Here is a 115,343-nt window from a genome sequence, read left to right as displayed (position 1 = left end):
CTTTCAAAATAGTATATTTGCAAATCATTAATCATGACACTATGCTTACAGGAATGAAACATTTACACTCAACACTAGCTGTGGTGCTATTGATAGCACTGATCATTGCGATCGTAATTACACTTGTAAACTACGCTGGAAACAAACCTTACAACCGTAAAATCGCTTTAATCGGTCTTATCTCAGCCCACCTACAACTGGTTATCGGTGCAGTATTGTATTTTACTTCTCCGCTTGGCCTAGAGAGTTTCTCAGGAGAGAACATGAAAAACAGCCTTTCTAGACTTTACTTTCTAGAACACCCTTTGATGATGATTATCGCAATTGTATTGATTACAATGGGATATTCAAAAGCTAAGAAAATCGTTGATCAAAAGAAAGCTAACCAAACGGTTCTGATTTTCTATATCATCGGTTTGGTGTTTATCCTATCTAGAATTCCATGGTCTACATGGACTATTTTGAACTAGATATTAGATATTAGATATCAGATTTTAGATACTGAAAGCCGGCAAAAATGCCGGCTTTTTTAGATTTAAGACTTAAGATATTAGATATTAGACTCTTGTCTATCCCGTTAGTATATTTATTGATTTATTAGCGCATCCAATTAAGGTGAAACTCACTTACAATCCATCTATTGTTTATTTTACTGAGTTGAAATAACCACCCCATTCCACAATCAATGCAATGCTGATCTAAGCGGACTACCGCTCTGTCTTTATTTTTGTTTAAGATGGGTAAACTAAATTCGTATCGTCCTTGATATTGCTTTGGATTCCTGTCCCCAGATAATTTTGGCATAATGGGGTACTTTTGCTTCAACCATGGCGGCATGCGGGTCGTGGAGGCTAAAGCGCTTTGCACAACAATACCGATCGAATCCTGTTCTTCGGCGCCCATCAATCTGATTATTTTTCTAAGTGGCAGGATATTTCCGATTATTAAACCGTTGTTTTCATCTATAGCTTCCGCTAAATGATAAGCCTCGAGCGAGTCGACAATGTATGCATGTGAAACTCCCTCTCTGATGAACTCAAATTCAATGGAATCTGGTTCAATGATGGCATCGATAATTTTAGCGTGCTCAAACTCCAAATCAAATTGCGTTAATTCGCCCATCCAAACAGCGGTTGCTTTGTGCCTAATTCCCGTTTCTTCTTTGCAGCTTATAAACGAAAGAAGAACACTCGCGATTAATAGTAGATTCTTCATAATTCAAAGTGTTATATACTTCTATGATGCAGAAGACCTATTATTCCATAGCGAATGGATGAAAAATAAATTAAGGAAGCGGCATATCCATCGGCTTTACATTTTGAATGAACATAAAAAAAGCGTCTAGATTAATCATCTAGACGCTTTTAATATTTTAAAGTTCTGAAGAACTATTTTTTACTGAATCCTAAGATACCAAATACTACTTTAAAAGCTAAGAAAGAAGCAACAAGTACTAAAATGTTAGCAATCCAAGAGAATACTGATGCTAATTGATCTAAAGAAGTGATCACATCAGGTACAAAACGAATAAATACGCCAATTAAACCAATAACGATGGCAATAGTTAAAGAAACATAATATTCTGTACGGTTTGCATTATTATCCGTATGTTTTGCTGGTCTTTCTACAGTTGTATTTTCCATAATTGTTAAATCCTTATTAAAGCTGCACAAATGTACAAAGTTCTATGTGCTAAATAAAATAATAATTACAATAAATTAACGTGACAGTGCTTGTTCTAGATCAGCGATCAAATCTTCGGCGTCCTCTACCCCAACAGATAAGCGTAATAAGTTGTCAACAACGCCTACTTTCTCGCGCGCTTCTTTCGGAATTGAGCCATGAGTCATCGTTGCTGGATGATTAATCAATGACTCCACTCCACCTAGCGACTCCGCCAAGGTGAACACCTTAAATTGAGAGGCAATACGGAAGGTTTCATTCAAGTCAGCACCTTTCAACACGATAGATACCATCCCTCCAAAATCACGCATCTGCTTTTTCGCAATCTCATGTCCCGGGTGATCGGTGAATCCCGGCCAGTAAATCTTTTCTACTTTCGGATGATCCTTCAGATACTCGGCTACTTTACGCCCATTTTCACAATGCGCTTTCATACGCAAATGAAGCGTTTTAATTCCTCGCAACACTAGGAACGCATCTTGTGGCCCTGGCGTTCCGCCACATGCATTATAATAAAACCATAAACGTTTATATAAATCTTCGTCGTTCATCAACAATGCCCCCATCACGACGTCAGAGTGCCCGCCTAAATATTTCGTTACGGAATGCATAACGATATCTGCACCTAAGTCTAATGGATTTTGCAAGTATGGAGAGGCGAACGTATTATCGACAACGTAAAGCACCTTATTTTCTTTTGCTACCTCTGCAATCGCTGCGATATCCGCTAGCTTTAGCGTTGGATTAGTCGGCGTTTCTACCCAGATCAATTTCGTTTTATCGGTAATTGCTCCGCGCACGGCCTCCACATCCGAAGTATCCACAAACGTAAATTTAATCCCCATCGGTTCATAAACCTTGGTAAAGATTCGGTATGAACCACCATAAAGATCATCACCCGTTACTACCTCATCACCAGGTTTCAACAATCGAAGAACACAGTCTGTCGCTGCCATTCCACTGGAAAAAGCTAAACCGAAATTTCCATTCTCCAAAGCTGCCATGCAGTCCTCTAAAGCTTTACGCGTAGGGTTAGTTCCACGTGAGTATTCAAAGCCTTTATGATCGCCGGGAGCTTTTTGTTGATAGGTTGATGTTTGGTATATAGGGGTCATTACGGCACCCGTCGTCGGATCAGCTTGTTGTCCGGCATGGATTGCCTTTGTTGCGAATTTGTAAGCCATAATAAATTTGTTTTGTACTCGCTAAGTTATCAAAAATCTAGCGGAGAGGGGTATTTAAAAGTGTAATTGAGCATTAGCGGAAGCTTTTCTCCTAGGACAACCTTCTGAAAACTATCCTTGGGTTCAAACCCTGCGGGATACGATAAGATATATTTCTCAGCAGATTTCATGATCACGTCCTTTTTCAAAGGGTGTTCCGGACAGACCAGATTATAGATGCCGTTTTGGATTTTTTGCTCTATTGCCCCATCGATTAGACCTAAAACATCGTCCAAATGAATGAAGTTGGCAGGTTGGTCACCTGTTGTAACGATTTTATCCTGAAAGTACTTAGCAAAAATCCGCTGCTTTCCGAATAGACCTCCAAGTCTAAACACAGTTGTTTCCGGCAGGCTTTGGATGCGTTTTTCGGCGAACCTTAGTTTCGGAGTCAACTTGTCTTCTTCATTATACCTTTCATCAAAAGTTCCGTCGATATCCGGATAGACGCCTACCGAGCTTAAGAAATAGTGTTTGTCGTAGGCTATTGCGCTAAGAGCTCGAAAGACCTGGTAGAAACGAAATCCCAAATCTTCCAGACTATTCTTCGCTGTTGCGGGGACTGAAGTGACCACCGCATCGAATCGTACTTCCAACGGAAGATCCAGTTCCTTCTCTTGGTCGAAGTTGTGGACATAAGCAAAAATACCATCGCTTTTGAGGCGATGGCATTTTTCTTCCTGGGTCGTTGTTGCCCAAACTTGCCACCCCTTGCTTTGGTATAGCTTGGCAAGCTCCTCGCCTACCCAGCCACAACCTAATATCAATAGGTGCTTCATATTTTAGTATGCTTTTGCAAACAACACGCGTTGTTTTGAAGGCTTGCCTGTAAAAATACAAACCCCTTCTTCTTCCTTCGCATCCAAAGGAATACAACGGATTGTTGCTTTCGTTTCTTCTTTTACGCGTTTTTCGGTCTCCACTGTGCCGTCCCAGTGACAGCTCAAGAATCCACCTTTTTCTTCTAATAAAGTCTTGAATTCATCATAGGAATTAACTTCGGTGATGTGTGAATCTCTGAAGTTTAACGCTTTCTGATAAATATTGTCTTGAATCTCGTCTAATAGACTATGAATTCTATTTGCAAGCCCCGCTTGTTCTACTGTTTCTTTTGTCTGCGTATCGCGTCTCGCCAATTCCACCGTACCGTTTTGCATATCACGTGCGCCAATCGCAACACGCAATGGAACACCTTTCAGTTCCCATTCTGCAAATTTAAAGCCCGGACGTTGTGTATCGCGGTCGTCATATTTGATCGATATACCTAAGTTCTTCAACTCTGTGCTCAAGCCATCGACGTAAGCATCCAAATTAGCTTTTTCCTCGTCTGTTTTATAGATAGGAACGATTACCACTTGTATTGGCGCCAATCTTGGAGGCAATACTAAACCTTGGTCATCGGAATGCGCCATAATCAATGCTCCCATCAAACGAGTAGATACACCCCATGATGTTGCCCATACGTGCTCCAACTTTCCTTCTTTCGATGTAAACTTCACATCAAATGCTTTCGCGAAGTTCTGACCTAAGAAGTGCGATGTACCAGCTTGCAATGCTTTACCATCTTGCATCAAAGCCTCGATACAATAAGTATCCAACGCTCCTGCGAAGCGCTCGTTTTCGGTCTTACGACCTCGTACTACCGGTACAGCGAGGATTTTCTCCGCAAATTCTGCATATACTTCTAGCATTTGTTCCGCTTCTGCGATTGCTTCTTCAGAGGTTGCGTGCGCCGTGTGGCCTTCTTGCCAAAGAAACTCCGCAGTTCTCAAGAAAAGACGCGTACGCATTTCCCAGCGAACAACGTTAGCCCATTGGTTAACTAATATAGGAAGGTCACGGTATGATTCGATCCATCCACGATAGGTATTCCAGATGATGGTTTCAGATGTAGGACGAACGATTAGCTCTTCCTCCAACTTCGCCTCTTCATCCACAACGATATTGCCATTGCCATCGTTCTTTAAACGGTAGTGCGTTACTACAGCACATTCAGTGGCAAAACCTTCCACGTGAGAAGCCTCTTTCGAGAAGAATGATTTAGGAATAAAAAGGGGGAAATAAGCATTCGAGTGACCGGTTTCTTTAAATCTTTTGTCAAGAATGGCTTGCATTCTTTCCCAAATTCCATAACCGTATGGTTTTATAACCATACATCCCCTTACAGCAGAGTATTCTGCTAGATCTGCCTTAATGACTAGATCATTGTACCACTGCGAATAGTCTTCGCTACGGCTCGTAATTCCTTTACTCATTCTATAATACTATTTTATCTAAACAAAAGGGCGTTTGCAAGCCCTAGAGAAGGGTTGATATACCTTTACGAAAAATTATTTGTAAATTTGATTGGCAGATTAAACCCCAGGCGTTATGCCGGGTCTAAGATAATAATTAAAGACGTAAAATCGAATTTTAACTGTTTTAGCATCATGAAAAACAAGAAGATATTTTTAGGAGGAGCAGCACTAGGATTACTAGCGTTGATAAGCTCTTGTTCTACAAGTAGCCGCACCGTATACCGGGACGATGTCTACAATAATCGTGATGCGGGACAAGTATACCAAAGCCCAGACTATTATTATACTGATGGGACAGCAGAAGGTACTACAACAGATGCAGAATACTATGCAGATGACTATACTGATGAAGCTTATGCAGAAGGTGGCTACGAGCCATTGAATGATTTGGAATATGCAAACCGCATTAACAGATTCTACTATAACTCGCCAGGAATGATGTACTACGACCCATGGTTTGATCCATGGTACGGGTACAGCGGATTCGGCTTCGGCTGGAACTCCGGATGGGGATGGAATATAGGCTTCGGCTGGGGAAGTCCTTACTGGAGCATGGGCTGGGGTAGTCCATACTACGGCTACGGATATGGCGGATGGCCATACTACGGTGGTTACTGGGGTTATAACAGCTACTACAGCCACTGGGGCAACCCATACTATGGCTATGGCTACGGAGGTGGATATTACAACCACTATTACGATAGCAACCGTCGCGTAGCATCGAACCGTAATGATGTTGCAGCACGTCAGCGCGCCAACTCAGGACGTTCATATGTGACTAGAGATGCAAGCGGTCGTTATGTAACCGGCCGTGCAGCAAGTACGCGCAACACCGTAAATAGAGCGGGCAGCGACCGTAACTCAGGACGCGTGGATCGTGGATCTACTGTCGATAGAACATCATCGGGCAGAACGAATACATCAAGATCGCAAGGAACGATCGACAGAACTTCATCAGATCGTAACAGAGGTACTATCTATAGAAACCCGAGTACAAGATCGCAAGGAACTGTAGAGAGAAACCCGGCGACACGTTCTCAAGGTACGATCAATAGAACACCTAGCAGCAGAACTCCGAGCAGCAGAAACCAAGGTTCTGTTCGCCAGACACCATCTCGTTCAAGCGGAAGCTTCGACAGAGGATCATCATCTAGCCGTCCATCATCTAACAGCGGTGGATTCAGCAGAGGATCATCAGGTGGTAGCAGCATGGGAACTAGCGGTGGTGGCGGAAGTCGCTCAAGCGGTGGATCATCAAGAGCATCCGGTGGATCAAGACGTTAATTAATATAATTATATTTTTTATAGCCAATATAGAACCTTTTATATTGGCTATATCTTTTAGAAAGATTCTGAAATCGTATGAAGAAAACCTTACTAACGCTTAGCCTGCTAGCTCTAAGTGCAGGAATTTCCAATGTATTTGCCCAAACAACCTTAGACTATGTCTATGATGTATCAAAAGACGTAAGTTCAGGATCAGCCCGCTTTAAATCGATGGGTGGAGTAAACACCGCTTTAGGAGGAGATATCAGCTCTATTAGTGGTAATCCTGCCGGACTTGGATTTTACGGTCAATCCGATATCTCGGTTTCGGTCAATTACTTGAACAATAATAATAAAGCTAATTACTTCGGCACAACCACCAATCACAATCAAGGCAAGTTTGGATTAGAAAATGTCGGTATTGTCTTGCACATGCCTACAGCAAATGGCGGCTATGGTTGGCAGAATTTCAATATGGGGATTAGTTATGACCGCTCGAATAACTTCGCAAATCAGATCGTTTATTCCGGGGTTAACGACGCCAATACCATCGTCCAATATTTAACTGATCAGATGTATGAGTTCGATGACTTCTCTTCTGATTTTTCTAGATCGAATCTAGTGGAACGCTTTAGTGATCCTTCAGAGGGTTATTTCCCGATCGCTTTAGAAACCGATCCAAAGTCCCAACAAGTCGACGTACTTACCAAAGGTTACAAGGCTAAAACCACTTTGTCTTTCGGTGGAAATTACAACAATAAATTCTATCTGGGCGGTAGCTTAGGATTAGTGTCGTTCAAATACGATCGTAATTACAGTGTATTCGAGAGTGGATGGACAAAAAATGCAGATCAAATCAGACCGAATGCTAGTGCAAACTCCGGCTTCTTAGATCCTTCAAACCCCAAACATCAGTATACCGAGATCAACTATGAGGTGACAGATTATGAAGATAATAAACTTCGCGGAACCGGTGTCAATGTGGCCTTAGGGATGATCTTCAAACCAACTTGGGACTGGAATATTGGCGTGCATATCGTCTCTCCTACCTGGACCACAGTCAACGAAGAAAGAGTGCTAGAGACGGTTGCAGATTATTATAAGGATGAAAATGCAACCACGACTTTCCTGCCTACTTACAACTCAACTCCATCGACAGCTTCCTACGATTACGGGGTAATCTCTCCATTGAGAGCCTCAGTAGGATTAACTAAGTTCTTCGGACGCGGTTTGGTTTCCGCTGACTTGGAATTCGCAGACTATAGCAGCATTACGTATCGAGAGACTTCTACAGAGGTAATGGATTTCACAGAAGAGAATGAGATCAACGCGAGTATCAAGGACGTGTACAAAAGTGCAGTGAACTTCCGTGTCGGTGGCGAACTACTATTTACCGACCGTTTAAGCGGTCGTGCAGGATTTAGCTACTACAGCAGCCCTATTAAAGGAATAGATAGCGGCGACCACATGACAAGCCTTGGATTGGGCTATATCATCAATCAAAACCTGTATGTTGATTTAGCAGCAATACAATATAAAAAAGAAACATATAATAGTTCCCCTTACTCTTTAGCGGGTTTATGGAACAGCCCTGCCCCTACAGCAGAAGTGAAAAGCTCCAGAACGAATGTCGTTCTAACGTTAGGAGCAAAGTTCTAAGCGCAAGAATTAAAATATTTATTAGAGAGAGTCTGTTCTAAAAGCAAGAACAGGCTTTTTTTATTCGTATCAAACCCCAATCAAAGCCCTTTCCGAGCGGCTTTGATTGGGGTTTGTATTGGGTTTGAATTGGGTTTACAAGGGTTTTATCTAGTAGTTGGTATTTCTATTAGATGTAAGACATTAGATATAAGACATTAGACTCTTTGAACCTTCCTTTCCTGATTCAGACGAGAAAATTAATTTCACACCTTATCCTGCCAATCCTTTCATCCTTCCTTTCCTGGTTCAAGACAAACTCTAACCTCTAATATCTAATGTCTTACATCTAATAAAAATACTAACTACTAAATACTATGAATTATAACTATAATTCATTACATTTAATCATTAGTTATTTACTTATCACTAATTAACCAATGTTATGAAAAAAGTATTTATTAATGCTATCGGGGCAATTGTATTGTTCGGAGCGACTTGGTATCTATATGACAGGAAGTACCCTACTGATGCTTTCTATTTGAAGGCATTGTACTGTCTATTTATCACATTTATTATTGGAATTTTTATTCTGTATTTCGTGACTAAATTGAAGAAACGGCAACGGAAGGAATCTTAGTAGAAAAAAAATGGGTTGAATATTATTTTCAACCCATCCTTGTTTTTATGCTTTGCGCTCAGAGAGCTTACGGACAAATAGATTATAGTTTTCATGCTTTTCGACATAGATCTGTTCGCCGGCGTCGATAAATCCGTCTAATGCGACTGCGTCATACCAGACATTATCAATTTCTATTTTTCCTCCGGGGCGGAGTACCGTCTTTGCAATACCTTCTTTGTTTATCAGATTAATCTTTTGAACTGAGGAAGTGTACCCCACATCAGCGCGCTGTTCATCCTCCAGCACCAGTTTTTTGAAACCGGAAGATTGAAGGATATTTTTTCCAAAAATTACCGCTAGAATGATCGCTCCGACCATCGCGCCAATTACAATTATAAATGAGTTCATTAAGAGCCCTGGTTGAGCAAGTTTAAAATCAAAGTAATCATTAGCAACCATTGAGAATGCTAATCCACATAGTATCAGAATTATTCCTGATATACCGGCCACTCCAAAGCCTGGTATGACAAATATTTCCAAGGCTATCAGTATGACACCGAGGACAAATATCGCAATCTCCCAATGATCTGCAAGGCCTTGCAAATATAAGGGCGCGAAAAATAATGTGGCACAGACTAAAGCAACCACCAATGCAAAGCCAATTCCTGGAGATTGCATTTCAAAATAAATACCGCCAATAATCCCTATGATCAGAATACCACTTACTAAAGGATTGATGAGAAACCCTATAATCATATCGACCAAAGTGGTCTGATGAGCTTTTACATCGGGACTGCTGAATTGAAGGTCGGAGAATATATCCGCTTGACTCTTCACTTCTTTCTTTGCCAGACCTATCTTCACAGCTTCCTGCGTGGTTAAAGTAAGCAACTTACCATCTTCCTTCAACGTAGGAATAGAGATACTTGGGTCGACAAATGCTTCGGCCACCTTAGGATCGCGGCCTTTCGCTTCAGCGGTCGCACGCATTAAGCCACGCATATAAGACTGATATTTCTCCGGAAGGAGCTCACCGCTTTGATTCACTACCGACGCTGCTCCGAAACTAGAACCATCTTGCATATAGATATAATCGGCTGCCAAGGATATCAATGCGCCTGCGGAGGCAGCATTGTTGTTTACATAAGCAATAGTCTTCATTGGTGCTGCATTCAAGAGTGCTGTACGCATGGAATCGGCAAAGTTCAGCGCTCCACCGTAGGTATTTAGCTCCAATAAGAAATAAGTTGATTCATTCGCTTTCGCTTCCTTGAGCGCATTTTTCAACGTTCGCCAAGCATTAGGACCTATATCGTCCTTTATTTGAACAGAATATACCGATTGTGCATTGCTATTCATGGTGGTCAGCAAACAAATGACGATAATACCTAAAATGTATTTTGTAAATTTGTTCATAGAAAATGATTTTATCACCGATCAGCATATTATATCGGATGACTAAATATACAATAAATAAAATTTTTGAGCGAAGCTTTCCAGCCAATATCTGGAAAATCGAGATCGACCCCGTACAGTCCCTGGTCGCTGTGGAAACCCGTGATTTGGATTCTACCGTTGCTTCGTTTTCGGTATTCGATTTTACCGGCAAAGTAGTCAAAGCACCCTGCACTGCGGAAGCCAAGGAGTGGACATTAGACGCGATTCAGGATGGATTTCTGATCCTAAAGCGGATTGGCGAGCACCGCCCTATTCAGGAAGGCATACAAATCATTGAGATTGCCACCGAGCAGGTTGTCTTTTCCAGTTACGAGTTTATTCTGCTGGACGTATTCGAAGATGTGGTGCATGCGCTGCATCGCTCGATATCATCCGGTGAGACCATCCTAATCGATATCCGGACCGGAAAATATGCCCCCGCAACGGATCGTAACTTCCGTTTCGCAAGTAATAAAATTCAATATCCTCTCACCTACCCCAACAAGCCCGAATTTCTCAGCAATGAGGCAATTGAGGGTCCTTTATGGCTTAGTAAATGTTGCCAGCATTACATTTGGTGTTATCATGTGAAGAATGAAGATAATTTAAATCTCATTTTAACGTTAAGTGATTTAAACCACGAACTGGACCGACAAGTCATAATGGAAAATATGGATAAATTGATTCCGCAACCCTATTTTCAGATTGACAAACAATTATTCTTTATGTCATTCAATAAGCGGGATATTATTTCATATTTAGTATAATTGCATAAAATGAAAAAACAAGCATTCAAATTTCAGACTTTGAAGAAGTCTCTTATTATATTTTCTACGTGTTTTGTATTGATGGGAGTAGCAACCGCGCAGGCACAGACCAACAATAGTCAGAAAACAGAAACAATCAACGGAAAGACATTTATTATACATACCATCGCTGCCAAGGACACTTATTATCAGCTGAGCAGACAATATGGGGTACCTGTAAAAACGATTATGTCTGCGAACAATCAGAAGAACCTTCGTTTAGGGGATGTCGTTCGTATTCCAAGTACGGCAGCTCCGGTAGAGACTCCGGCACCAAAGAAAGATACGACTAGAGAGGTCATCAACACCGTCATTGCCGAGCAATCTGGGCAGGTATTAACACAATATAAAGTTGGGCCTAACGAGACCTTATATTCTATTGCGAAGCGATTTGCTACTAATGTGGAAAGCATCAAATCAATGAATAACTTGACCAGTGATGTCGTTCGCGAGGGACAGACCTTAAAAATACCGGATGGTAAAATTGCGGTTCAAGAGCCAACTCCGACAGAGCCGATAGAATTACCTATTCCGGATGTAAACCGTCAGCAAGAGATTGAATTTGAGACGAACCGCTATGGTATTCGCGAGAAAAAAGAAAAAGGTATCGGTATTTGGATGGACAATCTGGAATCTAGAGGAAAGAGCAATTTAGCACTTCACCGCACGGCTCCTGTTGGAACAATACTAAAGATTACGAATCCTTTGACGAAAAATATTACCTTTGCGAAAGTTGTAGGAAAATTCTCTGATACGGCCGATAGCCGCGACGCAATCGTTATTCTTTCGAAATCGGCGGCATCTCATATCGGTGCATTCGATAAGCGATTCTTAATAGAAATCACCTACGGCGCTCCAATCGAAAATTAAGAGTAAGCATGGACAAACCTTACGTAATAGGTATAGCAGGAAGTAGCGGGTCGGGTAAAACCTTTTTCTTAAAAAGCTTCTTAGATCACTTTTCTCCTGATGAGATCACTTTGATTTCTCAGGATGATTATTATATCCCCGCGAACACAAAAACGCAGGAGGAAAATAGATTATATAACTTCGATTTACCGACTTCCATTGATAGAAATGCATTCTACTCGGATATTAAAGATCTATTCGACGGAAAAACGGTATATAAAGAAGAGTACACATTCAACAACCCCGCTTTAACGCCGAAGATGTTGGAGATTAAACCAGCACATATTTTGGTGGTAGAGGGTTTATTTATCTTTCACTATGAGGAGATCAATCAGTTGTTGGATTATCGTATCTTCCTAGATGCGGAAGAATCCATTGCTTTGAGGAGACGCCTTCGGAGAGATTTGGTGGAACGAGGATATGACCACGATGATGTAATGTATAAGTGGATTAACCATGTCGTGCCTTCTTACAATGAATATTTGTTACCATTTCGCGAAACTTGCGATTTAGTTATTCAAAATAATACGGATGAGCCGGCGGTTATTCAAAGTTTTACGAACGATATCGCATCAGAATTACGTAAAAGAATCTACTAGTTATTTTTAATCAATCTAAATTACTTATATTTGTACCATGTTTGAAAACATGATACGTCTACAAGTAATTGATTCATCGCCTTTTGACAACAACAAAGGACATAATCCGTTTCAGGATCATGGAGAGGTTGTTTTTAAGAAGTGTTGTAAGAAATACAAGCGAGGCAAGCGCTGCAAGAAGTGCCCGGATCGCTAGCTAACTATTCTTCGATATAATTTAGATCCTTGTCAAAGCTTTCTTTCAATCGACTCAAGGCAAAGATTGCTATTCCCGAGAGCAGCACAATCATGATGATTGCTGCAGGAAGAATCCCAACCCAGTTGACAAAAACGCCATAAAGAATTGTTGATGGAATCAGTGCCCCGCGCACAAAATTAGGCGCTGTCGTGGTCACCGTTGCTCGTATGTTGGTTCCAAATTGTTCCGCTGCGATGGTAATAAAAGTTGCCCAATAACCTACTCCCAATCCCATGAAGAAGGCCAACCATAGAAATTCTGTTTCCGTAATGCCGTAGCGCGTAAGATAAATGCAGGAGAATAAAAGAATTACGAGCTGATAAACCAATACGACTTTCTTTCTCGACTTAAATATCTGTGCGATTAGCCCCGCGAGAAAATCGCCAAGCGAGATCCCCAAATAGGTAAACATGACGCCCTTTCCGGCACTCAATACGCTCTCCGCTCCCAGCGCCTGTCCTATCTCTGGCGCCTGAGTAACCAGCACACCAACAACAAACCATATAGGCAATCCGATACACAGGCAGTAGATATATCGCTTGAAGCGCTCTTTATCTGTAAATAGCATCGAAATCTTACCCTTCGCTACACTCTTATCGCTAATTTGATTGAACATCCCGGATTCAAATACGCCTACACGCATGAGAAGCAATAGTAGTCCCATTCCTCCACCGACAAAATAGGCGGTTCTCCAACTGTACCATTCTGAAATATAATAGGCTAATATGGCGCCTAAAACACCTACGCCCGCGACAATCATCGTACCATATCCACGCTTCTTCCGATGCATCGTTTCACTGACTAAAGTGATTCCAGCACCGAGTTCTCCAGCCAAACCAATACCGGCAATAAATCGTATGATTCCATAGGTCATAACATCCTGTACAAAACCGTTCGCTATGTTGGCCAATGAGTACATCAATATCGAACCGAAGAGCACTTTGATACGCCCATATTTATCACCAAGAACACCCCAAATTATACCTCCAATAAGCAATCCTCCCATTTGCATATTCAAGACGAACTCACCTTTTGTCCGCATCTCCTCAACATGAACACCGATATCCGTGAATGATTGAATTCTAACAATGGAAAAAATTATGAGGTCGTAGATATCGACGAAGTATCCGAGCGCAGCCACGAATACCAATATCCACACATTCTTTGTGTTAGGTTCTTGATTAGTCATAATACTAAAATAAGCATGATCCGCGTTTTTAAAAGATATTATTACAATTAAAAGGGAAATAATCTTGTAAATAAGCGTTATTTTTGAGCCATGAGATTATCTCCGAAAACCATGAAATGGGCGCTAAGAATTTATCCGCCTTTCTTCTTCCAGCGGATTTGGGTGAAAAACATCTTGGACAACTACTTAGGTGCCGATCTAAAGATTTTCAAGAGTATTTTCAATATCAATTCGAACAACACGATTTTCGGAGGAACGATCTTTTCTGCCATAGACCCCTTCTATCCCATCCTACTCGATCAGTATTTTAAACATCAGGGTATCCTGCGTACAGTTGCCTGGCTTAAGACGGCCCATATCGAGTATAGAAAGCCCGGACGAACGAGTATGCAGTTCAGCATACGTTTGGATGAAGAAGTGCTGAAAGAAGCATTAGAAACCATTCAAACACACGGTAAAGTGGTAAAGACTTTCGCCACGCATGTCTACGACAAAAAAGGGACGCTCTGCGCTGTCGCGCATAATGAAATCTACATTCGAAATCTGGATTTTGATTTCGACTCCTACTACAAACAAAAAGCTTCTCAGGAAGCTAATCCTATACAACAATAAATTATATCACATGAAAAATTTAGCTTTTATTACATTAGGAATCAGCATGGCAATGGTATCTTGCCAGAATAAGACTGATGAAACCAAAAACCAAAAGCTAGGCGCTGAAGCCATCAGAATACATGATGAAATCATGCCTCAAATTTCTACGTTTGATAAAACGACAGTTAAGATTGATTCCATCTTAGCAAATCTAGCCGAAATTAAAGCAACGAAAGCAGATTTAGATACTGCGGCAACACGCGTTGAATTAACAAATTTGCAGGATAGCATTGAAGCAGCGACCGATAATATGATGACTTGGATGAAGGATTATGATGCTGCTAGCACCGATGATGCTTATCAACAAAAAGAGTTAGACAAGATTACAGCTATGCAGAAACAATTTGAAAGTGTAACTAGTCAAATCAACAAAACTTTAACCCCATTTAATCAATAAGACCGAATGAATAGACTATTCAGTTCAGCCATCCTAGCAGTACTTCTTAGCGGTATATTCGCTTGTTCATCATCAGACAGAAAACTGCCAATCTATGGAGAAAGAACGCCTGTGGAGAAAGAAATAGATGGTAAAAAGGTAGTTGATACGGTTTATCAAACTATTCCTGACTTTAGCTTTTTAAATCAAGATAGCGTCCAATTGACTCAAGACTTCTTTAAAGGGAAGATCTATGTTGCCAACTTCTTTTTTACGCATTGTCCAAGCATCTGCCCGACGATGCAGCGTAATCTCTTAAAGGCTTACGAAAAATACAAAGGCAATGAGAAAATCGCGTTTTTATCACATAGTATCGATTTCAAATACGATCAACCTTATATTCTAAAAGACTACGCTAATAAACTTGGGGTGGATAACGACCAATGGCAGTTTGTGAATGGTTCTAAGGCGGATATCTATGGTATGGCCGATCGTTATTTAGTGTATGCTAAAGAAGATGCGAATGCTCCCGGAGGTTATGACCATCAAGGTTACCTGGTGATCATTGACCCTGATAAAAGAATTCGTGGTGCTTATGACGGAACAGACCAAACGCAGGTTAATAAGCTGTTAGAAGACTTAGATGTTATATTAAAAGAGTATAAGTAATGCTCCGAAGATCTACCTATTTTATCTTAAGTATTGTATTCGGACTCTATCTGCTCTTTTCCTGCCAGTCGGGATTAAGCGTGGAAACAATGCAGTATGCTACTAATGGGCAAAAAGTCTATACCACGCATTGTCAAAATTGCCATGGAGCCAACGGAGAGGGATTAGGAAAACTTTATCCCCCCCTGACAGACACTGTATTTCTAAATGTGAATCGCGATAAGCTGGCTTGCATTGTTAAAAACGGCATGAGTGGGGAAATCACCGTTAATGGCGTAAAGTATAATCAAGAGATGCCCGGGGTGCCTCAAATGAACGCAACAGACATCGCTTACGTCTTGACCTACGTAACTACTTATTTTGGAAATAGTAAAACACATTTTACAAGAGAAGAAATAGAAAAGTACTTAGCAAAGTGTGAGTAGATTCTGAAAAATAGATATAAGATTTTAGACCTTTGAAGAAATTCAAGGGTCTTTTTGTTTGCAAAAAGAATGTCAGAAGAATAATTTAATTGATTGCATAAAATATCTAGAACATTTCAGAGACCACTATCCCCTATCCGGAGTTGTAATTGTGATAAACAAGAATTACGGAATAATATTGCTTTAAGGCCTTGAAAACGTGGTTTCTATAAAAAAATAAAGGTTTTCAAACGGGGAGAATGAAAACCTTTAATAACCAATTATAAACCTAAATTATGATACTACAAAGGTAAGTGTAAAACATACACATGTCAAGTCTTTTTGTGAAATTTAACAATTTGTTAACATGGACTCTCATCACTGCTCAATCGCTTTAGCACTTTATAACGATTATTTGACAAATACGCCTTCCAAAAATGCCTACATTTGCAACCGAATGAACATTCAATTGACAGAAAAGAAAGAGCAAATTTTCCTTAGCACGCTTAGCTTAATCCATCTTTATGGATTCCATGGGACCCCTATGAGCAAGATTGCGAAGGAAGCCAACGTGGCTGTAGGCTCTATATATCATTACTTTCCTTCGAAGGAAGATTTAATTATCGAGCTGTACTGGTACTGCAAGGAAAAGCTGAACGGAGATGTCTTCAGAGGTGTCAATCCGGAGCAATCCTATGAGGAAAGATTTAAGACAATCTGGAAACGATGGATCGGCTTTTACCAGCAGAACATTGAAATCTTCGGATTTCTAGATCAGTTTTATGGCTCCCCTTTCTACGAAGAAGTCCGAAACAATGTATTGGGACAGAAAGTAGAACGAAATAAACTAATCCATTTTATCGAAGAAGGAGTTCAAGAAAAACATTTAAAAGATCTGAATGTTCGATTAATACTCTCGATCTACCTTGGAGGAGCTATCTCCCTCTTTCGCAACTGTTTAATCACCAAAGAAGAGATTATGGAGGAGGAGATGAATCAATTAGTAGAAATTATTTGGAACGGCGTTAAAATATAAGTTAGAAACATGAGATTAAATTTTAAGGAAATCGTAGTATACCTATCGGTAGCTTGTACTACCATCGGTATTAGCCAAGCGCAGCAAGCTGGTTCTTTGAACAGCAACGCGACGCTTGACGAGCTAATTAACTATGCATTGAGCAACAAGATCGAGCTAAAGCAAGCACAGATCGACAAGGAAATTGGAGAACGTGAAATTGCATCAGCACTGTCAGGTTGGTTTCCACAGATTAACGCTAATGGAAATTACACCCATAATATACAGCTCCCTACGGCGAACATCAATGGTCAGAATATCAATATGGGACAAAAGAATACGGCTTCAATGGTATTTCAAGCTGACCAAGCCATTATAAACCCGGGGTTATTTCAAGCATCTAAGGCCTCTCGATTTATTCGCGAACAAAATGATTTAAATATTGAAGACACGCGTATCAATACCGTGGTTGATGTCAGTAAGGCCTATTATGATATCCTTACAAGCGAAGAGCAAATAAATATTATCACTGAAAACATTGCTCGCCTTCAAAGACAATACACTGAAGCCAACGCGCGCTACGAAACTGGATTAGTCGATAAAACAGATTATAAACGAGCGCAGATTTCATTGAATAATGCAAATGCTGAGCTAAAATCGGCAAATGAGTTTCGCCGCTATAAATACGATTACCTAAAGACTCTGTTGGGCTTAAATCCATCAGCGCCTGTTAGCTTATCATTCGAAAACCAAAACATGGAGTCGAATATCCTTTTAGACACGACTGAGCTTTTGCAATATGCTAACCGAGTTGAAATTAAACAGTTGCAGACCTTGCAAAATCTGCAAAAGTTGAACACACAATATCAAAAGTGGAACTACCTTCCACGAGTGGGCGCCTTTGCTAACTATGGTCTAAACTACAGAAACAATCAGTTTGGTGATCTTTTTCAAGATAACTTTCCGAATTCTAGTGTGGGTTTAAGCCTATCTATTCCAATCTTCCAAGGAACAAAACGTATTCAGGAAATCCGTAAATCGGAATTACAAGAGTCCAGATTGGATTTAGAGATGGAAAATCTGGAGAATCAAATCGGTGCACAATATTCAGCAGCTATGGCATCCTATCGCGCCAACATGAACGAATGGAGAAATGCGAAAGAAAACATGGATTTGTCTGAAGAAGTGTACAATACCATAAAACTTCAATACGATGCAGGCGTAAAAACTTACTTAGAACTTATGACCGCAGAAACCGATTTGAAGACAAGTCAATTAAACTACTTGAATGCCCTTTACGCGGTGTTGTCAAGCAAGCTAGATATTCAGAAAGCATTAGGAACAGTAAACATTAGCAATTAATCAACCACAAGCAATAAAGATATAATGAAGACAAATCACATATTAACAGCACTTCTATTAGGAACAGGATTATTTCTACAATCATGTGGGAATAAAGAAGCTGGTAAACAAGGAGCAGGACCTGGAATGCAAGCACCTGCAACACCGGTAACCACCGCAACAGTTAGTAAGGAAGTTGTAACGGGGATTCGCTCCTACCCTTCAAATGTTGTTCCTTTGCAAGAAACAGAAATACGTGCTGAGGTATCAGGCTATATTACGAATATTTATGTTGCCGATGGTGCTTATGTAAGCAAGGGACAACGATTATATGAGATTGACCGCGTTCGATATGCTGCTGCTGTCGATCAGGCACGTGCGAATATGGAAATCGCAAAAGCAAACCTTGCTCGTGTTGAAAAGGATTTACAACGTTATGAGAAACTTGCAGATCAAGACGCGATCGCTAAGCAGACTTTAGATTATGCTTACACTGACGTTAACAACCAAAAAGCACAGGTACAGGCAGCACAAGCAGCACTAACAACTGCTAGAACTAACTTACAACGCTCGGTGATCGTTGCACCATTTTCCGGGAATATCGGTATTTCTCAAGTTCGCACTGGTGCTTTAGTAAGTGCTGGAACAACCCTTTTAAATACCGTGAGTTCAACAAATCCTATTGCCGTTGAATTCCAGATCAACGAAAAGGAGATTCCTGAATTTACTGGGCTACAAACCGGCAAATCATCTACCAAAATCAACTTGACTTTACCTGATGGTAGCACATACAGCTCCTTGGGTCGTATCTCTACCATAGACCGCGCTGTAGATCCGCAAACAGGGACGTTAAAAGTACGTGCCTCGTTTGATAATCCTGCAAATACCTTGCGCGCAGGCTTGAACCTAACATTGAATGTAGAAAGTACGACAGCGCACGAGGAGATGGTAATTCCATACCGCGCGATATTTGAACAGCTAGGAACATTCTCAGTATACGCAGTAACTGATAGTAGCACGGTAGACTTGAAGCAAGTTTCATTAGGTCAAAAACTTGGAGATAAGGTGGTAATTACCAACGGTCTTCAAGTCGGCGAGCGCATTGTCGTAGACGGTGTTGCCGCATTGAAACAAGGCGCTAAGGTTGTTGAAAACAACAACGCGAACGCTCAACCAAAGAAATAATTTGCTAAGTCCCAACATATTCATAGATAATGATTTCAGAAGTATTTATAAAAAGACCGGTAACCGCGATGGTTATCTCCATATTGATCACCATCATTGGAGCTATTTCCATCACGACACTACCTATTAGTCAGTATCCCAATATTGCGCCGCCTACGGTATCCGTAATGGCGAACTATACCGGTGCTGATGCCCAAACAGTAGAGAAAACAGTAACAACCCCGATTGAAAGCCAGATCAACGGTACGCCGGGGATGATTTATATGAGTTCGAACAGTACCTCTGACGGTGGTTCTCGTATTACGGTAACCTTCGAAGTAGGTACAGATATCGACATCGCAACGCTAGATGTACAAAACCGTGTAAGTATCGCTGAACCTGTATTGCCTGAAGCAGTGCGCCGTTTAGGGGTAACCACTCGTAAAGTGAACACGGATATCTTAATGATGGTATCCCTGACCTCACCTGACGGATCACGTGATGCGAACTTCTTGGCAAACTATGTCAACCTGTATCTGAAAGACGCCCTATTGCGTGTTAAAGGTGTGGGTGATGTGCAGGCCTTCGGACAGCCTTTCGCGATGCGTGTATGGCTAGATGCCAACAAACTGACCAACTTAGGTTTAACACCATCTGACGTAAGTACAGCCATTGCTGAGCAAAACTCACGTATGGCTGGGGGTAGCGTTGGTGCGCGTCCGCAAGAGAATGCACAAGTATTCGAATATCCGATTATCCTTGACTCCGATTTGGAAGAAGTCGAAGATTTCGAGAATATCGTCGTAAAAACAAACACCGACGGTTCCATCGTTTTATTACAAGATGTAGCCCGCGTTGAGCTTGGACAATTCAACTACGGTATCACGACGAAAGTAAACGGTGAGACAACCTCTGGTATGATGATCTCGCAAACACCGGGAGGAAATGCCGTTGAGACTGCAGATGGTATTTACAAGGCATTAGAGGAGTTAAAAAAATCCTTCCCTAAGGGCGTAGACTATGTAGTCGCATATGAAACGGTTTCTGTTGTTAATGCATCCATCAGCTCGGTAATTCATACCTTGATCGAAGCATTGATCTTAGTAACTCTTGTTGTATTCTTCTTCCTACAAAGTTGGAGAGCAACCTTGATTCCATTGCTAGCGATTCCTGTTTCTATTGTCGGTACGTTCATCTTCTTTACGATATTCGGATTCTCGGTAAACAACTTAACGATGCTTGCCTTCGTCCTCGCGATCGGTATTGTGGTGGATGATGCCATCGTTGTGGTGGAAGCCGTGCAGCACTATATCGACCATTATAAGATGGACGCCAAAGAAGCGACGCGACGCGCGATGCAAGATATTACCGCACCGGTTATTGCCATTGCCCTGATCTTAGCGGCAGTATTCGTTCCTGTAGGATTTATCCCGGGGATGGTGGGTCAGCTTTATCAACAGTTCGCTATTACCATTGCCGTATCCGTAATGTTATCGGCATTTATCGCCCTTTCGCTGACGCCAGCATTATGTTCGATCATGTTGAAGCCAACAGCAATTCACAAGGATTCTAAAGGCCTAAACAAGTTCTTCTACAAATTCAACGTCTGGTTCGATAAAGTAACTTATCGTTATTCAAAAGGCGTTAAGAAGGTGATAAAAGCGGCTCCATTAGCCTTGATTATCTTGCTTTGTATATTTGTTGGAACAGGACTGATGTTCACGAATAAGAAAACAGGCTTTATTCCTGCCGAGGACGCTGGTATATTCTTTATGGGAGTCAACCTTCCAGAAGGTGCATCTAGTGCCCGTACAGAGGCTGTATTACAGGAATTATCGGAAGATTTGCGAAAGACTTTCCCAGAAATTCAATATGTAACGGCAATTAACGGGATGAACTTATTGAATAGATCGGCGAAACCTAACGGCGCCAGTCTATTCGTTTCGCTTTATCCTTGGGGAGAACGCGAGAAAACAGTAACGGATATTACCGGAGCGATCATGGGTAAATACCGTGGTTATACTAAAGCTTCTGTTATTGCTGCCACGCCTCCGCCAATCCCGGGTCTTGGATCATCTGGCGGTTTCACCATGGAAATTCAGGATAGACAGACGGTAGATATCAAACAGTTTGAGGCGATGATCGGTAAATTCTTAGCCGCAGCAAATCAACGTCCTGAGATTGGGATGGCCTATACCCTATTCAATAGTAATTCGCCAAACTACAAACTCAATGTAGATCGTGAAATGGCCAAGAGAATGGGTGTACCATTGACCAATATCTACAGCACTATTTCAGCTTATATGGGTAGTAGCTATGTGAATGACTTTACCAAATATGGTCGTAACTTCCGCGTCGTAACACAGGCAGATACCAGCTATAGAATGCATATTGAGGATCTCAATAAATTATACGTCAAGAATGTACAAGGACAACCTGTTCCATTGACCAACTTAGTACGTTATGATTTGATTACGAATCCTTCGATCGTCAACCACTTTAACATTTTCCGTTCGATCCAGTTATCGGGTGAAGCGGCTCCTGGATATTCTTCTGGGGATGCGATTGCAGCACTAGAAGAAGTAGCAGCACAAACATTAACAGACGGTTATTCATACGAGTTCTCCGGAATATCGTTGCAAGAGAAACAATCCGGCAGCAAGACCATCCAAATCTTCGCGCTCTGTATTCTATTCGTATTCCTGCTGTTAGCTTCGCTATACGAAAGTTGGTCCGTGCCATTCTCAATCCTGTTATCCGTTCCATTGGGTGTGTTCGGAGCAATTCTTGCCCTGACCTTATTGCCGCAACTGGATAACAACATCTTTGCGCAGATCGGTCTAGTAACTATCATCGGTCTTGCCGCGAAAAATGCGATCTTGATCGTGGAGTTTGCAAAAGAACGTGTGGATATCGGAATGAACCTATTAGACGCAACATTAGACGCCGTAAAACTTCGTCTTCGTCCAATTATCATGACATCCTTGGCGTTTATCTTAGGTATTATTCCTTTGATGCTTTCAACGGGCGCAGGTGCTGTTTCACGCCAAACAATCGGCTGGACAGTATTCGGAGGGATGACCGCAGCGACATTCTTAGCCATCTTCTTCGTACCGGTACTATTCGTTGTAATTACACGTCTAGCATACGGTAAAAAGAAACTTGCTGAATTGGAAGCGAATTTCGATGAAGAGAAGAAAAAGAATTTGAGTGCTCATTAGGAGTAGTTATTAGTTAGTACATAGTAGTTAGACCGATGGCGGCTACTGAAGAAATATTTCTTAAAATGAAGAAGCTGTTCGAAAGGACAGCTTCTTTTTTTGGAAACAGAAAAGGAAGGGTAAATGAGTCCTTTAACTATCGCATAAAAAAAGGCCCTCCAAACGGAGAGCCCTAAAAACTTGCAATCAACATTAGGAAAAACATATATTACGATCACAGTTTTTTACCCATATGTATATCCTTCAGGATTTTCGTATAATTATATTGCATGCTTTTTGGAAGCTTTTCAATTGCTTTCTCTACTTCAGCATGCGTTCTACTTGAGCGATCAATCAATCTGATGCTCAACCTGTTTAACTATCTACACAGCAATTATACTTCATAAATTAACTAAACGGGACAAGGTTTAATATATAGTACCGTATCGTATGACTGTACCCTATATGGGATTTAATTTCTTTTTAAATAAATGAACAAGAATGATCCGTTAAGCCGAAAGACAAAAATTATTAGTTGGAAAAGAAAGTTTTTTGACGATTTGGGTCTACTAGAAAAGAATGTTGATTTTGGAGTTTGGGTTTTGTCTTTGAACCAGGAAAGGAAGGATACAAGGATTAGCAGGATTGGGTGTAATTATTTCAGACTAGATATTAGACATTAGATATTAGACATTAGACATGATCCTGCCAATCCTTACATCCTTCCTTTCCTGGTTCAGAAAATAATCACACCCGATCCTGCCAATCCTTAAATCCTTCCTTTCTTGGTTCAAAACAAAACACAAAAAATGGCGCCTAATCGGCGCCCTACTCTAATATCTAATATCTAAAATCTAACATCTAATATCTAATCCCCTACTTCAACCAAATACCCACCGACAAATTAATGCTCTGGTGGTTCATTTTTTCGCGAAAGCTCACATAAGTAAGTTGTTGATACGCATAGGTTGCTGAGATCGTAAAGTTCGTACGTCTGATATCATCATAAAGGTAGAAAAGACCGATCTTTCCCATCGCGCCTTTATCATACACTCCGCCTAGGCGAAGCGAATAACCGGCATTTGCAACGGCACCAACACGTGAAAAATCGCCTATATAAGCAAAAGGCAATCTAGCGTCGATGAAAAGCGGAAATAGATTACGATCGTATTTGAAATTACCTTGTTGAGTTTCCGTTGGATTTTTGAACGTATAATCGCCACGCAATACTTCGTTTCCTAACCCAATACCTACAAAAGCACGTTCGTCGAAGTTGCGACCAAAAATAAAATGCAAACTATATCCATTAAAAGTCCCCTCGAAACCCGGATTGTTGACTCCGATACTCCCCCCACCTTGCAATAAGGTATAATAGTCTCGTTGCGCAAAACTGTGAGTAGAAAATAAAAGTAAAAAGGCACCGATCGTAAAAAGTCGCTTTAGCATAGTAAGGTTAGTTAAGTATCTTATAGATTAGTTCGCTCATTAAATCGCCATGGCTGGTCAAGTGACCGACATTCATACCCTTCGATTTTAAGTCGTACTCTTTGATCAAATGAATAATATCGAAAGTTTTCCGGCGATTGAAATTTCTCGCGGCATACTCATACTCTTTCACGAAGAAAGGGTGCACGCCAAGTGCCTTTGCTGCCGCTGCTGAATTCTTATCCGGTAGATAATGATATTTGAGGATCTTCGTAAAGTAGGTACCTAGTGAACCAATGACCACCGGTATAGGGTTGGATTTAGGATTCGCAGCAAAATAATTAACGATTTGAAATGCCTTCAGTGAATTTCGCTTGGAAAGTGCCGTATTCAGTTCAAACACATTGAAATCCTTGCTGATACCAATATTGCGCTCAATATCCGCCGGCCCAATCTCCTGCTCTGCCGACACATTGAGCATCAACTTTTCGAGCTCGTTAGCCACCTTCGATAAATCAGTACCCAGATAGTCGGCCATCATTGCTGCAGCCTGCGGATGAATCTTTCGTCCACTAGCGCCTAATTGCTCTGTAATCCATCCGGCAACTTTATCATCGTAAAGCTTATTCGACTCCAATACCACTCCCGCTTTATCCATCGCTTTATACGACTTTTTCCGCTTGTCGAACTTACCATATTTATGCGCGAAAACCAATACCGTTGTCGGTGTAGGATGTTCCAAATACTTCTGCAGCAGATCATCATCCTTCCATTTCAGGTTCTGCGCTTCTTTCACAATGATAACTTGAAAGTCGCTCATCATAGGGTAGCGCTTTGCCATACTGATCAGTGTAGAGAAGTCAGTTTCCTTACCATAGACCACCGACTGATCAAAGCCTTTCTGCGCCTCATCGAGTACCTGATGCTCAATAGCATCCGATATGAGGTCGATAAAGTAAGGCTCCTCGCCATGTAGTAAATAAATCGGGCTAAGCTTTTTCTTCTTGATATCAGCTAAAATGGATTGGGTATTCATGTCCCACGAAATTACAAAAAATCTTTTAGCATTCCGCTTCGAGAATGCGACAGATATCATCCAATGTACACCCCTATCAACCCCCTTTCCGAGCGGCTTTGATTGGGTTATACATTGGGTTTGAAAGGGCTTTGAAAGGGAACTATATCATAGAAGGTATATGCTAAATATTTCGTAATTTTGTAAATGTTTAGGCCAGTCCCACTGAATTTACCCCCCTTTCCAGCGAAAATTATAAAGAAAGCCGATCAATATTTTATTTTTGATGAGCTTCGGAAAAAGCATTTATTGTTAACTCCGGAGGAATGGGTAAGGCAACATTGGGTTCATCACCTGCACAACGAGAAAGGTTACCCACTCTCGCTAATGAAAATTGAAGGCGGGCTACTGCTCAACACGCTACAGAAACGCAGCGATTTGGTAATTTACAATACTTCCGGCGAGCGCATTCTTTTGGCAGAGTTTAAGGCGCCGACTGTCAAAATTACCGAAAACACCTTTCGACAAATCGCGAATTACAATACTATTTATAAAATTCCGCTGCTTTTAGTCAGTAATGGACTTGAGCACCATTATTGTAGTATAGATTTCGATCATGGGAATTTCACATTTCTGTCGGATTTACCAACATTCGCCCATGAGCAATAGGAGAATTTAAAATAAGTATTATATTAGTAAGTCAAAATTAGAAGGAACAAAACATGGATATCAATAAAGACGAATTCAGAAAATACGCGATTAAGCACCATAGAATTGGAAGTCAACACGTTGATGGCTATATTTCTCGCTTACAGCAACAAATTCCATCCAATCTTACGCCATACATTATCGAAGAGCGTCAATTGAACGTTGCGCAGATGGATGTGTTCTCGCGTTTGATGATGGACCGCATCATCTTTTTGGGTGATGGTATCAATGATCAAGTAGCAAACATCGTACAGGCACAGTTATTGTTCTTACAATCTACTGATGCTCAGCGTGATATTCAAATTTACATCAACTCTCCAGGTGGTAGTGTTTATGCAGGTTTAGGTATTTACGATACGATGCAGTATATTTCACCCGATGTTGCGACTATCTGTACAGGTATGGCCGCTTCGATGGGCGCTGTATTATTAGTTGCTGGAGCAAAAGGAAAGCGTGCAGCATTAAGACACTCGCGCGTGATGATTCACCAACCTTCGGGCGGTGCACAAGGTGTTGCTTCGGATATGGAGATCAACCTTCGTGAAATGTTGAAATTGAAAGAGGAATTGTACACGATTATCGCTGAGCACTCTGGCCAGACTTATGACTGGGTAGAGAAATCATCAGATCGTGATTATTGGATGCGTGCTGCCGAGGCCAAAGAATTTGGTATGATCGACGAAGTATTGCTTCCTAAAAAGGAAACAAAATAAAGAAAATGAGTAAATCGAACAGTAGAGACATCCATTGCTCTTTTTGTGGCATCAGTAAAAATGAAGCCCAAATGCTTATCGCAGGCGATGGTGCCCACATCTGTGACAGATGTGTTCAACAAGCTGGAGAGATTTTGGCGGAGGAATTAAAGCAGAGAAAGAACAAGTCTTTACAGACGACTTTAAAGCTTATTCGTCCTAAAGAAATCAAAGAACATCTGGATCAATATGTTATTGGTCAGGATGACGCTAAGAAAGTAATTTCTGTAGCGGTTTACAATCACTACAAACGTTTGAATCAACGTGTTGACAACGATGAGACAGAGATTGAGAAATCAAACTTAATTATTGTTGGCGAGACGGGTACCGGAAAAACCTTATTGGCAAAAACGGTCGCTAAGATTCTAAATGTTCCGTTTTGTATTGTAGACGCAACTGTACTAACTGAAGCAGGCTATGTGGGTGAGGATGTGGAGAGTATTTTAACGCGTTTGTTGCAGGCGGCGGATTACGATGTAGCGGCAGCAGAGCGCGGTATCATCTACATTGATGAGATTGATAAGATTGCAAGAAAGAGCGATAATCCTTCAATTACCAGAGATGTGTCGGGAGAAGGTGTTCAACAGGCTTTATTGAAAATCTTAGAAGGTACAAATGTGAATGTTCCACCGCAGGGCGGTAGAAAGCATCCTGATCAGAAAATGATTACGGTGAACACGAATAACATCCTGTTTATTTGTGGTGGTGCATTTGATGGTATTCAAAAGAAAATTGCTAACCGCTTGCGCACGCAGACTGTTGGTTACAAAATGAACGACGAGGAACAAGAAATTGATTTAAATAATCTGTACAAGTACATCACTCCTCAGGATTTGAAAAACTTCGGTTTGATCCCTGAGTTGATTGGTCGTCTACCTGTATTGACACACTTAAATCCATTGGATAAAGAGACCTTGTTGAACATTTTGACAGAGCCTAAGAATGCTTTGGTTAAACAATACAAGAAGCTATTTGAATATGAGGGTGTTAACCTGAAGTTCGATGAGGCGGTATATGATTTTATCGTTGATAAAGCTTGGGAATTTAAATTAGGTGCTCGTGGTCTTCGAAGCATTTGTGAGGCGATTATGCTTGACGCGATGTTTGAGATACCGACCAGCAAGGAGCATAGCAACGAGAAGGACTTGCAAATTACGTTGGATTACGCGAAGAATAAGTTCGCCAAGACGGATTTCAAGAAGCTCCAAGTTGCATAACGATTTGACCCTCGCCCATCGGCGGGGGTTTTTTATAAAATGTGAATTTTAAAGAAAGGAATATAGATGACAAAAAAGAATGTAAAGGAAGTAGATTCACCTGTAAAAGCAGGATTAAAAACAAAAGAGGATATCGTTAACAATTGGTTACCCCGATATACTGGCCGGCCGCTGGATGAGTTTGGCGAATATATCTTGTTGACAAATTTCTCGAATTATGTGAAGTTGTTCTCGCAAATGCACGACGACGCCCCTATTATGGGTGAAGACAAGCCGATGCAAAGTTGTACAGCAGAAGGCATCACGATCATCAATTTTGGTATGGGTAGCCCAATGGCGGCAACGATCATGGACCTCTTATCGGCCATTGCTCCAAAAGCAGTTTTATTCTTAGGAAAAACCGGCGGATTGAAAAAGAAAATTGGTGTTGGCGAGTTGATCTTACCGATTGCTGCCATCCGCGGAGAAGGAACCTCAAACGATTATTTCCCTTCGGAGGTGCCCTCCTTACCGGCCTTTGCGCTGCAGAAAGCAATTTCAACGACCATTCGTGATCATTCTAGGGACTATTGGACAGGTACTGTCTATACAACCAACAGACGCGTTTGGGAGCACGATAAGAACTTCAAGAAATACTTAAAAACGATCCGTGCAATGGCTGTGGATATGGAAACCGCTACCATCTTTAGCGTTGGTTTTGCAAACAAGATTCCAACTGGCGCCCTATTGCTCGTTTCGGACCAGCCGATGATTCCTGAAGGTGTAAAGACAGAGATTTCAGATGTGTCGGTTACTAAGTCTTATGTAGAGCAGCACCTGAAGATTGGAATCGATGCATTGAGCCAACTGATTAATAACGGCTTAACGGTGAAACATTTGAAGTTCTAAAATTTGGCTACCTTTGTGGAAGAAAACAAACAGCACAAACTTTCACCTATGTGGTACAACAACATCTTAGAAACCATTGGGAACACCCCTTTGGTTAAACTAAACAAAGTTACCAAACCCCTAAAAGGAACCATACTGGCAAAGATAGAGACGACCAACCCAGGGAACTCGATCAAAGACAGAATGGCTTTAAAAATGATTGAGGATGCCGAACAGGCAGGCCTATTAAAACCCGGAGGTACCATAATCGAGGGTACTTCGGGTAATACCGGGATGGGATTGGCCATGGCAGCCGTAGTAAAAGGCTATCGTTGCATATTTACCACGACCGACAAACAATCCAAAGAGAAGATCGATGCCCTGCGCGCTTTTGGTGCGGAGGTGATCGTATGTCCGACGAACGTCGATCCGGAGGATCCACGCTCCTACTATTCCGTTTCTAGTCGTTTAGAAAAAGAAGTGCCAAATGCGTGGAAGGCAAATCAGTATGATAACCTATCGAATACGCAGGCGCACTACGAACAAACCGGACCGGAGATTTGGGAGCAGACCGAAGGAAAGATTACGCACCTCGTCGTAGGTGTGGGAACCGGCGGTACAATCTCGGGTACTGCGAAATACCTTCGCGAGAAAAATCCCAACATTAAAGTATGGGGAATCGACACCTACGGTTCCATCTTTAAGAAATATAAGGAAACGGGTGTTTTCGATAAGAATGAGATCTATCCTTATATCACGGAGGGCATCGGTGAGGATTTCCTTCCTCAAAATGTCAACTTCGATGTGATCGACCTGTTCGAGAAAGTCACAGATAAGGACGCGGCCTTGATGACGAGAGAATTAGCACGTAAAGAAGGTATCTTTGCGGGCAACTCGGCGGGTGCAGCGGTGGCTGGCCTGTTACAATTGGGTGCTGAACTGAAAGACGAGGATCTGGTAGTCGTGATTTTCCATGACCATGGTTCGCGCTATATGGGCAAGATGTATAATGAGGATTGGCTTCGTGAGCGTGGCTTCCTGAAAGATGAGAAACTCACGGCTAAGTCAATTCTGAAGAAACGCGCCAATCAGGAAATCATTACTGTTGATGTTAAACAGTCGGTTCTGGAGACATTCAACGTCATGAAGTCTTTAAATATTTCTCAAATACCACTGACCCAACAGGGTATGGTCGTCGGCAAAGTGACGGAAGCCGATATCTTGAATGCGCTGTTGGATAATCCTTCGCTGAAGTCTGCTGAAGTAGAAACTATCGCGTCAAAGCCATTCCCATTTGTAGACTTAAATATGTCTATCGATAAGATTTCCACTTTGATTGACAAGGATACGCAAGCGGTATTGGTGGAAGATGAACTAGGCAGGATAAATATTATTACGCAATACGATATTATCAACGCTATCTCCGACATATAGTTTTCCTATATTTTTCGTTATCTTTAGTAAGATGGCTAAAAAAGGATGGAAAGAAATAATGCTTTAAAAAGAATTGAATATTGGATAAAAGCTAGATTAGGAAAAATATCCTTTATTGATATAGAAGAAAAAAGAGATAAACAATGGTACGGCAATGGCTATGGCGGATTTTATGTAGATCCGAGCTTGGTTCCGGAAAATGCCATTGTTTATTCTTTCGGTATTGGCGAAGACATTTCTTTCGACCGCGATATCATCAGTAAGCACGGAGCTCAAGTATTTGGCTTCGACCCTACCCCCAAATCCATCAACTGGATTGCCAAGCAACAGTTGCCGGCAAATTTTCATTTCCACCCCTTCGGCATTGGCGAAAAGACGGGAGTCTTCACTTTCCACCTTCCTAAAAATCAAGATCATGTTTCGGGCTCCGTATATGGCCACAAGCTCGTGGACGAAACGAACGCTGTAGATGTTCTTTTAAAAGAGTTTACGGAGATTGTTCAAGAGAATGGGCATACGGCTATCGATGTACTTAAAATGGATATAGAAGGCTCGGAATATGCGGTAATGGAAGGAATACTGAACAGTGGCATTGCGATCAAACAGATTCTGGTTGAAACGCATGAACGCTTTTTTACAGATGGCAAAGCAAAGGGCGATCTATTCTTTAAACAACTCTATCAAAAGGGATATCGCATCTTTGCGATATCCGATACTTATCAGGAAATTTCTTTAGTGAAATCTAAATAAGAAAGCCGTCTTTGTTGACGGCTTTTTTTATTTTTCTGTCGGCTCTACTTCTGTAACGATGTAGACATCTTCGTGATCTTTCTTCATCTTATATTTCTCGCGCGCAATTCTTTGTATTTCGCTCGGGTTGTATTGAACATCTTTAATGGAGTTTTCGATGTTCTCAATCTCTGCCGTATAATAGGCTTTCTCTACCTCCAGGTTTGTTTTCTCCTTTTGGAAACTATATTGCGTTGCAAAATCGTACCGATCAAAGAATACCATCCATACGACAAAGGCAACCCCTGCGATAAGGTATTTATTTCGAATAGTATTGATAAAGCGTTCCATAGAATTGAGTTGTTAAGCTAAAACCTCGATAAAGATAGTTATTTTCTCGGGAAGATTACAAATGGGAATTTTGAAGAAAATATAGGGAAAATAAAAAAGGGAACCTGCGGTTCCCTTTTCGAATTTGATTACTTCTTAGGAGCGTATTTAAACTCCTTGCCAATGAATTTGGCATTGCTACCCAATTCTTCTTCGATACGAAGCAATTGGTTGTATTTTGCGATCCTGTCTGAACGAGAGATTGATCCTGTTTTGATTTGTCCACAGTTCAATGCTACCGCTAAGTCAGCGATTGTATTATCTTCAGTTTCTCCAGAACGGTGAGACATTACCGAAGTATAACCATTCGTTTGTGCTAAATGCACCGCGTTGATAGTTTCCGTTAATGAACCGATTTGGTTTACTTTTACTAGGATAGAGTTTCCTGTTTGGGTGTCGATACCTTGTTGAAGACGTTTAGTGTTCGTAACGAATAAATCATCACCTACTAATTGAACGCGGTCTCCAATTTTCTCTGTTAATAATTTCCAACCTTTCCAGTCGTCTTCTGCCATACCATCTTCGATAGAGATGATCGGGTATTTCTCAGTTAATTCAGCCAAGTAAGCTACTTGCTCTTCTACTGTACGAACAGCACCGCCTTTACCTTCAAACTTCGCGTAATCGTATTTTCCTTTTACGAAGAACTCCGTTGAAGCACAGTCTAATGCTAGACAGATGTCTTTTCCTGGTTTGTAACCTGCTTTTTTGATTGCCTCAAGGATCGTTTCGATAGCATCCTCTGTACCTTCGAAAGTTGGAGCGAATCCACCTTCGTCACCTACTGCTGTAGATAAGTTACGGTCGTGAAGGATTTTCTTCAAGTTATGGAATACTTCAGCACCCCAACGTAAAGCTTCTGAGAATGATTCAGCACCTACTGGCATAATCATGAACTCTTGGAAAGCAATTGGAGCATCTGAGTGCGCACCACCATTCACGATGTTCATCATCGGCAATGGTAATGTGTTTGCATTTACTCCACCGATATAACGGTATAATGGCTGGCGGCTCTCTTGTGCTGCTGCTTTAGCTGCTGCTAAAGAAACACCTAAGATTGCGTTTGCTCCTAATTTTCCTTTGTTCTCTGAACCGTCAAGATCGATCATGATCTTATCGATTGCATTTTGCTCGAATACATCAACACCTTCTAATGCTTTTGCAATTTTAGTATTCACGTTTTCAACAGCTTTCAAAACACCTTTTCCTAGGTATTTCTTTTTGTCGCCGTCACGTAATTCTACTGCCTCGTGTGCTCCTGTAGAAGCTCCAGAAGGAACTGCTGCACGGCCTACAAAACCATTCTGTGTCGTTACATCAACCTCAATGGTTGGGTTTCCTCGCGAATCTAAAATCTGACGCGCATGTACATCGATTATCAAGCTCATTTTTTTCTTTGGTTTATTTTTCTCTTGTCTATACTTAGTGTATTCAGAACACTAATATAGTAAAATATATGTCTTAATCAAAAATAGGAAAAAACTACAATGTTAATGCTAAGCAAAAGGAATTTTAATTGAGCTTGGATAAATAAATATTCAAGAATATCTGTTGGGTATTTAGATAAATATGGGGTTTCTGTTGGTTTTTTGTAAGTGGCGGAATACAGATTTTTTATGTTCAAAAGCAAATGAAAAGCGAGAGGAAAGTACTTGGCGGCCTTTGAAAACAGACGCTATTAAAATGACAAAGCCTCAGAAGAAATTCTGAGGCTCTGCTATTATCGTTTTTGTTTATGCTTTGATCATCGCAACGAAGTCATCGAATAAGTAACGTGAATCGTGTGGACCTGGAGATGATTCTGGGTGATATTGAACCGAGAATGCTTTCTTGCCCTTCACACGGATACCTTCGATCGAATTGTCGTTTAAGTTGATGTGTGTAATTTCTACTTTGTCTGAGTTTTTGATATCTTCTGCTACTACACCGAAACCATGATTCTGTGAAGTGATTTCGCATTTGTTAGCTATGATATTTTTTACCGGATGGTTGATACCGCGGTGACCATTGTGCATCTTGCTCGTACGGATGTCATTTGCTAATGCAAGGATTTGATGCCCTAAACAAATACCGAACATCGGCTTATCTGCTGCTAAGATATCTTTAACCGTTTGGATTGCGTAGTCCATCGCTGCCGGATCGCCAGGACCATTCGAGATGAAGTAACCATCAGGATTCCATTCTTCCATCTCCGCAAATGTCGTTTTCGCAGGGAATACCTTTGCATAAACCTGACGAGAATCAAAGTTGCGTAAGATATTCTTCTTGATACCTAGGTCTAACACAGCAATACGCGTTGGAGCAGACTCTTCGCCGTAGAAATAAGGTTCTGTTGTCGATACTTTCGAAGATAGCTCTAAGCCGTCCATCGAAGGAACCTTTGCTAATTCTGCTTTTAAAGACTCCTCATCAAGATTCTCAGAAGAGATAATAGCGTTCATCGCACCTTTGCTACGGATATGGCGTACCAATGAGCGAGTGTCAATATCCGAGATACCTACTAAGTTGCCGTCTTGGAAATAATTTTGGATGGACTCATCCGCCATCTTGCGGCTATAGTTGATATTGTAATTCTTACAAACTAAACCTGCAATCTGAATCTTATTCGATTCCGCATCCTCTTCGTCGATACCGTAGTTTCCAATATGTGCATTGGTGGTAACCATAATTTGCGCATAGTACGAAGGATCGGTAAAGATTTCTTGGTAACCCGTCGTTCCGGTATTGAAACAGATCTCTCCCGTCGTGGTACCAATTTTACCTGCTGCTTTTCCATGAAAAACAGTTCCATCCTCAAGGACTAAAATTGCTGGCAATTTGCTGTAGTTGGTCATTCTTATTTCGAGTTAAATTAATTCATTCCTTTGTGAAACCATTTTCCCGACCGAGCACAAAAAAAGCCCAAACGGGCTATTATATCAATTTATGAATTGATCTGATTTACAGATGCGATTTGTGACGATATTGGGTAGAAGGTCTCTTTCATTTTATTGGGAGACAAAGGTACAAATAAAAACAAAACACTTCTAAATTTTTGAATAAAAATTTAGAAGTGTTTTGTTTTAGTATTGAGTATTTAGTAGTTAGTAATAAGACCTATGGTTTGTCAGGGAGATCCGTGAGAAAGTTGAATCGTCTATTTATTCTTAAAACAAGATTTGAAAAACTAGCAATCATTAGGTCTAAATACTAACTACTAAATACTTAATACTAAAAAAGGCAGCCAGTCGGCTGCCTTTTTATAACTATTTAGTTAATTTAAATATATCGTTTCCGAAGACAAATATCATGAGGGCTACGAGGATAAAAAAGCCGACCATCTGTGCTCTTTCAAGGAATTTCTCGCTGAGTGGCTTTCCTTGAATCATTTCGATTAATAGGAAGATGACGTGTCCACCGTCTAATGCTGGGATTGGGAGGATGTTCATGAAAGCTAAAGCCATTGATAGCATACCTACAAGTCCCCAGAAGCGAACCCAGTCTACCTCTGTACCGAACATGGTTGCTATACCTACTGGACCCGATAATGCTTTATCAGCACGCACTTCGCCTTTGAAGATCTTCCCGAAACCTTTAATATTATCGGTAATCACAGAGAATGCTTTCGCAGCACCGATTGGTAATGATTCGATAAAACCATACTGATGTTGTACTAATGGTAAGTTCGCGAATCCTAATATCGCTGATGTGTCAGCTGCTGCTTTCAATTCTATTGGAGCGCCATTACGGAGGACACCCAATACAATGTCTTTGCCCTTATTAGCTTCGATTTGGTTTTTAAACTCATCCAGTTGAACAACCGGTATTTTATTAATCGATACGATACTATCCCCTACTGCTAATCCCATCTTATCGGCGCGAGAATCTTTCTCAATTTTCGTTACAGGAAGCATCTTAAACATCGGTTCTACGAACTCGTTTTTCTTGTGTTCTGAAACGTCATTTAAGATATCTGCAGGCATTTTGATCTTGATCTCCTGCCCTGCACGCTCAACGGTCAGCTCTGCATCGCCCATTAAGACTTCGGATGCCATGATATCGCCATAGAACAAATTGGTTTCTTTGCCATTTACAGCAAGGATTTTATCACCTTCCTGAAGACCTACTTTCTGCCCGATAATACCGGGTTTAACACCGTACAGCTGCTTCGTATTCAGATCTGTAGTTCCGTAGCTAAAGGTTAGCATCCAGAACACCACAATACCGACAATTACATTGACGATAATACCACCTAGCATTACGATAAGGCGTTGCCAAGCTGGTTTGGAACGGAATTCCCACGGTTGTGGTTCCCCTTTCATTTGCTCAGTATCCATCGATTCATCGATCATACCTGCAATCTTCACATAACCACCGAGTGGCAACCAACCCACACCATACTCACATCCTTTATAATTGAACTTGAATAACTTTACGCCCCAGGCGTCAAAAAACAAGTAAAACTTTTCTACTTTAATACCAAAAGCACGAGCAGCAAGGAAGTGTCCTAACTCGTGTAATATGATTAATAATGACAGGCCCAGTAGAACCTGTAATACCATGATGATAATTCCCATCTAATTTGATTTATTGTAATTAATATCTTCGTTCTATTAAACTTCGTGCCACTCTTCTACTTTCCTCATCATAGTGCAAATAGTCTTCTAAAAGAAGGTTTTCCTTTTGCACTACCTGACACAATGTCTCTTCAATAATGTCGCTCATCCCAAGGAAGGATACTTCATCATTTAGGAAAGCCGCGACCACAACTTCATTCGCTGCATTCAAAACGCAAGGGCGATTGCCTCCTTCGCGAAGTGTCTGATAAGCTAACTCCAAATTGCGAAAGGTCTTCATATCGGGAGTTTCAAATGTTAGACTTGGATAGTTTACAAAGTTGAAACGTTCGAAATTGTTCTGAATTCTATCAGGATAAGTCAATGCATACTGTATCGGCAGTTTCATATCAGGGAGCCCCATTTGTGCTTTCATCGATCCGTCCTGAAACTGTACAAGCGAGTGCACAATAGATTGCGGATGGATAATCACTTCGACCTGATCCGCTTCTAAATCGAATAGCCATTTAGCTTCGATTACTTCCAGTCCCTTATTCATCAAGGAAGCAGAGTCTATCGTAATCTTAGCGCCCATCGACCAGTTCGGATGCTTTAAAGCCTGCGCTTTGGTCACATGCTCTAACTCTTCTCTGCTCTTTCCACGGAAAGGACCTCCAGAAGCTGTCAATACAATCTTCTCTATAGGATTTGAATCTTCACCCGGCAAACATTGAAAGATGGCAGAATGTTCCGAATCAACAGGCAATAAACGAACTTTATATTCTTCAACAAGATTCTTAATCAATTCGCCAGCAACAACAAGAGTTTCCTTATTCGCTAAAGCTATATCCTTTCCTTTCTTAATAGCAGCAATAGTTGGTCTCAACCCCACCGATCCTACGATCGCAGTCAATACGATATCGATCTCATCGAGCTGTACCGCATCGACCAAAGCATCCTCTCCGTATGATACTTCAATTCCTGTACCTGTCAAAGCCTCTTTCACCTGATTATAGGCTTGCTCATCGGAAAGAACAACTAACTTCGGTTGAAACATGATAGCCTGTTGAATCAGTAGATCTGCATTACGTCCAGCAGTTAATACAGAAACTTCAAAGCGATCCGGAAAACAAGCGACAACCTCTAGCGTTTGAGTTCCTACGCTTCCTGTTGAGCCCAATACGGCTAAATTCTTTTTTTCCAAGGTAATGTATTTATATGATATTATCCATCAAGGAAGGCTCGGAGCCTCCTTTGTAAGCCTTCATCATGTCGATATATACGACAGACATGACAACACTTACCACCGGTATAATAATAAATGAATTTACTAAACTTAATATTTTCGATACCAAAGTGTATCCTAGGTACTCTGTTCCTATCTGCAACAGATGAGTAGAAGCAACAGCCAGAATAATGACCAGCAAGCGCATAACATTGCCTTTAGTCATCGCTAAGCTAAACTTATAGGATCGTATGGTATTAAACCCATGTTCGATAATAAAAAATGGGTAGAAAGTCGTTCTAATTAAAACAAAAAGCATGACCACGCCAGTTAAGAATGGGTGCACCTCATAGCGTACCGTGTCCATGCTGAACCCGACAAACAAGAGCGGAAAGCATAACACATACATAATCATGTAGATCACAATGGCAATCAAGCTATAGATAATCAGTCCGAAGATGTAGTTGACAAACTGCGATAAAGATGGTACAAATCCCCAGAAGCCTGGTTTCTTTTCTCCTTTGGCCAATACGATAGCATTCTTCAGCAAGACTAATTGCAGACTAAAATAAAGGCCCACAAAGGCGAGCAGTAAGATAACTTTGATGAAATAATTAGAAGAATCGAAATATAGCGCTAGGAAGGTCGATAAATTCGACGTAATGAATAACAGGAAACATAAACCAGCAATCGAAATATAATTACGCAATAAAATATCGATCGCTCTAACTACAACATCATTCGCTTTAAAAGTAATGTCTTTCAGAAATTCCAACATGGCCATATTATTAATGCAAATATGGTGATTTTTTTGGTCTAAGCAATTTTTTTAGCCTGATTAATCAAAATTATCAAACACTACAAACAGCCTTACCACACAGCGAATTGCATAAAAAAGGCTAAGATTTCTCTTAGCCCTCTGCTGTTATTTTAAATTTTCTGGAATTGGTTTCTCTAGTAAATATTGATAGTAAAAACGAACGCGTTCTTTAAAATCATATGCCTGTTTCGAACGTCCGAAGCCGTGTCTACTTCCAGGATAGATCATCAACTCAAACGGCACTTGTCTGTCAGTTAATGCATCAACCAATTGTATGGTGTTCTGCATATGCACATTATCATCTAAATCACCGTGCATAATACGCAATCTCCCTTTGTACTGATCGACATAAGGCAGGATAGATCCATTCTTGTAACCTTCAGGATTCGCTTGCGGAGTGTCCATCCAACGCTCAGTATAGTGAGTATCATATAATTCCCATCCGGTGACAGGGGCACCGGCAATACCAAAGTCGAAGTAATCCGCCCCTTTTGTCAATGCCAAACAGGTCATATAACCACCGTAGCTATGTCCAGTAATCAGCAATTTATCTTTTGCAACCCAAGGTTTAGCTTTCAGCCATTTAGCAATCGTAATGTAATCTACCAATTCCCAGTTACCTAAGTTTCTATGCATCCATGCTACCCCTTGCTTACCGAAGTGTCCCGAAGCACGGTGATCACATTCAATCTGTATCACACCTTCATTTGCCCAATACTGTCCATTCACACCCTTCCAAGTGTTCTTAACTGTACCAGCATCTGGACCACCATAGATTGACATGATGACAGGATATTGCTTTGACTCATCAAAATCCGTAGGATAGGTAATAATTACAGGCAAATTGAACTTACCATCTTCGGAAGGAATAGTGAAATACTCACGCTTTCCTACGTTATAGTTAGCGAATTCTGGAGATTTACTATCTGCCAATTCTTTAATAACTCTACCGTTATTATCTACTAATGCAACTTTCGTTGGAGTATGAATATTCGAATACGAAGTAATGAAATGCTTTCCATCAGGCGATACTTTTACATCATGCGTATAGTCGCCGAATGTCAATCTTCTAAAGTTCTTGCCATTAAAGTTAACACGGTATAAATCAACAGTAGCAGAGTTCTCTTTTCTTGCAGTAAAGTATAGTACCTTCGCTTTTTCATCGATGTGAGCAATCTCTTTTACCTGCCACTCTCCAGAAGTTAACGGATTAACCAGCTTGCCTGATAACGTATAAAGGTAATAATGCGCCCATCCTGTCTTATCCGATTTTAAGATATAATGCTTATTATCTGCTAAGTAGGTGATTCTTTCATCATGATCTAAATTGATCCAAGTAGGCTGTTCTTCGTTGTAGATTTCAGACTTGGAACCGTCGTTCGGGTTTACCGCATAGAACTTCAGGTTCGTTTGATCGCGGTTCATCCACTGCACCATGATAGATTGGCTATCAAAGCTCCAATATGGCTGACCGAAATATTGATCATCTTTTTCATTAAAAGAAGCCCATACCACCGGAGAGCCTTCAACCTTAACAAAACCAACCTTTACCTCTGGATTCGGATCCCCTGCTTTTGGATAGCGTGTCTCTTCCAAATACCCATGTTGTCCCTTTGAAACATAGATAGGGAACATCGGAACGTTGGTATCATCGAAGCGCATGAAAGCGAGTTGCTTGCTATCTGGCGACCACCAGAATGCCTTATAATTAGTCGGACGACCAAGAATTTCTTCATAATATACCCAAGATGACCAACCGTTGTAGATTACGTCGGTCCCATCAGTTGTATACCTTATTTCTTTACCTGTGTTTACATCTAAACTATATAGATCGCTCTTGCGTGTAAAAGCAACATATTTCCCGTCAGGAGATAAAGTAGGATTCTGCTCATCAATCTCAGGAGATTGTGTCAATTGTTTAGCTTGACTGCCCGGATATTGGATATAGATATCTTTATCTTTTACAAAAACCTCAGTTGAGGATTTCGTAGGATAAGTATAGCCCTTCTTTTCTCCCGTTTTAACATTAACCTGGAAAAGTTGGCTTCCGCTGCTTTCAATATAGTTTGACTCATCAGCCCATCCTCTGAAACTACTGATCGGCTTAGTTAATGAAGGAGCTTGCCCCCAAGATTGTTCGAATGTTAACTTCTTAGTTTGCGCATTTGCTCCATCCACTGCTACAAACAGCAAGGCTGTAAAAGCAACAGGTAAAATTCTGTTCATAAATAAAATTACTTAGTGAAGTTCCGAAAATAAGAAAAACAAATCGTTCTTGCTCGCAATCCGTGTAACTTATTTAGTTAAGAAGAAATATTACCTTTTAGAAGGGTATAAAAAAAGCCACTAGTCAGTGGCTTTTATCTTTTTTATGGACAACTTAGAAGGAGAAATTGTCTTTTTGTATTAATTCTCCGTTGCTTTCGTAATTTGAATCGTCTTGGTTCGGTTCATATCTTTTTTCAACTACTTCTTGGTTCGATTTGATATATTCTACCACATCTTGCAATCCTTCAGCAAACTTTTCAAAGTCCTCTTTATATAAGAAAATCTTATGTTTAATGAATTGTCCGTCTTCAAAGCGTTTTTTGCTTTCCGTAATTGTCACATAATAGTCGTTAGAGCGAGTTGCTTTTACATCAAAAAAATAAGTACGCTTACCTGCTCTCACCTTTTTTGAAAATACCTCTTCACGCTCTTTGTTATCAAAATCTCCCATTAGATTAGTATAAAATTTAAGTTTAACCCTCTATTTTCAGTCATAAATATATAATAATTAATTTCAATCGACCAAATTTTATTAAAAAAAATATATTTATATTAAGGCGTTAATCTGCATGAGGTTCAAACGTTTGGAGAGACCTAAAACTATTTCACCGATTTTTTTCAGCATTTCACCGAAAAAAAGGCTCCGAAGACCTATTAGCTATGGGCAGATCCTTATATTCGCTCTACTTTTGGGTATACTTAATTAAATGACGCAAGGCTATGAACACACAACAAACAAACAAGAACAACGGCGAGAAACCACCAAAGAACAATAACTCGACTACGATGGCCGGGATGTTCATTGTATTCTTCGGTGTAGCTATCTTGTTGAAGAACATGAACATGGGAAGCATTGTTCCTTCATGGATCTTTGGATGGGAGACCATCTTGATCATCATCGGTTTAGTGATCGGAGTAAACTCAAAATTCGAAAAGAAATCATCTCTTATCCTGATCGCAATCGGTACTATCTTTTTACTGAAGAATGAACTGGATTTATCATTCGGCCGCTTTATCATCCCCGTAGGCGCTATTATTCTAGGCGTTTACTTGATCAAGCGTAATCGCGAGGCCCCAAAACTACCGCCGACAACACCTACAGACGACGAATACGACTGGGATAAGCGCGTCGGCTATGGCGACCCTGCAGCTTATGAGGGAAACCAATCAGAATCCAATACAGCAAACACTACAAATTCCTATGCTCAAGCGGACAGCACTGAGCATGGGAATCGTTCCTATAGAAGCTACCGCCCTGATTTCGAAAACTACCTTAAAGTAGACAACTTCTTCTCAGATACCAAAAAGATTATTTTATCAAAGAATTTCTTAGGAGGAAATATAACCTCGGTTTTCGGCAGCACCAACTTGAACTTCCTGCAAGCAGATTTGAAACAACCGGTTGTCATTGATACCTTCCAATTATTTGGCAGCACGAAAATCATCGTTCCAACAAACTGGCGTGTATCTTCCAATGTCGCATCAGTATTTGGCGAATTGGACGACCGTCGACCGATGATTGAAGTAACGACTGACGAGAATAAGAAAATCTATATTACAGGGACCTCTATATTCGGCGGCTTGACCATCAAAAACAGCTAACATACCCTATGAGAAAACCGCTCAACGAACAAAGCAAACGCTCTGTAATCCACGCCTCGTCATGGATTATTTGCGTTTTATACTTCCTGATTGTCTACAGTCTATTGTGGTGGTCGAAAGTTGCTAAAGAAGCAGCAATTTACGATGCCACAATCTCTGCGTTATCCATTACCGGCATCACCTACTTAGTATATAGCTCATTACAATATTACCTTCCGAACAACAAAAACTTCTGGAAGCTTTTTTCTATAGCGGCCATATTTACCTTGATCAGTATTCTGATTACGCGTTTCTTGATCATTCAATTCGTACCGGATGAAGATCTCCTTTATTTAACCTTTAGCCTCCCATTCCGCTTTGTTATCAACTTCTTGATCATCAGTTGCGTCATGATTATCAATATCTTTTGGAATATGCAAGAGGAGCTGCTAGAAAATAAGCGTAGAAAGGACGAAAGCGAACGCATGGTACGCGATGCCGAATTATACAACCTGCGACAACAGCTACAACCTCACTTCCTATTCAATAGTTTAAACTCCATAATCGCGCTTATCGGCAGCAAACCAACAGAAGCCCGCAACATGGTGTTCCAATTATCCGACTTCCTGCGCGGAACGATGCGTAAAGACGATCGGCAATTCAGCACTGTCGAAGACGAGCTCAATCACTTGAAGCTTTATCTCGATATTGAAAAGGTTCGGTTTGGACACCGCCTCTCGACCGAATTCGAATACGACGATGAGGTATTGTCCGGCAAAATTCCCGTAATGATCCTTCAGCCCTTAGTGGAAAATGCTATCAAATTCGGATTATACAATGTCACCGACCAGGTTTTAATAAAAATACACTTAACTTTAACAGATAATATACTGACTATACAAATCAGCAATCCATTTGAATCCGATCAGACTGAACAAAAGAAAGGCACCGGATTCGGATTATCCAGTATACAAAGACGCCTATATTTGCTATTTGGGCGCACGGATTTATTGCTGACAGAGACACAAGACCAAACGTTTATATCTACATTAAGAATACCACAATGATAAAGACTATCCTAATTGATGATGAACCCTTAGCACGCAGCATGGTGCTCGAATATCTTCAACAGCATCCTGAATTCCAAGTTTTAGCGGAGTGCAACGATGGTTTTGAAGGCGTAAAAGCGATACAGCAACATCAACCTGATTTGATCTTCCTCGATATACAGATGCCGAAATTAACCGGTTTCGAAATGCTGGAACTTCTCGATAGCCATCCGCATATCATCTTCACAACAGCATTTGATGAATATGCATTAAAAGCATTTGAGAAGAATGCAATCGACTATTTATTGAAACCCATCCGTCCGGACCGTTTTGAGAAAGCCATCGATAAGTTTAAAGCATCTTTTCAGAGCAACGCCAATCCGAAAATAGAAACAGAGAAACTTCAGGAAACTTTAGAGGAAGAATCTCTAGAACGCATCGTCGTAAAAACGGGGGCTCAAATTAAGATTATCCCAGTACAACAGATAAACTATTTGGAAGCCTATGATGACTATGTTAAAATACATACCAACGACGGCATGTATCTGAAGAATAAAACAATGAGCTCCTTCGAGAAGCAGCTTGATGGCAAGCATTTTGTCCGCGTTCACCGCTCCTTTATCGTTCGTGTCGACTTGTTACAGAAGATCGAACCCATGGAAAAAGACAGCTATATCGCTACCTTGAGTAGCGGAGGCAAAGTTAATATCAGTAAATCCGGATACGCGCGATTGAAACAGGTAATCGGTTTATAATTTGTTTTGTAGATTTGGGGATGACAATCAAACATCTAAGCATATGTTTCGGTATGCTGTTCTTTTTGCTGCAGAGCACATTCGCACAGTCGGAAGACGAACGCAAGAACCGCGCAGTATATAACAGAATCGAATTCTTAATCAATACGCAGCAAGCAGACTCTATTTACTCGCTCGCGGCGCCATCTTTCCAACAAGCCATCAGTAGGGAAGATTTTATCAGTACTTCCGAGAAGCTATTTTCTTTAGGGAAAATTCAAAACTCGGAGCTGGACAAATTTAGCAAAGGCACCGCGCTATATCGTGTTTCATTTGCGAGCACTGAACTTGGGCTAGCATTGGCAATCGACTCCACGATGATGTTTACCGGCTTGATGTTTCAACCAATAGAACCGAAACAGGGACCGAAGAAAGAAGCTGTTATCTCTCAGGTAGAAACCAAAAACCCCTTAGATTTCTTTGTAGACTCGCTAGCGCGCAGCTATGCAGAGCAACAAAATGCGCAGTCGCTCGCTATTGCTGTCATCCACAAGAACAAGCTAAATAGTTTCTTCTACGGGGAAACGGCAAAGGGAAACAATACCCTCCCCGACGGCAACACCCTATATGAGATTGGATCTGTAACAAAAACATTTACCGCGTCCCTTCTCGCAGACTTGGTCAACAAAGGAACAATCTCTCTAGACGACACCATCACAAAGTTCCTTCCCGATTCGGTCGCTATGAATCCGGCGTTGCAAAAAATTACGTTTAAGACCTTAGCGAACCACACTTCCGGATTGCCAAGATTAGCCGATTATATTGATAAAAACCCAAAATTCAATCAGGCAGATCCTTACGCGGTATACGATCGTAAAGCATTATTCTCCTTCTTAAAACATGTAAAACCAGCACGCGAACCAGAGGAAGAATTTGAATACAGCAACATTGGTTATGGCCTTTTAGGTGAGTTGATTAGCATCATCAGTAAAAAGCCATACATGCAATTGATGAAAGAACAATTGCTAACGCCTTTAGAAATGACCAACACCAGCGATAAGATTGACCCTAAGAACAAAAACATCGCAAAACCATACAACAAAAACGGTGAGGAAGTTGCCTACTGGGATTTCCAAGCCCTGACAAGCACGGGTGGGCTCAAATCATCATTGAATGATTTACTTCGCTACACCATTGCCCAATTGACTTTCCCCGAGACTGACATCCAACGTGCAATGCACCTGACCAAGCAATTCACATACTTCATCCCACCAAACAACGACATCGGTCTGGCCTGGCGTATGAATATGCTCGATGATCAAATCTATTTCCATCATACCGGAGCAACCGGCGGTTTCAACGCCTTTGTAGGCTTTGTACCCGATGAAAAAGCAGTAGTCATTATGCTCGCAAACTCCGAATTAAGTGTCGGAGAACTAGGAAAGAAACTATTAGAGAAGGTATTGACGACGAAATAAAATAGTATTTAGTAGTTAGTATTTAGTATAAAGACCTATGGCGACCAATATGGTCTCATTTATACGGAATACAAAATATCCTGTCTAACCTATCATCCCCTTTGATGGGGCAAGAGGGTACTTATTACAAAATACTGAAAAAGGGATAGTCAGTATTAGGTCTAAATACTAACTACTAAATACTTCCTTAATTATACTTTTTAAGCAAATTCTCAATCACTTTCGGGTAGTGCAAGTGCTCCAATTGTTGACCATTGAATTTAATAACTTCAAGCGTATCGCCGGGTTCCACACGGAACTTCGCTTGATAGATGACTTCTCCTTCATCGAAGTTTTCATTCACAAAGTGGATCGTAATGCCGTGTTCTTCCTCTCCTGCTTCTAATACCGCTTTGTGAACACGATCGCCATACATTCCTTTTCCGCCGAATTTAGGAAGAAGTGCTGGGTGTATATTGATGATTTTATTTGGGAATGCTTTCAACAAGTTGTCTGGAACTAGCCATAGGAAGCCAGCAAGAACAACAAGATCAATGTCTAATCTTTTTAATAGATCGACAACTTCATTACTTTCATAAAAATCATGTCTATCGAAAACATGTGTTGGAATTTCAAAGTTATCAGCGCGCTGTAACACGAAGGCTTCCGGGTTGTTGCTCAGCACTAAGGCTACTTCGGCACCGTCAGAATATTTGAAATGCTCCATAATCTTTTGAGCATTTGAACCAGAACCTGAAGCAAAAATAGCGATGCGTTTTCTCACAATGTTTCTTTGATTGATAAATAAATAAATGAAATCAATCCAAATATAGCGGTTTTTTTGAAAAGTAGGGGTAAGTGGGCTCGCAATTGAGCTGAAATCAGTAGATTTAGCTAAGTTAAAAGCGGATTTTACAAGATTATGAAGAATTTTATATTTAGCCTCGTCCTATTTCTTATCATGCTGACTACTGCCAATGCACAGGTTCCCGATACATTACCGACTTTTAAAGGCATGTTCAAAATGGAGAACAATCAAGCTTTCACTTCCGATTCGCTCTCGCAAAAAGGAATTAATGTATTAGTATTCTACGATCCAGGATGCGGGCATTGTCAGGAACTGGCATCCGAGATCGGAAAGTCCTTAGATAAATTTAAAGAGCATACTGATTTTTATTTTGTTGCAATGCAGGAAAAAGGCCAGGTCGAAGGCATGTTAAACATGTTCGCCAAAGAACTTATCAGCAAACCAAATGTACATTTCCTCCACGACCCTACAGGTCAGTTTATATTAGCCTTTAACCCAAAGAACTTCCCCTTTGCGTATATCTATAACGCAGAAACCGGAAAGGAAATTAAGCATTTCAACGGCGAAGGTAAGTTAAGGAAGCTTTTGCCCTATCTGGATATTAGACATTAGATTTTAGATGTGAGAATTTAGACCGTGGGATTGATAGTTATTTGTTTTGAACCAGGAAAGGAAGGATGCAAGGATAATCAGGATGTTTTGTCTTTGAACCAGGAAAGGAAGGATAAAAGGATGACCATGATCCTGCTAATCCTTACATCCTTCCTTTCCTGGTTCAAGACAAAATATCCAATCAACCATCCAATCAATCAATCAATCAATCAATCAATCAATCAATCAATCAATCAATCAATCAACCATCCAACCAACCAATCAATCGACCCAACGGTCTAAAATCTCATATCTAACATCTAATTTCTAAATAACAAACCACTAAACTTCACCAAATAATCTCGCCAGTTCGACCAGGTATGTCCACCTTCGGATTCATAATACGTATATTTCATTCCGATTTCGTCAAGTTTCTTGCGGTATGTTTCGCCGGTTTTGTAGAGAAAATCTGTCTTTCCCATACCGATCCAATAGAGGGCAGTTCCATTCTTCTTTTGTTGCAGAAGGTTTTGGTCGAAATTGTCGTAAACAGCGATGTTGGCGGCATCCGTTAAGCGGTAGGCTGCAGAGAATAAACCGACATAGTCGAATGTATTGGCATAAGTTGCGGAGATGACCATGGTATGCGATCCTCCCATCGAAAGACCTGCAATGGCTCTATTCTTTTTCCCTTTTTTTATGCGGTAGTGCTTCTCGGCGAAGTTTATGATTTCCATAAAGTTTGATTCCATCTCCCCTGTTCCAACATCGGGTGTACGGAATTCAACAGGGTACTCCCCTTTTTCCGAATTGCCGGGCGCTGCAGAATTAGAGGTATGTCCATTCGGCATGACTACAATCATGGGCACGATCTGACCCGCAGCAATCAGATTATCCATAATCTGCGTCACTCGCCCTAAACTTGGCCACGCTTCCTCATCGCCTCCCATGCCGTGCAACAGATACAATACCGGATACGACTTTTTAGAACCTTCGTAGCCCGGCGGCGTATATATGCTCATTCTTCGCTCGCCATGATTGATTGCCGATGGATACCATACTTTGGTCAATGTTCCATGCGGAACAGCATGAGTTTTATAAAGTTCTGCCTGCGCGCCATTCGTTATGAAATAGTTGAACACATTACTGACGTCGCGAATCTGGTATACATTTAATGGATCATTGATCCGAACCCCATCAACCAGAAAATTATACAAGTATAGATCGCGCCCCATAGTGGCTTGTTTCGCCGTCCATAGACCGTCCGCATTTTTTGTCATTCTAAGCTTATCGCCCCCCGGAGAGTCCGCAGACAACCAATTCCCCAATACATAAACCTCCTTGGCCTGCGGAGCAACAAGATTGAAAGTGACCGTATTATTGGCCGCAACTTCCGGCGAACGCACATCCGCCAGCTTTTTACCAATATTCTCCTGCCCTTGCACAGGATTGCTAAGGCAAAGAATAAATAAAACGAGGGAAATCAAAGGAACTATTCTCATGCTGTGGAATTTTAGGTTTATATAGTATATATCTAATATAAAAAACTTTTGCCATTCCATTGAAACCATAAGAGCTATGAAAGTTCTTGACGGCCATTCAAAGCTGAACTTTCGGAAAATCCTAAAGGCGACGATTTTCGATAACAACGATAATAAATCGACATTATTAGACAAATAATCTATTTAAATATTTATCTTTGCGGCTCCAAACAAAATACAATGAATCATCCTGTTAAGATAAAAAATGCATTGGTTTCAGTTTACTACAAAGATAACCTTGCGCCTTTAATTCAATTATTACATACTTACGGTGTTACATTTTACTCAACTGGCGGTACAGAAGCGTTTATCCGCGACTTAGACATCCCTGTGGAGCGTGTTGAGGACCTTACAGGTTACCCTTCTATCTTAGGTGGCCGCGTAAAAACGTTACACCCGAATGTATTCGGTGGTATTTTATCGCGTCGCCCATTAGCGGAGGATAAGCAACAATTAGATCAATATGAGATTCCAGAAATCGACTTAGTGATCGTTGATTTATACCCATTTGAAGAAACTGTAGCATCTGGTGCTGCTGAGCAAGATATCATCGAGAAGATCGACATCGGTGGTATTTCATTGATCCGCGCCGCTGCGAAAAACTTCAACGATGTCGTGATCATCTCTTCGAAAAATGATTACACGGAATTAGAGGAAATCTTAAAAAATCAGGAAGGTGCAACAAGTTTAGAGCAACGTAAATCGTTTGCGAAACGCGCATTCAATACTTCTTCGCATTATGACACTGCGATCTTCAACTACTTCAACCAAGAGGAGCCAATCGAAGTGTTCAAACAATCGGAGCAAAAAGCACAAACATTGCGTTACGGAGAAAACCCACACCAAAAGGGTGTATTCTTTGGAAACTTAGACGCCATGTTCGATAAATTAAACGGTAAAGAACTTTCATACAACAACTTAGTAGACGTTGATGCAGCAGTTGCTATTATCGACGAGTTCCAGGAGCCTACCTTCGCGATATTAAAACATACCAATGCTTGTGGTGTTGCTTCTCGCAATACAATCAAAGAGGCTTGGTTAGCCGCGTTAGCATGTGATCCTGTATCCGCATTTGGTGGTGTTTTAATCTGCAATGCAGAGGTTGACAAGGAAACAGCAGAAGAAATCAACAACTTATTCTTTGAAGTGTTGATAGCACCTTCATACAGCGAAGATGCTCTACAAGTATTGACAGCTAAGAAGAATCGCATTATCCTACGTCGTAAAGAAGTAGCATTACCTTCACAACAGTTCAAAACTTTGTTGAACGGTGTTATTCTTCAAGATAAAGACAATACGGTCGAAGGTCCTAAGGAAATGACTTCCATTACGGAAGTAAAACCTACGGAAGAGCAATTAAAGGATCTTTACTTCGCTAATAAAATCGTTAAGCATACAAAATCTAACACGATCGTATTTGCTAAAGACGGTACTTTAATCGCTTCAGGCGTTGGTCAAACATCACGTGTTGATGCATTAAAACAAGCAATCGAGAAAGCACAATCTTTCGGTTTCGAAATCAAGGGCAGTGTGATGGCATCGGATGCCTTCTTCCCATTCCCTGACTGTGTTGAAATCGCTGGTGACGCTGGTGTTGTAGCCGTATTGCAACCAGGTGGTTCCATCAAAGATCAATTGTCAATAGATATGGCTAACGAAAAAAGAGTTGCTATGGTAACTACAGGCGTTAGACATTTCAAACATTAATTGTTAGATATTAGATTTTAGACATTAGATATTAGACGTATGTCGTCTAGAAAAAAGGGTTGCTTTCGCAACCCTTTTTTTGTGGATTATTGGGATGGGGCTGGGTTAAAAAAAGATGTAAGGATGGATGTATTGTTTTGAACCAGGAAAGGAAGGATGCAAGGATTGGCAGGATCTGGCTTAAATGTTGTTTTGAACCAAGAAAAAAAAAGATGCAAGGATGGGCAGGATCGTGTCGTTACATCCTTTTTTCGTAGTCAATACTTCATAATAAACGGCTTTACTTTCCTTCTGCTTAAAACCCTTGTAAAGCCCTTTCACATCCCTTTTAAACCCCTATCAAAGCCGCTCCCAAAGGGCTATGATAGGAGTTTAAAAGGGATGTGAAAAACGAAATAAAAAGGTAATAGCTAAACCAGATCCTGCGAATCCTTAAATCCTTCCTTTCCTGGTTCAAAACAACCCATCCTGCAAATCCTTTCAGACAACATTTTCAAAACCAAATATCAAGCCGCCATACTCTAATGTCTAATATCTAATGTCTAATGTCTCATAAAAAACAATACCCCCTCCTATTCGTTTCTATATTCAAACACTAATAATATGAGAGCACTAGCATATATTCCTCTAGCCATTGCGGTCCTAGCGGCCGCTTGTCAGGGAAATAATAACAATCAGCAGACTACGCAGACGGATAGTACCGCACTAGATACGGGTCTGGTTACTCAGGTGAAAGTAGATACTATACAGAGCATTCGTGATAACTACGAGCGAATTCATGCGATCACAGACTGGGATAAAATCGACTCGGCAGAGGTGTTGGGCGAATCGACCGAGGGAGGAATTGCTTATTTCTACTACAAGAATAACATCATGGAGAAGATGGATATCAAATATTATGGTGAGGGTGGTTACACGAATGACTATTATTACTTCAAGGACAATCAGGTTTCTTTTGTTCTGGAGGAACTCTATCGCTATAATGCGCATATGTATGCACCCGAATTTGATTATTCTAAGACCGAAAAGGCGGAGGAATTTAGGTTCTATTACTTTGATGGGAAATTCGTGAAGGGACTTCCTGAGCAGGCAGATCCGAAATGGCAGGCTGAGTTAGCAGACCGGGCTGAAGTATTAGTGCAACAAAAGGAAAAGATTAGTAAATTGAAAAGATATTAAGTTTTTTTAATGGATTTTAAATCTTCTTTTCCACCTATTATCTCCGCTGATGCGAAGGTTCTTATTTTAGGGAGTTTACCGGGCGACCTATCACTCCTCCAACAACAATATTATGGGCATCCACAGAATAGATTTTGGAAGTTGATGCACCTACTGTTCGAAGAGGAACTCAGCGGTCAGTATGAAGACCGTAAGCGGCTTCTGTTAAAGAACGGAGTGGCGCTTTGGGATGTTTGTGCTACAGCGATCCGTCCGGGCAGTATGGACTCGGATATTTCGGAAGTGCAGGCGAATGCAATTCCAGAGTTGCTCGCTACCTATCCCGGTATCAAACGCGTATTTTTCAATGGACAGAAGGCGATGGCCTTGCACGATAAGCTATTAAAGCGTGTTGAAGGCGTTGAATATATTGGACTTCCCAGCACCAGTCCGGCGAATGCACGCTTCCATTTAGCGCTTCTTAAAGAGCATTGGGCACAGATTCTTTAACCTATCTGCCTAATAAATCTATTGAATTGGATTTAAAGGCATTTGCTCGCGAAAAACTTTCGCTATAATCAAGAGGTTTGTTTATTTTTGCAAGCAAGATGTCAGATTTAAAATACAACCAAAGAGGTGTATCCGCTGGTAAAGAGGATGTGCACAATGCGATTAAAAACATTGATAAAGGATTGTTCCCAAAAGCTTTCTGTAAGATTATCCCTGATATATTAGGTTCCGATGAGGAATGGTGTAATATCATGCATGCAGATGGTGCGGGTACAAAATCATCTTTAGCCTATGTTTACTGGAAAGAGACTGGCGATGCGTCGGTTTGGCGTGGAATAGCGCAGGATGCTATCATCATGAATGTGGATGATCTACTTTGTGTTGGTGCAATCGACAACATCTTATTATCTTCTACGATTGGCCGTAACAAGAACCTGATTCCGGGTGAAGTTATCGCAGAAATTATCAACGGAACTGAAGAAATCCTTGCGGAGCTTCGCGAGTTAGGTATGGGTATCTACTCTACTGGCGGCGAAACTGCTGATGTAGGCGATCTAGTAAGAACTATTATCGTAGACAGTACAGTTACTTGTCGTATGAAACGCGAAGACGTTATCTCCAACCACCGTATTCAGGCTGGAAATGTGATCGTTGGTTTAGCTTCTTACGGACAGGCAACTTATGAAAAAGAATACAATGGCGGAATGGGATCCAACGGATTGACATCTGCACGCCATGATGTATTTAGCAAATATATCGCTGAGAAATATCCGGAGAGCTTCGACCCTGCGGTGCCATACGATTTGGTATTCGCTGGCGGAAAGGCATTAACGGATAAGATTAAAGTAGAAACTGGCGAGGAGATTACAGCAGGTAAGCTTGTTTTATCGGCAACTCGTACCTATGCACCAGTGATTAAACAGATCTTGGATAAATACCGTTCGCAAATTGATGGTATGGTTCACTGTTCTGGCGGTGCACAGACGAAGGTATTACATTTCGTGGATGCTGTTCACGTAATCAAAGATAACTTGTTCCCGATTCCAGCATTATTCGAGTTAATTCAAAAAGAATCGAATACAGATTGGCAAGAAATGTACAAGGTATTCAATATGGGACACCGTATGGAACTTTATGTTCCTGAGGAGATCGCTGCCGATATTATCGCTATATCGGAATCTTTCGGCATCCCGGCACAAATCATCGGTCGTGTAGAGGCGGCAGATACTAAGAAAGTAACTATTCGCTCTCCGTACGGAGAATTTATTTACGAATAAATTTGACGTGGACGGCAAGAAAATTATAGGTAGAACAGAAATCATCGATTTGCCCGAATTGGGACTCTATGATATTGACGCTAAAATAGATACTGGCGCCGAGACTTCTGTTCTACACTGTGAACAAATGGAAGTGGTCAACAAAAAAGGGCATCTCTACGTGATCGGTCATATTCGTCCGAACCTCGATAGTGATAAGGTTTTGAAGTTGACTTTCCCTGTCCATCGTGAAAGAACAATTAAGAGTTCTTTTGGGCAGTCGGAAATCCGTTATATATTCCTAACAAAAATCCGGATGTTCAATGAGCTGTACGATATTAAACTCTCCTTTCGCGACAGATCAGCAATGTCCTTCCCCATGCTTTTAGGGCGTAATTTTATCACTCGAAAATTTTTAGTGGATGTGGCTAAAAAAAATCTAGCCTCCAATTTGATATAAAATATAAAAGCCCATTTATCTGTTAAAGAACTAAGAAAGTGAAGATAGCTGTATTATCGACAAACAAGTCAATTTATTCGACCAAGCGTTTGGTTGAAGCTGCCGTTGCTCGCGGACATGAATGTGTGGTCATGGACCACAGTAAATGTTATGTCGGCATCCAACAAGGCAAACCATCCATACATTATAAGGGCCAAGATATTGGTGAAATCGATGCCATTGTTCCTCGTATCGGTTCGTCCGTTACGTTTTACGGATCGGCAATCGTTCGCCAATTTGAAGTAATGGGTGTAATTTCTGCCAACCCGAGTCAGGCTATCACGCGTTCGCGCGATAAACTGCGTTGTATGCAGATCCTTTCGGGCGCAGGCTTAGGTCTACCGATTACAGGTTTTGCTAGAACGGCATCTGATGTTGACGACTTAATCAATATGGTAGGTGGTGCACCGCTAGTTATTAAATTATTGGAAGGAACGCAAGGAATCGGTGTGGTACTGGCCGAGACTAAGAAAGCGGCTTCTTCGGTAATCGAGGCTTTCTATGGCTTAGGAAACAACATCCTGATTCAAGAATATATTAAAGAAGCAAAAGGAACGGATATCCGTGCTTTTGTTGTGGATGGCAAAGTAGTCGGCGCCATGAAGCGCACAGCGAAGGAAGGCGAATTCCGCTCGAACCTGCACCGTGGCGGTACTGCCGAAGTCATCAAATTAACGCGTAAAGAAAAGGAAACTGCCATCGCTGCAGCACGTGCAATGGGACTCACTGTTGCAGGTGTGGATATGCTGCCTTCCTCCCGTGGTCCATTGATTTTGGAGGTCAACTCTTCACCTGGTTTAGAAGGTATAGAGCAAGCTACAGGCAAGGATATCGCCAGCGAAATTATCAAATATATCGAAAGGCAATATGAAGCTAAACAACTCGCTAAGCCCGCAACGATAAGAACAAAGATTAAGAAACAGAGTAATCTTTAGATTAGATGTCAGATTTTAGACATTAGATATAAGAGCGTAGCGCCTAGTTTTTCTAGGCGCTATTTTTATGGATTGTCTTGAACCAGGAAAGGAAGGATGTAAGGATTAGCAGGATCATGGTCATCCTTTTATCCTTCCTTTCCTGATTCAAAGACAATACATTCTTCCTTTCATGCTCCAAAGACAACCTTTCTTTTCTATTTCAACGCTTGGCTTACTTCAATCGGTAAATCTGATTCCAAAATTGAAGCTCCGTCGGCAAACACCGCTCTAAACTTCGCTGCGCGTTCTTCTTTGGTCGGAAGTTTATCGTAAGTCGGTGCCGATGAAATCATGCACATCACGCCTTTTTCGTGAAAGAATTTGTACATGCCTTGGTTCGCTGCTTTTATCTCCGGACCAATATAAACGATCATCCGATTAAATGGCAGCCCGGATTGAACGAATTTCTCTAAATCCTGTTGTGTTTTGATATGCATTGAGAGATACTGCTTTGGGTTCTTCTCCAAGTAGAATTTTGCTTGCTCAACGTTGTGCACAGTTACCCATACCCAAGCATAGGCGTCATGCTTTTTGATGATTTCAGCTGTCATCTCCATCGGAAGATCTTTCTTATCCAGATTTAGGATGGTCTTTCCTTTCGCCCAGGCAATCATCTCGTCTAATGTATTGATCTTGTATTTTGTTGCTTGCCCTTGCTTATCTTTCAGCTTCAATTTTTTCAAGTCTGCCCATGTGTAGTCGATTACCTTTCCAGACCCCGTCGTTGTGCGGTCTAGTGTGGCGTCATGTACCATCACTGGAATACTATCTTTAGTCAAGCGAGGGTCAACCTCAAAGATGGCCAGCGTATGCTTCAGAACTTCTTCCATGGAAGGGATTGCGTTCTCTGGCATATGATTCTCAATCGTTCCTCTATGTCCGGAGATCACTTTCTTGCCCGGAGCATATTCGAAGTAAGCGTACATCTCATCTACGGTCTTGAAGTTTAGCTTATGTAGCTTTTGGGCTGAGGCTTGAAGCGATAGCATCAATATAGCGCCTGCAAAAAATAGTTTTTTCATTAGGATTTTTTGTATGCGAAATTAAGCATTCAGCTTTAACAAATTAAAACCTTTATGTTTATCCAATGTTATCAGCGTAAGTGCAGAATTCTCTTGAACAATCTTTCTATAGTTCTTTAAAGGCATACCAAGTTGGCTCGACATAAATAAACGGTTGACGCCATTGTGTCCAACAACCAAGATAGTTTTGCCATCATACTTTTCCATCAGCTCATTATAGAAACTATTTAAGCGTTCAATAACTTGCTTAGCTGTTTCTCCTGTACGACCTGCTGCATGTTCTTCGGGATTGGAAAGCCAATTGTCCCAAGACTCTGGGTCTTCAGCAATAAATTCGTCCGAACGCTTCCCTTCCCAATTACCGAAGTCTACTTCGATAAGGCGTTCGTCGGCAACCACGCGTGCTTCTTCGCCGGAAGCGATCGCTGCTGTATTCTTAGCGCGCTTTAACGGAGATGAAAAGATATGGTCGAAGCTAAATTCTTTCAACAGCTCGTTCATACGATTGGCCTGCTGAAGTCCTTTTTCCGTAAGTTCTATATCCGTTCTTCCGCAGTATTTATTTCCGTCGGCATTGTATGCTGTCTCACCGTGACGTAATAGGCAAATAGTAATCATCTATAAATAATTTAAATCGCTAAGTTTCTGTTTAAATGCTTGATACTGCTCTTCATAAGCTGCTTGCAAAGTTGTATCGGGCTGTACTACTTTCTCAATTTGAGTCATGGCAGAAGCCGCTTCGATTAAGGAAGTGTAATAGGTATTCGATGCTGCCATGATAGCTGCCCCGAATGCACCGCTTGCTTCTTTGCACTTGAATATCGGCACATTCATCACCGAGGCTCTAATCTTTAACCATACATCGGAGTTACTGCCTCCACCGGCCGAATAAACCGCCTCTACCTTTTCTCCAGAGAGATCTTCGATAATCTCATAAGCTAGGCGCTCGATAAAAGCGACCCCCTCTAATCCAGAGGTAAAGAGTGCTGCTCTGCTCGCGTTTTCAGGGAAGAAAGCTCTTGCTTGAGGCGCCATAATAGGATATCTTTCCCCCTCTTGTTTTAAAGGCCAGGCAAGAAGTCCGGTAGGGATTAGTTTTTCAGCTTCGTCGTTTAATTCTTGCAGATTTTCTGCGAAATCCAAGGATATCCAATCAGCGCCGGTATTGCTGGCCCCTCCTGGCATCCAATATCCTTCCGGGTGACGATGACTATATAGTCTTCCTAACGGATCGACCACGTTAGTCTTCGTTACGCCCTTGATTACCAATGTGGTTCCTATGGTCGTATTCCATGTCCCTGGCCTTACAGCGCCGGATGCCATTTGTGTAGCACATCCATCCGTCATCCCAACCACAACATCAATCCGCGGAATTCCCCAAGTAGCTGCTAAGTCAGCATCCAGTTTACCAACGACGGTTCCTGAAGGGACTACTTCCTGAAGCCAGCTCGGCTTTAAGCCGATCTCTTGGGTAACAAATGCGGGCCATTCCAACTTTTCAAGGTCATAGGCTGATTTTAATACATTGGTATAATCGGTCGTATGGTAATTGCCGCTAAACTTGCCAACTATATAATCAGAGGCATGGACCCAAAGGCTTATTTGCTCAGCCTTCTCAGGATATGTTTCAATAAACCAAAGCATCTTAGAGATACCCGATGAAGCATTAAAACCGGTATAGCCATCCTTCACATATTTGCTGGCGATTTCCTTGCATCGCTTACCCTGCTCTACTGAACGCGGATCGCTGTACATGATTGCATCATGCAATGGCTTTAAGTCCTTATCTAGTGGTATTACTGTCCCTGAAGTCGAAGTAACAGACAGCGCAAGGATATCGGATTTATTAATATGCCCAGGTAATGCACTGATCAGATCAGCCATCATTTCCTGGCAATCTTGCCACCATAGATCTGGAGATTGCTCCTCTCTGAATCTGTCGTCTAAATTGAACTTGCGCGCATCAGAAGCAATCAGCTTTCCCTGTTGATCTACCAATATAATTCTTGCTCCCTGCGTTCCGACGTCTACTCCGAAGAAATATTTGTCCATCTATGCTCCTACTTGTTTAAAGGTTTTACGCGCATTTTTCCACTCCAAATACAATTGCTCGAATTCTTCATGGTCTTGCGGATGGATTTCTTCTAACAGCTCAGGGCTGATGTTCGGAACATGCAACGCGTCATTACATACGAATACTCCTCCGAGCACAGAAGCCTGGCGGAATGTGTCGCGTATTTTGATGCTCTTGCCAAAGAGATTGGCGATAAACTGACGTAGCTTACGGCTTTCTACTCCGCCGCCACATGCCCAGATATAGGATTCGTTATGCGGCGAAACAGCGCATAAGAACTTGTAGTTTTCGTAGATACTGCATGCAATATCCCAAAGAATAGCGAATACAAAACTGCCACGCGTTAATTGATGTGATACCGGTGCATTGAAGATAAAGCCTCCTTTGGTCAAAGGCTCTTCCTCATCGGCAATCAGTGATCCTAACGAGGCAACACATTGCGAGTAGGTTGCATCCTCTAATTCACGTTCAATAACATCATAACCTTCATTTGGATAGAAGATTTCTTTCAAGCGCTGATAGTTCAACCCAGTTACACCGGCGTTCGCTTCGAGGATGAAGTTATGCTCGTCGATGTGACGGCTTGTCCAAGTCCGTTGATCCGCATCTTTCTCATAGGTATCTACAATCTTGATGATTGGTGTCGTCGTCCCTGATACAATGACTACGTCGTTTGCAGACGGATCCATACTGCGAATTGCCAATTGCGTATCTCCTCCCCCGACAACTACTGCTGCCTCCGCGCTAATGCTTAAGGTATTTGCCACCTCTGGAAGGATAGTTCCAAGAACAGAGGTAGCATTTTTCAATTGTGGCAATATGTTCGCTGGAAGATGAAACAAATCCAGCAAGATGTTACTCCATTGTTTTTTCTCTACATCGTAAAGCAAAGTTTCTGATGCTTGAGAATGCTCGTAGCACGTAACGCCAGAAAACTTATATTGAATCCAGTCGCTAATGCTCATCACACAAGCTATTTTGTCGAATAGATCCGGATAGACTTCCCTTACACCAACTAATTTAAAAGCGGAGAAGAGCGACGTCGGATAACGTCCTGATAGGTTGTAAACCGTGTCTTTATCGGTGAGGTCTTTTTCCCATTTACGTCCTCTATGATCGATATTTGGCATTCCCAGAAGAGAATTTCCCTCAGCGTCAATAACAACAATTCCTTCACGTTGGCTAGTTGCTGTAATGGCATTAATCTTAACCTCGCCTACCTCAGTCAGTGCATCTTGAGCAAGATGCAAGATCTGGTCCCAAAGCTCATTTGGATTAAAGAAAATGGATTCCTCGTAGTTCGTATCGGACTCGTAATGAACATTCTCGCGCTTGATACTCAAGATCTCCCCGGTAGGAGTTGCTACTCCAACACGAGCATTACCCGTACCAATATCTACTATTAAATAGGCTTCTTTTTGTGCCATGATTATTGAATCGTTGTTTTATCTAAAACTGCTTTGTTAACCAGTTGTTTTATCGACTTGTTGCCGTTGATGAAGAACTCACGCAGGTTATTGTTCATAATAAATGCGTGGTGATCTTCCACCTCGTGTGTAGCTCCCGCGATATGTGGCGTTGCCAACACGTTTTTGTTCAAGATCATCTTATAGTCGATCTCATCAGGTGGTTCATTGTAGAATACATCCAACACAGCTCCTCTGATTTTACCATTCTCGATGATGTCCAGTAAATCTTCGCGATTAACAACTGTAGCACGTGCGGTATTAACGAAGATAGCATCCGATTTCATCAATGAAAGGTATTTCTTGTCGATCATACCTTTGGTCTCATTAGTCACCGGCAAGTGGATACCAATAACATCACACGCTGCAAATAACTCATCCAATTCAACCTTTTTGAATTCGGTATTTTCATCGGTATAATATGGATCAAAGTAATAGATTTCACATGGGAAATTGACAAGCATACGAGCAATGTGCTGTCCTACTGCTCCGAAGCCTACCATACCAACGCGCTTACCAGCCAATTCATTGCCCTTAAACTGCAAGTATGATGTATGGGCTCCTTCGCCCCAGTTCTTTCCTTCTAACCAGTTGATTCCTGGGATGGTATTGCGCATCAAGGTGATTACATTAGCAATAAACATCTCGGCAACCGCTTGCGCATTTCTCGCCGGCGTGTTAAATACGGGGATGCCCAATTCTGTAGCAACTGCTAAATCAATATTGGACGGTGTACCACGGCAAATTCCAACGAATTTCAATTCCGGATTCGCACGCAGAACGTCAGCAGTAATCTCATCGTGCTCCGAGATCAAGGCATCAACTCCCGTTTCCTGAATCAATGCATTTAACTCTTCAGGATTATATGCGCGTCCATGAGGTTTCCATGAACGGTAAACAATTTCATCAAAAAGGCCTTCCAACTCTTTCAAAGCTTTCTCATTCTCGTAAGGCGCTGTAAGTAATACTTTCATAATTATTCTATACTATGCTAAACTATTTGTTGTTAATTGTGTGATTCTACTCCTTTTGGAATGGTGATAAACTTGGTTAACACGGCGCTGACTAAATAAAGTCCTGCCAATACCCAGATTACCCCCGCACTTCCAATGGTGCTGATTAATAAACCTACGATTGCTGGTCCGACAAATACCGGTAGTCCTGCTCCTAGGTTGAGGATAGCCATTGCAGCTCCTTTATCTTCTTTGACAAGCGAAGGAACAAGTGCTGATAATGGAACATATCCCGCAAGCAATGCCCCCCAGGCTATACCAGCGGCCATTACTGCCCAATAACTGCCGCCAAACCAAACTGGCGAATAATAAAACAATACGGTCGTGATTGCGCATCCAACGCCACCAAACCACATGATCGTATTCTGCCATCCTAAACGGTCTCCCACAAATCCGAAGATTAGATTGAAGATGATGTTACTGGTAAAGATGGTTCCCCAGATCTGCAACCATTCTTTCGTGTCGAAGCCGTGTTCGGCCATATACATCGGAAGGAAAACTGGAAATGCGAACTGTGCCGTCGTGTTGATGACACGCACTATTCCGCCGATCAATACCTTTGGTTCTTTCTTAACGATCGTTAATCCGTTGCTCAGTTCTTGCATCTTGGAACCTTTGGAGGCTTTCGTTTCGAACTTATCACGGTTTAAAACCAATGCAAAGAACGCCCCTACCAATACCCATAAAATTGAGCTCCACAAGGTATTTTCATACCCCCAGCGTTCCAGTGCCCAGCTAGAATAATAGGCTCCCAGTACGTTTAATCCTCCTGTAAATACAAACCAAAACCATCCCACTGCTCTACCTAGGATATCTTGCGGGGCTTTATACGTTATCCAAACCATGAAGGAATACGCGAATAAAGGATATCCAAAACCTCTTATGGCATAGAAAAACAACATGGATGTGTAATCCAATTTCGCCATTCCCATACCCACAAAACCGATGGTTCCGATGATGTAGAGAAGAAGTCCCATCGCCATAGCTTTTCTAGGTCCGTAGCTTTCTGCTAATACCCCCGAAAACCAGGAAGATATTGCGATTGTAATTCCATATACGGTAAACAGTAAAGAGGATTGTTCGATGGACATGCCATGTTCAATCAGATAAGGGCTCAGCCATCCCTGCTCTACGCCGTCCCCCATCATAAAAATCAGAATACCTAAGTACCCCCATTTTAAATTGCTAGGAATCCCTAGCCTGTTCATTAAATTGTCTTGTGCCATTGGGTTTAGTGTTGTAATTGGTTGATGTAAATATGCTATCTAAAATAAATAAAAATTAACAAAATAAAATATTTTAAAAGTCATTAGACCCAAAAAAAAGGAAAAGAGAGCTATTAAGGACGCTTTTCCGTTTATTCAATTCAAGTAGTTTACAAAATAAAAGCTACTCATTCAGGTTCTACATCAACCTCGACTCAGGATTAGATATAATTAATGTCTGCTGACAAAAACCAATGGTCACTAGGCACGATATTCTTCCAGCGATCTTTTATGATAACCGACTTTGAAGCATTCAACGGACCTTTAATGAAGATGAAATCAATCTTCTTTGCTTTCGCATTTCGTTCTGCATCATCCGGACGGAACGCATTCGTAGTGCCTTCCGGCTTTGCATCGCCGTTGCTCAATACATAGCTATCTTTCCAACCAGCATTAATGATCTCCGGATACAAGCCCGCGCCATATCCATTGTTGAAATCTCCGGTAATAATCTGCGGAAAATCGTCTTGATATTGCGCTGCCTCCTCAAGTACCAGTTTAATCTGAGCAAGCTTTGCTTCATTACTTACGTGATCCAGATGCAAGTTGATCAGTCGGATTTCTTTGTTCGTCTTTTTATCGAGCAGTCGAACCCAACTGCAGTTTCTCGCTCTGGCGCTTCCCCAGGAGATACTTCCTGCGATTAGTGGAGTTTCGGACAACCAATAGCCCCCCGCCGTGATCAATTCAAAGCGCTTCTTTGAAAAAAGAATAGGATTCTTCGCAATTCCATGATAGCCTTCTTTGAACTTATCCATCTCCGGGCCATCAAATCCAAAAGCAAAGTAGTCTTTCAGTTCATTCTTTAAGTCCAAGAACTGATTTCTAAGAACTTCCTGAAAGCCAATCAAGTCGGCTTGCTGCTTTTTGATTACCTGGATACAGGCTTCACGTCGATGTTGCCAGCCCTGCCCTTTCGCATTATCTTCCGGAAGATCCACACGGATATTACATGAAAGAACCCGGAAGCCAGTATCTGCTTTTCGCGAATCCAAAGCAAGAGCTTGTTTCGTGTCAAGAAAAGGCAGACCCGCTAAAAGGCCCGCCTGTTTTATAAAGTTTCTCCTTGAAGAGTTATTAAAATCATTCATAGGATTTTGTGTTTGTTATGCGTTAGCTGCAGTTTCTTCGCCCAAGTAAGCACCTGAGTTGATAAGTTCTGCGCGTAATTCTGCCACATCTACTGCCGACGGTGATACACCCTTACGAACAGCTAATTTCGCTGCGCGACCTGCCGCCTCACCCATGGCCATACATGGTGCCATTACGCGAATTGCAGACATTGCCTCATGTGTTGTCGAAATCGAACGACCAGCAACTAATAAGTTCTTCACTTTTTGCGGAACCAATGATCTGTATGGAATATCGTAGCTATCCCCACACCATGTCAATGTACATCCGCCACCTTCTGGATGGTGAATATCTAATGGGTAACTCGCTACAGCTACCGCATCATCAAATCTACGGCAACCTAAGATATCATCTGCTGTCATCACGTAGTTTCCTACGATACGGCGGGTTTCACGAATACCTAAGAAAGGCGCCATTTTAGTGAAATGCGAGTTCTCAAATCCAGGAACATATTCTTGCAAATAGCGTTGGATCTCTTCCACCTGCTTACGTCCCTCAATTTCACCGAAGGTTAAGCTTTCCGGATTTGTACCATCTACACCGTTGATACGCGACATATTGACCCATACTTCGCCTTCGCGCAAACCTGTAATTAGGATCGTACGCTCAACTGGTAAGTGGTATCCTGCCTGACGGGCTTTCTCCATCACACTGCGAAGACCTACGACGATGAATTGGTGATTCTGTCCGAAGTATTCTGCAGGAATGAAATCCGTTAAGTAGGTTCTAGGTTCTTCGGCAATAGACATACGCAACTTGTCGGTATCCACATTAGCCATACAGAACATCAAGGTTGGTGGCTGTGCGCCTCCAACTTCATTTCCTTGCTCGCACTCTACCCCTGCTTTATAAGCAACATCCGCATCACCGGTACAGTCAATAACGGTTTTAGCCAATATTACTTCTCTTCCTGATTTGCTCTCGATGATTACACCTTTAAGCTCATCACCTTCCATCACTACTCCAGCAGAGAATACATATAGCAATACTTTAACACCAGCTTCCTCTAATACCTTCAAACCAACATTCTTTACAGCTTCTGGTTCAACTAAGGTTAAACTCATATGTAAAGGACATGGGCGGTGCTCCGAAGCAGCATCAACCTCTTTCAATCTGTCGATAAACTTCTGTGGCAGACCCTTAATAATCTGATTTCCTTTTTGACCAAGGAAGCCAAGAATAGGCAAGCCAATCGTCATATTACCCCCCACAAAACTACGGTTATCGATCAATGCAACCTTCAAACCATCAGATGCTGCCGCTTGCGCTGCAATAATACCTGCAGGTCCGCCGCCAACAACCAATACATCCACATCCATACGAACCGGCGTCTCTCTCGCGGGCTCAAGAATAGTCTTTACTTCTCCCATGTCGAATTATTATAATATTTTAAATCTTTTAATTACGCTTCTATAACTGCTTGATTCTCGTCCGGCTTCTCTTTCTTAACCATAGTCCACAAAATCAAAACAGCAATCGGATGCATAAAGGCCATTGCAATAAAGATGGTTCCTGCACCCAATGAACCCATCATCTGACCCACAAAATAGTTGAACAACACTGCGCCTAATGCGCCAAATCCACCTGCAATACCCAATACCGAAGCCACGTTCTTCACCGGGAAAGCCTCCGCGATCACAACACTGATAGTAAACAACCAGCTTAAACATGCTACTGCTACCAATGCAAAGATAAAGATCGTCAGGTAGGGACTCGTTACATAGGTCGTTAGACAACACAAGGGCGCCAATATGGCAATACTGCTCAACATGATCTTACGGGCAAGCAAAGGCTCTTTACCATTTCTAACCATCTTATCAGACCATGCTGAAGTACCAATCGCGCCGATATCTGCTACTAAGAACGGTATCCAGCCGAACATTCCAATCTGTGCCAATGTCAATCCGCTCTCCTCCTGCAAATAGCCCGGCAACCAGAATAAACAGAAATACCATACCGGATCGCTGACAAAGCGAATAAGCAAAATACCCCATAAGGTCTTTCTGCTCCACAGCTGTCCCCAAGTGAAAGCTGTTTCTTCTTTCTGATCAGCTTGCTCACCTGTAGCCTCCGCTCTGATCTCTGCAGGTGGCTCCGTATAGATTAAAAACCAAAGCAGCGCAATGATCAATCCCACTACCCCTGCAACGATAAAAACCGTATGAAAATTATATCGCATGGCTAACCATGCCACCAACGGCGGAGCAATGATTGCCCCAATAGAACTACCTGCCACGCATAAACTATTTGCCGTAGCGCGAAGCTTTCCAGAAAACCAAACCGTCACTACCTTAAGCTGTGCTGGAAAGTTAGTTGGCTCTGCCGCTCCTAACATTCCTCTAAAAAATAAGAAAGAGCCGAAAGTCCGTGAGAAGCCACCGCCCAAACAAGCAATCGACCAGCCCAGAATACCACCAAGCATTACCTTGCGCTCGCCAAACTTATCAACCAACCATCCGGATACCGGATACATCAGCGCGTAGAATACCGTAAAGACATTCAACACCAACGCATAACCATCATCTCCTAAATCGAACTCCTCTTTCAGCATCGGTTTCAATATCGAAACTATCTGACGATCATAGTAGTTAAAAACGATTGCCAGAAAAATGACGAATATAATGAACCAACGACGTTTATGAGCTGGAATCGGCAGTATAAATTTTGACATAAGGTGTTTTGGTTATTGCTGAATCTAAATCTAACAAGTCAAATGTAGAAAAAAAGATTAGAAATAAAACATTTTTAAATAAAAAAAAGAAAGCCACAAATAGGAAAAGTCGTTTATATTTGTTAAACTTATTAACTGACACAATGAATTATGAGGAATATAACAGATAGACACGAATTCATTCTAAAGAGCTTAAAAGAAAAAGGAAAGATTACGATTGACTGGCTATGTGAAACAATGAAAGTTTCCAGCGTAACTATCCGAAAAGACCTAAAGCTTTTAGAAGACAAAAACTTGTTGTTCCGCATTAAGGGAGGTGCCTCCAGCAGTAACCCTTATGCAATTGACCGTCCTATATTAATCAAAGAAACTATTAATAGTGACGAAAAACAACGCATCGCAATTGCCGCTTTACGACTGATTAAAAACAACGACTCCATTATGATTGGATCTGGCACTACGGTCTTCGCATTAGCAAAGAACCTAGAGTCCACTCAGGGATTAACTGTGATTACACCAGCTTTAAAAGTAGGCTTAGAACTTAGCGGAAAGCCAAATATCGAGGTTTTACAGCTCGGTGGACTTATCCGTTCCAATAGCTCATCCGTTGCTGGGCACTATGCGACACGGATATTGGAAGACATCAGTTGCGGCATCCTATTCTTAGGTGCAGATGGTATCGACCTGGAATTCGGGATCTCCATTTCCAATCTTCCCGAAGCTACCCTAAACCAAAAGATGTTACAAACATCGCAAAAGGTAGCCATACTAGCAGACAGCTCAAAGTTCGGAAAGAGAGGTCTTGGTAAGATCTGCGAACTCATCGACGTAGACTACATCATTACTGACCCAAAAGTATCGCCCGATACGGTCAAAGCTATTGAAGAATTAGGCATAAAAATGATTCTTGCCTAAGACATCTACCCTCATTTTATTCATCTACCTCAAAAAAAGATTTTTAAACGCTTGTGTTTAAAAATCTTTTTTTTAATTTCGAAACATTGTTTAAAAAACAATAACCAATACCAATTTGTGGTAAAACCCATGTTATATGTTATATTATCTTACAATTTAATAAGAATACAATATAGCCTTAACATAATGTTAATATTATAAATCTAGTTTCGAAACATTATTTAAGAAATAAAAACACACTCCGTAAGGAACACATTACTTATTACATTTTTACCTTCTATCATTAACAAACATCTAAATGAAAAAACAATTACAACTCATTTTAATGCTGTTAATAATGCCATTGGGAATGGTATTAGCTCAACAGCCATTACAGATAATGGGGAAAGTGACCGACACAGAAGGGGAACCTGTGCAAGGTGTCTCTATCAGCATCAAAGGTCGACTTAACGCCATTACCGCAACAGATGACGCTGGAGCTTACTCCTTACAAGCTGAAAACAGCGATGTCCTAATCTTTAAAGGTATCGGTTTTAAAACCGTAGAAAGAACTGTATCCGGACAATCGACGATCAACGTTACGTTAGAGAACGATCTAACCAACTTAGATGAAGTAGTCGTTGTTGGATATGGTACACAAAAGAAAACTAATCTTACAGGTGCAGTGTCAACAATCAGCGCATCTCAATTAGAGAATCGTCCTGCTGTATCTGCCTCTACTGCTTTACAAGGTCTAGCACCTGGGGTAACCGTGACCTCACAAACAGGAGCACCAGGGGGCGACCAAGCTTCGATCCGTATCCGCGGTGTTAACTCCTTCTCATCTGCAAGTGAGCCGTTAGTAATCATCGACGGTGTGGCGGGCGATTTAAACTCCATCGATGCGAACTTAATCGAGTCAATGTCGGTATTGAAAGATGCTGCATCAGCGGCTATCTATGGTTCTCGCGCTGCAAACGGTGTTATCTTGGTAACTACGAAGCGTGCGAAAGATGCGTTCAACTTAACTTATAAAGGCTACACAGGTTGGCAAGACGCGACCTTTATCCCGGAAGTGACAGACGGTCGCACATTTATGCGTGTATTCAATGAAGCAAGTATCAATGATGGTGGTAAAGAAATATACACACAACAAAACTTCGACGAATTCGATCAATTATATGCCGAGAACCCGGACAATTACGATTGGCAGAAAGCGATCTTAAGTGGCTCAGGATTCACACAGAACCATTTTGCATCCTTATCTACCGGTTCAGGTATTATCCGCGTTAATCCATCTTTAAGTTATGTTAAACAAGATGGTTTGATCAAGAATACAAACTACCAACGTTATACTTTCAGAAATAACATGGATATCAACCCGAACGATAAATTAAATATCAAGGTTGACTTATCGGTTATGAACGGCGACCGCTTACAGATTGCCAATGAAGGAACCATCTGGAATTACCTAGGTCGTATGCCTACGAATATTCCAATCCGTTATGGCGACAAATGGTCTGAAGGATGGGTTAAGAACAACCCTGTAGGCTTTATCGAAGATGGTGGAAACAGAAAAGTAAATAACATCGAGTTAATCGGTAATCTATCCCTAAACTACAAGCCAGTTAACTGGTTATCCATTACTGGTTTAGTTGCTCCTCGCTATCGCACGAGAAATATTCACAACTTCTCTAAAGCGTTGATGACTTATTACTCGGGCGGAGCAGAAGCAGGTGCAGCAGCAGAGTCAACAGAATTAACAGAATCTGCTTACCGTTATTTCTACGGAAACTACCAATTCCACGCTACAGCGGCAAAAACTTTCAACGACCATAGCTTAAGCTTAATGGTGGGTACTTCACGTGAAACTTACGACGAAAAATACCTAATGGGCTTCCGTCGTGACTATACTTACGATACTTACGAAGTATTAAATGCGGGTGCTGATACCGAAACAAAACGCAATGATGGTACACAAGACCAGTGGTTATTAGTTTCGGCTTTCTCACGTTTCAACTATGCGTTCAAAGACCGTTACTTATTCGAAGCTAACTTACGCTACGATGGTACTTCACGCTTCCTAGGCAGTAATCGTTGGGCAACATTTCCTTCATTCTCTGCAGGATGGCGAGTAGAGCAAGAACCATTTATGGAAAACTTGCGCTCTAAGATCAATCAATTAAAAATCAGAGCATCTTGGGGTATCCTTGGAAACCAGAATATCGGTAGCACTTACCAACCATTCTCGGAAAACTTAGCCTTAGGCGGTATCTCAATGGGTGGCGCCATCAGCCAACTGGTAACTTTAAATACGCTTGCTAACCCTGACCTTCGTTGGGAAGAAACAACAGCAACAGGCGTAGGTTTAGACGCGACTTTATTCGACAAATTCAGCTTTACATTCGACTGGTACAAAAAGCACACGAATGGTATCTTAATGACTCTCCCAATCTCGGCATTATACGGATTGAACGAGCCATACCAAAATGCGGCGAAAGTAGAAAACTTAGGCTGGGAAGTTGGTGGTCGTTATGACAACCAATGGAATGACTTCAAATTCGGATTAGGTTTCAACTTCTCGGATGTACGAAACAAGATTCTTGACATGAGAAGCAGACCGGTAGGAACATTGCTTCGCCAACAACAAGACTACGCGATCAACTCGATCTATGGCTATGTTTCTGATGGCTACTACCAATCACAAGAGGAGATTGACAACGGCCCGACGCAATTCGGAACTTTGAAACCTGGAGATATCCGTTTCAAAGATATCGCTGGCGCATTTGATGCGGACGGCAATGCAATCCCTGATGGAAAAATCACGGATGCGGACAAACAGATTATCGGTAATACGATTCCTCGTTACACTTACGGTGTAAACTTAGATTTAGGCTATAAAGGATTCAAATTTAGCGCATTCTTACAAGGCGTTGCGAAAGTTGACGGCTACTTAGATTCACACTACGTAATCCCGGCAGTAAACTCATCAGCAATCAAACCTTGGCAATTGGATTACTGGACAGAAGACAACAGAAATGCTTCCCTTCCGCGCTTATCCGTTACCTCAACAAACAACACACAAAACTCTGATTTCTGGTTGAAATCAGCATCATACTTACGTCTTAAGAACATCCATTTAGGATACCAATTCCCGAACGAATGGTTCCAAAACGCGAAGATCGGAGGAATCTACATCTACGCAAATGGACAGAACTTATTCACCAAAACCAACTTCTACGAAGGCTACGACCCAGAGATCAATTACAATGCGGGCGCAGCACAAAACGTATCGCTAGGCGGTGGTAACTACTACCCACAAGTTAAAGTGTACACATTTGGTTTAGACATTAAATTTTAAGACATCATGATTAAGCATACAAAAAGAATATTAGGAATTAGCATGTTATGCGCAGCATTGATGACATCATGCGAATTGGATCGTTTGAACCTGAACGGTCCGTCCACAGAAAATTTCCCGTTAGACGCTAAAGAAGCCGAACTTGGATTATTAGGAGCATATAAAGCTTTGACATTATTAGACGCGTCTAGCACGCCGATCTGGCACGTTATGGACAATATCACCGATATCGGCTATGCACGTCCGGGAAACAATTATACATCCCCTATTACGAGTTCGATTACTACAGATAACGCATTAGCGACAAAACCATGGTCAGCACATTACAAGACTATCGCTCGCGTGCACTTGGTATTAGATAACCTAGAGCCCTTGAAAGCTACAATGGGCGAAGAGCAGTATAACAAAATCAATGCTGAACTACGTTTTATCCGCGCTTACTGTTATTCTCAATTAGTTGAGCTTTATGGCGATGTCGCTTTATTGACGAAAGCGTTAAAGCTGAACGATGAGCTGCCGGGAAGAACCGACAAACAACAAGTCGTAGACTTCATCATCAACGAATTGGCGCAGACTGCAGAACACCTACCGGTTTCACAAAAAACATCAGGCAATGTTCGCGCTTCGCGTGTTGCAGCTTACATGTTGCAAGCCCGCGTAGCATTAAACTTTCAAAGATATGATGTCGCGGCAGAGGCCTCGAAAAAAGCACTTGATCTAGCGAAAGGTCAGCACGCGCTAACGCCATTTGACGCAACCATAGCCTATGTTGGTAAAGGACATGCGGACGGCGAACCGCAATCGGCAAACATCTTCGGACACGCTGGATATGCAGAAAGTAAAGAATGGATCTGGGTGGCAGAATACAACAAAGCCATCAATGCCAATACGCATAACCAGACTTACTACATGGCGTCACGCCTGGGTAAAGGAGTATGTTACTGGGGACCAACACAAAACTTCATCGACTCATTTCAGGACATCGAAGGAAAATACATCACCGAGTCGACCATCTACAACGAGGCGAAGCCATTCGAAAATCGCGACCCTCGCTTAGATATGTACACCGCACGCCCGGGATCACGTTACTTCGGCTTCCAGTTCGAACCGAATGCGAAGTTCTCCAAAGTCAACAACTACTGGCCGGTGATCAATGGAACAGGTACAAAACCTTCATCGCAGAACAATACCGATGCAACAAATGCCTACCGTTCGTTCTCCGGATATTTATGGAGAAAACATACCGATTTAAGCGAATATGCAACTACCTCCGTATCGGGAGAATCCGATCTTAATGTAGGTATCTTCCGTTACGCTGAATTACTATTGATCTACGCAGAAGCAAAGATCGAAAGCGGAAGCATCGACCAGTCGGTTTATGATGCTATCAACGAAATCCGCTCACGTGCCAAGATGCCGAACCTTCCTCAAGGTTTATCTCAGGCACAGATGCGCCAAGCATTGCGTTACGAGCGTAAGGTAGAACTTGCAAACGACGGTTTACGTTGGTTCGACTTACGCCGTTGGAATATCGCTAAAGACGTTATGAACGGATACATCTACCTGAACAGAGATGCAAACGCATGGACGAAAAGCGCGATCCAAAGAATCGATGAAAATGCTAACCCGGTTTACAACCATAGTGTAGCAACAAAATCATTCGGCACGCAAGAAGTAAAATTCCAGGTAAACAAAGATGAGTACTGGCCAATTGACATCAAAGAAATGGATGCAAACCCAGCAATGACTCAGAACCCGGGATATTAACAATGGATTTATTCAAATCACAATAGTATGTAAATATCAGCAAGCGTGGCCCCCTCCAGGTCACGTTTGTTGTTTCTAATCAAATTCAATGCTTATGAAACCATATCACAAATTCCTAGCCGTAGCCCTAGCCTGCTTATTCATGAAACCAATGGATAGCACGGCACAGGAAACAAAAGCAAAATTCAATCATCCTAGCTTAGAGAATCAACAATCCTGGACCATGATCCTGCTACCCGACATACAGAACTATGTCAAGTTCAAAAGAAATCAGCCCATACTGGATGTCATGATGAACTGGATTGTAGAAAACGAAGAAAAAATGAACATTAAAATGGTGATGTGTACCGGTGACTTGGTGGAACATGATGATATCGTTAACCCGGACCCGAAGAAGATGGACCAAACAGGCAAACAACAATGGGAAGCAACGGCGAAAGCTTTTGAAAAACTAGATGGAAAGATCCCTTACGTTACAGCGACAGGAAATCACGACTACAATATATTCAGCTATACCCACAAACCGAAAACAACGCATTTCACGCAGTATTTCCCTGCAGATAAGAATAGTAAGAACCAACGTCTGCTTCGGGAAGTAACCGCCAATGTCTATGGAAATCCAAGCCTGGAGAATGCTTCCTATGAATGGAAATCCCCTCATGGTAAAGACTTTTTGTTCCTATCGCTAGAATTCGCCCCTAGAGACACGATCTTGCGCTGGGCTAACCAAGTGGTGAACCAAGAAAAATACGCCAATCACAGCGTTCTTTTGCTTACCCACGCTTACCTTAATTTTAAGAACGAACATATTGAGACTGCCAAATACGACCTCCAGGATGCTAACTATGGGACTGCCGTGTTCAACAAACTAGTGAAACCATCCAAAAATATCGAAATGGTATTCTCTGGACATATTGGTTCGCCGAACGATGTAAAGAAACACTTAGGCTTTAGAATCGATAAAAATGCTGCAGGAAAAAATGTGAGCCAGATGACCTTTAACGCACAAGCATTGGGCGGAGGCACCTACGGAAGCGGTGGCGATGGATGGATCAGGATTTTAGAATTCCTGCCCGACGGCAAGACCGTGAGAGTGCGCACCTTCTCCCCGTTCTTCGCATTATCCTCCAATACGCAAAACATGGCCTGGCGCACGGAAGACTACGATGAGTTTACCATGACGCTGAACTAAAGCATAAAAAAAACCACTCTTTCGAGTGGTTTCTTTATATCTAACAAATTGATAGCGGTTTAAAACTCTATTTTACTGCGTCTACAACTGCTTTGAAAGCATCCGGATTGTTTAAAGCTAAGTCAGCTAATACCTTACGGTTTAAGCCAATGTTTTTAGCGTTTAATTTACCGATTAATTGAGAATATGAAATTCCGTGTTGACGAGCTCCAGCGTTGATACGTTGGATCCATAAAGCTCTGAACTCGCGTTTTTTGGTTTTACGGTCGCGGTAAGCGTACTGTAAACCTTTTTCAACTGTGTTTTTAGCAATAGTATAAACTTTGCTGCGTGATCCATAATAGCCTTTCGCTAATTTAAGGATTCTTTTTCTTCTTCTTCTAGAAGCTACTGCGTTAACCGAACGTGGCATAATTTGTAAATTTTTGTTTGGTATAAGGCGTTACGTTTTTCAGTACTCTTACTACCTGATACCCGGTTAAAAAATATTGTTATTAAAAAAAATGGTATAAAACTTATTTACCGAGTGCAAGCATACGTTTAACGTTGCCCATATCAGCATCAGAAACATAACTAGTAGTAGTTAAGTTACGTTTTTGTTTCGTAGTTTTCTTTGTCAAGATGTGGCTTTTGAAAGCGTTTTTTCTTGCAATTTTACCTGTTCCAGTCAATTTAAAGCGTTTTTTCGCGCTGGAATTGGTTTTTACTTTTGGCATAATACTATAAATTTTATATCAATCTGTTAGATGCTTATTTCTTTGGAGAAGCTTTTGGCGCTAATGTTAAGAACATACGCTTACCTTCCAATTTTGGCAATAATTCAACCTTACCATATTCTTCCAAGGCCTGAGCGAAACGTAATAATAAAATTTCACCTTGCTCTTTGAAGACGATCGCACGTCCCTTGAAGTGTACATAGGCACGAACCTTCTCGCCACTTTCTAAGAAACGCATAGCATGTTTCAACTTAAATTCGAAGTCATGCTCGCTGGTATTAGGTCCAAAACGAATCTCTTTGATTACCGTTTGCTTCGCATTGGCCTTGATTTCCTTTTGCTTCTTCTTTTGCTCGTAAACGAATTTACTGTAATCTATAATTTTACAAACAGGAGGCGTCGCATTAGGAGAAATCTCTACCAAATCCAACTCCAACTCATCAGCAAGTTGTAAAGCTTGTCTTGTAGGATAAACTCCGGTTTCTACGTTATCCCCAACTAAACGTACTTCTGGAACGCGAATGTGCTCATTGATACGGTGTTCAGGCTCCTTTTTTCTCATAGGACCTCTGTTACCGAAATTGTTACTTTTTGCCAAATGTTTTTAAATTAAACAGTTACTTCTTTTATTAATAATTCTTTAAATGCTTCTGGCGACATTGACCCTAAGTCAACACCCCCGTGTTTACGAATCGAGATTGACCCACTCTCCATCTCTTTCTCTCCTACGATCACCATATAAGGCATTTTCTTCACCTCAGCATCGCGGATTTTGCGCCCAACCTTCTCATCACGCAAGTCAATCAGACCGCGAATATCGGAATTATTTAGCGATTCCAAAAGTTTTTGAGCATATTCTTCATATTTTTCTGACACTGGCAAGACGATAAACTGCTCAGGAGCAAGCCATAACGGAAACTGACCACCGCAGTGCTCAATCAAAACTGCAACGAAACGCTCTATCGATCCGAAAGGTGCACGGTGGATCATCACCGGACGATGCTTCTGGTTGTCGGAACCTGTATATTCCAACTCGAAACGCTCCGGAAGGTTATAATCTACTTGGATCGTACCTAACTGCCATTTTCTGCCCAAAGCATCCTTCACCATGAAGTCTAATTTCGGTCCGTAAAATGCAGCCTCGCCATACTCAACCACTGTCGGTAAGCCTTTCTCTTCAGCAGACTCAATGATCGCCGATTCGGCCAATGCCCAGTTCTCATCAGAACCAATATATTTAGTTTTGTTTTCAGGGTCACGTAACGAAACCTGCGCTGTAAAATCCTGGAATCCTAACGCATTGAAAACGTAAAGTACTAAATCAATAACTTTTTTGAACTCGTCTTTCACCTGATCCGGACGACAGAACAAGTGCGCATCATCCTGAGTAAACCCACGAACACGAGTTAAACCGTGCAATTCGCCCGACTGCTCGTAACGATATACTGTACCGAACTCCGCAAAACGAACTGGCAAATCCTTGTATGAACGAGGTTTCACTTTGTAAATCTCACAGTGGTGTGGACAGTTCATCGGTTTCAACAAGAACTCCTCTCCCTCAACCGGTGTTTTGATCGGTTGGAAAGAATCCGCTCCGTATTTCTCATAGTGCCCCGAAGTGATATACAACTGCTTATGGCCGATATGTGGAGTTACCACAGGCTCATAACCCGCTGCAATCTGTGCACGCTGTAGGAAATCCTGTAATTTCTGACGCAGCGCCGTACCTTTAGGCAACCATAATGGTAATCCCATACCCACCTTTTCAGAGAAAGCAAATAATTCAAGCTCTCTACCAAGTTTACGGTGGTCGCGTTTCTTCGCTTCTTCAATAAAGCGTAAATATTCGGTTAGCTCAGATGCTTTAGGAAAAGTAACACCGTAAATACGGGTCAATTGTTTGCGCGTTTCATCGCCTCTCCAATAAGCTCCAGCTACGTTTGTTAATTTAATAGCCTTGATAAATCCCGTGTTCGGAATGTGTGGACCACGACATAAGTCAGTGAAGTTCCCTTGCGAATAGAAAGTAATCTTTCCATCTTCCAAATCCTTGATCAAGTCCAGTTTGTACTCGTCGCCTTTTTCGGTAAAGTAATCCAATGCCTCCGCTTTGGAAACCGCTTTGCGCTCGAATACCTCTTTTTGTTTCGCTAGCTCCAACATCTTATCCTCGATCTGCTTAAAATCGTCGGATGAGAATTCACGATCGCCAAAGTCTACATCATAGTAGAATCCAGTTTCAATCGATGGACCAATACCAAATTTAACACCTGGATAAAGTGCTTCTAAAGCTTCCGCCAACAAGTGCGCAGAAGAGTGCCAAAAAGTAGATTTACCTTTCTCGTCGTTCCAGGTCAATAATTTCACGTTCGCATCCGCTTCAATCGGGCGTGATGCATCCCATACCTCTCCGTTTACTTCCGCTGCTAATACGTTTCTCGCTAAACCTTCGGAAATAGATAGTGCAACCTGCATTGCAGTTGAGCCTTTTTCATACTGACGAACCGAGCCATCAGGTAGTGTAATGTTAATCATGTACAACTATGATCTTTAAATTGTGTATAAAACTGCAACCTAGCCAATGTTTACAATTACATTGATTTTTAAAGTGATTGCCTTAATTAATCGAGGTACAAAAATACGGAATATTTATGTGTAATAAAAACTTTCCTGTCACCAATAAAACAGCAATATGAAGGAACGTTCTTGATGCCTTTTGAGCATGGGCATTTTCAGAAGCAAAAGAAAACTTTATCTAGACAGCCAAGACTCAGTCCCCTTTCAAAGCCCTTTCTAACCCAATGTAAAGCCCTTTCAGAACCGCTTCGGAAAGGCTTTGATTTGGGTCTGATTTGGGTTTGTTAAAGTTGATACTTAACGCAGTCTGGACCGCTTGCCGCAAAATGCCTATCACTTTTCGAAAATCGTTTGAATTTAATCGCCTTCGAGAACTCTCATCGCGTCAACTCATGAAATGGAATGCTAAAAGATTTTTCTTACTTTTGCACTTCTATTTACTGCATTATGTCAAATCAAGTTCCGGAAGATGGCACCATGCTTCCTTTAATGGAAGAATTCTACACGATACAAGGCGAAGGATATCACACAGGAAAAGCGGCTTATTTTATCCGTTTGGGCGGTTGTGATGTAGGTTGTCATTGGTGCGATGTGAAGGAAAGTTGGGATGCAAACCTGCACCCTTTAACTTCCACGGAGCAAATTGTGGAGAATGCCTTGAAGCATCCTGCAAAGACGGTCGTTATCACCGGTGGCGAGCCTCTACTTTACAATCTGACTTATTTGACGCAAAAATTACACGAGGCAGGAATTCAAATATTTCTGGAAACTTCCGGTGCTTATCCATTAACGGGCTATTGGGATTGGATCTGTCTTTCACCAAAGAAATTCAAAGGTCCGCGTCAAGATGTCTTGGCTGCAGCCGGCGAATTGAAAGTAATTGTTTTTAACAAAAGTGACTTCCAATGGGCGGAAGACCATGCAAAATTTGTCGGAAAAAACTGTAAGCTCTACTTACAGCCGGAATGGTCAAAAGCAGCAGAAATGACCCTTTTGATTATTGATTATGTAAAAGATAATCCGAAATGGGAAATTTCTTTACAGACACATAAATACCTCAACATTCCTTAATATTTATGAATAATGCTTAGTTTTAAACTGCTATGCAGCATATGAAACTAGGCTTTTGTTTATTCATTCTAATACTTTTTGGTTTTGGGAATTTAGCCATTGCGCAGGTTCCTTCGACAAACCGAAAGGCACAGCAGGCTTATCAGGAAGCGGGAAAAGCGATCAGTCAAAACCAGTTCGCTCAGGCTATATCCCTCTTGGAAAAAGCAACCAAGGAGGATCCAACTTTTGCTACGGGCTTTCAGACTTTGGGCGACATACAGCGTCGTTTAGAACAATATGAGAAAGCCATAGCCGCCTATGAACAGGTCTTGACCCTAAACCCCTCGTTAACAGGACTCACCTACTTTGGTCTCGGCGAAGCCTATCTGGGTATCGGCGAGTATCAGCAAGCCAGCAAAAATCTATTGAGCTACAAGGAACAAGGAAACCTCTCTGAGAAAAGCCAACTGCTTGTAGACAAATATCTTGCAGATTGTGCTTTTTCGTTGCAGCATATCAATGGCACGAATACTGGTTTAATTGCGCTTCCAGCCAGCATCAATACCGATAAAGACGAATACTACCCCAAACTAACGGCGGATAATGCGAGCATTATTTTTACCCGCAAGGAGAATAATCAAGAGAATTTTTACGAAAGCTTTCTTGTCGATGGAAAATGGACGGAAGCGGTCAAACTGCCGGAACCCGTCAATTCTGCTCGTTTTAACGAGGGTGCGCATTGTATTTCACCCGACGGGAAATACCTGTTTTTTACGGGGTGTAACCGTCCCGATGGCTTGGGTAGTTGCGACCTGTACGTTTCAAAGAAAGAACATGATATTTGGAGCGAACCATTCAATTTGGGTCCGGGGATAAATACGCGAGGATGGGAATCACAACCTGCAATCTCTGCGGATGGGAAAACGCTTTACTTCGTGAGCAATCGAGCCGGCGGGCAGGGCAGTTATGATATTTGGAAAGCGGAATTAGAAGCGGATGGCAAATGGTCGGCACCACAAAATTTAGGACCCGACATCAACTCGCCTTTCGATGAGGGTGCCCCCTATCTGCATGCGGATAACAAAACATTGTATTTCTCTTCCAACGGCTGGCCGGGCTTCGGCAAAAACGACATCTACAAAAGCGTAATCGATAAGAACGGTAAATGGAGCAAGCCCGAAAATCTAGGCCCCGCCATCAATAATTACTTAGATCAGCGCAGTTTCCATGTCAGCTTGGACGGCAGCATTGCACACTTAGCCTCGCAGGATAATAACAGGCAATGGGATATTTATAGTTTTACATTCCAAAAAGAGCAACAGCCTCCCGCCATTGCCTATATTGCAGGTTTGGTTTTTGACAAGTCCAACAATAAACCATTAGACGCCAGCATTCGCGTAACCAATACGAGTAGCAAAGAAATCGTTTTTGAGAAAAAGAGCGATTATATAGACGGCGGTTTTATCGCGGTTTTACCTATAGGCGCGAACTATGCTGTACATATACAGAAAGAGGGGTATCTATTCGACTCGAAGCAATATGCATTGGATAAACCGGAGTTTGCAAATAAGCGGTACCAGGACAGTATTTTCTTAGAACCTATACAAAGCGGCGCCATTGCGACGCTCCGCAACATTTACTTCGATGTTAACAAATACGAGATCCTTCCAACTTCGGAAAGCGAATTGGAGCTGTTGTTAGGTCTACTCAAAGCAAACCCGAAATTACAGATTGAAATAGCCGGACATACGGATAATACAGGGAATAAAGCAGCTAATCAGACTTTATCGGAGAATCGGGCGAAAGCCGTTTCTACCTGGTTGATTTCGAAAGGTATTTCTGCTGGAAGATTGAGCGTGAAAGGTTATGGAGACGAAAAACCTATTGCGCCGAACACTTCAGAAGAAGGGAAACAACGCAATAGGCGTACAGAATTTATTGTGAAATAATCCTGTTTGTATAATGACTATAGCTGAACGGTTTGCCCGGTCTTTACAGACTCATCACAAGCGACCGCGATCTGCAAGCTATTCAATGCATCCTGCATGGATTTCGATAAATCTAGATCCTCTTGAATTGCTTTCAGGAAGAATCGCTGTTCGCGATTGCAAAGCTCCTGATGGTCTGGCTCGTCGGCTAGGTCTATCCATTCATCTGCTCGTGTAAATTCGTTCTTTACGTCGATATCTGCATAATGAACTTTCAGCGACTCCGCTTTCGAGTGCGCATCAATAGAGTCTGAGTTGCCCGCTTTGCTGGCCTCCTTTGCAACGATAGATACACATCCTTTTGGACCGATCACATCTTTGACGAAAAACGCAGTCTCGCTGACCATCGGTCCCCATCCTGCTTCATACCAACCTACACTGCCGTTATCAAAACGAATCTGCAACTGTCCGTAGTTGTAATTGTCTGCTGCAATATCATCCGTTAAGCGTGCGCCGATCGCCGAAACAGAAACTGGTTTTGCTTCGGTCATCTGGCACATCACGTCGATATAATGTACGCCACAGTCGACAATCGGACTTAAGCTCTTCATCAAATTGCGATGAACATCCCACATATAACCATGGCTCTGCTGATTAAGGTTCATACGCATAACCAAGGGGCTACCCATCGTCTTCGCAACTTCGATAAACTTCATCCAAGACGGGTGATGACGCAGAATATATCCTACGACTAATTTTTTATTAGCTTTAATGGCAGCATCGATCACGCGTTGAGCGCCTGCGACAGTGTCTGCCAATGGTTTCTCGATAAACACATGCGCGCCAGCCTCCAACGACTTGACTGCATATTCTTCATGCGTATCCGGATAGGTAGAGATACATACCGCATCAGGCTGAGTGACCGATAGGGCCTCCTCGAACTCATTATAAAGCGGATAGTCTGCTTCTAGTTTTTCGTTCAGTTTATTCTTTGAATCGCCTCTGGACACCAGCCCTACGATTTCAAATCCGTCCATTTCATGATAAGCAAGCGCATGAGATGCGCCCATATTTCCACATCCTACAACGAGGATTCTTATTTTTCCCATGCTGATCTCCTATTAACTCGTATGTCCTGGTCTTGGAATTCGTGCATTGTCGATCTCCATATCCCAACTGTACCCTTCTGAATTAGGTCCATAGGTCTTGGTCGAGTTCATGATTTCATCTAAGGTAATCGCCTTACCTGTATAGGCAGCTTCTCGGGCCCAAATGGCAAGCATAGTCGAATCCGCCATCGTGTCGCCATCGTTGATGACCTGTTTATTGCGGATGGCCGCAAAGAGCTCATCGTGCTGTGTCTGATACATATTGTTCATCTTGCCCTGAAATTTCCAAGGGTTCTGTCCATGTATAGCATAGCTGCTCAGCATTCCTACCTGAAGATTTCCTTTTGTTCCGATTGCTTCTACTGAATTTCGGTTCTGCGTGCCGTTTTGTTGTCTTCCGAAGTGGAAGCCCTTTAATCCGTCGCCATAATCGAACTCGATAGCAAAATGGTCATATACGTTTCCAAATTCGGTCCAAGGTTTGCTCTGGCGGCCACCGGTTCCGGATACTGTCTTCGGCAATTTATCGCCCAACATCCATGACATGAAGTCGATGCTATGTATGGTCTGCTCCACGATAATATCTCCAGAATAGCGCTGGTAGTAGAACCAATTGCGGAGCTGATCTTGAAGATCTGTCCAAGATGCTTGTCTAGGTTTTTGTGTCAATTCACCCCCTAAGCGGAAGGTGCTCAACCCGTAGATATCACCGATACTACCGGCGTGCACAAGTTTTGCCAGTTCACGATTTGGAACGGAATAACGGAAGCAGAATCCTGCTACGATATTCAATTTCTTTTCTTTTGCAAGCTTGACGCTCTCGCGTACGGAGTGTACTCCTGGGATATCCACCGCCATAGGCTTTTCACAGAAGATATGCTTGCCCTTCTTGACAGCCTCGGCTAGATGGTCAGGGCGGAAACAAGGTGGCGACGCCAGCAAAACGACGTCCACATCGCTTGCGATTAGCTTTTTATAAGCTTCGAATCCTACGTATTGACGCGATTCATCGACTTTGACCTTATCTTTGTGCCCTTCTTTGAGCGCCGCTAAGGCTGTTTCGATTTGATCGGGAAAGATGTCTGCTAAGGCAACAAGCTCAGCGTCCGGATCGGCCTGCAATGCTTGAAAGGCAGCGCCTGTTCCCCTACCGCCACAACCGATAAGGCCAACTTTTATTTTTTTCTTAAGTTCAAATTGTGGAGTTGGAAGGTCTAGTGTAGAGGTTCCTAGTAGCACACCGCTACTTTTGAGAAAATTCCTACGGTCCATTATGTATTATTTATGTAGATCTAGATTATGATTAGAATTTGCTAATTAAGATTTTTTGAACGATTACTCGGTAGAATTATCTAATTTCACAGCAAAATAACAATTATTACAAATTTATGCAAATTTCTACCCCTGAAGCAGAACCGCTAATCAGCAACACGACCGTAGTATTTGGATTGTTGATGACGATATTAGGACTTGTGTTTTACAGTTCTAGCTTATCTAACAAATACGTTAAAGGATTCTACAACATTATCCCTCCGCTGTTGCTGTGCTATTTTCTTCCGGGTCTATTGAATTCATTTGGCGTAATTGATGGCGAAAACTCGCCGCTAACATCAATCGGTAGTCGCTATTTCCTTCCGGCTTGTTTGATCCTATTTATCGTCAACTTAGATCTGAAGGAGATGTGGGCGCTAAGAAAGCGTGCAGGATTGATGTTCATCACGGGAACCGTGGGTATTCTACTCGGAGGGCCATTAGCGGTTTACTTAACGTCTTTGGTAGCTCCTGAAGTAGTTGGAGGCGCAGGCCCCGACGAGGTATGGCGCGGACTCGGAGCACTTGCAGGCTCATGGATCGGAGGATCGGCCAATCAAGTGGCATTAAAAGAAATACTGAAACCCTCACCGAATCTATTCTCATCCATCATTGCCGTGGATGTATTCGTTGCCTATATCTGGATGGCGTTTCTTTTATATGGTGCGAGCAAGGCGGATAAGTTCAATGCATTTTTCAAAGCAGACGCCAGCGATGTGGAACATTTGAAAGAGAAAATGGACGCCAAAGCAAAAGCGAACAGCCGCATTCCGGAAACGAAGGATTTGATGCTCATGATTGCAATCGCTTTTGGTGGTACAGGTCTGGCAACTTTTCTTGCAGAGCCACTTGCTGCATTTATGAAAACAAACTATCCGCATCTGGAGACATTTTCATTAACGAGCGATTTCTTTTGGATTGTGTTCTTCGCTACTATTATAGGTATTGCGATGTCCTTTACACCGGCGAAAAAACTAGAGTTTGCTGGAGCGTCGAAGGTTGGAACGGTCCTATTGTATGCATTGATCACCACGATTGGTATGCAGATGAACATTCTTGCGATCTTAGATAACCCTGGGCTATTTATTGTCGGAATTTTATGGATGGCATTTCATGCATTGCTGCTATTTATTGTAGGCAAACTTTTCAAAGTGCCATTCTTCTACTTTGCAGTGGGAAGTATGGCAAACGTTGGCGGCGTTGCTTCTGCATCGGTTACTTCCGCAGCATTCCATCCTTCGCTTATATCTGTAGGCGTTATTCTATCGGTGTTTAGTTATGCTATCGGAACTTATGCAGGTTGGCTGACCGCTATATTGATGCAGATGGGTTCTCCAATTTAGAAAAGTCGTACAGCGTACTCGACGCTACGTAAAAACAAGCCTATCTTGAAAGAGATAGGCTTTTATATTTATATAGACCCCATCCGAGTTGTTTACCTAAATAAAGAATAAACATAAACTTAATATAGAAATCAAGTAGTTAACAATTTTATAACCTTGTATTAATTAAGTGGTTAATGTGCATATCTAATTTTGCACAGAGATTTAATTATTACTTATATGAGATTATTTTTACTAATTGTATTTAATTTATTGTGTTTGTTTTCATTCGCACAGACTACCATCTTAAAAGGTAAGATCATGGATGGAAATGACAACTTTTCGCTTCCGGGAGCTACTTTAAAGATATCGGATGGCAATCGATTTACTGTATCAGATGTCAATGGTAACTTCGAGTTTTTAAATCTTCCTGCAGGTACTTACACCCTAACGGTTGATTATTTAGGTTATGAACATTATTCGCAGTCGGTTACTGTTAGAGCGGGCCAGGAGCCCATTGAAGTTCTATTGTCATCAGCTTCGCGTAGCATAGATGAAGTGCAGGTGATGGGCGACTTAGCCAGAGGGCAAGCGAAGGCTTTGAACCAACAAAAGAACAACAGCAATATTTCGAACATCATTTCTTCAGATCAAGTGGGTCGTTTCCCTGATCAGAATATTGGTGATGCTTTGAAACGTGTTCCGGGTATCACAATGCAGAATGACCAAGGTGAAGCACGTAACATTATTGTACGCGGCTTATCACCGGAATTGAATTCCGTTACGTTGAATGGCGACCGCATCCCTTCCGCAGAAGGTGACAACCGCAACGTACAGATGGATTTAATTCCATCGGACATGATCTCGACTATTGAAGTCAACAAGACGTTAACACCTGATATGGACGCTGATGCAATTGGCGGTAGCGTGAATTTGATTACTCGTGCTATCCCAAATAGACAACGTATTTCGGCAACTTTGGGCGGCGGATACTCGCCGGTTCGTGAGAAGGGAATCTACAATGGTTCGGTGATTTATGGTAACCGTTTTATGGATAATAAAATGGGATTGGTATTGAGCGGAACGCTTCAGAGCAATGACTTCGGATCGAACAACATCGAGGCAGAATGGAAGAAAGATGACAACGGCAATGCATTTATGAAAGAAATGCAGATCCGTAAATACGATGTACACAGAATTCGTAGATCTGTATCTGCAGCATGGGATTTTGACTTCAATGCTAGAAACCGTATTGCTTTAAACGCGATGTACAACTGGCGTGACGACTTAGAAAACCGCTTTGCTGTTTCGTATAAAGACATGGAATGGAATGCTGATAAAAATACTTACGTTGGTAAATTGACGCGCCAAACAAAGGGCGGTATTAGCAATGACAGGAACAAAGGGAAACGTCTAGAACGTCAGGATGTATTGAACTTCTCCATGACCGGTGAGCATTTATTAACTTCCAAACTGGATTTCGATTGGGCGGCTTCCTATTCTAGAGCGGCGGAATACCGTCCGAATGAGCGCTATGTTGCTTATGAATTGAAGAAAGCTGAATTGGGACAGGACGTATCAAATACCTACCTTCCATTCGTTAATGACAAATATTCGGATTATTCGCAGCTTAGCTTTAAAAATGTTACCGAAAATGAGAATAACACAAATGAAGATGAGTTCGGTGCGAAAGTAAACTTCCGTTTTCCTTTATCAGTTATCGCTGGACAGAAGGGCCGTCTTCGCTTTGGTGCTCGCGTAAGATTGAAATCTAAGGATCGCGATAATAATTTCTTCGAGTATAAACCGAACGCTGCGTTTGGTGCTATGACGACCCATCCATTACAAGTGTGGGACGCTAAGAACTGGGATCAAGGCGAAAGATATGCAGCTGGTGGCTTTGTGAGCAAAGATTACTTAGGCGGATTAGACTTGAACGACAAATCTAAATTTACGCAAGAAGCTAAACCAGATGAGTATTTAGCGGTTAATTATCATGCTAAGGAGCGTATCGTTGCGGAATACGTACGTTGGGATCAAAACATTACTGAGCGCACAGCTGTGATCTTAGGTCTTCGTATCGAGCATACGAGCATTGATTACACCGGTAATAACGTTCTTGAAGAAGAGGAATTAGTTGGTGAAATCCGCAATAAGAATAGCTACACGAATTTCCTTCCTAGTATCAACGTGAAGCACAACTTCAATGATAACTTTATTTTGCGCGCAGCAGCGACCACAGGTTTGGCTCGTCCGAATTACTATGCGCTCGCTCCATACGTGAACACTTTAGTGGATGATAAAGAGTTGTTTGCTGGTAACCCGAATTTGAAGGCTACATACGCAACTAACTTCGATTTAATGTTGGAGAACTACTTCCAAAATGTGGGTATTATCTCCGGAGGGGTTTTCTATAAGAATATGAAGAACTTCATTTACATGTACAATGATCAAAGCTTCAATACCCAGGGTTTCAGCACGGCATTCCCAGACTTAAAGAACCCGATTGCAGCTGGCGACACTTGGCAATTCTCGCAGTTCAGAAACGGTGATAAAGTAGATGTATATGGATTTGAAGTTGCTTTCCAACGCCAATTAGACTTTTTACCAGGTAAGTTCTTAAAAGGATTCGGTATATACACAAACTATACCTACACAGGTTCAAAAGCAAAAGGAATTGCAGGAGAAGATGGGGTATTGCGTGAAGGGTTAGGTCTTCCTCGTACAGCGCCACATATGTTCAACGGTTCATTATCGTGGGAGAACAACAAATTCTCAGCACGAGTGTCAGCTAACTATACAGCGGCGTACTTAGATGAAATCGGCAAGAATGCTTTTACGGATGCTTACTACGACAAGCAATTCTTCTTAGATGCAAATGCTTCTTACAAAGTGACTAAGCAATTCCGCATCTTCGCAGAGACTAACAACTTAACAAACCAACCATTGCGTTACTACCAAGGTCAGGAGAATTTGATGCAACAGTTGGAATATTACAAGCCTCGTTACAACTTAGGTGTTAAATTCGATTTATAGAATAAAATAAACATTTCAAATATGAAACAATCAATCATAATATGCGGGCTCGCTGCAGCAATTCTTAGCTCTTGTAATTCGGGCGATAAGTTAGCTGCAGTAGCTGAAAATGCGGTGAAGCCTACGGTTATCACCGAGGTAGTACCTAACGATACGGATGACCCGGCGATCTGGGTAAACCCTAAAGATAGTTCCGAAGTATTTGTTATCGGAACAGACAAGCACGAGAAGACTGGCGGTCTATATCTATATGACATGGAGGGCAAGATCGTTAATCAAGTCACGCCATTGGATCGTCCAAATAATGTTGATATTGCTTATGGATTCAACCTGGATGGCAGAATCGTGGATATTGCCGTCGTTACAGAGCGTGGCACGAACAAGATCAGGGTATTTACATTGCCAGATCTTAAAGCAATCGATAATGGTGGAATCCCGGTATTCGAAGGAGAAAAAGATCGCTCGCCAATGGGAATCGCTTTGTACACGAAAGCGGATTCTACAGGCAACAAAATTCAAGCAATTGTTGGTAGAAAAACTGGAGAATCTGGAAGATACTTGTTCCAGTATGATCTAATTGATAATGGTGGAACGGTAGTTGGTAAAAAAGTGCGTGAGTTTGGTAAATTCGAGGGTGGTAAAGAAATCGAAGCTATCGCTGTGGATAACCAATTAGGGTATATCTATTACTCTGATGAAGGCTTTGGCATACATAAATACTATGCAGACCCTGCGCATGGAAATCAAGAGCTTGCTGTATTTGGTAAGACGGATTTCAAAGAAGACCATGAGGGTATTGCGATTTATCAATCTTCGGATAGCACTGGTTATATTTTAGTATCGAATCAGCAGAATAACTCTTTCAACATCTACCCAAGAGAAGGTGTTGCGGGGAATCCGAATCAGCATCAATTGATTACCGAAGTTCCGGTATCAGCAGTTGAATGTGACGGTGCGGATGCGATATCACTTCCTATAGGTAGTAAGTTTCCGAAAGGAATGTTGGTAGCAATGAGCAACGGAATGGTTTTTCATTATTATGACTGGCAGATCTTTCAAGATAGCATCAACGCAAAGAAATAGTTGATAGATACTTTAAAGCGTTATTAAAAATAAGAGCAAATTGTTTATAAAAGAGGCTTCCGGAAACGGAGGCCTCTTTCTTATTTTTTAGCTAAGGTTTGGAGCTACCTTGCGAACGCAGCGTATTGGGGCGGCGATATTATTTCGATTAGTGGACACCAAAAGGCGTAGGTTTGTGTTCCCTGTAGATCTTCTATAATTCATAACAAAGTAGTTATTAATACCACTTGTTCTAAAATAGCCCGTATCGCCATACTCCGGTCTTTCCCCAAAAGGCCACCAGGTAGTAGTAACGGTATTCCCAGCTTTATAATCAAACATTTGTAGATACCCATTAGCATCCTTGTTTCCTAGCGCAGTAAAAATAAGATGTCCATGCGGATGGCGCGGCGCGCCGATATTTGATGCATTATCCCAGCTTATATACCATCCTTCATTTCTTAGTTGGTTTCTTCTGATTACTTTAGGGTCAGTAGAGCCGATTAATGAGTTGTATTCATCAGGAGTTGGAAGCCTCCAAAGCCCTTCAGGATAAACCATCTTACAAGGGTCATCCTGCTCATTAGGTGGTGCGTGAGGAGTAATTCCTCCATACCAGTAATCGCTATCTCCAATATTGTGAATGCCATTATTTATATTTCGGATATGAGGGTTATCATATCTGAATCGATATTTATTCCTATCAACGCTTTCATCATAGTATAAATTCCCTCTCGCCCAATAAGCTGTTCCCCGCTTAATTGGTGACTCCAACAATTCTAATAGTGCTTGGTAGCGATGTCCGGGTTTGGCAATAAAATCTGGGAAGGTAAAATCAACATTTTGAAAGGTACGAGGTATTTGGCTTCGTGTATTAGGAGCATTATCGTTGATACGCTCCGAAGTAACGATTATCTCATTGATTTTTAAGCTTAGACGCACTGCTGAGGAGTTAGCGGTAGTATAGAAATCTCTGTATACTGCCCAATTTAATGGGACCGTGTCGCTTATTACAGGATTCCATGTACGATAGCTTAGCATATTGACATTTGAAGTACTACTGTAACTACCATTCAATATCGAAAATAGACCATTCTTTAATCCTGAATTAGACGCCACGACATCCACATCTGCGGAGTTAATTGTTGCAAATACTCCTCTTGCGATGATTTCGAATCATATTCTTGCTAGCTGCCTGCTAAATGTGATGCTTATTGGATTTTCGCCATTAACGACACCGGAAGTCTTAATAAGCCCTGTACTATAAAGAAAGTCGTTTTCTGAGCTATTCAGGTTTGCGGTGACTGGCACATTATATCCGATGGAGTTTATCGCAGGGATATCTTCTTCTCTATTGTAAGAATATGCAAACCATCGGTAAGTCTTATTCCGATATACAGGAATCTTTAATGGGGAGCCCACAACACCTTGTGATTGATTGACGTAAGTTGTAGCCTCTCCTGCCGTGTTTGTATTGAATATGAGTACTCGATACCTTTTGTTAGGGCTCATGTTGCTAAGAGCACGCTTCTCAATTGACGCCTTAGAACCTTTGGTCTGTATAGATGAGCGACTATCCTCCTTTAAAGGTCTATCCAACGGAATCTCTTCCAAGAGTAGACGAGCTTCAAGTCCTTTAAACTCTGTTATTTTACGTGCTACTATCTCCCTTTTCTCCCGAGAGTTGTCCTTGTCGAAAATAAGTTGCTGAGCACGTGCGCTTCTCGTGGGATGATCTGCTGGTTTTAATATTGGTTCTATTGTCTCGGACGCGTTCAAACCTTCGATTTCAAAAGATAAGATAAAGTCTCCGTCTGCTATGCCCTCCCTTAGATGAGGAGGCTTCTCACAGGCACTAAGTATGAGAAAGAATATAAGAAATGGGGCGAATAAGTATCGTCTAATAAGATTCATAATGAATAGGGTTTGATTTATTGATAGCTAGAATTCCATTCTATATGTTGGGCCTTCATCTTCCACCCAATCTTCTACCTTCGGAGTGTGATTATTTCTCTCGGTAGTAATGAATGATGAAGTAGCAGCGAGGTTACCTTCCATATCGATAACAAGCATGGATATGGAAGGTCTTTTGTAGGGTAGTTTCTTTATCTTTTTAATGTCTGCATGAAGGGGTTTACAATTCATTGTTTAATTATGCTATTTAATATTTGAGAATTCCTCGTCATCGGCTTTTATCGATGATAGTGAATAAGTAAGTGATCTTGGGAAATTCAAATATAATAAATTTTCATTAAACGAATAATTATTTCTATTAAAACTATTATATTAATAATTTAAATAGTTTAAAAACCATTAATTATTGAGGCGCTAAGCAATAAGCGTCATTTTTCTAATTATTGTTAATATTTAATAATATTTCGTTAAAATATAGTTAGCAATACAATGAATATGAATACAACAAATAGATATAGGCACCTTTATTTTTAATAATAAGATGGAAATTTTAAAAATACACCTTTCTTCTAGGTGTTGTCTGGGTAGTTTAGTCTACCGCTCTAGTTAATAAAATTATTTTTGATTTCTATTACAGATATGCTCCTTCTTGTGAACTTCCATTGGGGATGAAAGCACGCTTCTATTGTTATTAGGGTTTGATTGAGGTATAAATGATGACTGTTCGCCCTGCAATTCTTGCATGGTAATCTTTGGACTGGTGTATGGAAGCTTCTTTTTATCGTTAGAGCAGCCTCCGTCTTGCTTATTCTGCATAATAAGTAAAATTAAACATAATGGTAATAATTTTTCCAGCTACAGGATAATACTAATAATTGTGTTAATGTAAATTGGTTGACGACGGTAAATATAATTTTATTTCGTATAATATTATAACTAAAGTTAAACATATTTCATTTAAAAAAATCGTTATTACTGACAAGAAGCTGTTTTAGAACACCATATCATCTTATAGGAAATTATCATTTCAGGTATGCGCCCTTCTTTGAAGAAGTTCTGATTTTAATAATTCATCTTTAATTGAAACTATTGCTATTTTAGAGAATCAATTCAGTAAAGGTTATTTATGGAAAATAAAGTGTTTTATGAAGGCCAAGTTCTTTGGTCGCAAATCGATGCAAATGTTCACTTGCGGCATTCTGCATATGCAGATTTCTGTGCGCAAGCAAGAAGCAACATGCTCAATCAACTCGGCCTGTCGTTGTCAGAGTTCTCAAAAATGAAGATCGGTCCTATTCTATTCCGCGAGGAGCTCAACTATCATCGTGAAATCAGCTTGGATGAATATATCAAAGTTACTGTAGAGATCAGCAAATTCAACCGTAAGAACTCAAGGTTCTCCTTCCGACATGAGATTTTCAAACAGAACGGTGTTAGAGCGGCCGTAGTCGTAGTTGATGGCGCATGGATGAACTTAGTAGAACGTAAGTTAGCTGCGGTTCCTGACGCTTGGCTCCCTGTTTTAGATAAAATCCCGCGATCAGAGGATTACGTGGAAATTGACGAATAGTTTCAGATTGGCATTACCTAAAGCAAAACATAATTCTAAAGCATTATTCCTTATCTTTGGCGTATGTTATATATAGTCCCTACACCGATTGGAAACTTGGAAGATATGACTTTCAGGGCTATCAACGTCTTAAAACAGGTCGATATCATATTGGCCGAAGATACTCGAACCAGCGCTCCTTTATTAAAGCACTTTGGCATTGAGAAAAAAGTATTTGCTCATCACCAACATAATGAACATAAAGCCGTATCGGAGATTATCCGACTGATGAAAGAAGGACAACAAATCGCCTTAATTTCAGATGCTGGCACTCCAGCAATCTCAGACCCAGGCTTCTTATTAGTTCGTGAAAGTATCAAAGAGGGATTAGAAGTACAATGCCTACCGGGCGCAACAGCCTTCGTTCCGGCACTAGTGAACTCAGGCCTTCCTAATGATCGCTTCTGCTTCGAAGGATTTCTTCCTGTTAAGAAGGGTAGACAAACACGCCTTAAAGCATTAGCTGAAGAGAAAAGAACCATGATATTCTACGAGTCGCCACATCGAATCTTGAAAACCATCGAAGAATTCATTCTCGTATTCGGCGAAGAGCGTCAAGCTTCTTTATCCAGAGAGATCAGCAAACTCTACGAAGAAACCGTTCGTGGAACATTGACCGAATTGAAACAACATTTTGAACAAAACCCTATCAAAGGCGAATTTGTATTTTGTGTCGCTGGGGCAGAATAGAATTAGAAACACGTATTTATTTTATTAAATCTTGAATCAATGGAAAATTACCAAATTGATAAGTACATACAAGACGGCCAAGATCCGAAAGTTGTAGAAAAGATTCATGGGAAGATTCTCGACATGCTTACGCCTGGCGAATCGATCAATTATATTGCATTACAAAAGAAACCTGCTGTTACTTTATTGCCTGATAGCATTACAGTAAGCAATAAACGCCTTTTCCTTTGCGAATTCACGAAGCTAGGTTTAGCAACAAACTTCGAAATCTTCGCATGGCAAGAAGTGAAAGATATCGCCTTTAAGGAAGAAATATTCGGATCTAAAGTAACGGTGATCCCATTTACTGGAGAAAACCTGACCATTGACTACATTCCGAAAACACAGGCTCGTAAATTATACCAGCTTATCAAAGCAGCATTAGACAACCTTCAAAATCAAAAGCAAGAGCCAAAAGAAAGCAAGATTGTTATTGAAAACAAACCTGTATATGGTACTCCTACTCCAACGCCTAAGCCTGAGCTGGAAAAACCTGTCGTGGCTCCGGCAACCGAAGTGACTAAACCTAGCGTAGAAGAAGAAAAAAGAGAGGAAAGGCCAATTACGGCTCCTTCCCTGAACGATACATTCCAAAGACAGGATCAGCGCCAAAGCGGCTTTCAATCGCCATCCACTCCCCCTTCCTCATACGCTGCAGCAGCACCAAAGGCAGAAGAGGACGATGAAATCACGCTGAAACTGAAAAAGCTAAAAACGCTATACGACAAGCAACTGATCACACAAGCAGAATACGAAACCAAAAAAGCTGAGATCTTAAGCACACTATAAGTTCATGAAATCAAACTATCTGTTAGCTTTATTATCAGCTTTCCTTTTGTGGCTGGCTTGGCCGCCCATCCCCTACACAGCGATCCTTCTTTTGGTTGCCTTTGTCCCTCTACTTATCGCGGTGGAACAAACCATTCGTGGCGATTACAAAAACAAAGGTCGCAAGGTATTTGCATTAGCCTTCCTAACGGGAGTGGTTTGGAACACTGCTTCCATTTACTGGGTCTATAATGCCATGAACGCTTTTTTGGATGCCATGCCTTCCTTGCTGATATCCCTCATCCCTTACACTCTTGCACCCTTACTTATGGGGCTTGCCTTCCGACTGTACTATCAAATGCGGAAAAGAAACAGCATCCTCATCAGTTTTATGGGCTTAATCTCTTTTTGGGTAGCCTATGAATATCTACACCAGTCTTGGGAGCTTTCATTCCCTTGGATGACCCTAGGCAACGGATTTGCGAATAGCCACCAACTAGTACAGTGGTATAGCATCACCGGTGTTTATGGCGGTACGCTTTGGATTTGGTTGGTAAATATTGCGCTCTTCCTGTTCATCTGGCAGAAGCGAAATAAAATAGAAGCCTACAGCAACAAGATTCTAATGGGAGCTGTGGCAGGTTTAATCCTAATCCCTTCTATAGCCTCCCTGATTTGGTACAGTCAGTACGAAGAGCATGTAAATCCATCCGAAATCGTCACGGTACAACCTAATATCGATCCCTTTGGAAAATGGGGACCAATAACGCCTGAAGATCAACTCAACGTTTTGACGAACCTTTCTCAGAAGGTCGCAAAACTAAATACTGAGTTTTTTATTTGGCCCGAAACGGCAATTTCCGACCGCAACGGCATTAACGAAGAGGAATTTAGAGAATATCCGCAATACCAAAAAGTACTGCAGTTCCTCGAGCCTTACCATAATGGAAATGTCCTGTCAGGTATCGAGAGCTATGTTCTATACGCCGATCAGCGTACGCCGACAGCAAAGCCTATCGGAAACATGTTTTACGACAGCTTCAATGCGGGAGTACTGGTCGATGGTAGTAGCAAGCTACAATTCTACCACAAATCTAAGCTCGTGCCAGGAGCCGAGCTGATGCCTTTTGGCAAGGCTTTAAGTCTCCTTAAGCCTTTTTTTGCACACTTTGGCGGAACGACGGGCGGTTATGGTAGCCAAGACAAGCCGAGCGTATTCTACTCCGCAAGTGGTATAGGCGCAGCACCGGTAATTTGCTATGAGTCGATCTGGGGCAATTACGTTGCTGAGTATGTCAAAATGGGGGCTCAATTTATTGCCGTCATCACTAATGATGGTTGGTGGGGCGACACCTCAGGGAAAGATCAGCACCTGCAATATGCGAAATTACGCGCGATTGAGAACCGTAGATGGGTAGTGCGTTCAGCAAATACCGGTATCTCGGCCTTTATCAACCAGCGAGGTGATATCGTGCAGAAATCATCTTGGTGGGTTCCAACGGCTCTATCCCAAGAAATCAACTTGAACGAAAACCTTACATTTTACACGCGTTCGGGCGACTTAATCGTCTACATCTGTTTGTTAACAGGTTTGATATCAATTGGTTTAATATTTGTCAGAAAACGAAATTAATCTGATTTTTTATTCTCCTTTATTTATATTTGCCGCCATGCACGTATATTTTGATAATGCCGCTACAACTGCTTTGGACAAAGCAGTAATCGACGTAATGGTACAAACAATGAACGACAACTTTGGAAACCCTTCTTCCATTCATGCGCATGGCAGAGAGACCAAAACAATCGTTGAAAGAGCTAGAAGAACTGTAGCTAAATTATTAAACGCATCACCGGCAGAAATATTCTTTACCTCTGGTGGAACGGAAGCAGACAACATGGCGATCGTTCGTGCGATTGAAGCCTACGGAATTACCCACGCCATTTCCTCACCTATTGAGCACCATGCCGTATTACATACGCTAGAAGAAATGCAGAAAGACGGAAAAATCCAATTGGATTTCCTACGTCTTGATCAGAAAGGAAATATCGATCTATCACATCTTGAAGAGTTATTAGCGAGAAACCCAAGAACCTTCGTATCGATTATGCATGCCAACAATGAACTTGGCAATATCACCGATATCCAGAAAGTAAGCGAAATCTGCGAACAATACAATGCTGTTTTCCATTCGGATACCGTGCAGACGATGGGACATTATGTACATGACCTATCGAAATTAAAAATCGACTTTATCACGGCTGCAGCACATAAGTTCCATGGTCCTAAGGGCGTTGGATTCTTATATATCAACAGCAGAAACAAAATAAAACCGTTGATCCACGGTGGTGCGCAGGAGCGCAATATGCGTGGTGGTACAGAAAATGTCTATGGCATCGTCGGCCTCGCCAAAGCAATGGAAATTGCATACGAAGAGATGGAAGCTCATCAGCAACAGATACAGGCATTGAAAGACTACATGAAAGAACAACTGCTGCAACACATTCCAGATATTACTTTCAACGGAGAGACGGATGCCAACAAATCGCTATACACTGTACTGAACGTTTCGCTTCCTTGCACTGATATGGGCGATATGTTGCTTTTCAACCTAGACATCAAAGGTGTATCCGCGTCAGGAGGTTCTGCATGCAGCTCCGGATCAGATATAGGTTCCCATGTATTACGAGGAATCGGAGCAGACCCACAACGTCCATCCGTACGCTTTTCGTTCTGTAAATTCAATACGAAAGAAGAAGTAGACTTCGTCGTGCAAGTGCTCAAGGAAATTTGCACCAAACACTAAGGAGCATATAACAAAATAAAGAAAGAGTTACCTAAAGAATTAGGTAGCTCTTTCTTTTTTTAAAGCCCAATAAACAACTTTTCCTTTTTCCATGGAAACAGCAACGGCTATGAAAGTCCCTGATACACTTTGAAAACAGACTCTTCCACAAAAAAAGGCTGTCGAACGACAGCCTTTTATTCAAATCTGAAAAAATCCTCTTACTTAATTTTCATCAACGTGTATTTCTCAGCAAGATCGCCTTTGATCTCTTTCCCTGATAAATCCAGCTGATTCAATTGGTTATCGAGAATCTTGTAATTGTAGTCTACATTCTCTAACGACAAGATATCCTTGTCAACTTTCCATTTTCCGGTACGTTCAAATACTTCCTCGCTCTTGCCAACATACACATAGCGTAAATGGTAGTTCTTATTTTTGTCTAGACTCAGCAATGTACTAATCATCGTACAATCGGCGCATGGTAAGTTGCCTTCATAGGTTCCTAACAGTCCGATTCCCTTTAGTGCGTTATCTTCCGACGCAAGCAACTGATTGACATTCGTCTTGTTGTTTATACAACTAATGGCGAATATCAGTCCAATGACTACGATCAATATGTAAGATAACTTTTGCATAACCTTTAACTTCTATGCAAAACACAAAAAAAATACCACAAATGGTTTTTTAAGAAAATTTAACATTATTCATCTTCGTCGAGCAGACCAGTCGCCGCCAAATGAGCATTCCGCAATTCGCCCAAAGCATGGAAATTTCGCTTTTGCTGGGCTATCTGCATGCCTTTTTCATAAATTTCAATTGCGCGGTCGTGTTCTTGTTTCGACTCTAAAAATTTTCCGAAGTGGTAGTAGGTACCCACGTAATCCTCATGTGCCGAAAGCAAATCTTCAAAGCCCGCTAAGGCTTGGCCATCCTCCCCTAACTTTACGTATTCCATCGTTAGGGCGTACTTTAAAAAAGGATCATTAGGACTCTCCTTCAAAAACTCTTGCAATTGGGCTATTCTTCCTTCCATAGCGCAAAAATAAGCATTATTCCGCAGAGCGGAAGAAATTGCAGCGAACAGGCTATTTACTATGCTAGCATAGAATTGACAATACAATGACAATTAAGGATTCAGGCAATTTAAATGAAATTATCATAAGAAAAAGCTAATTCAAACCAATTTAAATAGCCGATTATTAAAATAAGACATAAATTATTAACAAAATCACATTCTAACAGCATTGTTTATGACCATCAAATTCCCTCGCCGCTCCTTTGAAATGCTTAACAAAAAATGTAGGTTTGTGTAAAACGCTAGATTTATGAAGATATTAGTATGTATTAGTAATGTCCCAGATACGACATCGAAAATAACGTTTACCAATGATAACACCGTATTCAATACTGCGGGTGTACAGTACATCATCAACCCTTACGACGAAATCGCACTTTCTAAAGCTGTAGAGCTTGCTGAAGGCGGAAAAGGAACTGTAACGGTAATTAACGTAGGCGACGCTGCGACAGAACCTACCATCCGTAAAGCCCTTGCTATCGGTGCTGATGATGCAGTACGTGTGAATGCACAACCTCGCGATGCATGGTTTGTAGCAAATCAGATTGCAAACTACGCAAAAGGCCAAGGTTTTGATTTAATCCTGACGGGTCGCGAATCTATAGATTATAATGGTGCACAGGTAGCTGCTTTATTAGGAGAGCTATTAGACCTGCCATCGATTTCCATCGCGAAGAAAGTTGACATTCAAGGAAACGAAGCAACAATAGATCGCGAAATTGAGGGCGGTAAAGAAGTGTTATCTGTTTCGTTGCCAGTTGTTATCGGAACTGCAGAAGGCGTAGCGGAACCAAAGATCCCGAATATGCGTGGTATCATGGGCGCTCGCACCAAGCCGCTACAGGTAGTAGAACCTATTGAAGTGGCAGAACTTGCTTCGATTGCTCGTTATGAAAGCCCTGCTCCGCGCGGAACAGTGAAATTAGTAGAAGATGTTGATCAACTTGTTCAATTACTTCACGGAGAAGCTAAAGTTATCTAATCATTTTTAAGCAAGAAAAACACATGGCAATATTAGTTTATATAGAAAATACAGAAGGCGTTCTTAAAAAATCAGCATTTGAGGTTGCATCCTATGCAAAAGCAATTGCTGATCAAAAAGGAGATACCGTAGTCGCTCTTTCCATCGGAAATGTAGCAGATGCTGAATTAGAGAAATTAGGCAAATACGGCGTTTCTAAAGTATTGAACGCTAGTCAAGATAATTTAAAGAACTTCGTGAACAAAGCATATGCGTCGATAATCGCTTCAGCAGCGAAACAAGAGCAGGCTTCCATTGTTGTTCTTTCCAACTCGTTCAGCGGTAAAGGATTGGCACCGCGCGTAGCAGCAAAATTAGACGCAGGTCTGGCTGATGGCGCGATCAACCTACCGACATGGAACGGCGACAGTCTGGAAGTGAAGAAAACAGCCTTCTCGAACAAAGCATTTGCGACGGAGGTTATTTCTTCTGCAAATAAGGTAATCGCATTAAATCCAAATGCTTTCGAATTAAAAGGAGCAGCAACGAGTGCAGAAATTGTAGCCTTTACGCCAGACGTTAATGCGAACGACTTTGCAGTAATGGTAAAAGACATCGTACGTGCAACCGACAAAGTTTCTCTTCCAGAAGCAGAAATCGTTGTATCAGCAGGCCGCGGGATGAAAGGTCCGGAAAACTGGGCTATGATCGAGGAGCTAGCCGATGTATTAGGTGCTGCTACAGCATGTTCTAAACCAGTTTCTGATGCCGGATGGCGTCCGCACTCCGAGCACGTTGGACAAACCGGTATTGTGGTAAGCCCGAACCTATACATTGCTATCGGTATCTCTGGCGCTATCCAGCACTTGGCGGGCGTAAGCTCGTCTAAAACTATCGTCGTTATCAACAAAGATCCTGAAGCGCCATTCTTTAAAGTGGCAGACTACGGCATCGTGGGCGACGCGTTTGAGATCGTTCCTAAACTAACGGAAGCAATCAAAAACTTAAAACACAACTAGTCTAAACTAAACAATGAACGGGTGGCCTTGGATAAAAATAACAAGGTCACTTTTTTTTTGCTTCGAATATTAGCATCTTTGTAATTCCGTTAACGATTTGTCAATGAAGAAAATCAAGTTAGATATTGTAGGATTATCGTATAGCCAAACACAATCTGGAGCCTATGCGCTAGTGTTGGGGGAAGTAGCAGGAAACCGTAGACTACCTGTCATTATCGGAGGATTCGAAGCGCAGTCTATTGCGGTCGAAATCGAAAAAATGACGCCGAGCAGGCCATTGACACATGATTTATTCAAAGCTTTTGCTGATACATTCAACATTAAGTTGGAAGAAGTATTGATCTACAACCTCGTAGACGGAATATTTTTCGCTAAATTAATCTGCAATGATGGCGACAAGACCGTAGAGATAGATGCCCGCACTTCCGATGCTGTTGCATTAGCAGTACGCTTCGAAAGCCCGATCTATACCTATGATTTCATTATGAATACCGCCGGAATCGTGATCGAAGGCAATGATTTTGCATTCTTGGAGAATATCGAAAACGTAGGATCGTACAAACAAACAGAAACAACGACTCCCGAGCCTGAGCCAACGCCAGAACCAAAAGAGCCCGTAAAAAACAAACCCTCTCCGTATGCATCGCTCACGATGGAACAATTGGAGAAAACCCTAGAAAAAGCCATTGAGAACGAGCAGTACGAAACCGCAGCCAAAATCAGGGACGAAATTGAGAAACGAAAATCTTAATTCATAGCTTTTAAATAATCTCACCTATAAGTATGTCTATTAAACTTAGGTTGACCATAATGAACTTCCTGCAATTCTTTGTGTGGGGAGCCTGGTTAATCACTATTGCCAACTACTGGTTTGGCACTAAACAATGGGACGGAACACAATTTGGCGCTATCTTTTCAACCATGGGGATCGCATCGCTTTTTATGCCGACCCTAATGGGGATCATCGCCGATCGTTGGGTAAATGCAGAACGATTGTATATAGGTCTACACTTCCTCTATGCAGTCTGCTTGGTCTACCTCGCACAGGTGCAAGACCCCGGAAGCTTTTTTAATGTGATGCTCCTGGCCATGTGCTGTTACATGCCGACCCTCGCATTATCCAACTCCATCGCTTATACTGCACTTACGCAGGGCAATTACGACCTCATCAAAGCCTTCCCTCCTATCCGTGTTTGGGGAACCGTAGGCTTTATCGCAGCCATGTGGATCACCAACCTGACGGGCAGCAAAGCTACCGAAGGCCAATTCTATATCGCCGCAGGTGGATCCGTCCTCCTCAGCGTCTATTCCTTTTTCAACCTACCTAAGTGTCCTCCGCAACATCATCTGAAAGAAAATGCTAGTCTAGCGCAAATGCTGGGCCTGGAAGCCTTTAAATTGTTTGGCAATTTTAAAATGGCTATGTTCTTTATCTTTTCGATGTTCCTGGGTGCGGCCTTACAATTGACCAACGCATATGGCGATGTATTCTTAGATGAATTTAAGTTCTTCCCGAAATGGGCGGACTCTTTCGTTGTCGAATATTCCACCATCATCATGTCGATCTCGCAGATATCCGAAACCTTATTTATCCTCGCTATTCCTTTCTTCCTGAAAAGATTTGGTATCAAGCAGGTCATGCTAATTGCAATGGTCGCTTGGGTATTGCGTTTCGCATTGTTTGCCTACGGAGATCCATCCGCCGGATTATGGATGATTATCCTTTCCTGTATCGTCTACGGTATGGCATTTGACTTTTTCAATATCTCCGGATCCCTATTTGTCGAGACCACGACAAACAACCAGATTCGCTCATCAGCGCAAGGCTTATTTATGATGATGACCAATGGTTTTGGCGCTGTACTAGGTTCTCGTGTTTCCGGATGGGTTATCGATAAGTACTATACGCTATCTTTCAACGATACGAGCTCGCTGGCGGGCTTTTTGGACACCACGCCAGACAATCAGTCTTTGTTGAATTTTATTGGCTCTCGCGGCGTAGAAATAACAAATGGCGTATTTGATAAAGTAATCCAACTAAAAGATTGGCAACATATCTGGATTGCTTTTGCACTATACACGCTTGTTGTAGCAATTTTGTTCGCTATTCTCTTCAGACATAAACATCAAGCAGATACACCTGTTAACCACTAACAGAGATTTCGCTAAACATATTAAAAACACCCGCTAAGGCTTTACCGATGTCCTAGCGGGTGTTTCGATTTAATGGCTTTCCTACAGAGCATTTTGGAATAGTCTGCTGCCTACTATTGGTGCTTCATTAAGATAGCCTCCAGTATAAGTGATATCTCCTTCTGCTTACTTCCCTTCCAAGCCCAATATAAACCCAATGTATAACCCAATCAAACCCGCTCCAGAAGGGCTTTGATTGGATTATACATTGGGTATGATTGGAAAAGCTTTCAACGAAGGTCGGTTGGTCTCTCTACCAAAAAGTCGAAAGGACTTACGGGCTGCATAGGGAATAATAAAGTAGTCGTTTTGTTTATCTGGAGAATGCGGATAAAACGCTAAAGGGACAGCATTTTTATATTGACCTAGATAAGGTCATATATCTACAACAGAATCAATGTCCCATCATTGAAAGGCGGACAAGAATGGAAGCGTCAGATGTTTTGTTGAAACGTGGTAGTTTCAACAAAAAAGCCTCCAATTTCTTGGAGGCCTTAAAATATGTACTATGATTAATATTTTAGAATTTGAGAGTTGGCTTAGAACTTGTAACCAGTCCAAGAGAACGCTGATGCATCAGCACCTTTTAAACCGTCTTTCTTAGTGATCGTAGCGTTTACGTCATTTTTGATCTTACCTTTATCTAATCCGTTTGCAGGATCGATAGTGTACTCAATTGACGTTCCGCTGTGACCAGCACCTTTACTATCTGTTAAGTCGATCAAATCAACTACAGTAGTTCCAGCTCCGAATTTAGCGTAAGCGTTTTTGATTGTCGCTTTAGCACCTCTACGGATTTTGAATACATCATGCATTGTTAAGTTTGCATCAGCACCTGGAGCGTTGTTGATGATCGTGATACCGTTGATTGTGAAATCTGATTGGTTGATGTCTGTAGGAGTTTCTCCATCTAAGTTACCATCAGCCTCAACACCACGTGGATCTTCAGTTACAGGTAAGTATTTCGCTTCTCTGATACCGTAAGCATTTGTAATAGTACCTCTGTATCCTTGAGAGAAATCGAACATATCATCTGTACAGTTCACTACTAAGATGTTAGTTGCATCAACAGTTCCACCAAAGAACTCGATAGCATCGTCATCACCGTATGATAAGTAGATGTTGCTTAATTTTGTTCCTTTACCAACACCGTTCAACGTTAAACCGTTGTGTTCCGCTTTTTGGTCGATACGAGCTCCTGTATATTCGATTTTTACGTAGTTCAATATACCTGAGTTATCATTTACATCATCGCCACCAAATTTGATTTTGTTGTTGATTTCTGTACCTGCATCACTTACCGCACCTTCTTTTCTTGAAAGAGGAGCTTTACCATTTAAGATGATACCACCCCAGTCACCTTGTTTCGGAGACGCTGCATTCGATGTAAACACAATTGGTTTGCTAGCTGTACCGTCAGCGATCAATTTACCGCCTTTTTCTACAAGGATGTAGATATCTGTACCATTAGCCGCAGCTTTGATCGTAGTACCTGCAGGAATTGTTAATGTTGCTCCTGAGTTTACTAAAACTGTACCAGATAATGTGTACTCAACGTTTGCATCTAAAGTTGTGTTTGCGGAAATATTTCCTTTTAATTCAGCTTTACCACCTGGAGTTGGTTTTACTGGTTCATCATCTGAACATGCTGTGAATGCGAATGCACCTGCTGCGAAAATTGCTAATAACTTTGTTTTCATAATCATTTAATTTCTATACAAAAGAACCACGTTAACATAACTTACAAGTTATCTGTGTGTTAACTTTACATTAAAACTTATAAGATAAACCTGCGCTGAAATCCATACCGCGCTTGTAGCGCTCAACCATCAATTTAGGAGCTCCGTTCGAGAAGTCCATAGACAGTTCGCGGTAAGGGTTAATGATGTTTTCGGCTTTAATAGAGAAGCCAATCTTCTTGTTTACAGTACCTCTTAAATTGAAATCTAAGGTCGGTACGCCTTTCTCCATGATGTTACCAAATCCTCTGGTACCGATTGAGAAAACGCGATCTGAGAAGTAATTGAACACAACCGTTGGCATCAATTCCACGCGGTTTAGGTTTAACTTATACGTTAAATCTGCATTGACCATCAATGGTGAAGCACCTTCTAATTTGTCCGATTCCTTCGTAAATTGCGCTAATGGATTTTCTAACTTTTGTTTAGAGTGTAAGTAAGATACGTTTAAGCCTGCAGATAGAACATTTTCACCGTTTGCTGTTGCAGTTTTGATTAAGTCTTTCTTGATTTCCATTTCGGCACCTAATACATCTGCAGAACCACCTACGTTCAGGAATGTTAAGGTATTACCTCCCGAAGGAATGGTAGATCTTCCAATAGGGTTTTTAATGTGCTTGTAGAATACACCAAAAGAAATCAACTCGCCACCTTCCGGGTATAATTCCCACTTCAAGTCTGCGTTGTAAGTCTCTGCAGGGATCAAGTCAGAATTACCTTCCGTATTGTTATTTTGTCCAGCGTAACGCATTGGCGCGATTTCAATAAATTGAGGCAACGTATATGTTTTGCTACCAGATGCGCGAAGAATCATCGCTTCACCTAAGTTATATTTCAAGTTAACACTTGGTAATAAGAATGATTTATCAATTTTCGAGGGGCCAATGATTTCACTTTGCGTCACGTTGGTATAGAAGTCAACATCTTGCGTCACCTTCTCGAATCTTAAGCCTACCATTGCTGTAAAGTCTGCATTGAATTGGTAAGTTGCGTTAGCTACAGCAGCGTGAATGTTCTTATTACCGTTGTAGTAGAAAGGAAGGAAAGCGAACTCATCATTCTTACCTCTTAAAGTAACCAGATTAAAAGTGCTACCTAGCTTTCCAGTATTGAAGTATTGGTCAGGATTAGTAGCGTCGATGTCATTACCGTAAGGAGGCAAAAGCTCATGATTGAAGATAGTAGCATTGAAATCTCTTTTGGTGATATTTCCGTTGTAACCGAAATCGATTTTTCTATCCAATCCATCTTCGTTATTCAATTTGTAGCTCACGATAGCACGGCTTACAATTCCTTTTTCTGTCATATCGGAGAAATAGCGCTCGTTGCTCCCTGCCGAATTGGTATTGAAGCGGTACTTCCCGCCGTTTTCTAAGAAACTATTTACTCTTCTATCCGGTTCGTTTCCGACAACATAGTTGAAACCAACAGCGACATCTGCACTCCAATTTTGATTGAACTCGTATTTTCCTAAAATCTGAGAAACCGAGATGTGGTTATCATTGATTTGCTGTCTTCTTGCAAATTCACGATCTCCTTCTACTTCATTTGCGTTGTGTCCAAAAAATTCGGAGAAATCTTGCACCTGATCGTGGATATATAAGGAGTTAAAGCTTAGCATCCCTTTGTCAAAAGCATAACGAAGGTTTACCATCGCGTTCTGCGATACATTGTATTGATTTCTGATGTATGTTTGATCCTGATAAACTTGACCGATAGTCGTTGCTGCTCCAACAACACCTTCCGCAAATCTATACTTAGAATCCATACCTCCGGTGAAGAACAAGCTTAATGTTTTTCCACCTAGATCAAAACGACGATTTCCTAAGATTTTGAAGTTAGAGTTGATTAAATTATCAATTGGTTTAGCAACCCAACTGTTTTTGAATGAGTAGTCGCTCAATGTATTGATATGGTGTTTTGAACCTCCATTTAAAGAGCCGAACCAGCTTGTGCCATCAATTCTTTTAAAGTTATCTTTTCCGATTGTTTGGGAATTGGCACCACCCGATACGGCAACTTCTAAACTATTTCCTGTTGCTTCTTTTGTAAAGATGTCGACATTTGCACCCGCAACATCACCACCGATTGTTGGATTAAACGTTTTGTTAACATTGATGCTCTGGATAACGTCTGAACTGAAGAAATCTAAAGAGATATTTTTATATAATGGGTCCTCAGAAGGTAATGGTAAACCGTTCAGTGATGAGGAATTGTAACGATCGCCTAGTCCACGTACGAATACGTTTTTAGCTCCCTCTTGTCTTGATACTCCTGCCATTTTGGTAAGGGCTGCGCGCGCATCACTCACACCTTTCCTAGACAGTTCTTGTGTTCCGATAGACTCAACCATTAGGTTAGATTTGCGTCTTTCCTCCAAAAGCGCAAGCTCTGTAGCCTTCTCTCTGCGTCTCGTAACCACGACTTCTTCAATGACAGCATCCTTGTTCTTTAAAGCGAAAGATACAAACTCTGTGTCTGAAGCACTTAGGGTAAATGTAATCTCTTGTCCGTCGTACCCCATAATGCTTGCGCGAATAAGATATTCGGCAGGTTTGTTACTCGGTAGTGGAATGTAGAACTCGCCTTTTTCATTGGTCGTTGTTCCTAATTGTGAGTTGGCAATAGTAATGGTTGCCCCTTTTAATGGCTCGTAGTTTTCAACGTCAACTACAACCCCTTTTACACCGTATGCTACTTGTTGTGCATTGGCAACTAGCGTCGCAACACATAATAGCATAACCGTAAACAATGTTTTAATACAATTCATAGTATGTTAATATTATGTTGCAAAACTATAAGCTAGTTGTTATGTGAATATTAACGTTCCATTATCTTAATATAAGCGGTTCGTTAACGAATTGTTAAGAAGTAGGTAGCTCAGATTAATGGTTTTTATATTGGGAGAAACGGGTAATTAGTGCTAAATTGCAACAAAGTAACATTATGAACGATTTTGTGCTACACACAGAAAGTTTGTCCTATCAATATCCTAAAGGATCCAAACTTATATTTGAAAATCTTAATATCCCGACACAACAGCATACGCTTATCTTAGGCGAATCTGGCTCTGGAAAGTCCACACTATTGAACCTGATTGCAGGTTTTTCGGCACCCACAACGGGAAAAGTCTATATACAAGGCCAAGATATCTACCAATTACAAGAGACTAACTTGGATAAGTTCCGTGCGAAGAATCTAGGATTTATCTTTCAAGAGGCCCACTTATTAAAGAACCTGACTGTTGCAGAGAATATCAAGCTTGCTCAATCGCTTGCCGGCTTTCCCGTCAACGAGTCGGAAGTTGCTGCTTTATTAGAAAAGCTTCAATTAGCGGCATTATCTAATCGTAAGCCGAATGAGCTCAGCCGTGGGCAGGTGCAGCGTGTTGCAATCGCCAGAGCATTGATCAATAGGCCTGCGCTATTGATTGCCGACGAGCCGACGGCTTCTTTAGATGATAAGAACACCTTTTTGGTAATCGAGCTCATCAAAGCATTGGCTGACGAACAGGGTAGCACCCTGATTATCTCGACGCATGACAAAAGGTTAAAAGACGAATTCAATAATAACTATCAACTATCGGCATTATAAGATGAATATATTTCAACTAGTCTGGAAGAATATCACACAGCAATGGGGGTCGACCCTCTTGAGTATTATTTTAACGGCCTTCGGTGTAGCGATATTGGTCAGTATATATATTACAAGCGATACGTTTGAAAAACAATTAGATAATAATAGTAAGCAAGTTGATTTGGTAGTCGGCGCGAAAGGAAGCCCGCTACAATTAATCTTGAGCACCTTATATCATATCGATAACCCAACGGGGAATATCAAGCTTGCGGAAGCCGAGAAATTGAAAGAGAACCCGTTCATCGAAACTGCTGTGCCGATTTCCTTAGGTGATAACTTTAAGGGGCATCGCATTATCGGAACGGACACCAGCTACATGGGGCTTTACGAGCTTTCGTTAGCAGAAGGCAAACTATGGGCAAAGAGCTTCGAAATCGTATTGGGGAGCGAAACTGCGCGCAAGCATCAGCTGAAGCTGGGGGATCAAATTCATAGTGCACATGGTTTGGCAGAGAATGCGCATGTGCATGACGAGCATCCTTTTACGGTGGTCGGTATCTTAAAACCCTCCGGATCTGTTGTTGATAATTTGATTCTTTGCGACTTGCAAAGTGTTTGGGACGTGCATGGCATCAGTCATGATGATCATGAGCATGAGCATGACCACGAAGGTCACAACCATGCGCATGATGACCACGACCATGATCACGACCATGCAGATCATCAGCATGAAGAACATGCAAATAGCGCGGCGGCTAACGCTGAAGCACACGATCACGAGGGGCATGACCATGAAGGACATGATCACGAAGGTCATAATCATGATGCACATGAGCACCAACATGCTGCAGTAAGCCCTGCAGATGCAAAACAAGCAGCAAACAGCGAGCAGACGGATAGCATTGTTTCCGAGCGCCCGAGAGATAATGTCTTCGTTAAAAGCATTGCCGAGGATGTAGTTCAGGATCATAGCTTGGAGATTACCGCATTATTGGTGAAATACAGCTCACCGGCGGCTATTGGCGTGGTACCTAAGATGATCAATCAATCGACGAGTATGCAGGCAGCATCCCCCGCATTGGAAACGGCAAGGTTGTTTTCTCTATTAGGCGTGGGTATTGACTCTCTAGAGATATTGGCGTATGTAATTATGATTATCGCCGGTTTAAGCGTATTCATCAGCTTGTACAATGCGTTGAAAGATAGAAAATACGATTTGGCTATTATGCGAGCATTGGGAGCCTCGAAAGTTAAACTATTCGCCTTGCTTTTGGTCGAAGGATTGGTGATCACCACGATTGGTGGATTGCTGGGATTGCTATTCGGACATTTAGGCTTGTATTTTATCAGTACGCAGACGAGCCAAAGTGCAGATATCATCCAAGCGTTTAGTATTTATAGCAAGGAATGGTTAATTTTGCTGACTGCATGTCTAATCGGCGTGATCGCTTCGGTTATTCCAGCAATTAAAGCATACAACACAACCATATCGACGATATTAGGGAATAAATAAGATGAAGAGAATATTATTTACAGTATTATTAATCACATTAACAATCACTTTTTCGAAAGCGCAGATCGGTAATTATAATCAAAATCAGGTGCCCGATCATACACCAATGATGAACAGCACTTGGGAGGCAATCGATAAAATGATGTATAAGGTTTCAACGGTCGGAAACAAAAAGGTGTACACACCTAGCTATCCTGCACCTTTGAAGAAATTAGAAAATACGATTGTAGAACTTCCTGGATATATCGTACCGCTAGTTAGTGGAAGAAATCACAGTACATTTATGTTGTCGGTACTACCTATTACGCAGTGTCAATTCTGTGGTACCAACGGTATCCCGCCAATGGTAGAAATCTTTATGAAGAAAGGTACAGTGAAGTTTTCGGATGAGCCCATTAAGTTAAAAGGAAAGATGAAGTTCAATCCGGAGCCTTTAAAAGGGAATGCCGAGATTCAAATCTTTGATGCTGAATTAATCAATTAACGATTCAGGAGAGCAATCTCCAAACAGGCATAGAGGGCGGCAGTTTCAGTTCGCAGCCTCGCTTCGCCTAAAGATATAGGATGGAATCCAGCAGCCAAGGCTTGCTGGATTTCTTTTTGTGAGAAATCGCCTTCCGGCCCGATCAAAACAAGATAGCTTTGATCTTTTGGAAATGCTTGGTTTAAGTATTTCTTATCATCATCCACACAGTGCGCAATGGCTTTCAAGCTTTCGGAGTCCTTTTGCTGAGCGAGGAACTTATCGAAGCTTATAGCCTCGTTTATGCGCGGCATATAGGCCTTCAACGACTGCTTCATAGCCGAAACGACTACTTTGTTCAACCGATCTATTTTGACCTCCTTACGCTCCGAATGCTCACTTATTAAGGGAGTAATTTCTTGAATGCCTATTTCTGTGGCCTTCTCTAGAAACCATTCGATACGATCGATGTTCTTAGTCGGTGCAACCGCAATATGTAGATGATAACTGGGCTTCTGGAATTCGAATGTTCTGGAAAGAATCTGAAGCGTACAGCGCTTCGGATGAGCATCAATAATTTCAGCCTCATACATGCCCCCACTCCCATCGATCAGTTGTACGGTATCCGAAACTGTCAAACGCAACACACGTACGGCATGCTTGCTTTCTTCCTCACTTAACTGATAGTGGGAAGCCTGTGTATCAATATCGGGAGTATAAAATAAATGCATGTTTGATTATTCTTATTCCTCGTCGTCGTCGTGAGCAGTCTCAATTAAATCAAGCTTAACGAACTCGATATTCTGCTGTGTTTTCTTCATGATCGTAAAGCAGTAACCTAGCTCCTCTTTGCTGTCGCCAACATCTGGGATACGCTCGAAGACATGGCTCACTAAACCTGCAATCGTATCATAGTCCGAACTCTCTGGAAGCTCCAAGGGTAAGAAGCCATTTGCATCATGAACGCTTGCACCGGCATCGACCATGAATTCTGTTTCAGAGATTTGTTCAACTACTGGAGTTTCCTCATCATACTCATCCTGGATTTCTCCAACAAGTTCTTCAACGATATCTTCTAATGTCACCATACCGGCAGTTCCTCCAAATTCATCTAATACGAAAGCGATTTGAATGCGCTTCAGCTGAAACTCCGTCATCAAATCATTGATCTTCTTCGTCTCAGGGATGAAATAAGGCTTACGCATGATGTTCTTTAGCACAACCTCTTTACCCTTAACCAACAAAGGAAGGATATCTTTCGTGTGAACAACACCAATAATCTGGTCAATACTATCATCGTAAATTGGAATACGAGAGTATCCCTCTTCCGTAACGGTCTCAATAAAGTCCTCCGCTGTTTCATCTTTTTCAACAGCGACGATCTTCGTACGAGGAACCATAATATTCTTTACGATACGCTCGTTAAAATCGAATACGTTCTTGATAAGCTCATGCTCAGAGTTGTTCAAAGCACCGCTTTCTTTCCCTTTTTCTAAAAGGTATTGCAACTCCTCCGAAGAGTGGCTAGCCTCATGTGCACTTACTTGAATTCCGATCAATCGTAACAAGAAATTCGCGAATCCGTTCAATAAGTAAATAATCGGCTTAAAAACGTAGTAGAAAAATTGCAGTGGAATAGCCACCTTCATCGTGGTAGCAACAGGCTTCTGTATCGCGATCGACTTCGGCGCCAATTCACCAAATACAATATGCATAAAGGTGATGATACTGAAGGCTAATACATGGCCTAGGTTGGTCGCCAGTTTCCCAGATAGCTCAACATTGAACCATCCAAAGATCTGATGAACAATCTGCGTCATAACAGCCTCTCCGACCCATCCTAGGGCAAGAGACGCAAGGGTAATACCTAACTGCGTTGCAGCGAGATAACCATCCAGATGTTCTGTTATATTCTTCGCGATCTGCGCGACTTTACTTCCTGATTTAGCTTGAAGCTCTATTTGAGAAGCTCGAACTTTAACAATAGCAAATTCAGCTGCAACAAAAAAACCATTAGCCAGCACTAAAAAAATAGTCCAAAAAATATCAATTGCCATTAGTCAGGTCTTTATTTCCGAATTGTGTTTTGTATAGTTGTAAACTCTCTAATATAACATTTTGAGCATCAGTTTGCCCAGAAATATTTTCAATTTTTATCGACTTGTTATCGATGGATTTATAGGTTTGAAAGAAATGGGTAATTTCCTTCATGCTATGAGGGGGAAGTTCTGAAAGATCATTCAGATAATTTAGGCTTGCGTCGTTCTTGGCGACAGCAATGATTTTATCATCTTGCTCGCCAGAATCCAGCATGCGCAAAACACCAATAACCTTAGCATCGACAAGCGAGTAAGGTTCTAAGTCTTGCGAACATAGCACTAAAATATCAAGGGGATCTTTATCACCACAATAGGTCTGTGGGATGAAACCATAATTAGTTGGATAGACTACCGAAGCATTCAGTACCCTATCCAACTTTAATAGACCGGAGGTCTTATCAATTTCGTATTTCGCTCTAGAACCTTTACTTATTTCAATGACAGCAGTTACTACTTTCGGAGCTTCTTTGCCCGGAGAAACCTGATGCCAAGGATGTTGCTGTGCATTTGCAGAACTAATCCCGACAAACAGCAACAGTATTATGGTCCAGAGCCTATCGACGTCGTCCATATTGATGGTTATTTGTTTCGAATTTCCTTATTGTACAATTCAACGCTCTCTAAAATAATGTTTTGAGCATATGAACGTCCATATAAGTTTTCAATCGTCACGTTTTTACCTTCTAAGGCTTTATAGTCTTGGAAGAAACGAACGATCTCTTTCATTGTATGTGGAGGAAGCTCTGATAAGTCGTTAATGTAGTTAACAGACATATCGTGCTTTGCAACCGCAATAATTTTATCATCTTGCTCGCCATTGTCGATCATGTGCATAACACCGATAACTTTAGCCTCGATTAAGCTCATCGGATACACATCCACTGAACATAAAACAAGAATATCCAATGGATCCTTATCATCACAGTAAGTCTGTGGGATAAAGCCATAGTTGGCAGGATACATTACGGAAGAAAATAGGACGCGGTCCAACTTGATTAATCCACTATCTTTGTCGATTTCGTATTTCGCTTTTGAACCTTTAGGAATTTCGATAATAGCATTCACGGAATTAGGCAAGTCTTCTCCGGGAGAAACTTGATGCCAAGGATGTTGTGTACTCATTAAAAATTACTGTTTGTTTATTTCGTCTTTCTTTGTTTTTCTATTTTTCAACCAACGTTTTAATAAAGCAATTACGATAGGCAAGAATGCAATAACAATCAACGCCACGATAATATACTCTACATAGTTGATAATTTCTGGAAACTTAATACCCAAATAATACCCTGTCAATGTCAATAACGACACCCATAAAAAGGCACCAAATACATTGTAGAATACGAATTTGCGGAAGTTAAGTTGCACTACACCAGCAAATATGGGTGCAAATGTACGAATAATAGGGACAAATCGACCAATTATTAACGCCGTACCGCCATATTTTTGAAAAAACTCCTCCGCCATGATGACGTATTTTCGTTTGAAAAGTAGGGAATCCTTTCGCTTAAAGAGCATGGGCCCCGTTCGATATCCAAACCAATATCCCGCAAAATTCCCGAGAATACCGGCGGAAAGAATACCAAAATAAAGCGTTACTATATCAACATCGATCTTATTCGCTGCACAGAAGAGTCCAGCTAAGAAAAGTAAATAATCACCAGGCAAAAAGAAACCGAAAAACAAACCGGTTTCCGCAAAAACAATAAGACAAACGATGTAAAAACCACCGTGACTTAATAGATATTCAGCATCTAGCAATTGTTGAAAAGACAACAAATATTCTTGCATAATATATTCAATAGTTCCTTCTAAACCTTAACCCAACTACAATAGTGTAACAACCACTATCGGAACCGTTCAAGTCAAATTATTATGGATTGGTAATCGATGAAATGGCCTCGCGGATGTTCTCAGCGATAGATTCCATTACATCTTTTTCCAATGTCAGCTTTGGTCTTTCAAAATTCATATCCTGCACATGATTCAACGGAATCAAGTGGATGTGTGCATGCGCAACTTCTAGTCCTACAACAGCGACGCCTACCTTTTTACATGGAAATGCTTTTTTAACCCCTTGTGCTACGATTTTCGCAAATACCCACATACCCATATAATCGTCATCATCGATGTCGAATATATAATCGGTTTCCTTTTTAGGGATAACTAATACGTGACCTTCAGTTAGTGGATTTACATCTAAGAATGCTAAATAATCATTGCTTTCGGCTACTTTGTAGGCTGGCACCTCTCCAGCAACTATCTTAGAAAATATTGTAGACATAAACTAATTGTTCAATCGTGAGAAACAAAGATAATAAAATTCTACACATATGCACGTCCGAAGAAGGTATATTATCGGTCATATTTAAGGCTAATTAGGCAAAAGAAAAGCCCCAATCTCTTGGGGCTATATAGGGTAAGGATGTGCGGTTATGGCATACCGCACATAACCTAATATCTCTTATCTACTAATCTCTAGGACTTCTAATTCCATCTGACCCGCCGGCACTGCAACCGAAGCTACATCACCAACTTGTAAGCCTAACAATCCTTGAGCAATTGGCGACTTCACAGAGATTTTCCCTGCTTTTAAGTCAGCTTCCGTCTCAGAAACTAGTTGATAGGTCATCACTGCACCTGTCTTCTTATTCTTGATCTTTACAAAAGATAGAGCAAGAACCTTAGAAGTGTCTAGATTAGACTCATCGATGATGCGTGCAGATGCTAATACCTCTTCTAACTTTGCAATCTTTGCCTCGTGAAGCCCCTGAGCCTCTTTCGCGGCATCATATTCTGCGTTCTCCGATAGATCGCCCTTATCTCTTGCCTCTGCAATAGCCTTAGCTATGTTTGCACGTCCTTCTGTTTTCAGGTATTGAAGCTCTTCTTTTAATTTAGTCAAACCTTCTTCAGTGTAATAAGTTACTTCTGCCATAATATGAACCTTTTACGCGTTACTATAATTTTAAATTTATAAACAAAAAAAAAGAACAAGACCATACCATCCAGAGGGACAACATGGTCTTGTACTTCTTACGAAGTTAAAAAATATTTTCTAATAAAACAAATTTATGAAGCGCCTTCTTCTTCCTCTTCTTCGCTGATGAAACGATACCCCAAACCACGTACAGTTTGCAGATAGTAAGGCTTATCCGGATTCGTCTCAATCTTCTTACGAAGACGTACGACGTGCATATCCAAGGTGCGCGTATTGACGTTCGAGCTATAACCCCAAACAACCTCCATCAGTTCTTCACGAGTGATGTCCTTACCTTTGTTCTGTAAGAAATGAAGCAAAATACGGTTCTCCAATATCGTAAGCTCAATCTTCTTACCATCTCTGATCAACGAGTGTACATTAGGATGATGTTCCGTATCACCGAAGTAATACACTTCATTTTGAACCTTCGGCACAAAGAAGCGTACTTTATTCTCGATCATAGCTACCAACACGTCCATATTGAACGGTTTAGTGATATAATCTGTTACGCCGTAGCTATAGGCGTCAATCTTATCAATATCCTGTGATTTTGCAGTCATCATGATAATGATATTCTCAAATCCAGCTTTACGGATTCCTTCGCAGACCTCGATTCCCTCTTTGCCGGGGAGCATCCAGTCTAACAATACAATATCAGGCGACGATTCTAAGATCAACTTTTCAGCCTCCAGACCGTCACTACATTGGATGACATTATAATTTTCAGTTTGAAGTCGATGGCTTACAAGAAAACGCAAATTATCGTCGTCCTCTACAACTGCAATAGTTATTTCTTTGTTCATAGTTAAATACTAGGGATTATCTTGGAAATATCAACGTAAATACGGTTCCTTCACCTTCAATGCTACTTACTTTGATCTCTCCGCCCATAAATTCAGTAATTTCTTTACAAAATGCCAGTCCTAATCCTACACTACCACTTTGATTGAACTGGTTCTTAACTCTATAAAATTTCTTAAATATATTTCTAAGCTCGTTCTTATTAATTCCAATTCCTTTGTCCGAAAACTGAATCACAAAATTCTTCTTATTTTGCTCTACACTAATATCTATAAATTTTCTTGAAACTTCGGAATATTTATAGGCATTATCAATCAAGTTTTGGAACACCGAATTTAACAAAATCGGATCCGTGTACATGCTACTGTCAACGTCGATTTTTGAAGTTAAATTCAAATCTGGATATTTAATCTTCGTCGCTGCAAATATCTCCTCGCAAAAACTGTTCAAATCCACGTATTCTCCCTTAAATTTTAGAGATTTATTTTCTATCTGCGTGAATGACAGCAGTTTATTCATCAAATTATTTAGCTTATCCGCTTCCTGATCCAAGATTTTCCCATACATATGTCGCTCTTGATCAGAAATCTTCTCCGCACTTTTGATATTATTCCCAGCAATCTTAATCACACTAACAGGCGTTTTAAATTCGTGGGTCAAGTTATTGATGAAATCATATTGCAATTGAAACAGCCTACTATTGATCGCGATATTTCGGTAGATCAAGTAAACAATCAATAGCAGAACGGCATACAGCAACGATACGCCCAACACTACCGGAAAGAACTGTCTATTAATCTCTCCTCGCAAGAACTGTTCCGATGAGTCAAATTGCAGCTTATATTCTGATAATGCACCGGGTAGTGGCATTTCTGTGCTGATAAAACCTTCCTCTTCCGTCAAGTTAGGATCAGCAATCGCCAGAACATTTATTTTCTCATATAATCGTGGCTGAACGTTCTCAATCTTAATCTTTGCTGGATTTATCTTATAAACAAACAAGTCCTGATCATAGGCAACATCATTCGTTACGGTATCTTCCATCAAAGTTTTATACGCTCGCAACGTACTGACGCGCGGAATATTCAAATATGTGACCTTTCCGGGCACTGTATTATAAAATATACGGTAAATATCATTCTCGGTCAGCGACGTCGAATCATCCAACACGTCCAGAAAGTTGACCATTTTGATGGCCATATTGTTAAAATCGTCCGAAGTCGGTCTATTTTCCGTTTCGTCGATGCGGTTCCGAAGCAATCTATTACGCTCATCGAGCTTGAAGGAGTAGATGGATTGCGGAAAGATCAACAGATTCTGAAACCGAACCCCTCTAACAGCGCTGTTTTGATTCGTAAAGAGAACGTCATAAAACACAACTTCATCCACAAAAGGATTCTTACGAAGAATCTTCTCAGCATAAGTAACCGCATGCACAGAATCCAAATAACCTTGGTAGTTTGAAACTTCGGATATGCTGTTATTAAAGAAATTATTGAATGGTTTAAGGGTCGCATCGAAAACATCGACCTTGCGGTTATAGAATTCCGACTCGACATAGTTTGACATCATCACACGAGCGAGGAATACGGCGATAATGTAGAGAATAGTCAGGAAGGCCACGAAGGCAACCAACAAACCCAAATTTTTCCGATATCTACTCGTTTTTTTGATCATGCCGAAGGCTATTTCAAATTCTCAGCTAAAAAACGCTCTATTTCTTGGTAGTATTCAACAACGTTCTCCTCGTTTCTAAAACGCTTACCTTCGTCTTTCTTGAATATATATCGCACCGGAACCTGATTACTTTTCAATTTACTTACGAACTGATTCGCATCCGTAACAGATGTGTACTTATCTTTCCCGCCTTGGAAATATAAAATCGGAATACGCACCTTATCTGCATGGAAAATCGGCGATATCGCCTGAAACAACTCAGATTCCTTTTCCGGATTTCCTATAATCCTATAATAAAGTTGCACATAATGCTTCAAATGCGGGGGAATTTCCCTGAAATATGTAAACAAATTACTATACCCCGAAGAAGAAATCGCACAACGATACATCGGATTAAATACCGATGCATACAATGCGGAATACCCTCCGAAGCCTGCTCCCATAATCGCGATCCTATCCTTGTCGGCAATCCCCTGGTGAATCAACCAGGCAACACCGTCGGAAATATCAGACTGGATTTTACCGCCCCATTCCTTGAAACCCGCGGTCCAAAATTCTTTACCATATCCCATCGAACCCCTATAGTTCACCTGGAACACCGCGTATCCACGATTCGTCAGAAACTGAACTTCCGAATCAAAGCCCCATTCATTCCGACGATTCGGACCGTCGTGAACCAAGACCACAACAGGGCAATTCTTTCTACCCGATTTCGGATAGGTGATATAAGCGTGGATGGTTTTGTTATCCCGTGACAGATAACTCACCTCCTCCATATTATTGAGTTTCAAATCTTTTAGCTTCGGGTTGTCCTCTGATAGCAATTTCAACTCCTTATTCGCTTTATTGAAATAATAAAGCTCACCAGGATGCACATCGCTGTACGCACGAACGATAAAACCATTCAAGGAAGTATCGCTATCAAAAAAATCAATCTCCATCTCCGGAAACTTCGACTTTAGATACTCGTAAGCCTCCTTGAAAGAAGGGTTGATCATCGATTTTTTATTCCGATTGACGAATGAACTGGTGTACAAAAGCTCTTGAAGATTACTAGAATAGCCTTCGAAATTCAAATCGCCTAATTTATCCTCATATAAATTACGTATCTCCTTTCCTTGCGAAGCGTCATACTCCACTAGTGACATCTTATCGCGCTGGTCATTTGACAAAGCGTAAATAAGCGACTTCGACCCCTTCACAAAACCCATCGGAATAAACGTTGTTTCGAAATCATTGCGCATCACCTCACGAAAAGGCTCCGCCTCCGATGCACGATAAAGGATAGATTCTTGCACACTGTCGCTGGTGAGCGCCAAACGAACCACCCCATCCGGTGAACCTATCCAATTGACTACGTTTCCAGGATTTTTATAGATCATCTCACTTGGTCGACCGTCTAAATGAACTCGATACAGGTCAAAAAGCGACGAATCACGCTTGTTCATTCCTACCACCAGACTTCCCTGTGTGCTACGCAAAGGGCCA

The 115,343-nt window shown here is 41.5% G+C and carries 106 protein-coding genes (2 of these 106 only partly in view); 54 read left to right on the top strand and 52 right to left on the bottom strand.

What is annotated here, in order from left to right:
- Together DSM08_RS05550 and DSM08_RS05545 are read left to right on the top strand one after the other, a co-directional pair.
- Positions 1-12 carry the final stretch of a M28 family metallopeptidase gene (locus DSM08_RS05550; RefSeq protein ID WP_149525231.1) on the top strand. It extends 1,653 nt beyond the left edge of the window, so the window shows 12 of its 1,665 coding nt (coding positions 1,654-1,665); its start codon lies beyond the left edge, outside the window; the stop codon is at positions 10-12.
- Positions 13-53: 41 nt separating this feature from the next.
- The gene (locus DSM08_RS05545; protein ID WP_149525230.1) at positions 54-470 is read left to right on the top strand and encodes a hypothetical protein; all 417 of its coding nucleotides are present in this window, start codon (positions 54-56) and stop codon (positions 468-470) included.
- 127 nt (positions 471-597) lie between these two features.
- Here the strand turns inward: DSM08_RS05545 and DSM08_RS05540 are convergent, their stop codons facing one another.
- The 5 genes from DSM08_RS05540 to proS all read right to left on the bottom strand — a co-directional run bounded on the left by DSM08_RS05540 (position 598) and on the right by proS (position 5,161).
- Positions 598-1,215, bottom strand: coding sequence for a hypothetical protein (locus tag DSM08_RS05540; RefSeq protein WP_149525229.1), 618 nt, complete (start codon positions 1,213-1,215; stop codon positions 598-600).
- Positions 1,216-1,388: 173 nt separating this feature from the next.
- Complete coding sequence (locus DSM08_RS05535; protein WP_149525228.1) at positions 1,389-1,643, bottom strand: hypothetical protein; 255 nt, start codon at positions 1,641-1,643, stop codon at positions 1,389-1,391.
- A 75-nt stretch (positions 1,644-1,718) separates the two neighbouring features.
- Positions 1,719-2,867 (bottom strand): cystathionine gamma-synthase, encoded by a 1,149-nt coding sequence (locus tag DSM08_RS05530; protein WP_149525227.1) that lies wholly within the window; start codon positions 2,865-2,867, stop codon positions 1,719-1,721.
- Between the two features lie 29 nt (positions 2,868-2,896).
- Positions 2,897-3,685: a Rossmann-fold NAD(P)-binding domain-containing protein gene (locus DSM08_RS05525; RefSeq protein WP_149525226.1), complete on the bottom strand. Its 789-nt coding sequence runs from the start codon at positions 3,683-3,685 to the stop codon at positions 2,897-2,899.
- A 3-nt stretch (positions 3,686-3,688) separates the two neighbouring features.
- The gene (proS, locus tag DSM08_RS05520) at positions 3,689-5,161 is read right to left on the bottom strand and encodes a proline--tRNA ligase (protein ID WP_149525225.1); all 1,473 of its coding nucleotides are present in this window, start codon (positions 5,159-5,161) and stop codon (positions 3,689-3,691) included.
- 174 nt (positions 5,162-5,335) lie between these two features.
- Here proS and DSM08_RS05515 point away from each other — a divergent pair, with 174 nt between their 5' ends.
- The 3 genes from DSM08_RS05515 to DSM08_RS05505 all read left to right on the top strand — a co-directional run bounded on the left by DSM08_RS05515 (position 5,336) and on the right by DSM08_RS05505 (position 8,747).
- Positions 5,336-6,487 carry a hypothetical protein gene (locus DSM08_RS05515; RefSeq protein WP_149525224.1) on the top strand — a complete coding sequence of 384 codons (1,152 nt, stop codon included), beginning with the start codon at positions 5,336-5,338 and terminating at the stop codon, positions 6,485-6,487.
- Positions 6,488-6,565: 78 nt separating this feature from the next.
- A complete protein-coding gene (locus tag DSM08_RS05510) occupies positions 6,566-8,128 on the top strand; it encodes an OmpP1/FadL family transporter (protein ID WP_149525223.1) in 1,563 nt (520 codons plus the stop codon).
- A gap of 424 nt (positions 8,129-8,552) precedes the next feature.
- Positions 8,553-8,747 carry a hypothetical protein gene (locus DSM08_RS05505; RefSeq protein ID WP_149525222.1) on the top strand — a complete coding sequence of 65 codons (195 nt, stop codon included), beginning with the start codon at positions 8,553-8,555 and terminating at the stop codon, positions 8,745-8,747.
- 45 nt (positions 8,748-8,792) lie between these two features.
- Here DSM08_RS05505 and DSM08_RS05500 read toward each other — a convergent pair whose 3' ends face one another.
- Positions 8,793-10,145, bottom strand: a complete 1,353-nt coding sequence (locus DSM08_RS05500) for an NfeD family protein (protein WP_149525221.1) — start codon at positions 10,143-10,145, stop codon at positions 8,793-8,795.
- 5 nt (positions 10,146-10,150) lie between these two features.
- Between DSM08_RS05500 and DSM08_RS05495 the strand changes: the two genes are divergently transcribed.
- The 3 genes from DSM08_RS05495 to DSM08_RS05485 all read left to right on the top strand — a co-directional run bounded on the left by DSM08_RS05495 (position 10,151) and on the right by DSM08_RS05485 (position 12,480).
- Positions 10,151-10,933: a hypothetical protein gene (locus DSM08_RS05495; RefSeq protein ID WP_149525220.1), complete on the top strand. Its 783-nt coding sequence runs from the start codon at positions 10,151-10,153 to the stop codon at positions 10,931-10,933.
- Between the two features lie 81 nt (positions 10,934-11,014).
- Positions 11,015-11,842: a DPBB and LysM peptidoglycan-binding domain-containing protein gene (locus DSM08_RS05490; RefSeq protein WP_187773983.1), complete on the top strand. Its 828-nt coding sequence runs from the start codon at positions 11,015-11,017 to the stop codon at positions 11,840-11,842.
- Between the two features lie 8 nt (positions 11,843-11,850).
- The gene (locus DSM08_RS05485; RefSeq protein WP_149525218.1) at positions 11,851-12,480 is read left to right on the top strand and encodes a uridine kinase family protein; all 630 of its coding nucleotides are present in this window, start codon (positions 11,851-11,853) and stop codon (positions 12,478-12,480) included.
- Positions 12,481-12,680: 200 nt separating this feature from the next.
- Here the strand turns inward: DSM08_RS05485 and DSM08_RS05480 are convergent, their stop codons facing one another.
- The gene (locus tag DSM08_RS05480; protein WP_149525217.1) at positions 12,681-13,907 is read right to left on the bottom strand and encodes an MFS transporter; all 1,227 of its coding nucleotides are present in this window, start codon (positions 13,905-13,907) and stop codon (positions 12,681-12,683) included.
- A gap of 90 nt (positions 13,908-13,997) precedes the next feature.
- On the opposite strand from DSM08_RS05480, the gene DSM08_RS05475 reads away from it, so the two are divergent.
- From DSM08_RS05475 to DSM08_RS05440, 8 genes are all read left to right on the top strand, one after another.
- Positions 13,998-14,519 carry a DUF4442 domain-containing protein gene (locus DSM08_RS05475; protein WP_149525216.1) on the top strand — a complete coding sequence of 174 codons (522 nt, stop codon included), beginning with the start codon at positions 13,998-14,000 and terminating at the stop codon, positions 14,517-14,519.
- Positions 14,520-14,529: 10 nt separating this feature from the next.
- Positions 14,530-14,958: a transposase gene (locus DSM08_RS05470; RefSeq protein WP_149525215.1), complete on the top strand. Its 429-nt coding sequence runs from the start codon at positions 14,530-14,532 to the stop codon at positions 14,956-14,958.
- 6 nt (positions 14,959-14,964) lie between these two features.
- Positions 14,965-15,606 (top strand): SCO family protein, encoded by a 642-nt coding sequence (locus DSM08_RS05465; RefSeq protein ID WP_149525214.1) that lies wholly within the window; start codon positions 14,965-14,967, stop codon positions 15,604-15,606.
- A complete protein-coding gene (locus DSM08_RS05460; protein ID WP_149525213.1) occupies positions 15,606-16,031 on the top strand; it encodes a c-type cytochrome in 426 nt (141 codons plus the stop codon). Before DSM08_RS05465 ends, DSM08_RS05460 begins: the two co-directional genes overlap by 1 nt.
- Positions 16,032-16,467: 436 nt before the next feature.
- Positions 16,468-17,046, top strand: coding sequence for a TetR/AcrR family transcriptional regulator (locus tag DSM08_RS05455; RefSeq protein ID WP_187773981.1), 579 nt, complete (start codon positions 16,468-16,470; stop codon positions 17,044-17,046).
- 9 nt (positions 17,047-17,055) lie between these two features.
- A complete protein-coding gene (locus DSM08_RS05450; RefSeq protein ID WP_149525211.1) occupies positions 17,056-18,387 on the top strand; it encodes a TolC family protein in 1,332 nt (443 codons plus the stop codon).
- A gap of 24 nt (positions 18,388-18,411) precedes the next feature.
- Positions 18,412-19,551 (top strand): efflux RND transporter periplasmic adaptor subunit, encoded by a 1,140-nt coding sequence (locus DSM08_RS05445; protein ID WP_149525210.1) that lies wholly within the window; start codon positions 18,412-18,414, stop codon positions 19,549-19,551.
- Between the two features lie 29 nt (positions 19,552-19,580).
- Positions 19,581-22,751, top strand: a complete 3,171-nt coding sequence (locus tag DSM08_RS05440) for an efflux RND transporter permease subunit (protein ID WP_149525209.1) — start codon at positions 19,581-19,583, stop codon at positions 22,749-22,751.
- A gap of 855 nt (positions 22,752-23,606) precedes the next feature.
- On the opposite strand, the gene DSM08_RS05435 is transcribed toward DSM08_RS05440, so the two are convergent.
- A complete protein-coding gene (locus tag DSM08_RS05435) occupies positions 23,607-24,176 on the bottom strand; it encodes a hypothetical protein (RefSeq protein ID WP_149525208.1) in 570 nt (189 codons plus the stop codon).
- A gap of 7 nt (positions 24,177-24,183) precedes the next feature.
- Complete coding sequence (holA, locus tag DSM08_RS05430) at positions 24,184-25,191, bottom strand: DNA polymerase III subunit delta (RefSeq protein ID WP_149525207.1); 1,008 nt, start codon at positions 25,189-25,191, stop codon at positions 24,184-24,186.
- A 186-nt stretch (positions 25,192-25,377) separates the two neighbouring features.
- Between holA and DSM08_RS05425 the strand changes: the two genes are divergently transcribed.
- The 6 genes from DSM08_RS05425 to DSM08_RS05400 all read left to right on the top strand — a co-directional run bounded on the left by DSM08_RS05425 (position 25,378) and on the right by DSM08_RS05400 (position 30,898).
- Positions 25,378-25,839 (top strand): type I restriction enzyme HsdR N-terminal domain-containing protein, encoded by a 462-nt coding sequence (locus DSM08_RS05425; RefSeq protein WP_149525206.1) that lies wholly within the window; start codon positions 25,378-25,380, stop codon positions 25,837-25,839.
- Positions 25,840-25,892: 53 nt separating this feature from the next.
- On the top strand, positions 25,893-26,591 hold the full coding sequence (clpP, locus tag DSM08_RS05420; protein ID WP_149525205.1) for an ATP-dependent Clp endopeptidase proteolytic subunit ClpP: 699 nt from the start codon (positions 25,893-25,895) through the stop codon (positions 26,589-26,591).
- Positions 26,592-26,596: 5 nt separating this feature from the next.
- Positions 26,597-27,847: an ATP-dependent Clp protease ATP-binding subunit ClpX gene (gene clpX, locus DSM08_RS05415; RefSeq protein WP_149525204.1), complete on the top strand. Its 1,251-nt coding sequence runs from the start codon at positions 26,597-26,599 to the stop codon at positions 27,845-27,847.
- A 66-nt stretch (positions 27,848-27,913) separates the two neighbouring features.
- On the top strand, positions 27,914-28,735 hold the full coding sequence (locus tag DSM08_RS05410) for an AMP nucleosidase (protein ID WP_149525203.1): 822 nt from the start codon (positions 27,914-27,916) through the stop codon (positions 28,733-28,735).
- 48 nt (positions 28,736-28,783) lie between these two features.
- Positions 28,784-30,148 carry a pyridoxal-phosphate dependent enzyme gene (locus DSM08_RS05405; protein ID WP_149525202.1) on the top strand — a complete coding sequence of 455 codons (1,365 nt, stop codon included), beginning with the start codon at positions 28,784-28,786 and terminating at the stop codon, positions 30,146-30,148.
- 45 nt (positions 30,149-30,193) lie between these two features.
- The gene (locus tag DSM08_RS05400; RefSeq protein WP_149525201.1) at positions 30,194-30,898 is read left to right on the top strand and encodes an FkbM family methyltransferase; all 705 of its coding nucleotides are present in this window, start codon (positions 30,194-30,196) and stop codon (positions 30,896-30,898) included.
- 27 nt (positions 30,899-30,925) lie between these two features.
- On the opposite strand, the gene DSM08_RS05395 is transcribed toward DSM08_RS05400, so the two are convergent.
- From DSM08_RS05395 to DSM08_RS05360, 8 genes are all read right to left on the bottom strand, one after another.
- The gene (locus tag DSM08_RS05395) at positions 30,926-31,228 is read right to left on the bottom strand and encodes an FtsB family cell division protein (protein ID WP_149525200.1); all 303 of its coding nucleotides are present in this window, start codon (positions 31,226-31,228) and stop codon (positions 30,926-30,928) included.
- A 128-nt stretch (positions 31,229-31,356) separates the two neighbouring features.
- Positions 31,357-32,655, bottom strand: a complete 1,299-nt coding sequence (gene eno, locus DSM08_RS05390; RefSeq protein ID WP_149525199.1) for a phosphopyruvate hydratase — start codon at positions 32,653-32,655, stop codon at positions 31,357-31,359.
- Positions 32,656-33,000: 345 nt separating this feature from the next.
- On the bottom strand, positions 33,001-34,101 hold the full coding sequence (gene carA, locus DSM08_RS05385; protein ID WP_149525198.1) for a glutamine-hydrolyzing carbamoyl-phosphate synthase small subunit: 1,101 nt from the start codon (positions 34,099-34,101) through the stop codon (positions 33,001-33,003).
- Positions 34,102-34,512: 411 nt separating this feature from the next.
- The gene (rseP, locus tag DSM08_RS05380; protein ID WP_149525197.1) at positions 34,513-35,823 is read right to left on the bottom strand and encodes an RIP metalloprotease RseP; all 1,311 of its coding nucleotides are present in this window, start codon (positions 35,821-35,823) and stop codon (positions 34,513-34,515) included.
- A 19-nt stretch (positions 35,824-35,842) separates the two neighbouring features.
- Positions 35,843-37,006 (bottom strand): 1-deoxy-D-xylulose-5-phosphate reductoisomerase, encoded by a 1,164-nt coding sequence (locus DSM08_RS05375; protein ID WP_149525196.1) that lies wholly within the window; start codon positions 37,004-37,006, stop codon positions 35,843-35,845.
- Positions 37,007-37,016: 10 nt separating this feature from the next.
- Entirely contained in the window at positions 37,017-37,805 is a 789-nt protein-coding gene (locus DSM08_RS05370) for a hypothetical protein (RefSeq protein WP_149525195.1), read from the bottom strand.
- A gap of 147 nt (positions 37,806-37,952) precedes the next feature.
- Positions 37,953-40,073, bottom strand: a complete 2,121-nt coding sequence (locus DSM08_RS05365; RefSeq protein WP_149525194.1) for a S9 family peptidase — start codon at positions 40,071-40,073, stop codon at positions 37,953-37,955.
- A 154-nt stretch (positions 40,074-40,227) separates the two neighbouring features.
- The gene (locus DSM08_RS05360) at positions 40,228-40,566 is read right to left on the bottom strand and encodes a DUF3276 family protein (RefSeq protein ID WP_149525193.1); all 339 of its coding nucleotides are present in this window, start codon (positions 40,564-40,566) and stop codon (positions 40,228-40,230) included.
- 269 nt (positions 40,567-40,835) lie between these two features.
- On the opposite strand from DSM08_RS05360, the gene DSM08_RS05355 reads away from it, so the two are divergent.
- The 4 genes from DSM08_RS05355 to DSM08_RS05340 are packed head-to-tail and all read left to right on the top strand — an operon-like array spanning position 40,836 to position 44,957.
- Entirely contained in the window at positions 40,836-41,717 is an 882-nt protein-coding gene (locus tag DSM08_RS05355) for a LiaF transmembrane domain-containing protein (RefSeq protein WP_246172477.1), read from the top strand.
- An 8-nt stretch (positions 41,718-41,725) separates the two neighbouring features.
- A complete protein-coding gene (locus DSM08_RS05350) occupies positions 41,726-42,763 on the top strand; it encodes a sensor histidine kinase (protein WP_149525192.1) in 1,038 nt (345 codons plus the stop codon).
- A complete protein-coding gene (locus tag DSM08_RS05345) occupies positions 42,760-43,500 on the top strand; it encodes a LytR/AlgR family response regulator transcription factor (protein WP_149525191.1) in 741 nt (246 codons plus the stop codon). The genes DSM08_RS05350 and DSM08_RS05345 overlap by 4 nt, the downstream gene beginning before the upstream one ends.
- 20 nt (positions 43,501-43,520) lie before the next feature.
- A complete protein-coding gene (locus DSM08_RS05340) occupies positions 43,521-44,957 on the top strand; it encodes a serine hydrolase domain-containing protein (protein ID WP_149525190.1) in 1,437 nt (478 codons plus the stop codon).
- Between the two features lie 187 nt (positions 44,958-45,144).
- Here DSM08_RS05340 and purN read toward each other — a convergent pair whose 3' ends face one another.
- Positions 45,145-45,720 (bottom strand): phosphoribosylglycinamide formyltransferase, encoded by a 576-nt coding sequence (gene purN, locus DSM08_RS05335; RefSeq protein WP_149525189.1) that lies wholly within the window; start codon positions 45,718-45,720, stop codon positions 45,145-45,147.
- A gap of 138 nt (positions 45,721-45,858) precedes the next feature.
- On the opposite strand from purN, the gene DSM08_RS05330 reads away from it, so the two are divergent.
- Positions 45,859-46,356 carry a TlpA family protein disulfide reductase gene (locus DSM08_RS05330; RefSeq protein ID WP_149525188.1) on the top strand — a complete coding sequence of 166 codons (498 nt, stop codon included), beginning with the start codon at positions 45,859-45,861 and terminating at the stop codon, positions 46,354-46,356.
- A 299-nt stretch (positions 46,357-46,655) separates the two neighbouring features.
- On the opposite strand, the gene DSM08_RS05325 is transcribed toward DSM08_RS05330, so the two are convergent.
- Complete coding sequence (locus tag DSM08_RS05325; protein WP_149525187.1) at positions 46,656-47,837, bottom strand: esterase; 1,182 nt, start codon at positions 47,835-47,837, stop codon at positions 46,656-46,658.
- Between the two features lie 219 nt (positions 47,838-48,056).
- Between DSM08_RS05325 and purH the strand changes: the two genes are divergently transcribed.
- The 6 genes from purH to rimK all read left to right on the top strand — a co-directional run bounded on the left by purH (position 48,057) and on the right by rimK (position 53,941).
- Positions 48,057-49,583, top strand: a complete 1,527-nt coding sequence (gene purH / locus DSM08_RS05320) for a bifunctional phosphoribosylaminoimidazolecarboxamide formyltransferase/IMP cyclohydrolase (protein ID WP_149525186.1) — start codon at positions 48,057-48,059, stop codon at positions 49,581-49,583.
- 603 nt (positions 49,584-50,186) lie between these two features.
- A complete protein-coding gene (locus DSM08_RS05315; RefSeq protein ID WP_149525185.1) occupies positions 50,187-50,762 on the top strand; it encodes a hypothetical protein in 576 nt (191 codons plus the stop codon).
- Positions 50,763-50,771: 9 nt separating this feature from the next.
- Positions 50,772-51,251 (top strand): DNA-deoxyinosine glycosylase, encoded by a 480-nt coding sequence (locus DSM08_RS05310; RefSeq protein ID WP_149525184.1) that lies wholly within the window; start codon positions 50,772-50,774, stop codon positions 51,249-51,251.
- A gap of 98 nt (positions 51,252-51,349) precedes the next feature.
- Positions 51,350-52,528 (top strand): AIR synthase related protein, encoded by a 1,179-nt coding sequence (locus DSM08_RS05305; protein WP_149525183.1) that lies wholly within the window; start codon positions 51,350-51,352, stop codon positions 52,526-52,528.
- A 7-nt stretch (positions 52,529-52,535) separates the two neighbouring features.
- Complete coding sequence (locus tag DSM08_RS05300; RefSeq protein ID WP_149525182.1) at positions 52,536-52,967, top strand: ATP-dependent zinc protease family protein; 432 nt, start codon at positions 52,536-52,538, stop codon at positions 52,965-52,967.
- Positions 52,968-53,005: 38 nt separating this feature from the next.
- Complete coding sequence (rimK, locus tag DSM08_RS05295) at positions 53,006-53,941, top strand: 30S ribosomal protein S6--L-glutamate ligase (protein WP_149525181.1); 936 nt, start codon at positions 53,006-53,008, stop codon at positions 53,939-53,941.
- Positions 53,942-54,138: 197 nt separating this feature from the next.
- On the opposite strand, the gene DSM08_RS05290 is transcribed toward rimK, so the two are convergent.
- The 9 genes from DSM08_RS05290 to DSM08_RS05250 all read right to left on the bottom strand — a co-directional run bounded on the left by DSM08_RS05290 (position 54,139) and on the right by DSM08_RS05250 (position 64,625).
- Complete coding sequence (locus DSM08_RS05290) at positions 54,139-55,005, bottom strand: glycerophosphodiester phosphodiesterase family protein (protein ID WP_149525180.1); 867 nt, start codon at positions 55,003-55,005, stop codon at positions 54,139-54,141.
- 21 nt (positions 55,006-55,026) lie between these two features.
- Positions 55,027-55,623 carry a histidine phosphatase family protein gene (locus DSM08_RS05285; RefSeq protein ID WP_149525179.1) on the bottom strand — a complete coding sequence of 199 codons (597 nt, stop codon included), beginning with the start codon at positions 55,621-55,623 and terminating at the stop codon, positions 55,027-55,029.
- Positions 55,624-57,057, bottom strand: coding sequence for an FGGY-family carbohydrate kinase (locus DSM08_RS05280; RefSeq protein WP_149525178.1), 1,434 nt, complete (start codon positions 57,055-57,057; stop codon positions 55,624-55,626).
- Entirely contained in the window at positions 57,058-58,506 is a 1,449-nt protein-coding gene (locus tag DSM08_RS05275; RefSeq protein WP_149525177.1) for an FGGY-family carbohydrate kinase, read from the bottom strand.
- A 2-nt stretch (positions 58,507-58,508) separates the two neighbouring features.
- Positions 58,509-59,519 carry an NAD(P)-dependent oxidoreductase gene (locus DSM08_RS05270; RefSeq protein ID WP_149525176.1) on the bottom strand — a complete coding sequence of 337 codons (1,011 nt, stop codon included), beginning with the start codon at positions 59,517-59,519 and terminating at the stop codon, positions 58,509-58,511.
- A gap of 32 nt (positions 59,520-59,551) precedes the next feature.
- Positions 59,552-60,784, bottom strand: coding sequence for an MFS transporter (locus DSM08_RS05265; RefSeq protein WP_223110867.1), 1,233 nt, complete (start codon positions 60,782-60,784; stop codon positions 59,552-59,554).
- A gap of 200 nt (positions 60,785-60,984) precedes the next feature.
- Positions 60,985-61,914, bottom strand: coding sequence for an endonuclease/exonuclease/phosphatase family protein (locus DSM08_RS05260; protein WP_149525175.1), 930 nt, complete (start codon positions 61,912-61,914; stop codon positions 60,985-60,987).
- A 15-nt stretch (positions 61,915-61,929) separates the two neighbouring features.
- Positions 61,930-63,324, bottom strand: coding sequence for an FAD-dependent oxidoreductase (locus DSM08_RS05255; protein WP_149525174.1), 1,395 nt, complete (start codon positions 63,322-63,324; stop codon positions 61,930-61,932).
- A gap of 32 nt (positions 63,325-63,356) precedes the next feature.
- Entirely contained in the window at positions 63,357-64,625 is a 1,269-nt protein-coding gene (locus tag DSM08_RS05250) for an MFS transporter (RefSeq protein ID WP_149525173.1), read from the bottom strand.
- A 150-nt stretch (positions 64,626-64,775) separates the two neighbouring features.
- Between DSM08_RS05250 and DSM08_RS05245 the strand changes: the two genes are divergently transcribed.
- The 4 genes from DSM08_RS05245 (at position 64,776) to DSM08_RS05230 (ending at position 71,839) form a co-directional block, all read left to right on the top strand.
- A complete protein-coding gene (locus tag DSM08_RS05245) occupies positions 64,776-65,540 on the top strand; it encodes a DeoR/GlpR family DNA-binding transcription regulator (RefSeq protein ID WP_149525172.1) in 765 nt (254 codons plus the stop codon).
- Positions 65,541-65,838: 298 nt separating this feature from the next.
- Entirely contained in the window at positions 65,839-68,880 is a 3,042-nt protein-coding gene (locus DSM08_RS05240) for a SusC/RagA family TonB-linked outer membrane protein (protein ID WP_149525171.1), read from the top strand.
- A gap of 6 nt (positions 68,881-68,886) precedes the next feature.
- Entirely contained in the window at positions 68,887-70,647 is a 1,761-nt protein-coding gene (locus DSM08_RS05235; RefSeq protein ID WP_149525170.1) for a RagB/SusD family nutrient uptake outer membrane protein, read from the top strand.
- Positions 70,648-70,741: 94 nt separating this feature from the next.
- Positions 70,742-71,839 (top strand): metallophosphoesterase, encoded by a 1,098-nt coding sequence (locus DSM08_RS05230; protein ID WP_149525169.1) that lies wholly within the window; start codon positions 70,742-70,744, stop codon positions 71,837-71,839.
- A gap of 67 nt (positions 71,840-71,906) precedes the next feature.
- Here the strand turns inward: DSM08_RS05230 and rplT are convergent, their stop codons facing one another.
- The 4 genes from rplT to thrS all read right to left on the bottom strand — a co-directional run bounded on the left by rplT (position 71,907) and on the right by thrS (position 75,090).
- Positions 71,907-72,251, bottom strand: a complete 345-nt coding sequence (gene rplT, locus DSM08_RS05225; RefSeq protein WP_093098929.1) for a 50S ribosomal protein L20 — start codon at positions 72,249-72,251, stop codon at positions 71,907-71,909.
- 103 nt (positions 72,252-72,354) lie between these two features.
- Positions 72,355-72,555, bottom strand: a complete 201-nt coding sequence (gene rpmI / locus DSM08_RS05220) for a 50S ribosomal protein L35 (protein ID WP_149525168.1) — start codon at positions 72,553-72,555, stop codon at positions 72,355-72,357.
- 34 nt (positions 72,556-72,589) lie between these two features.
- The gene (infC, locus tag DSM08_RS05215; protein WP_149525167.1) at positions 72,590-73,117 is read right to left on the bottom strand and encodes a translation initiation factor IF-3; all 528 of its coding nucleotides are present in this window, start codon (positions 73,115-73,117) and stop codon (positions 72,590-72,592) included.
- A gap of 47 nt (positions 73,118-73,164) precedes the next feature.
- Entirely contained in the window at positions 73,165-75,090 is a 1,926-nt protein-coding gene (thrS, locus tag DSM08_RS05210; protein WP_149525166.1) for a threonine--tRNA ligase, read from the bottom strand.
- 489 nt (positions 75,091-75,579) lie between these two features.
- Between thrS and DSM08_RS05205 the strand changes: the two genes are divergently transcribed.
- Together DSM08_RS05205 and DSM08_RS05200 are read left to right on the top strand one after the other, a co-directional pair.
- On the top strand, positions 75,580-76,203 hold the full coding sequence (locus tag DSM08_RS05205; RefSeq protein WP_149525165.1) for a 7-carboxy-7-deazaguanine synthase QueE: 624 nt from the start codon (positions 75,580-75,582) through the stop codon (positions 76,201-76,203).
- A 32-nt stretch (positions 76,204-76,235) separates the two neighbouring features.
- Positions 76,236-78,134, top strand: a complete 1,899-nt coding sequence (locus DSM08_RS05200) for an OmpA family protein (protein WP_246172474.1) — start codon at positions 76,236-76,238, stop codon at positions 78,132-78,134.
- A 17-nt stretch (positions 78,135-78,151) separates the two neighbouring features.
- On the opposite strand, the gene DSM08_RS05195 is transcribed toward DSM08_RS05200, so the two are convergent.
- Positions 78,152-79,222, bottom strand: a complete 1,071-nt coding sequence (locus DSM08_RS05195; protein ID WP_149525164.1) for a Gfo/Idh/MocA family protein — start codon at positions 79,220-79,222, stop codon at positions 78,152-78,154.
- A gap of 12 nt (positions 79,223-79,234) precedes the next feature.
- A complete protein-coding gene (locus DSM08_RS05190; RefSeq protein WP_149525163.1) occupies positions 79,235-80,494 on the bottom strand; it encodes a Gfo/Idh/MocA family protein in 1,260 nt (419 codons plus the stop codon).
- Positions 80,495-80,610: 116 nt separating this feature from the next.
- On the opposite strand from DSM08_RS05190, the gene DSM08_RS05185 reads away from it, so the two are divergent.
- From DSM08_RS05185 to DSM08_RS05175, 3 genes are all read left to right on the top strand, one after another.
- Positions 80,611-81,876, top strand: a complete 1,266-nt coding sequence (locus DSM08_RS05185) for a DUF819 family protein (RefSeq protein ID WP_149525162.1) — start codon at positions 80,611-80,613, stop codon at positions 81,874-81,876.
- 219 nt (positions 81,877-82,095) lie between these two features.
- The gene (locus tag DSM08_RS05180; RefSeq protein WP_149525161.1) at positions 82,096-84,891 is read left to right on the top strand and encodes a TonB-dependent receptor; all 2,796 of its coding nucleotides are present in this window, start codon (positions 82,096-82,098) and stop codon (positions 84,889-84,891) included.
- A 21-nt stretch (positions 84,892-84,912) separates the two neighbouring features.
- The gene (locus DSM08_RS05175) at positions 84,913-85,974 is read left to right on the top strand and encodes a phytase (protein ID WP_149525160.1); all 1,062 of its coding nucleotides are present in this window, start codon (positions 84,913-84,915) and stop codon (positions 85,972-85,974) included.
- Positions 85,975-86,061: 87 nt separating this feature from the next.
- Here DSM08_RS05175 and DSM08_RS05170 read toward each other — a convergent pair whose 3' ends face one another.
- From DSM08_RS05170 to DSM08_RS05155, 4 genes are all read right to left on the bottom strand, one after another.
- Positions 86,062-86,994 carry a hypothetical protein gene (locus tag DSM08_RS05170; protein WP_187773980.1) on the bottom strand — a complete coding sequence of 311 codons (933 nt, stop codon included), beginning with the start codon at positions 86,992-86,994 and terminating at the stop codon, positions 86,062-86,064.
- A 135-nt stretch (positions 86,995-87,129) separates the two neighbouring features.
- Positions 87,130-87,867: a hypothetical protein gene (locus DSM08_RS05165; protein ID WP_149525158.1), complete on the bottom strand. Its 738-nt coding sequence runs from the start codon at positions 87,865-87,867 to the stop codon at positions 87,130-87,132.
- 27 nt (positions 87,868-87,894) lie between these two features.
- Positions 87,895-88,098: a hypothetical protein gene (locus tag DSM08_RS05160; protein WP_149525157.1), complete on the bottom strand. Its 204-nt coding sequence runs from the start codon at positions 88,096-88,098 to the stop codon at positions 87,895-87,897.
- A 384-nt stretch (positions 88,099-88,482) separates the two neighbouring features.
- Positions 88,483-88,683, bottom strand: coding sequence for a hypothetical protein (locus tag DSM08_RS05155; protein WP_149525156.1), 201 nt, complete (start codon positions 88,681-88,683; stop codon positions 88,483-88,485).
- Between the two features lie 310 nt (positions 88,684-88,993).
- On the opposite strand from DSM08_RS05155, the gene DSM08_RS05150 reads away from it, so the two are divergent.
- From DSM08_RS05150 to DSM08_RS05130, 5 genes are all read left to right on the top strand, one after another.
- Positions 88,994-89,437: an acyl-CoA thioesterase gene (locus tag DSM08_RS05150; protein ID WP_149525155.1), complete on the top strand. Its 444-nt coding sequence runs from the start codon at positions 88,994-88,996 to the stop codon at positions 89,435-89,437.
- Between the two features lie 63 nt (positions 89,438-89,500).
- On the top strand, positions 89,501-90,166 hold the full coding sequence (gene rsmI, locus DSM08_RS05145) for a 16S rRNA (cytidine(1402)-2'-O)-methyltransferase (protein ID WP_149525154.1): 666 nt from the start codon (positions 89,501-89,503) through the stop codon (positions 90,164-90,166).
- Between the two features lie 39 nt (positions 90,167-90,205).
- Positions 90,206-90,994, top strand: a complete 789-nt coding sequence (locus DSM08_RS05140) for a PH domain-containing protein (RefSeq protein WP_149525153.1) — start codon at positions 90,206-90,208, stop codon at positions 90,992-90,994.
- Positions 90,995-90,998: 4 nt separating this feature from the next.
- Entirely contained in the window at positions 90,999-92,606 is a 1,608-nt protein-coding gene (gene lnt / locus DSM08_RS05135; protein ID WP_149525152.1) for an apolipoprotein N-acyltransferase, read from the top strand.
- 37 nt (positions 92,607-92,643) lie between these two features.
- Positions 92,644-93,777, top strand: a complete 1,134-nt coding sequence (locus tag DSM08_RS05130) for a cysteine desulfurase family protein (protein ID WP_149525151.1) — start codon at positions 92,644-92,646, stop codon at positions 93,775-93,777.
- Between the two features lie 200 nt (positions 93,778-93,977).
- Here the strand turns inward: DSM08_RS05130 and DSM08_RS05125 are convergent, their stop codons facing one another.
- Positions 93,978-94,394: a copper resistance protein NlpE gene (locus DSM08_RS05125; protein WP_149525150.1), complete on the bottom strand. Its 417-nt coding sequence runs from the start codon at positions 94,392-94,394 to the stop codon at positions 93,978-93,980.
- A 65-nt stretch (positions 94,395-94,459) separates the two neighbouring features.
- Entirely contained in the window at positions 94,460-94,792 is a 333-nt protein-coding gene (locus DSM08_RS05120; RefSeq protein ID WP_149525149.1) for a tetratricopeptide repeat protein, read from the bottom strand.
- Positions 94,793-95,084: 292 nt separating this feature from the next.
- Between DSM08_RS05120 and DSM08_RS05115 the strand changes: the two genes are divergently transcribed.
- The 4 genes from DSM08_RS05115 to DSM08_RS05100 all read left to right on the top strand — a co-directional run bounded on the left by DSM08_RS05115 (position 95,085) and on the right by DSM08_RS05100 (position 98,968).
- Positions 95,085-95,816 carry an electron transfer flavoprotein subunit beta/FixA family protein gene (locus tag DSM08_RS05115; RefSeq protein ID WP_149525148.1) on the top strand — a complete coding sequence of 244 codons (732 nt, stop codon included), beginning with the start codon at positions 95,085-95,087 and terminating at the stop codon, positions 95,814-95,816.
- 23 nt (positions 95,817-95,839) lie between these two features.
- A complete protein-coding gene (locus DSM08_RS05110; protein ID WP_149525147.1) occupies positions 95,840-96,814 on the top strand; it encodes an electron transfer flavoprotein subunit alpha/FixB family protein in 975 nt (324 codons plus the stop codon).
- 103 nt (positions 96,815-96,917) lie between these two features.
- A complete protein-coding gene (locus DSM08_RS05105; RefSeq protein ID WP_149525146.1) occupies positions 96,918-97,565 on the top strand; it encodes a bifunctional nuclease family protein in 648 nt (215 codons plus the stop codon).
- 32 nt (positions 97,566-97,597) lie between these two features.
- Positions 97,598-98,968, top strand: a complete 1,371-nt coding sequence (locus DSM08_RS05100) for a nucleoside permease (RefSeq protein WP_149525145.1) — start codon at positions 97,598-97,600, stop codon at positions 98,966-98,968.
- A gap of 578 nt (positions 98,969-99,546) precedes the next feature.
- Here the strand turns inward: DSM08_RS05100 and DSM08_RS05095 are convergent.
- Together DSM08_RS05095 and DSM08_RS05090 are read right to left on the bottom strand one after the other, a co-directional pair.
- Positions 99,547-100,707: a hypothetical protein gene (locus DSM08_RS05095; protein ID WP_223110866.1), complete on the bottom strand. Its 1,161-nt coding sequence runs from the start codon at positions 100,705-100,707 to the stop codon at positions 99,547-99,549.
- A gap of 70 nt (positions 100,708-100,777) precedes the next feature.
- Positions 100,778-103,516, bottom strand: a complete 2,739-nt coding sequence (locus DSM08_RS05090) for a TonB-dependent receptor (protein ID WP_149525143.1) — start codon at positions 103,514-103,516, stop codon at positions 100,778-100,780.
- A 176-nt stretch (positions 103,517-103,692) separates the two neighbouring features.
- Here DSM08_RS05090 and DSM08_RS05085 point away from each other — a divergent pair, with 176 nt between their 5' ends.
- From DSM08_RS05085 to DSM08_RS05075, 3 genes are read left to right on the top strand one after another with little or no spacing between them, the layout of a single operon-like run.
- Complete coding sequence (locus DSM08_RS05085) at positions 103,693-104,340, top strand: ABC transporter ATP-binding protein (protein WP_149525142.1); 648 nt, start codon at positions 103,693-103,695, stop codon at positions 104,338-104,340.
- 1 nt (position 104,341) lies between these two features.
- Complete coding sequence (locus tag DSM08_RS19355; RefSeq protein WP_262713914.1) at positions 104,342-105,835, top strand: ABC transporter permease; 1,494 nt, start codon at positions 104,342-104,344, stop codon at positions 105,833-105,835.
- Between the two features lies 1 nt (position 105,836).
- Positions 105,837-106,319, top strand: coding sequence for a hypothetical protein (locus DSM08_RS05075; protein WP_149525141.1), 483 nt, complete (start codon positions 105,837-105,839; stop codon positions 106,317-106,319).
- On the opposite strand, the gene DSM08_RS05070 is transcribed toward DSM08_RS05075, so the two are convergent.
- From DSM08_RS05070 to DSM08_RS05025, 10 genes are all read right to left on the bottom strand, one after another.
- Positions 106,316-107,029 carry a 16S rRNA (uracil(1498)-N(3))-methyltransferase gene (locus tag DSM08_RS05070; RefSeq protein ID WP_149525140.1) on the bottom strand — a complete coding sequence of 238 codons (714 nt, stop codon included), beginning with the start codon at positions 107,027-107,029 and terminating at the stop codon, positions 106,316-106,318. The genes DSM08_RS05075 and DSM08_RS05070 overlap by 4 nt on opposite strands.
- A gap of 12 nt (positions 107,030-107,041) precedes the next feature.
- Complete coding sequence (locus tag DSM08_RS05065; protein WP_149525139.1) at positions 107,042-108,355, bottom strand: hemolysin family protein; 1,314 nt, start codon at positions 108,353-108,355, stop codon at positions 107,042-107,044.
- On the bottom strand, positions 108,345-108,968 hold the full coding sequence (locus DSM08_RS05060) for an inorganic diphosphatase (protein WP_149525138.1): 624 nt from the start codon (positions 108,966-108,968) through the stop codon (positions 108,345-108,347). Before DSM08_RS05060 ends, DSM08_RS05065 begins: the two co-directional genes overlap by 11 nt.
- 8 nt (positions 108,969-108,976) lie before the next feature.
- Positions 108,977-109,519, bottom strand: coding sequence for an inorganic diphosphatase (locus DSM08_RS05055; protein WP_149525137.1), 543 nt, complete (start codon positions 109,517-109,519; stop codon positions 108,977-108,979).
- Between the two features lie 6 nt (positions 109,520-109,525).
- Complete coding sequence (locus tag DSM08_RS05050; protein WP_149525136.1) at positions 109,526-110,185, bottom strand: DedA family protein; 660 nt, start codon at positions 110,183-110,185, stop codon at positions 109,526-109,528.
- An 82-nt stretch (positions 110,186-110,267) separates the two neighbouring features.
- Positions 110,268-110,678, bottom strand: a complete 411-nt coding sequence (locus tag DSM08_RS05045; protein ID WP_149525135.1) for an HIT family protein — start codon at positions 110,676-110,678, stop codon at positions 110,268-110,270.
- A gap of 180 nt (positions 110,679-110,858) precedes the next feature.
- Positions 110,859-111,332, bottom strand: a complete 474-nt coding sequence (gene greA / locus DSM08_RS05040) for a transcription elongation factor GreA (protein WP_149525134.1) — start codon at positions 111,330-111,332, stop codon at positions 110,859-110,861.
- A gap of 134 nt (positions 111,333-111,466) precedes the next feature.
- Positions 111,467-112,180: a response regulator transcription factor gene (locus DSM08_RS05035; protein WP_149525133.1), complete on the bottom strand. Its 714-nt coding sequence runs from the start codon at positions 112,178-112,180 to the stop codon at positions 111,467-111,469.
- Positions 112,181-112,196: 16 nt separating this feature from the next.
- A complete protein-coding gene (locus DSM08_RS05030) occupies positions 112,197-113,855 on the bottom strand; it encodes a sensor histidine kinase (RefSeq protein WP_149525132.1) in 1,659 nt (552 codons plus the stop codon).
- 8 nt (positions 113,856-113,863) lie between these two features.
- Positions 113,864-115,343, bottom strand: partial view of a S9 family peptidase gene (locus DSM08_RS05025; protein ID WP_149525131.1) — the 3' portion only. The gene runs 404 nt beyond the window's last position; 1,480 of the gene's 1,884 nt are visible here — the last part of the coding sequence; its start codon lies off the right edge, out of view; the stop codon is at positions 113,864-113,866.

This window comes from Sphingobacterium hotanense (assembly GCF_008274825.1).
GTDB classification, from domain to species: domain Bacteria; phylum Bacteroidota; class Bacteroidia; order Sphingobacteriales; family Sphingobacteriaceae; genus Sphingobacterium; species Sphingobacterium hotanense.
This window is presented reverse-complemented; position numbering and strand designations above follow the sequence as displayed.

Coding starts and splice junctions, on each gene's coding strand:
- proS (WP_149525225.1), bottom strand. CDS start 5,161: ATGAGTAAAGGAATTACGAGCCGTAGCGAAGACTATTCGCAGTGGTAC.
- DSM08_RS05265 (WP_223110867.1), bottom strand. CDS start 60,784: ATGGCACAAGACAATTTAATGAACAGGCTAGGGATTCCTAGCAATTTA.
- DSM08_RS05240 (WP_149525171.1), top strand. CDS start 65,839: ATGAAAAAACAATTACAACTCATTTTAATGCTGTTAATAATGCCATTG.
- DSM08_RS05355 (WP_246172477.1), top strand. CDS start 40,836: ATGAACACACAACAAACAAACAAGAACAACGGCGAGAAACCACCAAAG.
- DSM08_RS05340 (WP_149525190.1), top strand. CDS start 43,521: ATGACAATCAAACATCTAAGCATATGTTTCGGTATGCTGTTCTTTTTG.
- DSM08_RS05470 (WP_149525215.1), top strand. CDS start 14,530: ATGAAAAATTTAGCTTTTATTACATTAGGAATCAGCATGGCAATGGTA.
- DSM08_RS05205 (WP_149525165.1), top strand. CDS start 75,580: ATGTCAAATCAAGTTCCGGAAGATGGCACCATGCTTCCTTTAATGGAA.
- DSM08_RS05105 (WP_149525146.1), top strand. CDS start 96,918: ATGAAGAAAATCAAGTTAGATATTGTAGGATTATCGTATAGCCAAACA.
- DSM08_RS05325 (WP_149525187.1), bottom strand. CDS start 47,837: ATGAGAATAGTTCCTTTGATTTCCCTCGTTTTATTTATTCTTTGCCTT.
- holA (WP_149525207.1), bottom strand. CDS start 25,191: ATGAATACCCAATCCATTTTAGCTGATATCAAGAAGAAAAAGCTTAGC.
- DSM08_RS05100 (WP_149525145.1), top strand. CDS start 97,598: ATGTCTATTAAACTTAGGTTGACCATAATGAACTTCCTGCAATTCTTT.
- DSM08_RS05505 (WP_149525222.1), top strand. CDS start 8,553: ATGAAAAAAGTATTTATTAATGCTATCGGGGCAATTGTATTGTTCGGA.
- DSM08_RS05405 (WP_149525202.1), top strand. CDS start 28,784: ATGTGGTACAACAACATCTTAGAAACCATTGGGAACACCCCTTTGGTT.
- DSM08_RS05275 (WP_149525177.1), bottom strand. CDS start 58,506: ATGGCACAAAAAGAAGCCTATTTAATAGTAGATATTGGTACGGGTAAT.
- DSM08_RS05410 (WP_149525203.1), top strand. CDS start 27,914: ATGACAAAAAAGAATGTAAAGGAAGTAGATTCACCTGTAAAAGCAGGA.
- DSM08_RS05455 (WP_187773981.1), top strand. CDS start 16,468: ATGAACATTCAATTGACAGAAAAGAAAGAGCAAATTTTCCTTAGCACG.
- DSM08_RS05250 (WP_149525173.1), bottom strand. CDS start 64,625: ATGTCAAAATTTATACTGCCGATTCCAGCTCATAAACGTCGTTGGTTC.
- DSM08_RS05365 (WP_149525194.1), bottom strand. CDS start 40,073: ATGAACAGAATTTTACCTGTTGCTTTTACAGCCTTGCTGTTTGTAGCA.
- DSM08_RS05035 (WP_149525133.1), bottom strand. CDS start 112,180: ATGAACAAAGAAATAACTATTGCAGTTGTAGAGGACGACGATAATTTG.
- DSM08_RS05280 (WP_149525178.1), bottom strand. CDS start 57,057: ATGGACAAATATTTCTTCGGAGTAGACGTCGGAACGCAGGGAGCAAGA.
- DSM08_RS05060 (WP_149525138.1), bottom strand. CDS start 108,968: ATGGACGACGTCGATAGGCTCTGGACCATAATACTGTTGCTGTTTGTC.
- DSM08_RS05170 (WP_187773980.1), bottom strand. CDS start 86,994: ATGCTAAGCTATCGTACATGGAATCCTGTAATAAGCGACACGGTCCCA.
- DSM08_RS05305 (WP_149525183.1), top strand. CDS start 51,350: ATGTCAGATTTAAAATACAACCAAAGAGGTGTATCCGCTGGTAAAGAG.
- DSM08_RS05180 (WP_149525161.1), top strand. CDS start 82,096: ATGAGATTATTTTTACTAATTGTATTTAATTTATTGTGTTTGTTTTCA.
- DSM08_RS05235 (WP_149525170.1), top strand. CDS start 68,887: ATGATTAAGCATACAAAAAGAATATTAGGAATTAGCATGTTATGCGCA.
- DSM08_RS05475 (WP_149525216.1), top strand. CDS start 13,998: ATGAGATTATCTCCGAAAACCATGAAATGGGCGCTAAGAATTTATCCG.
- DSM08_RS05395 (WP_149525200.1), bottom strand. CDS start 31,228: ATGGAACGCTTTATCAATACTATTCGAAATAAATACCTTATCGCAGGG.
- DSM08_RS05115 (WP_149525148.1), top strand. CDS start 95,085: ATGAAGATATTAGTATGTATTAGTAATGTCCCAGATACGACATCGAAA.
- DSM08_RS05185 (WP_149525162.1), top strand. CDS start 80,611: ATGCAAATTTCTACCCCTGAAGCAGAACCGCTAATCAGCAACACGACC.
- DSM08_RS05535 (WP_149525228.1), bottom strand. CDS start 1,643: ATGGAAAATACAACTGTAGAAAGACCAGCAAAACATACGGATAATAAT.
- DSM08_RS05425 (WP_149525206.1), top strand. CDS start 25,378: ATGTTTAGGCCAGTCCCACTGAATTTACCCCCCTTTCCAGCGAAAATT.
- DSM08_RS05370 (WP_149525195.1), bottom strand. CDS start 37,805: ATGTTGGAATTTCTGAAAGACATTACTTTTAAAGCGAATGATGTTGTA.
- DSM08_RS05175 (WP_149525160.1), top strand. CDS start 84,913: ATGAAACAATCAATCATAATATGCGGGCTCGCTGCAGCAATTCTTAGC.
- DSM08_RS05255 (WP_149525174.1), bottom strand. CDS start 63,324: ATGGGAGAAGTAAAGACTATTCTTGAGCCCGCGAGAGAGACGCCGGTT.
- rsmI (WP_149525154.1), top strand. CDS start 89,501: ATGTTATATATAGTCCCTACACCGATTGGAAACTTGGAAGATATGACT.
- DSM08_RS05460 (WP_149525213.1), top strand. CDS start 15,606: ATGCTCCGAAGATCTACCTATTTTATCTTAAGTATTGTATTCGGACTC.
- DSM08_RS05110 (WP_149525147.1), top strand. CDS start 95,840: ATGGCAATATTAGTTTATATAGAAAATACAGAAGGCGTTCTTAAAAAA.
- DSM08_RS05490 (WP_187773983.1), top strand. CDS start 11,015: ATGGGAGTAGCAACCGCGCAGGCACAGACCAACAATAGTCAGAAAACA.
- clpP (WP_149525205.1), top strand. CDS start 25,893: ATGGATATCAATAAAGACGAATTCAGAAAATACGCGATTAAGCACCAT.
- DSM08_RS05030 (WP_149525132.1), bottom strand. CDS start 113,855: ATGATCAAAAAAACGAGTAGATATCGGAAAAATTTGGGTTTGTTGGTT.
- DSM08_RS05465 (WP_149525214.1), top strand. CDS start 14,965: ATGAATAGACTATTCAGTTCAGCCATCCTAGCAGTACTTCTTAGCGGT.
- DSM08_RS05485 (WP_149525218.1), top strand. CDS start 11,851: ATGGACAAACCTTACGTAATAGGTATAGCAGGAAGTAGCGGGTCGGGT.
- eno (WP_149525199.1), bottom strand. CDS start 32,655: ATGAGCTTGATAATCGATGTACATGCGCGTCAGATTTTAGATTCGCGA.
- DSM08_RS05440 (WP_149525209.1), top strand. CDS start 19,581: ATGATTTCAGAAGTATTTATAAAAAGACCGGTAACCGCGATGGTTATC.
- clpX (WP_149525204.1), top strand. CDS start 26,597: ATGAGTAAATCGAACAGTAGAGACATCCATTGCTCTTTTTGTGGCATC.
- DSM08_RS05200 (WP_246172474.1), top strand. CDS start 76,236: ATGCAGCATATGAAACTAGGCTTTTGTTTATTCATTCTAATACTTTTT.
- rseP (WP_149525197.1), bottom strand. CDS start 35,823: ATGGGAATTATCATCATGGTATTACAGGTTCTACTGGGCCTGTCATTA.
- DSM08_RS05075 (WP_149525141.1), top strand. CDS start 105,837: ATGAAGAGAATATTATTTACAGTATTATTAATCACATTAACAATCACT.
- DSM08_RS05445 (WP_149525210.1), top strand. CDS start 18,412: ATGAAGACAAATCACATATTAACAGCACTTCTATTAGGAACAGGATTA.
- DSM08_RS05050 (WP_149525136.1), bottom strand. CDS start 110,185: ATGCAAGAATATTTGTTGTCTTTTCAACAATTGCTAGATGCTGAATAT.
- thrS (WP_149525166.1), bottom strand. CDS start 75,090: ATGATTAACATTACACTACCTGATGGCTCGGTTCGTCAGTATGAAAAA.
- purH (WP_149525186.1), top strand. CDS start 48,057: ATGAATCATCCTGTTAAGATAAAAAATGCATTGGTTTCAGTTTACTAC.
- DSM08_RS05070 (WP_149525140.1), bottom strand. CDS start 107,029: ATGCATTTATTTTATACTCCCGATATTGATACACAGGCTTCCCACTAT.
- DSM08_RS05160 (WP_149525157.1), bottom strand. CDS start 88,098: ATGAATTGTAAACCCCTTCATGCAGACATTAAAAAGATAAAGAAACTA.
- DSM08_RS05125 (WP_149525150.1), bottom strand. CDS start 94,394: ATGCAAAAGTTATCTTACATATTGATCGTAGTCATTGGACTGATATTC.
- DSM08_RS05090 (WP_149525143.1), bottom strand. CDS start 103,516: ATGAATTGTATTAAAACATTGTTTACGGTTATGCTATTATGTGTTGCG.
- DSM08_RS05350 (WP_149525192.1), top strand. CDS start 41,726: ATGAGAAAACCGCTCAACGAACAAAGCAAACGCTCTGTAATCCACGCC.
- DSM08_RS05270 (WP_149525176.1), bottom strand. CDS start 59,519: ATGAAAGTATTACTTACAGCGCCTTACGAGAATGAGAAAGCTTTGAAA.
- DSM08_RS05545 (WP_149525230.1), top strand. CDS start 54: ATGAAACATTTACACTCAACACTAGCTGTGGTGCTATTGATAGCACTG.
- DSM08_RS19355 (WP_262713914.1), top strand. CDS start 104,342: ATGAATATATTTCAACTAGTCTGGAAGAATATCACACAGCAATGGGGG.
- DSM08_RS05515 (WP_149525224.1), top strand. CDS start 5,336: ATGAAAAACAAGAAGATATTTTTAGGAGGAGCAGCACTAGGATTACTA.
- DSM08_RS05435 (WP_149525208.1), bottom strand. CDS start 24,176: ATGCTAAAGCGACTTTTTACGATCGGTGCCTTTTTACTTTTATTTTCT.
- DSM08_RS05130 (WP_149525151.1), top strand. CDS start 92,644: ATGCACGTATATTTTGATAATGCCGCTACAACTGCTTTGGACAAAGCA.
- DSM08_RS05510 (WP_149525223.1), top strand. CDS start 6,566: ATGAAGAAAACCTTACTAACGCTTAGCCTGCTAGCTCTAAGTGCAGGA.
- DSM08_RS05245 (WP_149525172.1), top strand. CDS start 64,776: ATGAGGAATATAACAGATAGACACGAATTCATTCTAAAGAGCTTAAAA.
- DSM08_RS05150 (WP_149525155.1), top strand. CDS start 88,994: ATGGAAAATAAAGTGTTTTATGAAGGCCAAGTTCTTTGGTCGCAAATC.
- DSM08_RS05315 (WP_149525185.1), top strand. CDS start 50,187: ATGAGAGCACTAGCATATATTCCTCTAGCCATTGCGGTCCTAGCGGCC.
- greA (WP_149525134.1), bottom strand. CDS start 111,332: ATGGCAGAAGTAACTTATTACACTGAAGAAGGTTTGACTAAATTAAAA.
- DSM08_RS05450 (WP_149525211.1), top strand. CDS start 17,056: ATGAGATTAAATTTTAAGGAAATCGTAGTATACCTATCGGTAGCTTGT.
- DSM08_RS05500 (WP_149525221.1), bottom strand. CDS start 10,145: ATGAACAAATTTACAAAATACATTTTAGGTATTATCGTCATTTGTTTG.
- DSM08_RS05085 (WP_149525142.1), top strand. CDS start 103,693: ATGAACGATTTTGTGCTACACACAGAAAGTTTGTCCTATCAATATCCT.
- DSM08_RS05140 (WP_149525153.1), top strand. CDS start 90,206: ATGGAAAATTACCAAATTGATAAGTACATACAAGACGGCCAAGATCCG.
- DSM08_RS05260 (WP_149525175.1), bottom strand. CDS start 61,914: ATGAATGATTTTAATAACTCTTCAAGGAGAAACTTTATAAAACAGGCG.
- DSM08_RS05530 (WP_149525227.1), bottom strand. CDS start 2,867: ATGGCTTACAAATTCGCAACAAAGGCAATCCATGCCGGACAACAAGCT.
- lnt (WP_149525152.1), top strand. CDS start 90,999: ATGAAATCAAACTATCTGTTAGCTTTATTATCAGCTTTCCTTTTGTGG.
- DSM08_RS05495 (WP_149525220.1), top strand. CDS start 10,151: ATGATTTTATCACCGATCAGCATATTATATCGGATGACTAAATATACA.
- DSM08_RS05155 (WP_149525156.1), bottom strand. CDS start 88,683: ATGCAGAATAAGCAAGACGGAGGCTGCTCTAACGATAAAAAGAAGCTT.
- DSM08_RS05400 (WP_149525201.1), top strand. CDS start 30,194: ATGGAAAGAAATAATGCTTTAAAAAGAATTGAATATTGGATAAAAGCT.
- DSM08_RS05290 (WP_149525180.1), bottom strand. CDS start 55,005: ATGAAAAAACTATTTTTTGCAGGCGCTATATTGATGCTATCGCTTCAA.
- rplT (WP_093098929.1), bottom strand. CDS start 72,251: ATGCCACGTTCGGTTAACGCAGTAGCTTCTAGAAGAAGAAGAAAAAGA.
- DSM08_RS05120 (WP_149525149.1), bottom strand. CDS start 94,792: ATGGAAGGAAGAATAGCCCAATTGCAAGAGTTTTTGAAGGAGAGTCCT.
- DSM08_RS05190 (WP_149525163.1), bottom strand. CDS start 80,494: ATGGACCGTAGGAATTTTCTCAAAAGTAGCGGTGTGCTACTAGGAACC.
- DSM08_RS05095 (WP_223110866.1), bottom strand. CDS start 100,707: ATGAAAACAAAGTTATTAGCAATTTTCGCAGCAGGTGCATTCGCATTC.
- DSM08_RS05055 (WP_149525137.1), bottom strand. CDS start 109,519: ATGAGTACACAACATCCTTGGCATCAAGTTTCTCCCGGAGAAGACTTG.
- DSM08_RS05360 (WP_149525193.1), bottom strand. CDS start 40,566: ATGGGAGATTTTGATAACAAAGAGCGTGAAGAGGTATTTTCAAAAAAG.
- DSM08_RS05330 (WP_149525188.1), top strand. CDS start 45,859: ATGAAGAATTTTATATTTAGCCTCGTCCTATTTCTTATCATGCTGACT.
- DSM08_RS05310 (WP_149525184.1), top strand. CDS start 50,772: ATGGATTTTAAATCTTCTTTTCCACCTATTATCTCCGCTGATGCGAAG.
- rpmI (WP_149525168.1), bottom strand. CDS start 72,555: ATGCCAAAAGTAAAAACCAATTCCAGCGCGAAAAAACGCTTTAAATTG.
- DSM08_RS05540 (WP_149525229.1), bottom strand. CDS start 1,215: ATGAAGAATCTACTATTAATCGCGAGTGTTCTTCTTTCGTTTATAAGC.
- DSM08_RS05230 (WP_149525169.1), top strand. CDS start 70,742: ATGAAACCATATCACAAATTCCTAGCCGTAGCCCTAGCCTGCTTATTC.
- DSM08_RS05525 (WP_149525226.1), bottom strand. CDS start 3,685: ATGAAGCACCTATTGATATTAGGTTGTGGCTGGGTAGGCGAGGAGCTT.
- DSM08_RS05285 (WP_149525179.1), bottom strand. CDS start 55,623: ATGATTACTATTTGCCTATTACGTCACGGTGAGACAGCATACAATGCC.
- DSM08_RS05165 (WP_149525158.1), bottom strand. CDS start 87,867: ATGAATCTTATTAGACGATACTTATTCGCCCCATTTCTTATATTCTTT.
- infC (WP_149525167.1), bottom strand. CDS start 73,117: ATGAGAAAAAAGGAGCCTGAACACCGTATCAATGAGCACATTCGCGTT.
- DSM08_RS05345 (WP_149525191.1), top strand. CDS start 42,760: ATGATAAAGACTATCCTAATTGATGATGAACCCTTAGCACGCAGCATG.
- DSM08_RS05065 (WP_149525139.1), bottom strand. CDS start 108,355: ATGGCAATTGATATTTTTTGGACTATTTTTTTAGTGCTGGCTAATGGT.
- carA (WP_149525198.1), bottom strand. CDS start 34,101: ATGACCAACTACAGCAAATTGCCAGCAATTTTAGTCCTTGAGGATGGA.
- DSM08_RS05045 (WP_149525135.1), bottom strand. CDS start 110,678: ATGTCTACAATATTTTCTAAGATAGTTGCTGGAGAGGTGCCAGCCTAC.
- DSM08_RS05195 (WP_149525164.1), bottom strand. CDS start 79,222: ATGGGAAAAATAAGAATCCTCGTTGTAGGATGTGGAAATATGGGCGCA.
- DSM08_RS05480 (WP_149525217.1), bottom strand. CDS start 13,907: ATGACTAATCAAGAACCTAACACAAAGAATGTGTGGATATTGGTATTC.